Annotated in this window: 103 protein-coding genes (2 of these 103 running past the window's edge); 62 read left to right on the top strand and 41 right to left on the bottom strand. The window is 72.4% G+C overall.

Features of this window, described 5'->3' with window-relative positions; translation table 11 throughout:
- Positions 1–74 carry the 5' end (the start) of a YbhB/YbcL family Raf kinase inhibitor-like protein gene (locus OP04_RS29900; RefSeq protein WP_033343196.1) on the bottom strand. 463 nt of this gene lie to the left of the window's left edge, so 74 of the gene's 537 nt are visible here — the first part of the coding sequence; its start codon is at positions 72–74; the stop codon falls past the left edge of the window.
- Between the two features lie 284 nt (positions 75–358).
- Here OP04_RS29900 and OP04_RS29895 point away from each other — a divergent pair, with 284 nt between their 5' ends.
- Together OP04_RS29895 and OP04_RS29890 are read left to right on the top strand one after the other, a co-directional pair.
- On the top strand, positions 359–1,732 hold the full coding sequence (locus OP04_RS29895; protein ID WP_085066880.1) for an aminopeptidase P family protein: 1,374 nt from the start codon (positions 359–361) through the stop codon (positions 1,730–1,732).
- The gene (locus OP04_RS29890) at positions 1,729–2,745 is read left to right on the top strand and encodes a hypothetical protein (RefSeq protein WP_033343194.1); all 1,017 of its coding nucleotides are present in this window, start codon (positions 1,729–1,731) and stop codon (positions 2,743–2,745) included. The genes OP04_RS29895 and OP04_RS29890 overlap by 4 nt, the downstream gene beginning before the upstream one ends.
- Positions 2,746–2,787: 42 nt before the next feature.
- On the opposite strand, the gene OP04_RS29885 is transcribed toward OP04_RS29890, so the two are convergent.
- Positions 2,788–3,840, bottom strand: a complete 1,053-nt coding sequence (locus OP04_RS29885; protein WP_051799333.1) for an MsnO8 family LLM class oxidoreductase — start codon at positions 3,838–3,840, stop codon at positions 2,788–2,790.
- A gap of 177 nt (positions 3,841–4,017) precedes the next feature.
- Between OP04_RS29885 and OP04_RS29880 the strand changes: the two genes are divergently transcribed.
- Entirely contained in the window at positions 4,018–5,178 is a 1,161-nt protein-coding gene (locus OP04_RS29880; protein ID WP_033343341.1) for a metal-dependent hydrolase family protein, read from the top strand.
- Between the two features lie 110 nt (positions 5,179–5,288).
- Here the strand turns inward: OP04_RS29880 and OP04_RS29875 are convergent, their stop codons facing one another.
- Both OP04_RS29875 and OP04_RS29870 read right to left on the bottom strand, forming a co-directional pair.
- Complete coding sequence (locus tag OP04_RS29875; RefSeq protein ID WP_033343192.1) at positions 5,289–5,933, bottom strand: VanZ family protein; 645 nt, start codon at positions 5,931–5,933, stop codon at positions 5,289–5,291.
- Between the two features lie 73 nt (positions 5,934–6,006).
- Positions 6,007–6,885, bottom strand: a complete 879-nt coding sequence (locus tag OP04_RS29870) for an AraC family transcriptional regulator (RefSeq protein WP_033343191.1) — start codon at positions 6,883–6,885, stop codon at positions 6,007–6,009.
- Positions 6,886–7,011: 126 nt separating this feature from the next.
- Here OP04_RS29870 and OP04_RS50290 point away from each other — a divergent pair, with 126 nt between their 5' ends.
- A complete protein-coding gene (locus OP04_RS50290; RefSeq protein WP_051799331.1) occupies positions 7,012–7,800 on the top strand; it encodes a class I SAM-dependent methyltransferase in 789 nt (262 codons plus the stop codon).
- Positions 7,801–7,836: 36 nt separating this feature from the next.
- On the opposite strand, the gene OP04_RS29860 is transcribed toward OP04_RS50290, so the two are convergent.
- Positions 7,837–8,502 (bottom strand): TetR/AcrR family transcriptional regulator, encoded by a 666-nt coding sequence (locus OP04_RS29860; RefSeq protein WP_033343190.1) that lies wholly within the window; start codon positions 8,500–8,502, stop codon positions 7,837–7,839.
- A 100-nt stretch (positions 8,503–8,602) separates the two neighbouring features.
- Here OP04_RS29860 and OP04_RS29855 point away from each other — a divergent pair, with 100 nt between their 5' ends.
- Positions 8,603–9,358 carry a metallophosphoesterase family protein gene (locus OP04_RS29855; protein WP_033343189.1) on the top strand — a complete coding sequence of 252 codons (756 nt, stop codon included), beginning with the start codon at positions 8,603–8,605 and terminating at the stop codon, positions 9,356–9,358.
- A 448-nt stretch (positions 9,359–9,806) separates the two neighbouring features.
- Positions 9,807–10,481, top strand: a complete 675-nt coding sequence (locus OP04_RS29850; protein ID WP_033343188.1) for a response regulator transcription factor — start codon at positions 9,807–9,809, stop codon at positions 10,479–10,481.
- A 269-nt stretch (positions 10,482–10,750) separates the two neighbouring features.
- On the opposite strand, the gene pepN is transcribed toward OP04_RS29850, so the two are convergent.
- Both pepN and OP04_RS29840 read right to left on the bottom strand, forming a co-directional pair.
- Complete coding sequence (gene pepN / locus OP04_RS29845; protein ID WP_033343187.1) at positions 10,751–13,114, bottom strand: aminopeptidase N; 2,364 nt, start codon at positions 13,112–13,114, stop codon at positions 10,751–10,753.
- 24 nt (positions 13,115–13,138) lie between these two features.
- Entirely contained in the window at positions 13,139–14,785 is a 1,647-nt protein-coding gene (locus OP04_RS29840; protein WP_157240571.1) for a serine/threonine-protein kinase, read from the bottom strand.
- A 141-nt stretch (positions 14,786–14,926) separates the two neighbouring features.
- Here OP04_RS29840 and OP04_RS29835 point away from each other — a divergent pair, with 141 nt between their 5' ends.
- From OP04_RS29835 to pdxY, 7 genes are all read left to right on the top strand, one after another.
- Positions 14,927–15,892 carry a hypothetical protein gene (locus OP04_RS29835; RefSeq protein WP_198154028.1) on the top strand — a complete coding sequence of 322 codons (966 nt, stop codon included), beginning with the start codon at positions 14,927–14,929 and terminating at the stop codon, positions 15,890–15,892.
- Between the two features lie 175 nt (positions 15,893–16,067).
- Positions 16,068–17,096 carry a LacI family DNA-binding transcriptional regulator gene (locus OP04_RS29830; RefSeq protein WP_033343186.1) on the top strand — a complete coding sequence of 343 codons (1,029 nt, stop codon included), beginning with the start codon at positions 16,068–16,070 and terminating at the stop codon, positions 17,094–17,096.
- Positions 17,097–17,116: 20 nt separating this feature from the next.
- A complete protein-coding gene (locus OP04_RS29825; protein WP_033343185.1) occupies positions 17,117–18,313 on the top strand; it encodes an ABC transporter substrate-binding protein in 1,197 nt (398 codons plus the stop codon).
- The gene (locus OP04_RS29820; protein WP_033343184.1) at positions 18,310–19,368 is read left to right on the top strand and encodes an ABC transporter ATP-binding protein; all 1,059 of its coding nucleotides are present in this window, start codon (positions 18,310–18,312) and stop codon (positions 19,366–19,368) included. The genes OP04_RS29825 and OP04_RS29820 overlap by 4 nt, the downstream gene beginning before the upstream one ends.
- Positions 19,365–20,276, top strand: coding sequence for an ABC transporter permease (locus OP04_RS29815; RefSeq protein WP_232323785.1), 912 nt, complete (start codon positions 19,365–19,367; stop codon positions 20,274–20,276). Before OP04_RS29820 ends, OP04_RS29815 begins: the two co-directional genes overlap by 4 nt.
- The gene (locus tag OP04_RS29810) at positions 20,276–21,112 is read left to right on the top strand and encodes an ABC transporter permease (RefSeq protein ID WP_033343183.1); all 837 of its coding nucleotides are present in this window, start codon (positions 20,276–20,278) and stop codon (positions 21,110–21,112) included. The genes OP04_RS29815 and OP04_RS29810 overlap by 1 nt, the downstream gene beginning before the upstream one ends.
- Positions 21,113–21,133: 21 nt before the next feature.
- The gene (gene pdxY / locus OP04_RS29805) at positions 21,134–21,985 is read left to right on the top strand and encodes a pyridoxal kinase PdxY (protein WP_033343182.1); all 852 of its coding nucleotides are present in this window, start codon (positions 21,134–21,136) and stop codon (positions 21,983–21,985) included.
- Between the two features lie 59 nt (positions 21,986–22,044).
- On the opposite strand, the gene OP04_RS29800 is transcribed toward pdxY, so the two are convergent.
- A complete protein-coding gene (locus OP04_RS29800) occupies positions 22,045–22,584 on the bottom strand; it encodes a hypothetical protein (protein WP_033343181.1) in 540 nt (179 codons plus the stop codon).
- A gap of 211 nt (positions 22,585–22,795) precedes the next feature.
- On the opposite strand from OP04_RS29800, the gene OP04_RS29795 reads away from it, so the two are divergent.
- Genes OP04_RS29795 through OP04_RS29785 form a run of 3 tightly spaced genes read left to right on the top strand, consistent with a single transcriptional unit; the run spans position 22,796 to position 24,046 of the window.
- Positions 22,796–23,260 (top strand): hypothetical protein, encoded by a 465-nt coding sequence (locus OP04_RS29795; protein WP_033343180.1) that lies wholly within the window; start codon positions 22,796–22,798, stop codon positions 23,258–23,260.
- On the top strand, positions 23,257–23,595 hold the full coding sequence (locus OP04_RS29790; RefSeq protein ID WP_232323784.1) for a winged helix-turn-helix domain-containing protein: 339 nt from the start codon (positions 23,257–23,259) through the stop codon (positions 23,593–23,595). The genes OP04_RS29795 and OP04_RS29790 overlap by 4 nt, the downstream gene beginning before the upstream one ends.
- Positions 23,596–23,620: 25 nt before the next feature.
- Positions 23,621–24,046, top strand: a complete 426-nt coding sequence (locus tag OP04_RS29785) for a hypothetical protein (protein WP_033343179.1) — start codon at positions 23,621–23,623, stop codon at positions 24,044–24,046.
- A gap of 4 nt (positions 24,047–24,050) precedes the next feature.
- Here OP04_RS29785 and OP04_RS29780 read toward each other — a convergent pair whose 3' ends face one another.
- From OP04_RS29780 to OP04_RS29760, 5 genes are all read right to left on the bottom strand, one after another.
- Positions 24,051–24,995, bottom strand: a complete 945-nt coding sequence (locus tag OP04_RS29780) for a catalase (RefSeq protein WP_033343178.1) — start codon at positions 24,993–24,995, stop codon at positions 24,051–24,053.
- A 65-nt stretch (positions 24,996–25,060) separates the two neighbouring features.
- On the bottom strand, positions 25,061–25,897 hold the full coding sequence (locus tag OP04_RS29775; RefSeq protein ID WP_033343177.1) for an SCO6745 family protein: 837 nt from the start codon (positions 25,895–25,897) through the stop codon (positions 25,061–25,063).
- Positions 25,898–25,912: 15 nt separating this feature from the next.
- Positions 25,913–27,697: a flavin-containing monooxygenase gene (locus OP04_RS29770; protein WP_051799329.1), complete on the bottom strand. Its 1,785-nt coding sequence runs from the start codon at positions 27,695–27,697 to the stop codon at positions 25,913–25,915.
- A 61-nt stretch (positions 27,698–27,758) separates the two neighbouring features.
- On the bottom strand, positions 27,759–29,351 hold the full coding sequence (locus tag OP04_RS50285) for a sensor domain-containing diguanylate cyclase (RefSeq protein ID WP_157240569.1): 1,593 nt from the start codon (positions 29,349–29,351) through the stop codon (positions 27,759–27,761).
- A gap of 72 nt (positions 29,352–29,423) precedes the next feature.
- Positions 29,424–30,071 carry an NAD(P)-dependent oxidoreductase gene (locus tag OP04_RS29760; protein ID WP_033343176.1) on the bottom strand — a complete coding sequence of 216 codons (648 nt, stop codon included), beginning with the start codon at positions 30,069–30,071 and terminating at the stop codon, positions 29,424–29,426.
- A gap of 93 nt (positions 30,072–30,164) precedes the next feature.
- On the opposite strand from OP04_RS29760, the gene OP04_RS29755 reads away from it, so the two are divergent.
- Both OP04_RS29755 and OP04_RS29750 read left to right on the top strand, forming a co-directional pair.
- Positions 30,165–30,536: a winged helix-turn-helix transcriptional regulator gene (locus OP04_RS29755; protein WP_033343175.1), complete on the top strand. Its 372-nt coding sequence runs from the start codon at positions 30,165–30,167 to the stop codon at positions 30,534–30,536.
- A 1,318-nt stretch (positions 30,537–31,854) separates the two neighbouring features.
- On the top strand, positions 31,855–32,418 hold the full coding sequence (locus OP04_RS29750; RefSeq protein ID WP_232323783.1) for a TetR/AcrR family transcriptional regulator: 564 nt from the start codon (positions 31,855–31,857) through the stop codon (positions 32,416–32,418).
- Between the two features lie 42 nt (positions 32,419–32,460).
- Here OP04_RS29750 and OP04_RS29745 read toward each other — a convergent pair whose 3' ends face one another.
- From OP04_RS29745 to OP04_RS50280, 3 genes are all read right to left on the bottom strand, one after another.
- Positions 32,461–33,423 (bottom strand): alpha/beta hydrolase family esterase, encoded by a 963-nt coding sequence (locus OP04_RS29745; RefSeq protein ID WP_033343174.1) that lies wholly within the window; start codon positions 33,421–33,423, stop codon positions 32,461–32,463.
- Positions 33,420–33,773, bottom strand: coding sequence for a DoxX family protein (locus OP04_RS29740; RefSeq protein ID WP_033343173.1), 354 nt, complete (start codon positions 33,771–33,773; stop codon positions 33,420–33,422). The genes OP04_RS29745 and OP04_RS29740 overlap by 4 nt, the downstream gene beginning before the upstream one ends.
- Positions 33,774–33,853: 80 nt before the next feature.
- A complete protein-coding gene (locus tag OP04_RS50280) occupies positions 33,854–34,426 on the bottom strand; it encodes a cupin domain-containing protein (RefSeq protein ID WP_051799325.1) in 573 nt (190 codons plus the stop codon).
- Between the two features lie 71 nt (positions 34,427–34,497).
- Here OP04_RS50280 and OP04_RS29730 point away from each other — a divergent pair, with 71 nt between their 5' ends.
- From OP04_RS29730 to OP04_RS29715, 5 genes are all read left to right on the top strand, one after another.
- A complete protein-coding gene (locus tag OP04_RS29730) occupies positions 34,498–34,917 on the top strand; it encodes a MarR family winged helix-turn-helix transcriptional regulator (protein ID WP_063746716.1) in 420 nt (139 codons plus the stop codon).
- A 4-nt stretch (positions 34,918–34,921) separates the two neighbouring features.
- On the top strand, positions 34,922–35,098 hold the full coding sequence (locus tag OP04_RS53730; protein WP_157240567.1) for a GNAT family N-acetyltransferase: 177 nt from the start codon (positions 34,922–34,924) through the stop codon (positions 35,096–35,098).
- Positions 35,099–35,162: 64 nt separating this feature from the next.
- The gene (locus tag OP04_RS29725) at positions 35,163–36,089 is read left to right on the top strand and encodes a class I SAM-dependent methyltransferase (RefSeq protein WP_085066869.1); all 927 of its coding nucleotides are present in this window, start codon (positions 35,163–35,165) and stop codon (positions 36,087–36,089) included.
- A gap of 257 nt (positions 36,090–36,346) precedes the next feature.
- On the top strand, positions 36,347–37,327 hold the full coding sequence (locus OP04_RS29720; protein WP_033343171.1) for a MerR family transcriptional regulator: 981 nt from the start codon (positions 36,347–36,349) through the stop codon (positions 37,325–37,327).
- 91 nt (positions 37,328–37,418) lie between these two features.
- Positions 37,419–39,089: a DEAD/DEAH box helicase gene (locus OP04_RS29715; RefSeq protein ID WP_033343170.1), complete on the top strand. Its 1,671-nt coding sequence runs from the start codon at positions 37,419–37,421 to the stop codon at positions 39,087–39,089.
- A 1-nt stretch (position 39,090) separates the two neighbouring features.
- Here OP04_RS29715 and OP04_RS29710 read toward each other — a convergent pair whose 3' ends face one another.
- On the bottom strand, positions 39,091–39,501 hold the full coding sequence (locus OP04_RS29710) for a DUF3592 domain-containing protein (protein ID WP_033343169.1): 411 nt from the start codon (positions 39,499–39,501) through the stop codon (positions 39,091–39,093).
- Between the two features lies 1 nt (position 39,502).
- Complete coding sequence (locus OP04_RS29705; protein ID WP_157240565.1) at positions 39,503–39,943, bottom strand: DUF3592 domain-containing protein; 441 nt, start codon at positions 39,941–39,943, stop codon at positions 39,503–39,505.
- A 79-nt stretch (positions 39,944–40,022) separates the two neighbouring features.
- On the opposite strand from OP04_RS29705, the gene OP04_RS29700 reads away from it, so the two are divergent.
- Entirely contained in the window at positions 40,023–40,340 is a 318-nt protein-coding gene (locus OP04_RS29700) for a PadR family transcriptional regulator (RefSeq protein ID WP_232323782.1), read from the top strand.
- Entirely contained in the window at positions 40,334–41,107 is a 774-nt protein-coding gene (locus OP04_RS29695) for a hypothetical protein (protein WP_033343166.1), read from the top strand. The genes OP04_RS29700 and OP04_RS29695 overlap by 7 nt, the downstream gene beginning before the upstream one ends.
- Here OP04_RS29695 and OP04_RS29690 read toward each other — a convergent pair whose 3' ends face one another.
- The gene (locus OP04_RS29690; protein WP_198154027.1) at positions 41,108–42,193 is read right to left on the bottom strand and encodes a cytochrome P450; all 1,086 of its coding nucleotides are present in this window, start codon (positions 42,191–42,193) and stop codon (positions 41,108–41,110) included.
- Positions 42,194–42,208: 15 nt separating this feature from the next.
- Between OP04_RS29690 and OP04_RS54880 the strand changes: the two genes are divergently transcribed.
- Positions 42,209–42,418, top strand: coding sequence for a hypothetical protein (locus OP04_RS54880; protein WP_033343165.1), 210 nt, complete (start codon positions 42,209–42,211; stop codon positions 42,416–42,418).
- A gap of 36 nt (positions 42,419–42,454) precedes the next feature.
- On the opposite strand, the gene OP04_RS29680 is transcribed toward OP04_RS54880, so the two are convergent.
- From OP04_RS29680 to OP04_RS29670, 3 genes are all read right to left on the bottom strand, one after another.
- Positions 42,455–43,615: a serine hydrolase domain-containing protein gene (locus tag OP04_RS29680; protein WP_085066867.1), complete on the bottom strand. Its 1,161-nt coding sequence runs from the start codon at positions 43,613–43,615 to the stop codon at positions 42,455–42,457.
- A 308-nt stretch (positions 43,616–43,923) separates the two neighbouring features.
- A complete protein-coding gene (locus tag OP04_RS29675; protein ID WP_033343164.1) occupies positions 43,924–45,648 on the bottom strand; it encodes a DUF4832 domain-containing protein in 1,725 nt (574 codons plus the stop codon).
- A gap of 73 nt (positions 45,649–45,721) precedes the next feature.
- Entirely contained in the window at positions 45,722–46,342 is a 621-nt protein-coding gene (locus OP04_RS29670) for a TetR/AcrR family transcriptional regulator (protein ID WP_033343163.1), read from the bottom strand.
- 94 nt (positions 46,343–46,436) lie between these two features.
- On the opposite strand from OP04_RS29670, the gene OP04_RS29665 reads away from it, so the two are divergent.
- Positions 46,437–47,441, top strand: a complete 1,005-nt coding sequence (locus tag OP04_RS29665) for a hypothetical protein (RefSeq protein ID WP_033343162.1) — start codon at positions 46,437–46,439, stop codon at positions 47,439–47,441.
- 147 nt (positions 47,442–47,588) lie between these two features.
- Here OP04_RS29665 and OP04_RS29660 read toward each other — a convergent pair whose 3' ends face one another.
- Complete coding sequence (locus OP04_RS29660; RefSeq protein WP_157240563.1) at positions 47,589–47,993, bottom strand: hypothetical protein; 405 nt, start codon at positions 47,991–47,993, stop codon at positions 47,589–47,591.
- Positions 47,994–48,178: 185 nt separating this feature from the next.
- Between OP04_RS29660 and OP04_RS53725 the strand changes: the two genes are divergently transcribed.
- The 5 genes from OP04_RS53725 (at position 48,179) to OP04_RS29640 (ending at position 51,527) form a co-directional block, all read left to right on the top strand.
- Complete coding sequence (locus OP04_RS53725) at positions 48,179–48,370, top strand: hypothetical protein (RefSeq protein WP_157240561.1); 192 nt, start codon at positions 48,179–48,181, stop codon at positions 48,368–48,370.
- A gap of 12 nt (positions 48,371–48,382) precedes the next feature.
- Entirely contained in the window at positions 48,383–48,730 is a 348-nt protein-coding gene (locus tag OP04_RS29655) for a hypothetical protein (protein WP_033343160.1), read from the top strand.
- A 136-nt stretch (positions 48,731–48,866) separates the two neighbouring features.
- Positions 48,867–49,721, top strand: a complete 855-nt coding sequence (locus tag OP04_RS29650; protein ID WP_033343159.1) for a helix-turn-helix domain-containing protein — start codon at positions 48,867–48,869, stop codon at positions 49,719–49,721.
- A gap of 76 nt (positions 49,722–49,797) precedes the next feature.
- Complete coding sequence (locus tag OP04_RS29645; RefSeq protein WP_085066866.1) at positions 49,798–50,577, top strand: NADP-dependent oxidoreductase; 780 nt, start codon at positions 49,798–49,800, stop codon at positions 50,575–50,577.
- Between the two features lie 11 nt (positions 50,578–50,588).
- The gene (locus OP04_RS29640) at positions 50,589–51,527 is read left to right on the top strand and encodes an alpha/beta hydrolase (protein WP_033343158.1); all 939 of its coding nucleotides are present in this window, start codon (positions 50,589–50,591) and stop codon (positions 51,525–51,527) included.
- A gap of 122 nt (positions 51,528–51,649) precedes the next feature.
- On the opposite strand, the gene OP04_RS52130 is transcribed toward OP04_RS29640, so the two are convergent.
- Positions 51,650–52,531 (bottom strand): helix-turn-helix transcriptional regulator, encoded by an 882-nt coding sequence (locus tag OP04_RS52130; RefSeq protein ID WP_157240559.1) that lies wholly within the window; start codon positions 52,529–52,531, stop codon positions 51,650–51,652.
- Positions 52,532–52,692: 161 nt separating this feature from the next.
- On the opposite strand from OP04_RS52130, the gene OP04_RS29630 reads away from it, so the two are divergent.
- Positions 52,693–53,061 carry an EthD domain-containing protein gene (locus tag OP04_RS29630; RefSeq protein WP_033343157.1) on the top strand — a complete coding sequence of 123 codons (369 nt, stop codon included), beginning with the start codon at positions 52,693–52,695 and terminating at the stop codon, positions 53,059–53,061.
- Positions 53,062–53,434: 373 nt separating this feature from the next.
- Here OP04_RS29630 and OP04_RS29625 read toward each other — a convergent pair whose 3' ends face one another.
- Positions 53,435–53,707 (bottom strand): alpha/beta fold hydrolase, encoded by a 273-nt coding sequence (locus OP04_RS29625; protein WP_051799322.1) that lies wholly within the window; start codon positions 53,705–53,707, stop codon positions 53,435–53,437.
- Positions 53,708–53,805: 98 nt separating this feature from the next.
- On the opposite strand from OP04_RS29625, the gene OP04_RS29620 reads away from it, so the two are divergent.
- Positions 53,806–54,219: a MerR family transcriptional regulator gene (locus OP04_RS29620; protein ID WP_063746708.1), complete on the top strand. Its 414-nt coding sequence runs from the start codon at positions 53,806–53,808 to the stop codon at positions 54,217–54,219.
- On the opposite strand, the gene OP04_RS29615 is transcribed toward OP04_RS29620, so the two are convergent.
- On the bottom strand, positions 54,156–54,887 hold the full coding sequence (locus OP04_RS29615; protein WP_157240557.1) for a hypothetical protein: 732 nt from the start codon (positions 54,885–54,887) through the stop codon (positions 54,156–54,158). The two genes, OP04_RS29620 and OP04_RS29615, sit on opposite strands and share 64 nt — an antisense overlap.
- Before the next feature lie 91 nt (positions 54,888–54,978).
- Between OP04_RS29615 and OP04_RS29610 the strand changes: the two genes are divergently transcribed.
- Positions 54,979–55,449 (top strand): hypothetical protein, encoded by a 471-nt coding sequence (locus tag OP04_RS29610; protein ID WP_157240555.1) that lies wholly within the window; start codon positions 54,979–54,981, stop codon positions 55,447–55,449.
- Between the two features lie 99 nt (positions 55,450–55,548).
- Here OP04_RS29610 and OP04_RS29605 read toward each other — a convergent pair whose 3' ends face one another.
- The 3 genes from OP04_RS29605 to OP04_RS29595 form a co-directional block, all read right to left on the bottom strand.
- A complete protein-coding gene (locus OP04_RS29605) occupies positions 55,549–56,088 on the bottom strand; it encodes a hypothetical protein (RefSeq protein ID WP_033343155.1) in 540 nt (179 codons plus the stop codon).
- 309 nt (positions 56,089–56,397) lie between these two features.
- Complete coding sequence (locus tag OP04_RS29600) at positions 56,398–57,342, bottom strand: hypothetical protein (protein ID WP_033343154.1); 945 nt, start codon at positions 57,340–57,342, stop codon at positions 56,398–56,400.
- Complete coding sequence (locus OP04_RS29595) at positions 57,339–57,674, bottom strand: PadR family transcriptional regulator (RefSeq protein ID WP_033343323.1); 336 nt, start codon at positions 57,672–57,674, stop codon at positions 57,339–57,341. The genes OP04_RS29600 and OP04_RS29595 overlap by 4 nt, the downstream gene beginning before the upstream one ends.
- Positions 57,675–57,767: 93 nt before the next feature.
- Here OP04_RS29595 and OP04_RS29590 point away from each other — a divergent pair, with 93 nt between their 5' ends.
- Entirely contained in the window at positions 57,768–58,313 is a 546-nt protein-coding gene (locus OP04_RS29590; RefSeq protein ID WP_033343153.1) for an NlpC/P60 family protein, read from the top strand.
- A 116-nt stretch (positions 58,314–58,429) separates the two neighbouring features.
- Here OP04_RS29590 and OP04_RS29585 read toward each other — a convergent pair whose 3' ends face one another.
- Entirely contained in the window at positions 58,430–59,071 is a 642-nt protein-coding gene (locus tag OP04_RS29585; protein WP_033343152.1) for a response regulator, read from the bottom strand.
- A 105-nt stretch (positions 59,072–59,176) separates the two neighbouring features.
- Here OP04_RS29585 and OP04_RS29580 point away from each other — a divergent pair, with 105 nt between their 5' ends.
- Both OP04_RS29580 and OP04_RS29575 read left to right on the top strand, forming a co-directional pair.
- Positions 59,177–60,874, top strand: coding sequence for an alpha/beta fold hydrolase (locus OP04_RS29580; protein WP_198154026.1), 1,698 nt, complete (start codon positions 59,177–59,179; stop codon positions 60,872–60,874).
- Positions 60,875–61,036: 162 nt separating this feature from the next.
- The gene (locus OP04_RS29575) at positions 61,037–62,140 is read left to right on the top strand and encodes an RCC1 domain-containing protein (RefSeq protein WP_033343321.1); all 1,104 of its coding nucleotides are present in this window, start codon (positions 61,037–61,039) and stop codon (positions 62,138–62,140) included.
- Here the strand turns inward: OP04_RS29575 and OP04_RS29570 are convergent.
- From OP04_RS29570 to OP04_RS29560, 3 genes are read right to left on the bottom strand one after another with little or no spacing between them, the layout of a single operon-like run.
- Positions 62,118–62,933: a carbohydrate ABC transporter permease gene (locus tag OP04_RS29570; RefSeq protein WP_033343151.1), complete on the bottom strand. Its 816-nt coding sequence runs from the start codon at positions 62,931–62,933 to the stop codon at positions 62,118–62,120. The two genes, OP04_RS29575 and OP04_RS29570, sit on opposite strands and share 23 nt — an antisense overlap.
- A gap of 1 nt (position 62,934) precedes the next feature.
- The gene (locus OP04_RS29565; protein WP_157240551.1) at positions 62,935–63,858 is read right to left on the bottom strand and encodes a carbohydrate ABC transporter permease; all 924 of its coding nucleotides are present in this window, start codon (positions 63,856–63,858) and stop codon (positions 62,935–62,937) included.
- On the bottom strand, positions 63,855–65,171 hold the full coding sequence (locus OP04_RS29560) for an ABC transporter substrate-binding protein (protein WP_033343150.1): 1,317 nt from the start codon (positions 65,169–65,171) through the stop codon (positions 63,855–63,857). Before OP04_RS29560 ends, OP04_RS29565 begins: the two co-directional genes overlap by 4 nt.
- A 411-nt stretch (positions 65,172–65,582) precedes the next feature.
- Here OP04_RS29560 and OP04_RS29555 point away from each other — a divergent pair, with 411 nt between their 5' ends.
- The 8 genes from OP04_RS29555 to OP04_RS29520 all read left to right on the top strand — a co-directional run bounded on the left by OP04_RS29555 (position 65,583) and on the right by OP04_RS29520 (position 78,483).
- Positions 65,583–66,722 carry a helix-turn-helix domain-containing protein gene (locus OP04_RS29555; RefSeq protein WP_033343149.1) on the top strand — a complete coding sequence of 380 codons (1,140 nt, stop codon included), beginning with the start codon at positions 65,583–65,585 and terminating at the stop codon, positions 66,720–66,722.
- A gap of 70 nt (positions 66,723–66,792) precedes the next feature.
- Positions 66,793–67,488, top strand: coding sequence for a hypothetical protein (locus OP04_RS29550; RefSeq protein WP_033343148.1), 696 nt, complete (start codon positions 66,793–66,795; stop codon positions 67,486–67,488).
- Between the two features lie 142 nt (positions 67,489–67,630).
- Positions 67,631–68,428 carry an alpha/beta hydrolase gene (locus tag OP04_RS29545; protein ID WP_033343147.1) on the top strand — a complete coding sequence of 266 codons (798 nt, stop codon included), beginning with the start codon at positions 67,631–67,633 and terminating at the stop codon, positions 68,426–68,428.
- A 144-nt stretch (positions 68,429–68,572) separates the two neighbouring features.
- The gene (locus OP04_RS29540; RefSeq protein ID WP_198154025.1) at positions 68,573–71,371 is read left to right on the top strand and encodes a helix-turn-helix transcriptional regulator; all 2,799 of its coding nucleotides are present in this window, start codon (positions 68,573–68,575) and stop codon (positions 71,369–71,371) included.
- Between the two features lie 49 nt (positions 71,372–71,420).
- The gene (locus OP04_RS29535; RefSeq protein ID WP_033343146.1) at positions 71,421–72,197 is read left to right on the top strand and encodes an alpha/beta hydrolase; all 777 of its coding nucleotides are present in this window, start codon (positions 71,421–71,423) and stop codon (positions 72,195–72,197) included.
- Positions 72,187–74,379, top strand: a complete 2,193-nt coding sequence (locus tag OP04_RS29530) for a BTAD domain-containing putative transcriptional regulator (protein WP_051799319.1) — start codon at positions 72,187–72,189, stop codon at positions 74,377–74,379. Before OP04_RS29535 ends, OP04_RS29530 begins: the two co-directional genes overlap by 11 nt.
- Positions 74,380–74,542: 163 nt before the next feature.
- The gene (locus tag OP04_RS29525) at positions 74,543–77,098 is read left to right on the top strand and encodes a hypothetical protein (RefSeq protein ID WP_157240549.1); all 2,556 of its coding nucleotides are present in this window, start codon (positions 74,543–74,545) and stop codon (positions 77,096–77,098) included.
- A 779-nt stretch (positions 77,099–77,877) separates the two neighbouring features.
- Entirely contained in the window at positions 77,878–78,483 is a 606-nt protein-coding gene (locus OP04_RS29520; RefSeq protein ID WP_033343144.1) for a hypothetical protein, read from the top strand.
- A gap of 152 nt (positions 78,484–78,635) precedes the next feature.
- Here OP04_RS29520 and OP04_RS29515 read toward each other — a convergent pair whose 3' ends face one another.
- Positions 78,636–84,140: a toxin glutamine deamidase domain-containing protein gene (locus OP04_RS29515; protein ID WP_157240546.1), complete on the bottom strand. Its 5,505-nt coding sequence runs from the start codon at positions 84,138–84,140 to the stop codon at positions 78,636–78,638.
- A 1,378-nt stretch (positions 84,141–85,518) separates the two neighbouring features.
- A complete protein-coding gene (locus OP04_RS29510) occupies positions 85,519–86,898 on the bottom strand; it encodes a S8 family serine peptidase (RefSeq protein ID WP_051799318.1) in 1,380 nt (459 codons plus the stop codon).
- Positions 86,899–87,030: 132 nt separating this feature from the next.
- On the opposite strand from OP04_RS29510, the gene OP04_RS56555 reads away from it, so the two are divergent.
- The 5 genes from OP04_RS56555 (at position 87,031) to OP04_RS29485 (ending at position 93,896) form a co-directional block, all read left to right on the top strand.
- Positions 87,031–88,722 (top strand): hypothetical protein, encoded by a 1,692-nt coding sequence (locus tag OP04_RS56555; protein WP_157240543.1) that lies wholly within the window; start codon positions 87,031–87,033, stop codon positions 88,720–88,722.
- 95 nt (positions 88,723–88,817) lie between these two features.
- Positions 88,818–90,359: a S8 family serine peptidase gene (locus tag OP04_RS29500; protein WP_063746715.1), complete on the top strand. Its 1,542-nt coding sequence runs from the start codon at positions 88,818–88,820 to the stop codon at positions 90,357–90,359.
- Positions 90,360–90,490: 131 nt separating this feature from the next.
- On the top strand, positions 90,491–91,036 hold the full coding sequence (locus OP04_RS29495) for a sigma-70 family RNA polymerase sigma factor (protein ID WP_051799315.1): 546 nt from the start codon (positions 90,491–90,493) through the stop codon (positions 91,034–91,036).
- Entirely contained in the window at positions 91,033–91,809 is a 777-nt protein-coding gene (locus tag OP04_RS29490) for a zf-HC2 domain-containing protein (RefSeq protein ID WP_085066863.1), read from the top strand. Before OP04_RS29495 ends, OP04_RS29490 begins: the two co-directional genes overlap by 4 nt.
- Positions 91,810–91,907: 98 nt before the next feature.
- Positions 91,908–93,896, top strand: a complete 1,989-nt coding sequence (locus OP04_RS29485; RefSeq protein WP_157240541.1) for a hypothetical protein — start codon at positions 91,908–91,910, stop codon at positions 93,894–93,896.
- 62 nt (positions 93,897–93,958) lie between these two features.
- Here OP04_RS29485 and OP04_RS29480 read toward each other — a convergent pair whose 3' ends face one another.
- Positions 93,959–95,371 (bottom strand): S8 family serine peptidase, encoded by a 1,413-nt coding sequence (locus OP04_RS29480; RefSeq protein ID WP_157240538.1) that lies wholly within the window; start codon positions 95,369–95,371, stop codon positions 93,959–93,961.
- Between the two features lie 185 nt (positions 95,372–95,556).
- Here OP04_RS29480 and OP04_RS54875 point away from each other — a divergent pair, with 185 nt between their 5' ends.
- A complete protein-coding gene (locus tag OP04_RS54875) occupies positions 95,557–97,164 on the top strand; it encodes a ricin-type beta-trefoil lectin domain protein (protein WP_063746707.1) in 1,608 nt (535 codons plus the stop codon).
- Positions 97,165–97,224: 60 nt separating this feature from the next.
- Here OP04_RS54875 and OP04_RS29470 read toward each other — a convergent pair whose 3' ends face one another.
- On the bottom strand, positions 97,225–97,749 hold the full coding sequence (locus OP04_RS29470; protein WP_033343139.1) for a sigma-70 family RNA polymerase sigma factor: 525 nt from the start codon (positions 97,747–97,749) through the stop codon (positions 97,225–97,227).
- Between the two features lie 84 nt (positions 97,750–97,833).
- Here OP04_RS29470 and OP04_RS29465 point away from each other — a divergent pair, with 84 nt between their 5' ends.
- From OP04_RS29465 to OP04_RS29440, 6 genes are all read left to right on the top strand, one after another.
- A complete protein-coding gene (locus OP04_RS29465; protein WP_157240536.1) occupies positions 97,834–98,205 on the top strand; it encodes a hypothetical protein in 372 nt (123 codons plus the stop codon).
- Positions 98,206–98,257: 52 nt separating this feature from the next.
- Complete coding sequence (locus OP04_RS29460) at positions 98,258–101,110, top strand: AfsR/SARP family transcriptional regulator (RefSeq protein WP_085066861.1); 2,853 nt, start codon at positions 98,258–98,260, stop codon at positions 101,108–101,110.
- A gap of 82 nt (positions 101,111–101,192) precedes the next feature.
- Positions 101,193–102,074 (top strand): hypothetical protein, encoded by an 882-nt coding sequence (locus tag OP04_RS29455; protein ID WP_157240534.1) that lies wholly within the window; start codon positions 101,193–101,195, stop codon positions 102,072–102,074.
- Positions 102,075–102,085: 11 nt separating this feature from the next.
- Positions 102,086–102,568 (top strand): RNA polymerase sigma factor, encoded by a 483-nt coding sequence (locus tag OP04_RS29450; protein WP_051799311.1) that lies wholly within the window; start codon positions 102,086–102,088, stop codon positions 102,566–102,568.
- Positions 102,561–103,466 carry a hypothetical protein gene (locus OP04_RS29445; RefSeq protein ID WP_033343136.1) on the top strand — a complete coding sequence of 302 codons (906 nt, stop codon included), beginning with the start codon at positions 102,561–102,563 and terminating at the stop codon, positions 103,464–103,466. The genes OP04_RS29450 and OP04_RS29445 overlap by 8 nt, the downstream gene beginning before the upstream one ends.
- The gene (locus OP04_RS29440) at positions 103,466–105,211 is read left to right on the top strand and encodes an AfsR/SARP family transcriptional regulator (RefSeq protein ID WP_051799310.1); all 1,746 of its coding nucleotides are present in this window, start codon (positions 103,466–103,468) and stop codon (positions 105,209–105,211) included. The genes OP04_RS29445 and OP04_RS29440 overlap by 1 nt, the downstream gene beginning before the upstream one ends.
- A gap of 10 nt (positions 105,212–105,221) precedes the next feature.
- Here the strand turns inward: OP04_RS29440 and OP04_RS29435 are convergent, their stop codons facing one another.
- Positions 105,222–105,869, bottom strand: coding sequence for a CDP-alcohol phosphatidyltransferase family protein (locus OP04_RS29435; RefSeq protein ID WP_033343135.1), 648 nt, complete (start codon positions 105,867–105,869; stop codon positions 105,222–105,224).
- Positions 105,866–107,560, bottom strand: a complete 1,695-nt coding sequence (locus OP04_RS29430; protein ID WP_033343134.1) for a histidinol-phosphate aminotransferase family protein — start codon at positions 107,558–107,560, stop codon at positions 105,866–105,868. Before OP04_RS29430 ends, OP04_RS29435 begins: the two co-directional genes overlap by 4 nt.
- Before the next feature lie 71 nt (positions 107,561–107,631).
- Between OP04_RS29430 and OP04_RS29425 the strand changes: the two genes are divergently transcribed.
- Positions 107,632–108,777, top strand: coding sequence for a TetR/AcrR family transcriptional regulator (locus tag OP04_RS29425; RefSeq protein WP_033343133.1), 1,146 nt, complete (start codon positions 107,632–107,634; stop codon positions 108,775–108,777).
- A gap of 303 nt (positions 108,778–109,080) precedes the next feature.
- Positions 109,081–109,377: a putative quinol monooxygenase gene (locus OP04_RS29420; protein ID WP_033343132.1), complete on the top strand. Its 297-nt coding sequence runs from the start codon at positions 109,081–109,083 to the stop codon at positions 109,375–109,377.
- A gap of 208 nt (positions 109,378–109,585) precedes the next feature.
- On the opposite strand, the gene OP04_RS29415 is transcribed toward OP04_RS29420, so the two are convergent.
- Both OP04_RS29415 and OP04_RS29410 read right to left on the bottom strand, forming a co-directional pair.
- A complete protein-coding gene (locus tag OP04_RS29415; RefSeq protein WP_033343131.1) occupies positions 109,586–110,446 on the bottom strand; it encodes a 23S rRNA (adenine(2030)-N(6))-methyltransferase RlmJ in 861 nt (286 codons plus the stop codon).
- A gap of 191 nt (positions 110,447–110,637) precedes the next feature.
- Entirely contained in the window at positions 110,638–111,321 is a 684-nt protein-coding gene (locus tag OP04_RS29410) for a DJ-1/PfpI family protein (protein ID WP_033343130.1), read from the bottom strand.
- A gap of 70 nt (positions 111,322–111,391) precedes the next feature.
- On the opposite strand from OP04_RS29410, the gene OP04_RS29405 reads away from it, so the two are divergent.
- Complete coding sequence (locus tag OP04_RS29405; RefSeq protein ID WP_033343129.1) at positions 111,392–112,378, top strand: GlxA family transcriptional regulator; 987 nt, start codon at positions 111,392–111,394, stop codon at positions 112,376–112,378.
- A 187-nt stretch (positions 112,379–112,565) separates the two neighbouring features.
- Positions 112,566–112,705: the 5' end (the start) of a DJ-1/PfpI family protein gene (locus OP04_RS29400; RefSeq protein ID WP_198154024.1), read on the top strand. Its footprint extends 523 nt past the window's final position; 140 of the gene's 663 nt are visible here — the first part of the coding sequence; the start codon lies at positions 112,566–112,568; its stop codon lies beyond the right edge, outside the window.

Here is a 112,705-nt window from a genome sequence, read left to right as displayed (position 1 = left end):
GTGGGCGCCACCCAGACGCTGTGCGTGGTACCGGCCCGGACCCGCCGCAGAAGCCCGCCGATGCTCGGTGCCATGGTGTGTCTCCTTCATCGGTCGGCGGAACCGGCTCCTCGCGTCGTGCGGAGCGCCAGCGGAGCCCGGCGCGAGGTTTGCCCGCGGGAGCAACGCTGCCGGACCACGCCGGAAGCGGGAATATGGGTTGTCGCTCTTCGGGTCTTGGGGTGGTTCGGCGTGTGGGGCGCGTGGGGGAGGGCGGCGCGCCTAGGGTCAGGTTGGCAGAGTGTGTCGGGAGGAGGGCTGCGCGGTGGCTGACAAGGATGAGAGCGTTCCGGGGCTGCCGGAGGCGTTTCTGCAGTTCATGCGGTCGGGGTGGCGGGAGGACGCGCTCGACGTGGCGGTCCGGCCCGAGGCCGCGCACCATGCCAAGCGCCGGGCGGCGCTCTCCGACGCGTTTCCTGGGGAGACGCTGGTCATCCCGGCCGGCAAGGAGAAGGTGCGGGCGAACGACACCGACTATCCGTTCCGGCCGGGCAGCGACTACGTCTACCTGACCGGCGACGGTGACCCGGACGGCGTGCTCGTCCTGCACCCGAACGGTTCCGGGCACGACGCGGTGCTCTATGCACATGATCGCAGTTCCCGGGAGACGGATGCGTTCTTCCGCAACCGTGACGGCGAGCTGTGGGTGGGGCGGCGGCGTTCGCTCGGGGAGCGCGCGACGGAGCTGGGCATCGAGGTCCGGTCGCTGGGGGAGCGCGATGCCGCGCTGGCCGGTGCCGCGCCCGCGCAGGCCCGGGTGCTGCGCGGCCTGGACCCGGTGGTGGACGCCGCGGTCCTCGCCTGGCAGCCGGACCGGGACCACGCGCTCGCGCAGGCGATCTCGGAGTTGAAGCTGGTCAAGGACGAGTGGGAGATCGCGCAGCTGCAGGAGGCGGTGGACGCGACCGTGCGCGGCTTCGAGGACGTGGCGCGGGTGCTGCCGGCCGACCGTGGCGTCAGCGAGCGGCTGCTGGAGGGCGTGTTCGGCCTGCGGGCGCGGCACGACGGCAACGACGTCGGGTACGGCAGCGTCGTCGGCTCCGGCGCGCACGCCACGATCCTGCACTGGATCCACAACACCGGCACGACCAGGCCCGGCGAGCTGCTGCTGATGGACATGGGCGTCGAGGCGCGCTCGTTCTACACCGCGGACATCACGCGTACGCTGCCGGTCAACGGCGTCTTCTCCCCGTTGCAGCGCCAGGTCTACGACATCGTGTACGCGTCGCAGCAGGCCGGCCTGGCCGCGGTCCGGCCCGGCGCGAAGTATCTCGACATCCACCGGACCTGCATGCGCGTGCTCGCGGAAGGGCTGCACGACCTGGGCCTGCTGCCGGTGAGCGTGGACGAGGCGATGTCGAAGGAGTCCATGGTCTATCGCCGCTGGACGCTGCACAGCTTCGGTCACATGCTCGGCCTCGACGTTCACGACTGCTCCGCGGCGCGCGACGAGGTGTATACGGACGGCGCGCTCGGCGAGGGATTCGTGATCACGGTCGAGCCCGGCCTGTACTTCCAGCCCGAGGACGATCTGGTCCCGGCGGAGTTGCGGGGTCTCGGCATCCGGATCGAGGACGACGTGCTGGTGACGGCGGACGGCCACCGCAACCTGTCGGCCGGCCTGCCGTCCTCGGCGCCGGAGGTCGAGGCGTGGCTGGCCGCGCAGCGTGAGGCAGGACCGAGGCTGCCGTGAATCTCATAGCGCGCAGGGACGGCAGCCCGATGCCCGCGCCGGTCGTGGACCCGGCCGCACCGGACCGGATGCGTGAGCTGCTGGTGCACTCCGAACTGTGGGGCACGCCGACCGAGGCCGAATACCATCCGGAGCTGCGCGAGGACGCCCGGCGGTACATGCGCGGCGACGAGCTGACACCGCGTGGGGCCGGGGCGTGCGCGCTGTTCCTGGGCGAGTACTTCGGCGAGACCTGCGCGGACGCCTGGATCGTGACCGGTGGCGTGGTCTTTGCGGCGCGGGCGGTGGCCGAGCTGTCCGGCATGATGTTCCATCCGCTCCGGCGGGAGGTGACGCTCTTCCGGCGTTCGCTCGGGTCGGTGCCGGAGGATCGGCAGTGCGTCGACGACGAGGACATGATGCGTGTGGTGGCCCGGCGGGTCCGTGCGTACCTGGCTACTCTGTCTGATGTGGATTATGCGGCGGCCGTTGCGGCGCTGGGTGAATACCGCAAAGGCCCGTTGCCGCAGCGCATCGCGACGTCGTTCCTGGTTCCGGACCAGGCGCGATGGGTGGACGAGGACATCGCCGCGATCCCGGAGTGGTTCGCGGCCTGTCCGCCGACGTCGGGCAGCCGGATGCATGGGTTGCTGCTGTTCGCGGCCGGTACGGAGGAGCAGCATGCGCGCTTTGTCGCGGCGATGCGCACGGCTCGCACGTCGATCAGCAATTGGTGCTTCACGCCGCAGGTCACCATCGACTCTTTGATCGACACGCTTGGCCCGGCCGCGGCGGTGCGGGTCATGACCGCCAGCCCTGATTACCGCCATGCGACCGGGCTGACGGACGTCTGGTGGCAGGGCATCACGCCGGAGGGCATGGAGACGTTGCTCGCGATTCCTGCCGACGAGGCTCGTCAGGTGGTGGTGGAGGCGCTGGAGGAGCTTCCGGAGGTGGAACGGGTGCGGTTGCGAGCTGTTGTTGCCGAGGATGGTTTGCGACTGGCGGCCCTGCTTGATGAGCTCAAGTCCTGAGGTCATCTTCCCTCCTGCCTGTGGTGTGCGGTGTGCGGCGTTCTAGAGCTGAGCTGCTGCTTTTGCGGCCAGTTCGAAGGAACGGATGCGGTCGGCGGGGTCGTAGACGGCGGTGGTGAGCATCAGCTCGTCGGCGCTGGTCTGGGCGATGATCTCGGCGAACTGGCGGGTGACCGTGGCGACGCTGCCGCGGGACTGGGCGCCGGTGTGGCCCGCGATCGGGCCGGCCAGCTCGGGCGGTACCTGGAACGACTCGGCCTGGGCGGGGGTGGGGAGCGGGGCATCCGGCTCGCCGGAGAAGAGGCCGATCTTGGCCATGTCGATCGGGCGGGCGAGCCGGGCGGCCTCCTCGTCCGTGTCGGCGACGATCGCTTCGAGCGCGACCATGATGTACGGACGGTCGGAGAAACGTGACGGCGTGAACAGCTCGCGGTAGCGGCGGGCCGACGCGACCGTGTTGTCCGGGCGGATCTGGTGGCCTAGCACGACCGGGAGACCGAGCCGCGCGGCCAGTTCCGCGCTGGCGGGGCTGGTGGCGAGTAGCCAGGGCGCGGGACCGGTGCGCGGGGGCCGGTCGTGGTCCGAGGGCTGGCCGTCGTGCGAGGGCCGGTCGGTGTCCGAAGGCCGGCCGGCGATGAGGGTGGTGCCGGACTCGCCGGAGAGGTAGGCGAGCAGCGCGGCCAGGTCGGACCGGTAGTCGGCGTCGGTGGCCGGGTCGGCGCCGCGGCGCAGCGCGCGGGCGTGGGTGTCGTCGCGTGCGCCGGCGCCGCGTCCCATGCCCAGATCGATGCGGCCCGGGTGCAGTGCGGCGAGTGTGGCGAACTGTTCGGCGATCGCGATCGGCGCGTGGTTCGGGATCAGCACGCCGCCGGAACCCAGCCGGATCCTGCCGGTCTGCGCGGCGAGGTGCGCGATCAGGATCGACGGGACGACGCTCGCGAAGAACGCGGAACCGTGGTGCTCCGCGAACCAGGCCCGGCGGTATCCGAGCTCGTCGAGTCGCCGCACGGTCTGCACGGCGGCGTCCAAGGCTGCGGCCGTCGTGCCTCCGTCCTCGGTCGGCGCGAGCTCCAGAGCAGACAGTGGGATGGTCATGACGGGAGCGTAGCGATGCGCCGGAATCATCCCGTGACCAGCAAGAATGCGGTGAAGGTACGTCATGTTACGTTCGCGGCGTCCGATCATGACCGATTGAGGGATCGTATGCAGCGCATCGAGGCAGATCAGCTGATTCCCGGGCGTGGCGAGCCCGTTCGGGATGCCGTGCTCATCATGGACGGTCCGCGCGTGACGTATGCCGGGCCCCGGGACGGTGCACCGTCCACGGAGACGACGGCGGGGACGGTGCGGGCCCGTACCGTGATGCCGGGGTTGTGGGACTGCCACACGCATCTGCTCGGCAGCCGGCCGGGAGCTTTCAGCTACACCGGGCTCGCGGAGCATCCGGCGACGCGGGCGGCCCGGAGCACGCGGAGCCTGCGGAAGGCGCTCGACGCCGGCGTCACCAGCATTCGCGAACTCGGCGGGCTCGGCCTCTACATGGCGCCGGTCGTCGACGAAGGGCTGCTGGACGGGCCGGCGATCTACGCGGCCGGGTCGGTGCTGTCCACGACCGGTGGCCACGGCGACATCCACGACTTCCCGGTCGAGTGGGTGCGCGACACCGCCCGGATGGGCGCGGACTTCCGCCTGGCGGACGGCGAGGCCGAGTGCGCCAAGGTAGTGCGTGAGCAGCTGCGACGCAACGCCCGGATCATCAAGGTCTGCGCCTCCGGCGGCGTGATGAGCGTGATCGACGACCCGATCCACCAGCAGTTCACCAACCGGGAGCTGCGCACGATCGTCGAGGTCGCCGGGCTCGCCGAGCGCAGCGTCGCGGCGCACTGCCACGGCAAGCCGGGCATCATGGCCGCGCTGGAGGCGGGCGTGCTCACCATCGAACACGGCAGCTACCTCGACGACGAGGCCTGCACCGCGATGAAGGAGGCCGGCGCGATCCTGGTGCCGACGCTCACCGTGATCCAGGAGGTCCTGGAGAGCGACGGCGTGGAGCCCTATGCGATCGCGAAGATGCAGACGGTGTCGCGCATCCACCGGGAGAACGTCGCCCGCGCCCACGAGGCGGGCGTGACGATCGCGATGGGGTCGGACCTCGGCGGCGCCGGCGACGGGCCGCTCAGCTGGGGACGCAACGGCCGCGAGATCGTGCTGCTCACCGAGATCGGCATGACCCCGCTCCAGGCGATCGAGGCCGCGACGGCCAACGGCCCGGCCACGCTGGGACGCCAGGCACCCCGGTCGGGCCGGCTCGAAGAGGGCTTCGACGCGGACGCGCTCATCGTCGACGGCGACCCGCTGGCCGACCCCTCGCTGCTGGCCGACCCGTCCCGGATCGCGGGGGTCTGGCGTGCGGGCGTGCGGGTGAAGGGCTGACAGCCGGGTAGCCGGAAAGGCCGGGGCGGTGGCCGTGGCCCCGCTCCGTGACGCCGTGGCCGGCCGGATGGGTGGTGTGGCGGCGGTTCCCGGCCACGTGCTGCATCGCCTCACCGGGCTGCGCTCCCCACCGGTATGGCTGCGGCGGAGTCCGTCCGCCACCAGCGGCGTGAGGCGAGCGCGGCCAGGGCGGCCCCGACCGCGTTGATCAGGACGTCGTCCACGGAGGACACCCGGTCGAGGCGCAACACGTACTGCCCTGTCTCGATCAGCAGCGACGCGCCCGCGCCGAGCGCCAGCACGCGTGGCACCGAGGCCAGCGCGGCGAAACGCATCGGTGCGAAGAAGCCCAGCGCGGCGAGGATCAGGAGATTCACGCCGATGCCGAGCGCGCCCATGCCGATCAGGTCGCGCAGCGGGATCAGGCTCACCCGGCCGGGGACGACGCCGGCGCCCGGTCCCGGCATCAGCGTCATCCACACGAACGGCACGGTGCCGTAGACCATCCCCACCTCGGCCAGCGCCAGCCGCCGGCCGCCCGGACCGCGGCCGCGCGCGAGGGCCCACGCGAGCAGCGCGGCCAGCGGCAGGCCGGCCAGCGTCATGAGCACCACGCCGTTCTCCGTGTCGAGGCAGCCGTGCCAGTGCCCGGCCAGGCACCGCGGCGCGGCCATCAGGAGCGGCCCTCGCAGGGCGAAGGCGGCGCCCGCCAGCCCGAGAACGGCCAGGCCGGCGAGTGCGATGCGGGATCTCATGCCCACAGTGAAGACGGCGGCGTATATCCGTGGCGTATCCGAATTCGGATACGCCACGGATATACGCGGCTGGCTAATCTGCGCGGAAACGACCAGGGGAGATGCCGTAGGCGCGGCGGAACGCGGCGCCGAACGCGAACTCGGTGCCGTAGCCGACACGACGGGCGACGGCGGCCAGCGGCGCCGAGGTCTCACGGAGCAGGAGGGCGGCATGAGAGAGACGCCAGGCGGTGACGTAGGCCATCGGCGACTGACCGAGCACGGTGTGGAAGCGCGTGGTGAACGTGCGGCGGGACAAGCCCGCGATCGTGCTGAGCCGGTCCAGCGTCCACGGCTCCTGCGGGGCGGCGTGCACGGCGTGGAGCACGGCCGCGATCGCCGGGTCGCTCGTGTCGGGCAGCGCGGCCGAGTGGTTCTGCTCCAGCCAGCGACGCAGCACGCGGGTGAGCACCAGGTCCAGCAGCGCGGGCCGGGTGGCACCGGTCCCCGGGCCGGTGTCGGAGACGTCCGCGGCCAGCAGATCGACGAGCGCGCGGAGCTGCGGGTCAGGGTCGTCGCCGGTCGAGGCCACGATGATCTCGGGGAGCGCACGCAGATAATGCGGCACCTGTCCGTGCTCCAGCCAATAGGCGCCGCAGAGGAATTCGGCGTCCCACTCCCCGTCCACGCCCGGGTCCGGGCCCAGGACGGCCGCCAGCAGGTGCCCGAGGCGACTCGGCGTGTGGCTGAGCCCGTGCTCCGCGCCGGAGGGGGCGAGGATCACGTCGCCCGGCACCAGCGCGCGCGGTTCACCGGTCGCGGTGAGCAGCCAGGCGGTCCCGCGCATCATGATGTGGAAGCCGCTGACCTGGAGCCCGGAGAACCGCAGTCCCCACGGGCCGGACTGCCTGACCCAGCACGCGTCGGCCCGGCCCGCGCGCACGCTGGTGATCACCTCGGCGAGCACATCCACGGCCGCGATCCTACCGACCGGCCGAGTTGCCCGGATGCGCATGGATCGACCCCGCTCACGCATGTCCGGGCCCGGCCGCGACCCGAAGGATGGAGGCCGTCAGCAGCACAAAAGCAGGAGGACCGAATGACCGAGCACCACTGGGACGAGCTGGTTTCCGCCTACGAGCGGTGGGCCGAGCCCGGGTCCCGGCGGTTCGCCGAGGCGGCGCTGGACCGCGCCGACCTGGCCGAGCGTGCGGATGTGCTGGACGTCGCCGCGGGCACCGGCGCGCTGGCCGTCGCCGCGGCCGGGCGCGGGCACGCGGTGCACGCGATCGACAGCGCGCAGGGCATGGTCACGCGGCTGGCCGCACGGCTGAGCCCGTTGCCGCACTGCCACGCCGAGGTCATGGACGCGCGGAATCTGCGCGCCGAGGACGACCTGTTCGACGCCGCGTTCTCCGTCTTCGGTGTGCTGTATCTCGGCGCCGACACGCTGAAGGCCGTGTCCGAGATGGTGCGCGTGGTCCGGCCGGGCGGCGTGGTGAGCATCGTGCACTGGGCCGGCCCGGTCGGCGGCGGGCCGCTCTTCGTGCCGCTGGCTCGCGCGATCAACCGGCTCGACGCGCCGGAGGCGGGCCGTCTGACGTTCCCGATCACGAGCGACTACCTGGACCGCCGCGAGGTCGAGCAGCTGCTGGTCGAGGCCGGCTGCACGGCCGTGGAGTCGGCGCTGGTGGAGAGGCCCTGCCCGATGCCGGCCGCGGACGCGTTCGTGACCGAGCTGGACGCGATCGTCCGGATCATGCCGCACTACACCGCCGCGATCACCCACCACCGCGACCGGTTCCTCGAGATCCTGGAGGACGAGGTGGGCCGCATGGAGACGCCGATCCTCGGCCGGGCGAACATTGTGCAGGGCCGGGTGGTGTAGATGCCGTCCCGTGCCGCGGCCCGGATGCGGGCCTTCCTAGGCCCGCCCGCCGGTCAGCCCGGCGAGCAGGACGTCGAGGGCGCCGTCGATCGCGGCGTCCCGGGCGCCGTCGGTCAGCTGCGGCAGCAGGTCGAGCAGCATGATCGACAGGCCGTGGACGGTGGCCCAGCTGGCCATGACCGCCCTGCCGACGTCCGCCGGGCGCAGGCAGCCCGCGTCGATGAGCCCGGTGAGCGCCTTCTCGAGCATCGCCTTCGGCTTGGGGCGGGGGTCGTCGTCATCGGCGCGGTTGCGGTCGGGCCCGCCCGGCACCCGGATGCCGGTCGGATCACCACCCATCGCGGTACGGAACAGTCCTGGCTCGGTCAGCGCGAAGTGCACGTAGGCCCGGCCGACGTCTCGCAGGTACGCCCGCGCCGCGTCCTGCGGGTCGGTGCTGTCCGTGGTGGTCCTGGCGGCGAGGCGGAGGCTCATCGCCTCGGCCATGTCCGCGCGGGCGGTCTGCGCGACCGCCTTCTTCAGGGCGGTCAGCGTGGCGAAGTGGCCGTAGGCCGAGTTCGGCGCGACCCCGACCGCGCGGGCGACCTCCCGCAGCACGACCGCGTCCGGACCGCCGTCGCGGGCCAGCGTGATCCCTGCCGCGATCAGCGCGGCGCGCAGGTCGCCGTGGTGGTAGGTGCTGCGCGTGCGTTTCTCGGCCATCGCCAGATCCTGGCACGTCCGCGGGCCGCACCGCGCACCGTGTGGCCAGGGCTACTGCGGCGGGCCCGGTCGCGCGCTGACCGTGTGCGACTCTGGGGCCATGATCTCCACGGTCGCGGTGCTGTCCGACATTCACGGTGTGCTGCCCGCGCTGGACCGGGTGCTCGCCGAGCCCGCGGTGGCCGCCGCCGAGCTGATCGTCGTGACCGGTGATCACACCTGGGGGCCGCAGCCCACCGAGGTGCTGGACCGGCTCGTCTCGCTCGGCGACCGTGCCGTCCTGGTCCGCGGCAACGCCGACCGTGAGCTGCTCCAGATGTCCCGGGGTGTTGACGTCGGCCTCGCGGACGATCCCCTCTCGGTCTGGGGCGCCGCGCAGCTCAGCGGAGACCACCAGCGCCTGCTCGACACGATGCCGGAGCAGGTCACGCTCGACCTCGACGGGTTCGGGCCGGTCCGCTTCTGCCACGCGACGCCGCGCGACGACGAGGAGGTCGTCCTGGTCGACAGCCGCCTGGACCGCTGGACCGAGGTGCTCGCGGACCTGCCGCCCGAGGTGACCACGGTCGTCTGCGGGCACACCCACATGCCGTTCGTGCGACTGGCGGAGGGCCGGCTGATCGTGAACCCCGGCAGCGTCGGCCTCCTGTACGGCCGGACCGGCGCGCATTGGGCGATCCTGTCAGCGGGCGCCGTCACGCTCTCCCGCACGCTCCTCGACCTGGACACCCTCTGCCGCCAGCTTGTCGAGCGGTCCGGCTTCCCGGGCGTGGCGCAGTGGCTCGACGACTACGTCCGCACGCCCGCCGGCGACCGCGAGGCCATCGCCACGTTCGGCCCCCGGGACGGGCGCTGATTCTGGGGAGGCCGGCCGGCGGCTCGGATGCTGGTGCGACGACGACCCGGGTGCGCGGGGCACGGCCCCGTTTCCGGCATCGAACGCGCTGACGGCCTCGTCGACCAGCAGGTCCGGCGCGGGCCTGAGCTGCGCACGGACTGCTGGAGGTGTGTCGGCTAGGTGGGCTGCGGCTGCTGGCCTGCTGGAGGTGTGTCGGCTAGGTGGGCTGCGGCTGCTGGCCTGCTGGAGGTGTGTCGGCTAGGTGGGCTGCGGCTGCTGGCCTGCTGGAGATGCGCCGCCAAGCGGGCCGCACCTCTGACCCGCTGGTGATCAGCTCGGTCGAACGACGGCTCCCGGACGCCCGCGTCACCTCCATGGTGACGTGACGGCGACCGGTTCAACCGTTTCGCGGCGGATTCCGTACCCCTCGGTGCCCTGCTGCCGCAGTTTATTGAGGAGCCGTGTCGTGAAGGTGCTGCTGATCGAGGACGACGATGCGATCGCCGGGCCGCTGGTCGACGGCCTGGCCCGCTATCGGATGAGCGTGCACCGGGTGTCCACCGGCGCGGCCGGACTGGCGGAGCTGACCACGCGGCACGCCGAGATGGTCCTGCTCGATCTTGGACTACCGGACATGGACGGCATCGAGGTGTGCCGGCGGCTGCGGCGTACCGATGACACGCCTTTGATCATGTTGACCGCGCGTGGCGACGAGGACGACCGGGTGCGCGGTCTGGAGCTGGGCGCGGACGACTACCTGGCCAAGCCGTTCAGCGTGCGGGAACTGGTCGCCCGCATGCGCGCGGTCGGCCGCCGCCAGGCCAACATCGAGCGCGCCGCCACCCGGGTGGTACGGCTCGGACCGCTGGAGATCGACCGGCGCACCCGGGAGGCACGCCTGCACGGCGTGGTGCTTCCGCTCGCACCGAAGGAGTACGACCTGCTGCTGCGCCTCGCCGCGGACCCGGGCACGGTGGTGCGCCGCCGCGACATCATGGAGTCGGTCTGGACGCCGCACGTCTTCCGGCGCGGCAAGACGCTCGATTTTCACGTGGCGGCGCTGCGCCGCAAGCTCGGTGACGCCGCCTGGATCGAGAACCGGCGCGGCGTCGGGTTCCGCCTCGTGGTGCCTCAGGCCTGAGCTTTCGAGGTCGGCGTGCGGCCATAGCCAGCCTTTGGGCTGCTATTTCATAAAATTTCGGGCACGGAGTGCCCGGCTGATCACGGCTGAGTCCGGGTTAAGGCTTACGGCTGGCTCCGGACTTCGGCTTACGGCCGGGTCCGGGTTTCGGCTGACGGCTGGCTCCGGATCTCGGCTTACGGCCGGGTCCGGACTTCGGCTACGGCCGGCTCCGGACCTTGACTCACCGCCGGCTCCGGACCTCGACGCCGAAAGCTCAGCTACAGCACTCAGGCCGTCCGATCGTCCAGTTCGTCCAGCCAGAAACGCCGCAACACCGTGGGTACGTCGCCGCGCAGCGCATCCCGGACCAGGTCCAGTTCGCCGTCGGTCAGCGGGAACGTGGGAAAGGCGCGGCCGACCGCCGCGGCGAAGGCGGAGCCGCGGCGGGCCAGCGACGGCGCGGCCGCGAGATAGGCCGGGAGGTACGGCGCGGCCAGCTCACGATGCGAGAGCGACCACAGGCCCGCCGCCAGCGCCCGGAACCGCGTGACCGAGATGTCCGGATCCGACGTCATCGCGGCCCACGCAGCCGCCTTCGCCGACGCGGACGGTCGGGCGGCAAGCGCACTGGCCGCGCCCAGCTCACCCTCCACGGTCCCGTCCCGCAGCCGCTCCGCCTCGATCTCCGCCGCGTCGAACGCACCCAGCTCCGCGAGCCGATGCACGGCCGCCCAGCGCAGGTCCGGGTCGAGCGTCACACCCCGGTCGATGGCGTCCGCCTCCAGCCAGCGCCGCAGCAGCGCGGTGTCCCGGGTGCTCCACACCAGCCCTCGGGCCAGCGCGAGCGCCCGCTGATCATCAGGCCCGTCGTAGGTCGCGCACGCACCGGCGATCAGGTCGAGCGCGGCGGGGACGTCGGCGGGGGAGAGCGTGCGGCGGACGACGTTGTTGAGGATCCGGTCGAGCGCGGCCGTGATCAGCGTCGGGGACGGCTCGGCGGGCAGGTGCGCGGCGAGCAGGTCGAGGTCGAGCAGCGCCGCCCACAGCACGGCGCGTACCAGCGGATCCGGGATCGTGGTGAGGTGCCGGGACAGCACGCCCAGGGAGTGCGGATCCGGCGCGATCCTGGCGAACGTCTCGCCGTGTGCGTTGGGCAGCACCGCCAGGCCGGCCCATTCCGGCAGCTCCACCGGTTCGCCGGCGAGATCGACCAGGCGCGACCCGGCCGCGACCCCGTCCGGGCGGAAGGCCGTCACCGTGCACCGGTGCGGCCGAATCCCGTCCCTGACCAGGACCGGAACGTCCCCGCGCCGTTCCACCCGGATCGTGTCGTGGCCGGCCTGCCGCAGCCACACCTCCGCCCACCCGCGCACGTCCCGCGGCGAGGCCGCGTCCAGCGCGGAGAGCAGATCCGCCAGTGTCGCGTTCGCGAAGCGGTGCCGGGTCAGGTGCGCGTTCACGCCGGCCAGGAAGTCCGGCTCGCCGAGCCACGTCACCAGCTGGCGGAGCACGGCGTTGCCCTTGCCGTACGAGATGCGGTCGAAGATGGTGGTCCCGGTGTCCACGTCGGGCACGTCCGCGGACGACGGCGCGACTGGGTGCGTGGACCCGCGCAGGTCCGCGACCTGGGCCTCCGGCTTGAACGCCGCCTCGAACGCGACCCGCACCCCGGGGAAGCCGGCCACGGTCTCGGCCACCTCGAAGCCCATGTAGTCCGCGAACGACTCGTTGAGCCACGCGTCCTCCCACCACACCGGCGTGACCAGGTTGCCGAACCACATGTGCGACATCTCGTGCGCGATCACCATCGCGCGCCGCCGCCGGTCGTCGTCCGTGACCCGGCCGCGCGGCAGCAGGAACTCCGCGTAGGTGACGCAGCCGGGGTTCTCCATCGCGCCCCAGTTGAGATCCGGCACGAACACCTGGTCGTAGGCGTCGAACGGGAACGGCTCGTCGAAGATCCGCGCGTAATGGTCGAAGCACACCTCGGTCACCCGCCGCAGCTCGGCGGCGTCGCGGTCGAGCGGGCCGGCCAGCGACCGCCGCGCGTACCACCCCATCGGCAGTCCTTGATAATCCCACCGCATCGAGTGGTACGGCCCGGCCACCACTGTCACCAGCGACGACGGAATCGGCGGCGTGGTGGCGAAGCGGAACGTGGATCCTTCGGCGGAGGCCGCACGCCCGTTGGCCAGGACCGTCCACGATGGATCCGCGTGCACGGTCAGCGTGACCGGTGCCTTGAGGTCGGGCTGGTCGAAGCAGGCGAACAGCCGTTGCGCGATGTCCAGGCCGAGATAGGCGCCCGCGTAGCGCTCGCCGTCGACCGGGTCGGTGAACGTGTGCAGCCCTTCGCCGTCCGTGACGTAGGAGAGGCGCGCGTCCACGACCACCGTATGCCGCCCGGCCGTCAGCCCGGCAAGCGCGACGCGCCGCCCGTCGTACCCCGGCGTGATCTTTTGCCCGTCGACCGTCACCGCCAGTGACCCGGCCCGATGCAGCTCCAGAAACGTGTCCCCGCCGCCGCTTGCGAACTCCACGACCGCCCTGCTGCGGAAGCCGTCCGGCGACCGGACGTCGAGCTCAAGCTCATACCGGACATCGGACACCCCAGCGGCCCGGTCCCGAGCCTCACCAAGCGACAGCGACACCCCCGAAGGCTATCGACCAACTACCTACGGCCGCCGCGAAGAACCCCAGAAATCCAGATCCGGGGGTACGACCCGGGAGTGCCGATCGACCGGCAGCTCAGCCGGGCCGGGCCAGGCCGGCAGGTCGGCGTGGCCGGGCCAGACCGGCTGCTTCGGCGGGCAGTGCCGTGAACGGCCGCACCCGGACCTCGGCGCGGGCGCCGGCTGCTGTGCGTCCGGTTGTTGCGCGGCTGGTTGTTGTGCGGCCGGTGGCGCCGCTGGTGCCTCCTGCTTTACCGGCTCGCTGGCGGGAGCCTCCGTGGCGGGCGGGCTCGACGGCGCCTGCACCGACATCTCGGCGCTGCAGGGAATGTTGTTGACGGTGAAGGACTGCGGCAGCGCCACGGTCGTGCCGTAGGTGGCGTCGAACGATGCGGAGGTGGCCGTCCCGGCGGCCAGGACGTCGCCGGTCGCCTCGATCAGGTCGCCGTTCTGCCGCCACGTCGCATCGGACCCGCGCACCAGCTTCTGCTCCGCCGGCAGCCGGAACGACAGCGTCCACGCGTCGACCGGGCCGGCTCCCGTGTTCGTCACCGTCACCGAGGTCGCCGCCTCGCCGCCCGGATTGATCTGCGTGGTGTAGGTGACCCGGCAGGTCAGCGGCGTGGTGGTGGCGACCGGCAGCGTCTGCGGCGACTCCGGCCAGTAGACGATCGCGGTGGCCGCCGCACCGGCGAGCAACGTGCCGACGGCTATCCGATGGCGCGTCGACAACCCTATGACCCGCGCGCGTACGGTGCTCACGTCCATGGGCGCGGTCGGGGCGCCCGCGGCGGCGTCCTCGCTGCCCGCGCTGGTGAGCGACGTCAGCGGCGGCAGCCCGGCGGCCTTGCGGAGCACGCGGGCGGCCGTGATCGCCGCCGGCCGGTCCGAGGGCGCCTTGCTCAGGCAGCCGCGCACCAGGTCGACGACATCGTGCGGCAGGCCGGCGATCGGCGGGAGCGGCGCGGGCTCGCGATAGCGGTGCGCGGTGAGCATCTGCGTGGTGGTGGACGCGTTCCACGGCATCCGCCCCGCGAACGCGACGTAGAGCAGCAGGCCCAGCGCGTACACGTCGGTGGCGGGCCGGACCATCCCACCCGCCAGCCGCTCCGGCGCCAGATAGGCGGGCGTGCCGAGGATCTCGTCGGACGCCTGCTCCAGCTCGCCGACCGCGGCCGAGATCCCGAAGTCGACCAGCGTGACGCCACCCGAGTGAATCATGACGTTGGCCGGCTTCACGTCCCGGTGCACCACACCCCGGTCGTGCGCCGCCGCCAGCGCGGCCGCGACCTGCGCCCCGATCAGCGCGGCGAGCTGCCAGGGCAGCGCCCCCGCCCGCAGCATGTCACTGAGCGGACGCCCGCCGACGAGCTCCATCACCACGTAGGGCATGGGCACGCCGTCGACCTCGGTCTCGCCGTAGTCGTACACCTCGACGATATTGTCGTGCCGCAGACCTGCCGCGGCCCGCGCCTCGGCGTACATCCGCCCGAGCGCCGCCGGCTCGGCAGACACGTCCGCCGACAGCACCTTCACCGCCACTTCCCGCCCGAGCAGCACATCCTCCGCCCGCCACACGACGGACATGCCCCCGCTGCCCAGCGGTTCCCGCAGCAGATACCGCTCCCCAACCAGCCGCCCATGCAACACGGCGCTCCTATGCCCCACCGCTATCCCGGGCAAACCAGAAATCTCGGGAAAGCCTCACATCGATATGCGAAGCCGGCTTTACCGCTGGTCGGCGGGCGGCTGGCTATTCTGACGGCCGGTTCGGCGAGGGGGAGTGGTGGCGTGATTGACGAGGCCGGGTTTGTGGGGGACGGGTCGTGGCGGCTCGGGTGGGTGGACGGGTTTGTCGAGGCGGCGTCGTTTCGGCTGGTGCCGGAGACGGGGGCGTCGCGCGGGGCGCTTGTTGAGCGGCTGCTCGGGAGGGTGGAACCGGATCCGGAGCTGTGGGAGGGGGTGCTGATCGATGCGCTGCTCGCCCATCCGGCTGCTGCGCGGCTGCGGACGCTGGAGCTGCGTCTCACCGACTTCGATCGCTCCGCGGCCAGTGCGGCGGCGGCGCTGGCGGCCCGGCGGTGGGACCACCTGACCAGCCTGCACTTCGGCTACGGCTTCGAATACCTCTACGAGCACGGGACCAGCTCGACCGGGCGGCGGATCGAGCCGATGGATCACTATGACAAGGGGCTGGTCGGCGGGGCTGAGGCGGCGATGTGGGCGGCGCTGCCGGCGCTCCGGACGCTGACGGTCGAGGGGGCGTTGCTGTTCGGCTGGATCGGTGGGGAGGCGGTGACCGATCTGCGGCTGCGTGGGGCGGTCGTCTCCGACGGTGGGGTGCTGCCGGGCTCGCACGAGGGGTTCGTGACGCTGCCGGCGCTGGAGCGGCTGGAGTTGGAGATCGACTCGGACGTGCACGGGACCACCGGCTCGGTCGAGATGCTCGCAGAGCTGACCGCGGGTGGCTATCCGGCGTTGCGCAGTCTTGATCTCGGCGATGCGCTGTTCGACGAGGGGGACTTCGCGACGCTGGCCGCGCTCGCTGACGCGTCGGTGCTGCCGCAGCTGGAGCGGTTGCGGGTCCGGGCGTTGAACGTCGAGCGGTTCCATGTGGAGGGTGAACCGTTGGCGGCGTTGGCGGAGGTCGCCCCGCGCTTCGCTCACCTGCGCCTGTCGGTGGCCGGTGACATCGCGGTCGAGGGCGCCGCGCGGGCGGACGTCGACCGTGTGCTGCCGACCGTGTCGTGGCGCTGAACCTCGGAGCGCGGCTTGGCCGGTTCGTGGCGGCGCCGTCCGTACCCCCTGATCAAGATCTGTAAAGGTTTTCAGCCTTTCGACCTGCCACATTAAAAGATCATGATCGATGCATTGACATCCGCCTGAAACAGATTGAACACTGTCCGGGAACGCGCACCCCGCGGAGGCCGGCATGGCGGTGACCATCAAGGACGTGGCCCGGGTGGCCGGCGTCTCCGTGGCCACCGTGACCCGCGCGCTGTCCACACCGGAGGTGGTCCGTCCCGCGACCCGCGACCGGGTCCGCGAGGTCGCCGCCAGCCTCGGCTACCACCCCAACCGCGCGGCCCGCGGGCTGATCACCGGCCGCACCGGCAACCTCGGCCTGCTCGTCCCCGATCTCGCCAACCCGTTCTTCCCCGGCATCGTCAAGGGCGTGCAGGCCCGCGCCCGCGAGGCCGACCACGCGGTCTTCCTCGCCGACACCGACGAGGACCCGGCAGCGGAGGCGACCCTGGTGCGCCGGCTCGCGAAGCAGGTCGACGGCCTCGTCGTGTGCTCGCCGCGGATGGCGGACGCCGAGCTGCGCAGGCTCGCGGGCGAGGTCCCGATGGTGCTGGTCTACCGGCGGATTCCCGGGATCCCGTCGGTCACGGCCGGGTTCCTCGACGGCATGCGGCAGGCGGTCGGCCATCTGGTCGCGCTCGGCCATCGCCGGATCGCCTATGTTGCGGGGCCGAAGACCTCCTGGGCCAACCGGGAACGGCTCCGTTCGCTGCGCGCGGTGGTCCGGACGGCCGACGTCGACCTGGTCGAGGTCGGCAACGTGATGCCGCGGTTCGAGGGCGGGGTGTCCGCGGCGGATCGGGTGCTGGCCGCGTCCGTGACCTCGGTGATCGCCTACAACGACCTGGTCGCGATCGGTCTGCTGCACCGGTTCGCCGCGCGTGGCGTGCCGGTGCCGGCCGGCATGAGCGTGCTCGGCTTCGACGATATTCCGCTCGCCGCCATGGTGCATCCGGCACTGACCACGGTCGCGCTCCCGCAGAACCGAGCCGGGCAGGCCGGCGTGGACCTCCTCCTGCAACTGCTGGACCAGCCCGCGCCGCACACCGGCCCGCGCCGCGACCAGCCCGCCCCGCACATGGGCACGCACGCCGGCACCCGCCGCGAGCTGCCCACCCACCTGATGGTCCGAGGCTCCACAACCAGCGTCCACTAAGACGAAAAGGGGTACCGACAATGCGGTACGGACGAGCCACCGTGGTCACCGCGCTCCTGCTGACCGCCGCCTGCGGCGCCCCGGAGAGTCCGGGCGCCGCGGACCCCACCGGCCCGGTGCCGGACAGACCGAGCAGCGCGATCACGCTCAACGTCCTGGACGTGGCCGGGAACCTGCAGCTCACCCAGGGCATGATCGACGAGTTCGCGAAGAAGAACCCGGACCAGATCGGCAAGGTCACCTACTCCAAGGCCACCGCGCCGGAGCTGGTCGGCAAGATCAAGGCGCAGCAGGATGCCGGCCGGGTGGACATCGACCTGGTGCTGACCGGTGTCGACGGTCTCGCGGCCGGCATCGACCAGGACCTGTGGACCCCGCTGCTGCCGACGCACGCAGCACGGCTGCCCGGCATGAACGACTATCTCCCGGGCGCCGCCGCCATGCAGAAGCTGGCCGGGGACCGCGGGGTGACCGTGACCTACTACCCGTCCGGGCCGCTGATCGAGTACCTGCCCGGCACCGTGCCGAACCCGCCGAAGACCGCCGCGGACCTGCTGGCCTACGCGAAGGCGAACCCGGGCGCGGTGCAGTACGCCCGCCCGTCCAACTCCGGCCCCGGCCGCACCTTCCTGATGGGCCTGCCCTATCTGCTGGGCGACGCCGACCCGAAGGACCCGGCGAACGGCTGGACCAAGACGTGGGAGTACCTGGCCGAGCTGAACAAGTACGTCACGCTGTATCCGTCCAGCACCAGCGAGACGATGAAGAACCTGGCCAACGGCTCCGCGAAGATCATTGTGACCACGACCGGCTGGGACATCAACCCGCGCGTGCTCGGCACCGTGCCCAAGGAGGCGAAGGTCGGCGCGCTGGACGGCTTCCACTGGGTCACGGACGCGCACTACGCGGTCATCCCGCGCGGCGTCCCGGCGGACAAGCAGGCCGCGGTCCTCAACCTGATCAGGGACATGCTGACCCCGCAGCAGCAGGCCAAGGCGTACGACCAGGGCTACTTCTACCCGGGCCCGGCGATCAAGGACGTGCCGCTCAGCGCGGCCCCGGCGGACTCGCAGAAGGCGCTGGCCGAGTACGGCCGCCCCGAGTACGACCAGCTCATCGCCGGCAACCCGATCGAGGTGCCGTTGGACGCGAAGTCGCTGGTGGCCGCGTTCGACCGCTGGGACCGGGAGATCGGCAGCGGGAAGGCGGGCAAGTGAGCGACTTCGCCGAGCTGCGCCTGGACGGCGTACGCCGCCGGTTCGGTGGTAGGGACGCGCTGGCCGGGCTGAGCCTGACGATCCGTCGCGGCGAGTTCATCGCGCTGCTCGGGCCGTCCGGCTGCGGCAAGTCCACCGCGCTCAACTGCCTGGCCGGGCTGCTGCCGCTGTCCGAGGGCAGCATCTGGCAGGACGACGCGCGGCTGGACACGCTCCCGCCGGAGCGGCGCGGCTTCGGCATGGTGTTCCAGAACTACGCGCTGTTCCCGCACCTGTCCGTGCGCAAGAACATCGCGTTCGGGCTGCAGATGCGCCGCCTGCCGCGGGACGAGGTCCGGCGGCGCACCGACGAGGCGATCCGGCTGGTCCGCCTGGAGGAGCACGCCCGCAAGCTGCCCGGTCAGCTCTCCGGCGGCCAGCAGCAGCGGGTGGCGATCGCGCGCGCCGTGGTGCTGGAACCGTCGCTGGTGCTGATGGACGAGCCGCTGTCCAACCTGGACGCGAAGTTGCGGCTGGAGATGCGCACCGAGATCCGCCGCCTGCACCAGACGCTCGGCCTCACCACGGTCTACGTCACCCACGACCAGGAGGAGGCGCTGTCGCTCGCGGACCGGCTGGTGGTGCTGCGCGACGGGCACGTGGAGCAGATCGGCACGCCGCAGGAGCTGCACAATCGTCCGGTGAACCGGCACGTGGCCGACTTCATGGGCTACCGCAACCTGCTGCCGATGACGGTCACCGCGGTCGACGGCGAGCGCGTCACGGTCGGCAACGGCGCGGGCATCAGCCTGTCCGGCATCGCGGTGGGCGCGCCGGCCGAGGGCGACGCCGTGATCGCGGGCATCAGACCCGAAGATCTTCACGTGGGTACGGCCGGTCTGCCGGCCACCGTGGAGGTGGTCGAGTATCAGGGCCGTGAGCTGGCGGTGGAGGCCCGGACCGCGGACGGCGTCGTGTTGCACCTGCGGGCCGTCACGCGCCCGGAGCCCGGCGACACGATCACGGTGACCGCGGCCCCGGACCGGGTGCTGGTCTTCCCGGACGGCACATCGTGACGCCGCGGCCGATCGAGACCGTGCCGCCGCCGGCCCGCCTCGCATGGCGGCACCGGCTGGCCGAGCGTGGCATCGATCGTCACCTGGCGCTGCTCGTACCCGCGATGGCCTGTGTCCTTGCTCTGTTCGTGTATCCCTTCGCGTATGGCATCGGCCTGTCGTTCCAGCCGGAACAGGGCGGCGTGTTCGGCGCGTACCGGGCGTTCTTCGCCGACGCCTACCAGCGGGACACGCTCGGCACCACGCTCGGGCTCGCGTTGCCCGCCGCGCTGCTCAACGTTGCCGCGTCGGTGCCGATCGCCTACCGGATGCGCGGCCGGTTCCGCGGCAAGCGGCTGCTCACGACGATCCTGGTGGTGCCGATCACGCTGGGCACCGTGCTCACCGCGGAGGGGCTGCTCAACTATCTGGGGCCGGCCGGCTGGTTCAACCGGGCGCTGACCTCGCTCGGGCTGATCGACGCGCCGCTGCGCCTGACCAACAACTACACCGGCGTGTTCCTGTCGCTGGTGATCACCGGGTTCCCGTTCGCGTTCCTGCTGATCCTGTCCTACCTGTCCGGCATCGACCCGACGCTGGAACGCGCGGCCGCGACGCTCGGGGCCAGGCCCTGGCAGCGCTTCCGGCGGATCACGCTGCCGCTGCTCGCGCCGGGGCTGGCGACCACGTTCTGCCTGACGTTCGTGCTGGCGTTCAGCGTGTTCCCGTCCGCGATCCTGGTCGGCGACCCGGCCGGTGAGACCCGGGTCATCTCGATCGCGGCCTACCACGCGGCGTGGGAGGTCTACGACTACCCGCTGGGCAGCGCCATCGCGGTGATCATGGGGGTTGCGGAGCTGGTCGTGGTCGGCGTGGTGCTGGGCCTGCGATCGCTGCTCTACACCGGTTCCACGGGAGGCAAGGGCTGATGGGACGACGTCGAATCGTTGCTACACCCGGCGCCTGGCTGATCTGGGGTGCGGTGACGTTCTTCCTGGTCAACCTGGCCGGCGTGATCGGGGCGGTGCTGGTCAACTCCGTCGGCAGCCGCTGGTTCGACACGTGGCTGCCGGAGGAGTGGACCACCCGCTGGTACGCCACCGCCTGGACCGACTTCGGCCTGTTCCAGGTGCTGATCGTCACGCTCGAGGTCGCGGTGCTGGTCGTGTCGATCTCCGTGCTGGTCGGCGTGCCCGCGTCCTACGTCCTGGCCCGCCGCTCGTTCCCCGGCCACCGGCTCGTCTACCTGCTGTTCCTGCTGCCGATCCTGATGCCGCCGATCACCTACGGCATCCCGCTGGCGACCGTGCTCTACAAGTTCGGCTTCGCCGGGCACCTGTCCGGGGTGGTGCTGGCGAACCTCGTACCCTCGATCCCGTTTGTGATCTTGACCATGACGCCGTTCATCGAGCAGATCGACCCGGCCGTCGAACGCGCCGCCCGGATGTGCGGGGCACGCACCTGGCAGATCTTCGCGCGCATCCTGGCGCCGCTGCTGATTCCCGGCATCCTCGCCGCGTCGATCCTGGTCCTGGTGCGCACCGTCGGGATGTTCGAGCTGACGTTCCTGACCGCGGGCCCGGACTCGCAGACGCTGGTCGTGGCGCTCTACTACTCGATGTCGGCCGCGGGCATCCGCGCCCAGCAGTCCGTCGACGCGATGGCCGTCATCTACACCGCCACCATGCTGGTCCTGCTGGTCACCGCGCTGCGTTTCGTCAACCCGACGCAGCTGGTCGCCCGGGTCCGGGAGGAACCGGACTGAGCACGTCTCTAAGCTGCGGGAATGAAGGTGCTATCCATCCAGTCCGCGGTCGCCCACGGCCACGTCGGCAACTCCGCCGCGGTGTTCCCGCTGCAGCGCATCGGCGTCGAGGTCGTCCCGGTCCTGACCGTCAACTTCTCCAACCACACGGGGTACGGCGCGTGGCGTGGCCCGCTCATCGCGCCGTCCGACGTGGCCGAGGTGCTGCTCGGCGTGGAGGAGCGCGGAGTGTTCCCGCAGATCGACGCCGTGCTGTCCGGGTACCAGGGCGGGGCCGGCATCGCCGACGTCATCGTGGACGCGGTACGCCGGGTGAAGGCCGCGAACCCGGCCGCCGTCTACGCGTGCGACCCGGTCATGGGCAACGCCAAGTCCGGCTGTTTCGTCGCGCCGGAGATCCCCGACCTGCTGCGCGACCGGGTGGTGCCGGTGGCGGACATCATCACGCCGAACCAGTTCGAGCTGGGCTACCTGACCGGCACCGCGCCGGCGAGCATCGAGTCCACGCTCGCCTCGGCCGACCTGGCCCGCGCGATGGGCCCGTCGACCGTGCTGGTCACCAGCGTGGAGCGGCCCGACCGGCCGGAGGGCACGATCGAGATGCTGGTCGTGGACGACGCCGGCGCGTGGGTGGTCAGCACGCCGCACCTGCCGTTCAAGGCGAACGGTTCCGGTGACGTGACGGCCGCGCTGTTCACCGCCCACTACGTGGCCACCAAGGACGCCGCGACGTCCCTGGAACGCACCGCCTCCAGCGTCTTCGACCTGATCGAGACCACGTTCCGCTCCGGCGAACGCGAGCTCCAGCTCATCGAGGCCCAGGACTTCTACGCCACGCCCCGCCTGCAGTTCACGGCCGACCGGGTGCGCTGAGCCCGGCGGCACGTTGCCCCGCCGCCGGGACTCGGCCGCGGGGCAACGTCGATGCACCGTCAGTTCCAGCACTTCCAGGAGTTCGGGTCGGTGTACTTCTCCATGCGGTCGATGGCCGTGGTGGTCTTGTACTGCCACTTGCAGGCGTCCGTCATGTTGATCGAGTCGGTCTTCTTGACGCTGAGGCACCGCCAGCCGTAGGCGGTCGAGTCGACCAGCGCCGCGTTGTTGTACCCCTTGCTCTTGCAGTACCCGACGAGGTTGACGCCACCGAGCTGCTTCGACGCGGTCCAGCACGTCCAGGACTTGGGGTCGAAGTAGTCGGACATCCGGTCGATCTGTCCGGGGCCGTACTGCCACGTGCAGGCGTCGATCACGTGGATCGAGTCCGTTGTGGACGACGTGGTGCACCGCCAGCCGTAGGCGGTCGAGTCGATGAGCTTCAGTCCGGTGTAGCCCTTGCTCTCGCAGTACCCGGCGAGGTTCAGGCCGCCGCGCTGCGTCGCGGCCGACGAGGGCCCGGCGACCAGCGCGGACGTCAGGGAGAACAGGAACAGGGCAAGGAAGGCGACGGTCGTCCGGCGCACGTTTCGCGTCATGCGCCGACCATAGGTGTCTTAAACCCCCATAAACGCACAAATATACCGAATACCCCTTTTGGGGTACGCCGTGTGACAGGGAACGCCCGCGTTCCCCGCCGCTGGGTCGCTGCTCGTCGGGCAAGTACTTGCCGGAGCGGAAAGTGTGGGGTAACTTTCCTCATGGGAAAGTACTTTCCCGATCAGGAAAAGACGGAAGTGGAGGCAGACGATGTCCGCGACACCCACACCCGACGACGCCGCACGCACGCTGCGTGACTTCGAGCAGCACCGGCAGCAGGCCACGATCGCGACCGGCTGGCCGCTGTGGTCCTGGATCGGCGGCGGCATCCTCGTCGCCGTGCTCGGCGTGCTCTACGACCTCAATCCCGGCTTCGCCGCGGACTGGGGATCGTGGATCACCGGTGTGCTGCTCCTGCTCGCCGTGCTCAGCACGACCCGGTGGGGGAGCGCGCTGTTCGGCCGCCCCGCCCGCGTCCGGCGGCCCCCGACCGCGGGGCGGATCGTCGTCGCGGTCGCCTTCGGTGCGCTGGTGGCGGTGCTGACGCTGGTCGCGTCCCGCTGGGAGGTGCCGCACCTCGTCGCGGCCGCCGGCGTGGCCGGTGGACTGCTGATGGCGATCGCGGGCCCGCTCTGGCAGCGGCACACGCTCAGCCGCCCGCCGGCCCTGTCGTGACGTCCCCCGACGTCGAGGCGCCGCCCCCGGGGGGAAACCCCGGGGGCGGCGATGCCCGGCTGGACCCGCTGCTGCTCGACCCGACGCGACTGTCCATCATGGCCGCGCTCGCCGGGCTGGAATGGGCCGAGTTCGCGTTCGTCCGCGACTCCACCGGCGTCACCGACTCGACGCTGTCCAAGCGCATCAGCCAGCTCGTCGACGCCGGGTTCGTCGAGGTCCGCAAGGGGCACGTCGGCAAGCGCCCCCGCACCTGGCTCAACCTCACGACCGACGGCCGCACCGCACTGCGCGCCCACATCGCGAGGCTGCAGGAGATCGCGGCCAACCTCTGATGACGACACGCTCTACTGTGCTCCCATGCGGCGTATAGAGATCCTCACGGCAGCGATCGTCCTGTTGTCCGTCTCCGCCTGCGGTGCGGACGACCCCGAGCCCGACGACGCGGCCCCGCCCGCACCGTCGGCCTCGGCCGCACCGTCGGCCCCGGCCGTCCCGACGACCGTGACCGCCGAGGCGCGCACGGCCTGCGAGTTCGCCGCCGCGTCCCCGAAGGCCGGCGAGACGATCGAGTTCGACGACAGGTACATCAACGACATCTGGGAGAATGCCGGCAGCTCGGGCATCCCGGGCCTGGTCTACGCCGGCTCCGAGGTCCACACCCGCTACACCGCGTGGCTGCAGGCGGACCTCGGTGACGCGGCGGCCAAGGCCCAGGACGAGCTGCTGGACGCGGTCGGCCGGGTCCGCACCGCCTGCACCGAGGCCGGCATCACGACGCCGTGACGGCTCACGCCAGGGGCGGCGCAGGCGGCCGCTCCTCGTGCGTGCGGCGGTCGAAGGACTCGGAGTAGACCTGGGAGCGGAATCGCAGGATCGGGTCGTCGGACAGCTCGATCCCGGGCACCACGCCGGTCGGGTCGAAGACCGTCGCCTCGATCGCGTCCTGGTCCTCGACCGCGGTGCCGAGCCGCAGCGAGCCCGCCACCACGGTCTCCCGCGAGTCCGGCCACTGCGCGGTCACGTCGTCGGTGGGGTCGCCCGGATCGGCCATCGTGAGCACCAGCGACCAGGACGCCGGCTCACGCTGCAGGATCTCGTCGACCAGGTACTGCGCCGGGCGCTGCTCGTCCTTGCCGAGCGTGGCGATCCCGGCGTCCGGCTGCCAGTGGTACCGGAACGCCCGCCGCGTCCCGTCCGGCGCGACCAGGAAGTAGGCGTGCAGCCCGTTGAAGCGCGTCGTCGCGAAGCTGGCCGCCACCGGCATGCTCGCGATCGCCTTGATCCCGGGCAGGATGTGCCGGTGGGTGGCGATGTGCGCCAGGATCAGCGGGCTGGGCTTCCCGGTCGCCGGGTTCTGCAGCTTCGTGACCTGGATGAACTCGCGCGGCGTACGCGCGGGGAAAGCCGGGATGCTGGCCGCGGCCCACGTCGCGTGCCCGCCGGACGCCAGGTCGAACCGGATGCCGAGCCCGAGCGTCGCACCCCGGCCGTCCGGCTTGCGGTCCGGCGCGTAGGGGCTGCCGGACGCGTTGGACAGCCGCACCAGCGCGGTGACCGGCTCCCCGGCGAAATGCTCCGCGGTGGTCAGCTTCGCGAGGTCCGGCGCCGGGGTGAAGGTGGCGTGGAAGTGCACCCCGCGCGGGTGCGCCCGTCGGTAGCCCGGAACCGTCGCGGTGTGCTTCTCCATGGCCTCCATGGCCCGGAGGACGGTCGTACGGTCGGCGTCCGGCACAGAATCTCCCCTGTCAAGGCAACGGATGCGGCCCGTGAGCCGCGCGCCACAGCGTAGACGCCGCTCTATTGCGGCGCGGCACGCGGGAAGACGATCGGATTGGGCTCGGGCAGCAGCCGCAGCGCCGCCGCGGACAGCGGTGCCAGCAGCTTCTCCAGCGTCGCGGTGCCGTCCGGGCCGAGCGCGTGCCACGGCCCGGCCGCGAGCGCGTCCGTCTGCCGTTCCACCGCATCACGGGCCGCACGCGCCGCCTCGGTGGCGGCACCGGAATCGAGCCAGCCGCGCGCGGCGAGCCGGTCAGTCGCCGCCTCCCACTGCGCGTCGGTCCAGCCGCGGGCCGGCTGCAGCACCTCGCGCGTGCTGTCCAGCGACGACCGCCAGACCAGCGACTCCGCGCCGTCGAGCCCGGCCACCAGCAGCGCCGCCACATGGCCGTCGCCGCGGTGCTCACGCAGCACCGTCGCGGCGTGCCACAGCTGCCCGAGCGGATCCTCCGGCCACGGCAGGTCCGCGTTCGCCGCGGCCAGCGGGCGACCGGGCAGCTCCACGGCCTCCGCGGCCCGGCGCAGCAGTGAGGCCGCCTCCGTGAGGTCACCGCCGGGCAGCACCGCGGACAGCGCCGCGCGGGCCCCGTCCAGCCGGGCGATCAGCGCGGCCGCCGGTGTCGCCCGGTTCCACACATCAGGCAGCGCGCGACGGACCATCGCCGGCGCGAAGCCGAAGAACATCGCCTCGACCGGCCCGGCACCGACCGCCCCCAGCGGCGCCGCCCGGCCCGCGAAGTAGCCGCGCCAGAACCCGCGCAGCCCGGCCGCCTCGAACGCGGCGCGGGCCTGCGGCGTGAAGTAGGTGACGGCGTGCAACGGCTCGATCAGCGTCCACATCCGGCGCGCGATGTCCATCCGTGCAGCGTCTCATCAGTCGGCGCTGAGCACCTCGTCCATGCCACCCTCGGCGCGCCACCGGCGCAGCAGGTCGTGGAAGACGGCCGGTCCCGGGCCGAACGAGTTGTTCAGCGGCCGCGGCTTGCCCTCGCTGTTGTAGTAGCCCGGCGTGCACTCGGCCCGGAACGCGTAGTTGTCCGGCGCGGTCTCCCGGATGACGTCCACCCAGGCCTGCTCCGCGTCCGCGGTCGGCTCGATCCGGCGGGCGCCGCGCCGGGTGGCCTCCGCGACCACGGCGCCGATGTGCGTGGCCTGCTCCTGCAGCACGTGCGTGAAGTTGACGGACGCGGCGTTCTGCATCGAGCCGAGGTGGAACAGGTTCGGGAAGCCGTGGCTGTAGAAGCCGTGCAGCGTGCGCGGGCCCTCGCCCCAGTGGCCGAGCAGCGGCGTGCCGCCACGGCCGAGGACCGGGAGCGTGCCGGAGATGACGCCGGAGACGCCGACCTCGAAGCCGGTCGCGAAGATGACGCAGTCGACCTCGTACTCCTCGTCGCCGACCGCGACCGTGGACCCGGTCATCCGGGTGATCCCGCCGCTGTCCGCGGTGTCGACCAGCGTGACGTCCGGCCGGTTGAACGCCTCCAGGTAGAGGTCGCTGAAGCCGGGCCGCTTGCACATGTACCGGTACCAGGGCTTGAGCTTCGCCGCGGTGTCCGGGTCCTCGACGACCTGGTCGACGCGGGCGCGGATCTCGTCCATCTTGCGGATGTCCGCGAGCTCGTCGAGGTACGCCCGCTCCTCGTCGGTGAGCGTAGGGTCGAGCGTGCCGGTGAGCATGTGCCGTTGCAGGCGTGCGGTGCTGGTCCAGCCGTCGTCGATCAGGTCCTCGTCGGCGTGGTCGCCGGTGACGATGGTCAGGAAGTTCTCCATCCGCTCCCGCTGCCAGCCCGGCTTCAGCGTCTCGCCCCAGGCCGGGTCGATCGGCCGGTTGTCCCGGACGTCGACCGTGGACGGGGTGCGCTGGAAGACGTACAGGTGCGCGGCGGCCTTGGCGACCTCCGGGATGACCTGGATGCCGCTGGCGCCGGTGCCGACCACGGCGACTCGCTTGTCCGCGAGCAGGCCCAGGTCGTCGCCGGTGTACGCGTGGTCCCAGCGGCTGGTGTGGAACGTGTGCCCGGCGAACGTCTCGATGCCCGGGATGCCGGGCAGTTTCGGCTGGCTGAGCGTGCCGCTGGAGATCACGGCGTAGCGGGTGCGGAACCGGTCGCCGCGGTCCGTGGTCACGTGCCACTGCGCGGCGTCGTCGCCCCAGCGCAGCTCCGTCACCCGGGTGTGGAACAGCGCGTCCGCGTACAGGTCGAACCGCTTGGCGATCGCGACCGCGTGCTGCCGGATCTCCTCGCCCGGCGCGTACCGCCACTTCGGGACGTAGCCGACCTCCTCCAGCAGCGGCAGGTAGACCGTGGACTCGACGTCGCAGTGCACGCCGGGGTAGCGGTTCCAGTACCAGGTGCCGCCGACGTCACCGGCCTCGTCGATCATCCGGATGCGCTGCAGCCCGGCCTCCCGCAGCCGCGCCCCGGCCAGCAGCCCGCCGAACCCGCCGCCGATCACGACCGCGTCCATCAGGTCGGTGACCGGTGCCCGATCGGTCCGCTCCGTGTACGGATCCGTGGCGTACCGGTCGCGCCGGTACTGGCTCAGGCCCTCCGGACGGATCCGGCGGTCCCGCTCCTGCCGGTACTTCGCGCGCAGCGCCTCGAGCTCTTCGGGCCGGTAGCGACGCGGCTGTCCGGGTATGGGGGTGGAGGACATGCTGAGCCCCTTCGCGGCGTGGGTCCGGTACGGGCAGCCACCCGAGAAGGGGGAGTCTAGATCAGTCGATCGCCTTAGGTGTGCCGTGGGATCGCCCACTATGGAACGCCACGTCCTGCCACGCCTCGGCGTACCGGTTCTTGCCGTGCGACTTGGCCGCGTACATGGCCAGGTCGGCCTGCCGGAGCACGTCGTCGGCGGTACCGCCCGGGTCGTTGACCGCGATCCCGACGCTGGCGGACACCCGTACCCGGCGCCCGCCCACGATGTCGATCGGCTCGCGCAGCGCCGCGATCACGCGCGCCGCCGTGGGCCGCGCGTCCGACGGCCCCGACAGATCCTCCAGCAGCACGGCGAACTCGTCCCCGCCGAACCGGGCCACGGTGTCGCCCTGACGCAGCCCCACGCGCAGCCGGGCCGCGGTGGTCCGCAGCACCGCGTCCCCGGCGTGGTGCCCGCACTCGTCGTTGATCTCCTTGAACCCGTCCAGGTCGATGAACATCACCGCGAAGATCCGCGCGTCCCGCGTGTGCGCGGCCAGCGCCCGGGTGAGCCGGTCGTAGAACAGCGCCCGGTTCGCGAGCCCGGTCAGCGGATCGTGGAACGCAAGGTGCTGCAACTGCTCCTTGTGCTCGCGGAGCTCCGCCTCGACCCGCTCCCGGCGCTGGATGTCCCGGCGCAGCTCCGCGGTGGCCCGGTCGACCTTCTCCAGCGCCCGGTTGCGACTGCCGCTGAGCACCGCGGTCATCACGCCCAGCAGCAGCGTCAGCGCGGAGCCCGCGGCCGTGGTCAGCCACTCCATGCCCCGGTCCGTGGCCGCGATCAGCCGGCTGGACGGCCGCATGGTGATCTCCCACCGGCGCTGCCCGACCGTGATCCGGCCGGTCCGGTCGAGCTCCGCGTGGCCGATGTCGCTGCCGGGCGCGACGCTGGTGAGCACCGTGCCGGCCGGGTCCGCCAGGCTGACCCGTACCGCGTTCTGGCCGTGGTCGAGGAACGCTCGGGCCAGCAGATCCTGCCCGCGCAGGCCCATGATCATCCATCCGCTGAACGTGGTGCCGCCGGGGCCGGTGTAGACCGGCGCGGCCAGCGTGACCGACATCTGCCGCTGGTCCACCGGAAGCCGCTGGTCCCGGAAGAGCCGATACGGCGCGCTGGCCGCCAGCCTGCCGCTGTGCCGGGCCGTCTCCAGTACGGTGAGCGCGGGCAGACTGGCCGAGATGTCCGCACCGGCGGCGTCCTGGTCGTCGAGCGCCTTGTCGAACACGAGGAACCGGTGATCCGTGCGTCCCTGCGCGGGCCGTAACGTCAGCCCGGCGACCCCCTGGCCACGCCAGTACCGTTGCACGGCCGGGACCTGCGCGGTGGTGGAGGCCACCACGAACCCGACCGTGGCCGCGCCGGGCATCCGTCCCGCGCTCAGCCCGGCCGTGATTCGCGCGAACGTGTCCGACGTGAGGTCCGGTTGTGCGCCGACGCTGTACGCGAGGTCGGTCAGCGTGTCGCCGTACCGGTCGATCTGCTCCTGCGCCGCGTCCGTGATCTGATCGGCGTACCGGTCCATCAGCTGGCCCGCGTACCGCATCTCATTCGTCTCGACCGCCACGAGCGCCCCGGTGGACACGCCGGCACCGCCCAGCACCACGAGCGCCACCAACGCCCCGCCGGTCCAGCGCCGCCCCCTCACTCTCCTCTGATCGGCACGGCCGCCCCCGGCCTGAACCGATCAGTACGCGAGGTTCACATGCGCCCGGTGGTGCGAATTCCGCTCGATCAGGTCGACGACGCCGAGCGCGAAGTCCGCGCCCCCGATCGCGCCCCCGCCGTCCGGCTGCAGCGCCACGTCGTCGCCGACGCGATATTCACCGCGCCGCTCACCGGGCACGTGCGCGCCGAACCCGCCCGCCGGGCTCACGAACACGTAGTCGAGCGACTCCGCGGTGGCCGGCAGATCTTCCGCGATCAGCGCGGCCACGGTGACCAGCTCCTCGTGGTACTCGGCCGGCGCGTGACCGAGGTCCGTCGCGAAGCGCGGCGCGCCGGCCGCCGGGCGCAGCGAGGAGAACCCGCCGACGATGAACAGCCGGGCCTTCTCCGCGTCGGCGAGGCGCCCGATCGTGGCGTAGACGTCGCGGAACCCGGTCGCCAGCGGCCCGCGCGGCGCGATCGCGCCCACCACCACGTCCGCGCCGGCGACGACCTCGGCCAGCGCCGCCTCGTCCGCCGCGTCCCCCTGCACGTGACGCACGCCCGGAACGGGCTCGGCCGGCGCCGAGCGGCTGAACGCGGTGACCTCGTGACCGCGCGCCGTGGCCTCCGCGACGATGGCCGATCCGGCATAGCCGGTGCCGCCGATGACGGTGATGCGAGACATGGGATGCCCTCTTCCCAGGTGTTTCGTGACCCGCGTGTCGGGCCACATCGGTTACCGTAGGAGACCAGCTCTCTCCCGGGAAGAAGGCACTTCGTGGTAACCACCCCGTCCGGCGGCGATCCGTACCAGGCCGACTGCCCCACCCGCCGCATCCTCGACCGCATCGGCGACCGCTGGACCGTCCTGGTCATCGGCATCCTCAGCGACGGCGACGCCCGCTTCTCCGAACTCCGCCGCCGCGTCCAGGGCGTCTCCCAGAAAATGCTGACCCAGACGCTGCGCGCCCTCGAACGCGACGGCCTCGTCCGCCGCACCGTCCACCCCGAGGTCCCGGTCCGCGTCGAATACGCCCTGACCGACGCCGGCCGCACCCTCCAGGAACCGCTCCGCGCCCTCCAGCAGTGGTCCGTCGACCACGTCGCGGCCATCTCGGCCTCCCAGGAGGCTTACGACCGGGGCCGCTGACCGCCTTCCGGCGTTTCAAGATCAAGATCTAGTTCCTTTCCCGCTTCCAGCGTGGTCCGGCAGCGTTGCTCCCGCGGGCACCGGTCGTCGCTGGCGCTCCTCCCTGCCGGTTTCGCGTGGCGCAGGAAAACCGAATGGACTCGAACAGCCCGCCGTCACCGCTTCGCCCGCCACCGCCCCGCCCGCCGTCACCGCCTCACCCGCCGTCACCGCCTCACCCGCCGTCACCGCCTCACCCGCCGTCACCGCCCACCCGCCGCCACCACCCACGGCGTCACCTGCGCCGCGACCGCTTCTCTCCCCGCCCGCCCACGTCCAGGGCGGTCCGGGCGCTGCGCGCCCGAAAATGCGTGTTATAGCGGCCGGGGCGCGTTGGCTGCGGTTTTTGCCTCCGGCGGGCCTCCGGCGGGAGCCTCCGACACCGGGGCAGCGGAAAGGCAATGTCAACTGCCACCCCAGATCTCGGGTGGCTGGGTTTCGCGCGGACTGTCTGCCCCGTATGCCGTAGACCCGGGACAAGCCGAGCAGATCATCGGCAGGGCCGCCAGCTTTGGTCTGTCGTGCGGCGGTGGCGTGGTTCTCTCGTTTGGGCGGGCACTTTCCGCTGTTCAGGTGCGGTCCGTGGGTGGTCCGGTTTTGAGGGTTGCGTCGGGTGGGCCGGTGTCGGTCAGCGTCGTGGTCGGGTTCAGGCTTGCGTCACGCGGCCTGCCGGCGGTTGCGTTGGTGGCGGCCCTGCCGATGATCTGCACCCCTGCGGGCGGGTCGACGGCATACGGGGCAGCCAGGCGGTCACCTCTGTGACTGCTTGCGCATAAAGGACAAAGGACCCGCCGCGGGCGGGCGAAAGGGCTTCTCAAGATCCTTGCGTCTCTGGTGGCCCTTATTTGGGCAGTGAAAGGGCCACCAGAGACGCAAGGATCTTGGGGCCCGGATGTTGGAATGGTGATCTCGGAGTGCGGTACAAGGCGGGCGCGGCTGTCGTTGTGGTGGGGCTGCGACTGCGGCTGTAACCGAGTGCAACTGCGGGCGGGTGCTGCGCGCCCGAAATTTCGGTATTTATGGGCTGGGGCTGCGGGTGATCTATCTGCGAGGGGCGCAAGGTCAGCCGTCGAATGTACGTGGGAGTGGTTATTCGGCCCGAATAACCACTCCCACGTACATTCCGTCTTGATCGGCTTGTGTCACTGTCCGTGGCTGTCTGGCATAGGGTGATATTTCGGGTGCGGATGGAGACGGAGGGTCTCGGGAGGCGGTAAGTGAGAGGGACGGCTGCCGGCGTTGATCACATGTGCGGGGGTGGGTCTCTAGCATCGGGTGGGTGATTGATGACCTGCGGGTGGATGCGGTCGTGAACCGGGAGCGGATCCTTGCGGCGGCGCGGGAGGTGTTCGCGGAGGCGGGGCTCGGGGTGACGATGAGCCGGGTGGCGGCGCGGGCGGGGGTGGGGGTGGCCACGCTCTACCGGCGGTTTCCGAGTCGGGATGATCTGGTGGCGGAGGCGTTCGCGGATCAGTATGCGGACTGTGCGGCGTTTCATCGGGCGGCGTTGCGGGATTCTGATCCTGGGCGCGCGTTCCGGTCGGTGGTGGTGCAGCTCTGTGGCTCGCAGGTGAAGGACCGGGGCTTCACGACGGCGTACGTGGCGGCGCTTACCTCCGGGCGTGGACTCGATCGGGAGCGGCGTGAGGCGGAGTGGGTGGTGGGGCGGTTGCTGGATCGGGCGAAGGCGGCCGGTGCGATCAGGGCGGACGTCGGCCGTGACGATTTTGTTCTGCTGCTGCACGGGAATGCGGGTGTGATCGCGGGGTCCGGCCGGGACGCGGCGGAGGCGTCCCGGCGATTCGTGCGGCACATGCTGCGGTCGTTCGCACCGGATCAGTAAGCCAGCACCAAATGACCCCCCGCAGGAAGCCCAGCAGCCCGATCAGGCCGCGCGGCCGGTGAAGAAGTCCCAGATGACCTGCGGCGCGTCGACGTCGTGCGTCGAAGGTCCCACCAGCCGCCGGTAGCGGTGCTCAGCGGTAGGGACAACGTGCCCGCCGCCGACGATCGTGTACTGAACGACAGGCGGCTTCCCGGTCGAGGCATAGGTCGTCGCGATGACCTCGGTATCGCCGGATCGGGGCTGGTGCGGCAGCGTGCGCCGGTCGGTGGCGGAGGCGAGCCCGTTCAGCCGGACGAACGTCTGCGCCGTGTCGTCGGCGGACAGCACCTCCCCGCGCGGAGAGAACCCGAAGATCGTGACCTCACCGCCGGCATACGGAGAGATCGGATCGGCGGTCCCGGCCATCGTGAGCACCGGCAGCGGCGTACCCATTGGGGCACAGGCATTGTCGTCACCCCCGGGCAGATTGGCGGCGATCGCGGCGATGGCGGCGAGCCGCTCGGGCATCTCCGCGGCGAGCCGGAACACCATCTGGCCCCCGTTCGAGTACCCCGCCGCATAGATCCTGCGATCGTCGATGCCGTAGCGCGCGTGCAGGCTGCCGGCCAGCGCCTGGACGAATCCGACGTCATCGACGTTCTCGCGGCGCGCGGGCGTGCTCGCCATCCGGCGGCAGTCGTTCCAGCCGTTCTGATAACCGTCCGGATAGGCGACGGCGAACCGGTGCCGGTCGGCGAGAGCGTCGAATTCGTAGCCCGTGTTCCGGCGAATGGTGTCCCCGTCCTCGAACGATCCGTGGAAGACCATCAGCAGCGGCGCGCCCGGCTCAAGACCGGCCGGCGCATAGGCGGTATAGGTGCGTTCCCGGCCGCCCACGGTCATCGTCGCGTGGACGCTGTCGCCGGACAGTGCCGGCATCGCAGGCGTCGGCGTCCACAGTAGATATCCGTACAGGCCGGCGACCACGACCGCGAGCGTCACCAGGACCGAGGCGGTCTTCATGCGGTGACGACCCGGGCAACCAGCGTGGCGGCGGCCAGGACGCCCAGCCCCGCGGCCGGCGTCCACCGCGCGGCCCGGTCGCCGACGCGGAGGTGGGAAAACGCAGCACCCAGCATCAGCACGACGAGTCCGGCGGCGGCCGCGATGCCGAGCGCGGCCCAGGCCAGCCCGATCAGCAGTCCGGCGGCGCCGGCCGACTCGACGACGCCGAGTGCGCGGTAGCCGCCGACCGGCACCCCGAGGTGGACGGCTTCGCCGGCGACATCGCTGCCGCCGGCGACCTTGCGGGCTCCACTGAACATGAACGCCGCCGCCACAAGGCAGCTCAGCACCACCGTTACGACGAACACGATTCCTCCAACGCGATGAGAGATCAAAGAAAGGCGTCCAGGAGTACGCCCGGAGCCTTGTGGCGATGCGCGGAGCGTGGTCACGGGCGGGTGTACCGGCGCAACGCCGGATCGTGGCCGCGCAGCCGGGCCAGCAGCACGCCGACCCGGGCCAGGGCCTTCTGCGGCGGCGCCGGTGCGCCCGCGACGTAGCTGCCGGACAGCGCGAACACCAGCGCCGTCTCCAGCCAGTTGCGCGGGATCCCTCTGGCGTCCGTGCGTCCGTCGGCCGCGAGCCCGAAACCGGCCCGGATGCCCATCTCGTAGGCGGTCCCGGGGCGCGCGACGAAACGGAACACGGCGGTCTGGTCGCCGTCGTTGAAGTACCGGTGCCGGACGTTGCGCTCCACGTGCACGGACTCGCCCGGCCGCAGACGGAGGCCGCGGCGGTCGCCCAGGTCCATGAAGAGCACGCCCTCGACCGCGGTGAACGTCTCCTCGAAGCCGGTGTGGAAGTGCCGTGGCGGTCCGGGGTCGCCGGCCGGAATGCTGACCTGCGCCTCGACGTACTCGCCGCCGGTCTCGTCGCTGGCCGTCAGGAAGGTGACGGTGACGCCCATGACCGGGTTCGACACGGTCCGGGGCAGGCCGGATGGGGTGTGCAACGTGTCCACGACACAACCCTTGATCTTTTCCTTGAGAAAGTCAAGTATTCGATTGAGGTCCTCAAGTTATGCTCGGCACCATGTCCGATGAGTTGGCGGCCTCGCTGCTGAGCCAGATGATGTCCATCTCGGGCCAGATCTCCGGCCGGATGCGGGAGGGCCTGGACCGCCTGGGCCTCACCGAGCCGACCGCCAACCTGCTGTGGCTGCTGCGCCCCGACGTCGATCCGCTGCCGCTGCGGAAGCTCGCCGCGCTGCTGCACTGCGACCCGTCCAACATCACGCTGCTCAGCGCCCAGCTCGAACAGCGCGGTCTCGCCGAACGACGCCCGCACCCCCGGGACGGCCGGGTGCGCACGCTCGTGCTGACCCCGGCCGGCCAGGACGTCCGCCAGCGCCTCATCGACGCCGTGGCCAGGCACTCCCCGCTGGCCGGCCTGACCCTCGACGAGCAGCATCAGCTGGACCGCCTGCTCACCAAGGCGATCGACGCACTCTGAAGACATGGATCCGTGGTTTGCGATGCCCGCGCTCGTCAGCGACCGCCTCCGGCTGGAGCCGCTGACGCCGGATCACGCGGCCGGCTACCTCGAGGCGACCGGCATGCCGGCCGTCGGCGAAGGCCACGATCCACAATCTCGCGAGGGTACGACCGTGAGCGCGCATCCGCGAGGCGAATGACGGCCAGAGCCGGGCAGATGCGGTCACGCTGGCGCCGGGCCGGGCGCACTTGCATGATGGTGGCATGACCGAGGAACAGCGTGACCGATGGGTGACCGTGCTCGACTACCTGATCGGCGCGCTGCCCGCGCATCGCCACGTGATCCTGGTGGACGGCGTCGCCGGCCGGTCCGAGATGGTGGCGGCCCGGATCACCGACCGGCTCCGCGCGCGGGCACGACCGCCGCTGGTCGTGACGGACCGCGCGGAGGTGCCCGCCGGGGCCGACGCGTTCACGGTGTGGGTGCGCAGCGCGGGCGCGCACGGCGCGGACCACGCGGACGCCGTGATCGACCTGCACGACACGGCCTGGCCGGTGCTGCGGCACCTCGACGCCACGCTGCTGGCGCACGACTCCTGGTACCGCACCGAGTCCCGCGCGTTCTTCGCGGCGCGCGCAGCCACCTGGGACACCCGGTTCGGCGACGACCTGCCCGCCTACGCGTCCGCCGTGGCCGAGGCCGGGCTCACACCGGGCGGCGTCGCGGTCGACGTCGGCTGCGGCACCGGCCGGGCGCTGCCCGCGCTCCGCGACGCGCTCGGCCCCGACGGCACGGTCATCGGCGTCGACCACACCCCGCAGATGCTGGCCGCCGCGGACGCGCACGCCCGATCCGGCGACGCGGCGCTGCTGGTCGGCGACGTGCTGGCACTGCCGTTCGCGGACGCCACGGTCGACGCGGTCTTCGCCGCCGGCCTCCTCCAGCACCTGCCCGACCCCGAGGCCGGCCTGACCGAGCTGGCCCGGATCACCCGCGACCGCGGCCGGCTGATCGTCTTCCACCCGTCCGGCCGTGCCGCGCTCGCGGCCCGCCACGGCCGCGCGCTGCGCCCGGACGAACTGCTCGCCGAACCGGTCCTCCGCGAGGCCGCCACGCGTACCGGCTGGTCCCTGACCCGCTACGACGACCACCCGGACCGCTTCTACGCGCTCGCGGTCCGCACGAGATAGCCGTCCGGCCGGATCGTCCCGTGCCCCGGGACGCGCACCTCGAGGCCGGCGCGCAGCTCGCCTGCGCGCGACGATCTGATCAGCGGAAGCGAGCCGGCCCTCGGCACGGGTGGCGGAAGAGGTGGCGGAGGTGGCCGACCACAGGCGGGTGCGGGGCGCCGTGATGGTCGCGACCGAGGTGCAACCTGCCGGGTGCGAGGAGAGATGACGGATTGACGCTTGCGTCTCAAGCGGCTTGAGATCGCATAGTGGGGGACATGAACGACCTGTACGCGATCGGGGACGTCGCGCGCCGGACCGGGCTGAGCGTCAGCGCGATCCGCTACTACGCGGATACCGGCGTCGTCGTGCCGTCCGCCGGCTCGCCGTCCGGCCACCGCCTCTACGACGTCTCCGCGATCGCCCGGCTGGAGCTGGTCCGCACGCTGCGTGAGCTCGACGCGGGGCTGGACGAGATCCGCCGCGTGCTGGCCGGTGAGGCGACGTTGCGTGAGCTGGCCGTCACCCACCTGGCGCTGCTCACCCGGCAGGAGGCCCGGCTGCGCAGCCGCCGCGCGGTGCTCTCCGCGATCCTGCGGCAGGACTCCACGGCGGAGCAGGTCACGCTGATGCACAGGCTGGCCGGCATGACCGACGAGGAGCGTGACCGGCTGATCGACGACTTCTGGACCGAGGTCTGCACCGGCTGGGAGCCGCCCGCGCGGATGGTCGAGTGGTGGCGTGCGGCCCGGCCCGTGCTGCCGGACCATCCCACCGCGGCCCAGCTGGAGGCGTGGATCGCGCTGGCCGAGCTGGTCCGTGACCCGGAGGCCCGCGCGGCCGTGCGGGAGGAGCTGCACGAGGTGTGCACCACCGGCGCCGGGCCGCTGATGACCTCGACGCCGATGCTGGACAACCTGGAGGCGGCGATGCCGGTCGGCGAGGCGGCGGTGCAGGCGGCGAAGGAGGGGGTCCCGCCGGACTCGCCGCACGCCCGGGAGATCGCCGACCGCTGGATCGCGTGGCTGACCGGCATCTTCGCGACACCGGACAGCCCTCCGATGCCGGACACCCCCGAGTTCCGCATCCAGACCGCCGACCACATGCTGCTCGGCGAGGAGTGGGACCGCACGCCACCGGACCCGCAGGGGCCGTCCGACCGCTACCTGGCGCTGGTCACCGCCGTCAACGGCACCGAGCCGGAGCGCTTCCCGTATGTCTGGCTGTCCGAGGCGCTGCGCGCGTCGGTGAGGGCTTGAACAGATTCCGGGCTCCCGTACCAGGTGGCGTGAGCGGGCAGTGCACGCACCGGTCGTACCGTGTTCAGGCAGTTCTCATATTCTTGTCGCCATGGAACAGGTTGAGGCGGGCTTTGCCGAGCTGGGTCTGCGGGCGGAACTGCTCGCGGCGTTGACCAATCTCGGGTACGAGGAGCCGACGCCGATCCAGCGTGAGGCCATTCCGCCGCTGGTCGAGGGCAATGACCTGGTGGGTCAGGCCGCGACCGGCACCGGCAAGACGGCCGCGTTCGCGCTGCCCCTGCTGCAGACCCTGACCGCGCGCCGCCGCGAGCCCGAGCCGGTCGCGCTGGTGCTGGTGCCGACGCGCGAGCTGGCCGAGCAGGTGTCGCAGGCCGTCCACCGGTACGGCCGTGACCTGGGCGTTCGCGTGCTGCCCGTGTACGGCGGTCAGCCGATCGGGCGACAGCTGCAGGCGCTCGGCCGTGGCGTGGACGTCGTGGTCGGCACGCCCGGCCGGGTCCTGGACCACATCGACCGCGGCACGCTCCAGCTCGGCGACGTGCGCACCGTGGTGCTCGACGAGGCCGACGAGATGCTGGACATGGGCTTCGCCGACGACATCGAGGCGATCCTGGCCGAGACGCCGGAGACGCGGCAGACCGTGCTGTTCTCCGCCACGATGCCGCCCCGGATCGACAGCATCGCCCGTCGTCACCTGCGCGAGCCGGTCCGGATCACGATGGGCCGCGAGCCCGTCGCCCCGGGTGATCTTCCGCTGGTGCGGCAGAGCGCCTACATCGTGGCCAGGCCGTACCGGGCCGCCGCGCTGGGCCGGATCCTGGACGTGGAGGCGCCGTCCGCCGCGATCGTGTTCTGCCGTACGCGCGAGGAGGTCGACCAGGTCACCGAGACGCTGAACGGCCGCGGTTACCGCGCGGAGGCGCTGCACGGCGGCATGAGCCAGGACCAGCGCGACCGGACCATGGGACGGCTGCGGGCCGGCACCACGGAGCTGCTGGTCGCGACGGACGTGGCAGCCCGCGGCCTGGACGTGGAGCAGCTCACCCACGTGATCAACTTCAACGTGCCGGTGGCGCCGGAGGCGTACGTGCACCGCATCGGCCGGGTCGGCCGGGCCGGGCGCGAGGGCTGCGCGATCACGCTCGCGGAGCCGCGTGAGCAGCGGATGCTCAAGGCGATCGAGCGGCTCACCGGGCAGCGGATCACGCTGGAGAAGCTGCCGACCGTGACGGACCTGCGGGCCCGGCGGCTGGAGCTGACCCGCGCGTCGCTGCTGGCCAGCCTGGAGGCGGACGATCTGGAGCGGTACCGGGTCGTGCTCGACTCGCTGACCGGCGAGTTCGACGTGGAGAACATCGCGCTGGCCGCCGTGAAGCTGCTGCACGAGGCGGCCGGCGGGGACGACGACGAGGAAGAGATCCCGACGCCGGCCCCGCCACGCGAGCGCTCGCCGCGCAACAGCCGGGACCGGGACCGCCCGCCGGTGCGCTCGTCCCGGGGATCGTCGTCCGACGAGGGCGTGGCCCGGCTGTTCTTCGGCATCGGGCGGCGCGTGGGGCTGCGGCCTCAGGACCTGGTCGGCGCGATCGCGGGCGAGTCGGGCCTGAGCGCGCGGGAGATCGGCGCGATCCAGATCACCGACCGGTTCTCGCTGGTCGAGGTCCCGGAGTCGGCCGCGGACATGGTCATCGAGGCCATGCAGCGCAGCTTCATCCGGGGCCGTCGCCCGTCGGTGCGGCGGGAGCGCTTCTCGCGCTGATCTACAGGACTTCGCCGGAGGCCACGGCGTAGACGGCCACGGACAGGAACACGACGCCGATGCCGAACGTGAGCAGGAGCGAGAAGGCCTTGTTGTGCGTGGTGTCGATGTCGACCAGGCCGGGGCGGCCCGGCACGTACCGCAGCGGCACCTCGGATCCGACCGGGTGCCGCTCCCGGCCGCCGGACAGGCTGGACCGGAACTTCTGCTCGACGCCGTTCTCGTCCCGGTAGGCGATGAGCGGGCGGTACGTCGCGCCGTCCGAGTCCCGCTCCACGTCCACCCGGTAGACATGGCCGGTGACCTGCACGCCGTCCCTGGCGAGCGTGCGCTGCCTGCGCACCTCGCGCACGCCGGCGCTGATGCCGAGCACGCCGGCGAACAGTGCGAGAACGGTCAGGATCGCTTCCATGTCAGTGCACCTCTATGCGGGAGACGAAGTCGATGATCGCGGCGATCCCGAGGACCGCCGTGATGCCGAGGAGGACGACGCCGATGATCAGCGGCGTCCGGTAGGCGGCCTGCTGGGTGAGCGCGTTGTCCGCGTCGGCCGACTCGGGCCGGCCCGGCACGAAGAGCACCGGGACCTCCGTGCCGACCGGCGGGTTCGTGCTGTCCGCGGCCGTCTTCATCCGGAACTGGTGCTCGACGCCGAAGGTGTCGCGGTACGTCACCACCGGCACGAACGTCGTCCGGCCCTGATGGGTGTTCTCGTCGTGGCCGGTGACCCACCCGGTGGTGCGGGTGCCGTCGCGGCGCAGTGCGCGCAGGTGCCTGCGGTGCCGGTCGGCCGCACCGACGAAGCCGATGCCGATCAGCGCCAGGACCGGGAAACAGCACAATAACGTGTCCATCGCCCTAGATAGATACCAGACGGCGCAAAGTCCTACCCACCCCTATGCAGAACTAGGCATAGCTATATAGAGTTCTGCCATGGCTCTGCGAATGACGACGCCACGACTGCTGACCGTGCAGGCGTTCCTCGAGGACCCGGCCCGGGAGTGGTACGGGCTGGAGCTCGCCCAGCAGGCGGGCCTGGAACCCGGCACCATCTACCCGATCCTGGTCGCGTTCGAGAACGCCGGCTGGCTGTCCAGCCGCGAGGACGACATCGACCCGCACGTCGAGGGTCGCCCCCGCCGCCGCTACTACCTGCTCACCGCCGAGGGCTCCGCCGCCGCACAGCAGTGGGTCACGGCCGCGGAGCGCAGACGCCGAGGCCGCACCGTCCCGGGGAAGCTCGCATGGTGACCGGCGCGCGGGCCGGCCTGTCCACGGCCGACCGGTGGTGGATCCGGCTCCTGGGCGCGCTGCTGCCGCCCGGCTTCCGCGACCGGCAGCGCGGCGAGTGGGCCGCCGACCTGCAGTCCCTGGCACACGACCGGGCCGCCCGCACCGGTTACCTGCTGGGTGCCGCCCGGAGCCTGCCCGCGCTGCGTGCGGCCGCGCGCGGTCACGACAGTGTCGTGCTCGCCATGTCCGAGCGGCCGAGCGCGCTGACCGCCTGGCGGGTCCTCACGATCATGCTGACCTGGTCCGTGGTCGGCTGGCTGTGCGTGGCCTACCAGTTCGAGGCGAGCGGGCACGGCGAGGTGGTGAACACCGAGCTCAGCGGCCTGGAGCTGTGGCTGTCGATACCTGTCGGCCTGTTCAGCCTGGGCGGGATGGGCGCGGTCTTCGGGCCCGCCCTGGGATTCGTCACCGCCCTGGTCACGGTGGTGCACGCGGTCGCCGAACGGCATCGCGACTCCGGCCACCGGGTCGGCGTCGCCGCGACGGCGCTCGGCATCCTCCTCCTCGTGTGCGCGCAACCCACGCTGAACCAGCTGATCTTCTCGGCGGACGGTGACACGCTCGCGGTACTGGCCCTGGCCACGCTCCCGTTCATGACCCGCCGGACCGGACTGTCCGTCGGCCGCCGCGTCGTCCTGGGCGTGCTGGCCCTGGCCGCCGTGGCCGTCGTGATCAGCTATCAGACCCCGTGGGGCCACGACCTGGGCGTGTGGCTGCGCGACTGATCACCGCAGGTGCACGGGCAGCCGCAGCACGGCCGCGTTGCGGAAGGGCAGGCCGTCCAGCGGCTCGGCCGGCCGCATCGCGGGGAACCGGCGCAGCAGCGCCGGGATCGCGACCGCCATCTCGAGCCGGGCCAGCGGCGCGCCCAGGCAGTGGTGCAGCCCGTGCCCGAACGCCAGGTGCCGGGTCGGCGCCCGCGTGACGTCGAACTGGTCCGGGTCCGGCGTCAGCGCGGGGTCCCGGTTCGCCGCCGGCAGCATGACCCGGACGATGTCACCGGCCCGGATCAGGTTGCCGCCGAGGTCGATGTCGCGCGTGGCCCGCCGCGGCACGCCCCCGGTCTCCACGGTCAGGAACCGGAGGATCTCCTCCACCGCAGAGGCGGTCACGTCCGGTTCCTCACGAACAAGATCAGCCTGCCGCGGGTACGTCATCAGCAGCACCAGACCGGAGCCGAGCGCACTGGCCGTGGTGACGTGCCCGGCGGTGAGCAGCAGGTTCCCGATCCCGGCGATCTCCTCGTCGGTCAGGCCGGCCTTCTCGTCGCGGACCAGCGCGCCGATCACGCCCGGCCCCGGAGCCCGGCGTTGCCCCGCGATCAGCTCCATCATGTACCCGCTCATCTCGGCCATGCCGGCCTCGCGCCGCCGCGGGTCCGAGGTCGCGATCAGCTCGACGGACAGCTGCTGGAACGCGTCACGGTCCGCGTAGGGCACGCCGAGCAGCTCGCAGATGACCATCGTGGGCAGCGGCGTGGCGAACTGCGCGACGAGGTCCACCGGCTGCGCGGCCGCCTCCAGCCGGTCCAGCAGCCCGTCGACGCTGCGTGCGACGTACGGCCGCATCCGTGCGATGCGCCGCGCGGTGAACGCCGAGGCCAGCACCTTCCGCAGCCGGGTGTGCTCCGGCGGGTCCGAGAAGATGAAGAACCCGGGCTGCGCGTCCCCGATCATGGCGGGCGAGGTGCTGGTGTCCGGATGGGCCAGGAGTTCGCGCACGTGATCGTGCCGGGTGAGCAGCCACATCGGGGCGAGCGTGCCCCCGGGCAGCCAGCCGTCGACCTGGACGATCCGGTCCGCGGCCCGCATCGCCGCGAAGCTCGGGTGCGGATCTCGGCCGACATCGCCGACCTCGTCCGCGGACAGCTGATCCACGCCCGGAAGGCCGCGTCCGGCTACCTCGGCGAGGAGGGCGACGACCGCATCGACGCCCTCCTCGCGCTGCTCGCGGGCTACACGCTCTACCGCGCCGTGGACGCGCCGCTGGACAACGCCGCCATCCAGCGCGCGATCCGCGCGATCATCGGCGGTTAGGGCACGACGGCCCGGCATCCCGCGTCGAGATCGGCGCTAACCGACCAGTTCACAGATCAGCGCCGTGGTCGCAGCCGCCGAGACCTCGGCGAAGCGGGCCGCGCCCTCCGCCGTGGCGGTCACGCTCGGCTGTGCCGTGGTGTCCGAGACCACGGTCCGCCGGCCGTTCTCCGTGGCCAGCGCGATGGTGTGGTGCCCGCGGGTGTCGCCGCCGTGGCCCCACACCGTCCCGCACGGTGAGTCGATGCGGATCAGCCCCAGGCCGTAACCGCCCGTGATGCCCGAACCGGCCGGCAGCGCGACCGCGGTCTTCATCTCCGCCAGCGCCGCGCGCGACAGCAGCCGCCCGCCCAGCACCGCCGACAGGACCCGGGCCAGCTCCTCCGGCGTGGAGATGATCGCGCCGCCCGCACCGGCCCAGCCGCCGATCGGCCGGTCGGAGACGTCCACATAGGCCGGCTCCGGCGTGCCGAACGAAACGGAGTAGCCGTGCGCGTACCCCCTGGTGGTGTTGATCGCTCTGGGGTCGGGGTAGTAGGTCCGGCTCAGTCCGAGCGGCCCGGCGATGCGCGCCCGCACCAGCTCCGGCATGGTCTCGCCGGTGACCGCGCGCAGAAGCGCCCCGAGCACCACGAAGTTCGTGTTCGAATAGTTCCACCCCTGCCCCGGCGCGAAGTCCGGCGCGTGCGAGAACGCCAGCTCCAGCAGCTCACGCTCGGTCGCGACATGCTGCGGATCCTGCTCCATCCGCACGTAATATCCCGGGTCCGCGATGTAGTTGAACAGCCCGCTCGTGTGATTGAGCAGCATCCGCACCGTGATGTCCGCACCGCCCGGCACGACCCCCGGCAGATAGCGTTCCACCGGCGCGTCCAGCACGACCGATCCACGATCGACCTGCTGCAGCACCAGCACCGACGTGAAGATCTTGGTGGCGCTCCCGATCTCGAACTGCTCCCGCCCGGTCATCGGCCGCCCGCTCAGCCGGTCCGCTACCCCGGCCGCGGTGACCTCCGTCCGCCGCCCGTCATCCACCCGCGCGACGAACCCCGGCACCCCGATCGACAACCATTCCCGCGCGGTCTCCTCCAGAGCATCGTGATGTCGTGGTGCCGCCGTCGCCGCCGTGCCCCCGCCTCCCGGCACGGCAGCGACAACCAGAGCAAGAGCAGAGGCGACGAGGGTACGTGTGAGCATGGCATCCCATTCCCCAGGACCGATATGTACGGTCTTGGTCGGCGGAGGCACCCCGCTGGTTCCGGCCAACACGCAGACCCGAACGAACCCACGTTCCGCTCGAACCTGGCGGCCCTGACCCAGCCCACCCAACGCAACCAATAACACGAAATTTCGGGCGCGCAGCGCCCGGTCGATCCGCGGCCGCAGCCTGGAGGGTCGCCCCGATCTTCGAAGGGCCGGCCGCCCGGCGGCCGGCCCTTGTGCGGTCTTTCCTGGCCGCTGCCACCGATGCCGGTCATCTCAAAGAACCTGCGTGGGTACGGAGGTCAGCTTACCGTCACGGTCGCGTTGAGCTTGTTGAAGCCGGTCGTGGCCTCCCAGGTGCCCGCGTTCGCGGTCCGCACCGAGTATTCGGCGCGGTTCGCCAGCAGCGGGTCCGGCAGGTTGAGCAGCAGTTCGTAGCTGCCGGCCGCGATCGAGGACGGGACGGTCAGCGTCTGGGTGACCGTGGTGCTGGTGCCGGCGGCCCAGGTGCGCGGGTTCGCGCTCAGCGGCAGCCGGGTGACCGTGCCGGTGGTCGTGGACCGCAGGACCAGTTCGGCGCCGCGCGGGTTGATCGGCGCGGACCAGCCGTCGTTGCGGACCGTGATGCTGACCGGCAGCGTGCCGCCGCGGCTGGCCTGGGCCGGGAACGCGCCGCTGACCAGCGAGAACCGGTAGCCGAGCTGGCGTTTGATGTCGGCCAGGCAGCCCTCGGTGCCGAAGCCGGCGATGACGGTGGGGTGGTAGTCGGTGTTCAGGTACGTCCAGTGGAACCGGGACATCTCCGCGGTCGCGGTCGCGCACTGCGAGCGTGGCGGGTTCGGCGCGCAGGTCTCACCGCCCATCGCCACGGTACGCGTCTCCGCCTCCAGGTAGGGGTAGTCGACGGCGATGTCCGTATACGTCCCGAAGTCCGTGTCGCTGGCCAGGAAGCAGTCGTTGTGGTGCCCGGTCCGCGACTGGCCGGACGGGTACATGGTGCGCTTGAACGCGGGCGTGCGCAGCTGCACCATCCGCGTCTCCGGCAGCACCGACAGGATCTTGTCGTGCACGGCCTTGCGGTTCGCCCAGTCCGCGGCCGTGACCACGCCGTTGTTGCCGAAGTTCTGCGTGTAGTAGCCCTCGCCCCACGCGCCGACGAACCCGGACTGCATGACCTCGATGACGTCCGCGTTCGCCTGGAGGTACGGCCGGAGCTGGTCCAGGTGCGCGAGGACCCGGTCCTTGGTGGCGTCCGCGCCGTCCTCGAGGTCGGTGTAGGCGAAGCGCAGCACCATCTTCAGGCCGGCCGCGCGTACCGTGGTGAACTGCTGCTGCAGGTGGGTGAGCGCGGCCGTGCTGATCGGCGTGGTCTTGAAGTCGCGCAGGTAGAACACGCACATCATCAGCGAGACCTGCTCGTTGGTGCGCCAGGCGCGCAGCGTCGCCTCGTCGTAGGTGGCGGAGTCGCATTCGCCGGAGTGGTGGTAGAAGCCGCGCTCCGGGTTCGCGAAGACCTCGTCGGAGCCGGCGTAGGAGATCGTGCCGGCCGGGGGCGGCGTCGATCCGTACACCTGGGTGATCTTCGCGGAGGTCTGGACCGGCGATTCGACCTGGAAGACGAGGTCCGCGTCGCCGGGCGTGGCGGTCTCGCCGATGGCGGCGCGCGGCACGGTCCAGGTGGCGACGCCGTTCGCGTGCGCGTGGGTGACCGTGCCGATCTGGGTCCAGGCCCACCCGCCGCCGGCGTGCCGGAACAGCGTGCCGTTCTCCAGCAGGTAGTCGGCACCGGCGCCGGCCTGCGCGAACCCGGTGGCAGCGGACCGGTCGGTGTCGATGTAGACGCGCGCGAACTGCGGCTCGCCGGTGTAGGCGAACCGGTAGGTCACGTCGGTGTCCGTGCTGGTCGCGGCCGGTTCGGAGATCGCGGCGGACGCGTTCGTGGCGAACGCGACGCCGAGGCCGCCGAGCAGCGTCAGCGCGACCGCGCCGCTCAATCGGCGCACACCGCGCCGGGTGGTGATCAACATCGGGCTACTCCCATCACGCCGGGCAAATACGGCGAAGACGATCGATGAGCGCCCGAAGCGTACCCAATCGTGTTCAGGCCTGTCTGTCGCCGCCGCCCAGGAGTGCGTGGATCGCGGCGGTGTAGCCGGGGACGGTGAGGTCGCCGATCAGCAGGCGCTGGAGGATGAAGCCCTGGACCAGGGAGAGCATGGCGGCGCCGATCATGTCGGGGTCGGCGTCGGCGGGCAGGTGGCCGGCGGCCTGCCAGCGGCGGGCGACCTCCTTGCAGTGCCCGCGCAGCCGCCCGTAGACCGTGCCGACGCGCTGGAGCACGTCCGGGCTGCGTAGCGCCTCGGACCAGACCTGCACGGCGATGCGGGTGGTGTCCACGCCGAGGAAGACGCCGTTCTCCATCCGGCTGGTGACGCCCTCGACCAGTGCGGTGAGTGCCTCGGCCGGTGACGGGGCGGCGCCGTTGTCCAGCAGGCCGCCGAAGATCTCGTCCGCGTTGGTCATGGCGATTTCGGAAACCGCCGCGATGATCTCCTCCTTGCTGCGGAAGTATCGATAGACCGCGCCCGCGGACAGGCCGGACTCGGCGATCACGTCGGCCATCGAGGTGGAGTGGAATCCCTGCTCGGCGAAGCGCCGGGCGGCGGCGGTGACGATCTCGGCGCGACGGGTGGCGCGGTACTCCTCGGTTACGCGGGGCATGCCGAGACTTTAAAAGCGAACGTTCATTCTTGACAAGCGAGAGGCCGGTTCCTACCTTGAAAGCGAACATTCGTTCTCTTAACCGGGGATCATCATGACTTCTGAGCTCTCGCCCTGGACCAGGGTGGCCGCCGCGGTGGCGCTGCTGACGCTGATCATCAGCGTCCTGCTCACCGCGTTCGCCTGGCCGGCCGCGAATTCCTCCGTCCACGACGTGCCGATCGGGCTCGCCGGCCCTGCCGCCGCCACCGACCAGGTCGCGGCCGCGCTGGAGCAGCGCCAGCCCGGCGCGTTCGAGATCCACCGATTCGCGGACACCGCCGCGGCCGAGACCGCGATCCGCGAGCGCGAGGTCTACGGCGCGATCGACCTCAGCACCGGCGCGCCGCAGGTCATCGTGGCGTCCGCGGCCAGCCCGATCATCGCGCAGACGCTCCAGGGCGTGGCCACCGCGCTCGGCCAGGCCGCCGCGCCCGCGCCCGCCGTGCCGGTCCGTGACCTGGTCGCGCTGCCCGCGGAGGACCCGCGCGGCACCGGCCTCACCGCCGCGTCGCTGCCGCTGGTCATGGGCGGCATGCTCGCCGCGATCCTGCTCACCAACATGCTGCGCGGCGCGTCCCGGCGGCTGACCGGTGCGGTGCTCTTCGCGATCACCGGCGGCCTCGCGCTCACCGCGATCCTGCAGTTCTGGTTCGGCTCGCTGTCCGGCGACTACCTGGTCAACGCGGGCGCGGTGGCGCTGTCCATCGGCGCGACCTCGATGGTCATCCTCGGGCTGGAATCGCTGATCGGCTACCTCGGCTTCGCGATCGGCGGCGTCACCATGATGCTGATCGGCAACCCGCTCGCCGGCACCGGCAGCGCGCCCCAGATGCTGCCCGGCTGGTCCGGCGAGCTCGGCCAGCTGCTCCCGCCCGGCGCGGCCGCGAGCCTGCTGCGCTCCACCGCGTTCTTCGACGGCCACGGCGCCACCCACGCGATCGTCGTGCTGGTGGTCTGGCTGGCCGCGGGCGGTGTGCTGTTCGCCCTCGGTTCCTGGCGCTCGGCCCGCCGGTCCGGCGTGGTCACGGCACCCGAAGCGGTCCCGGTGCCCGCCTGAGGGCGGGACCTCACAATCGTCAATGCGTCGCTACACTGTGGTTCCCCCCAAGTGCGTCCTTGTCCGCACCCCCCAACCGCAGGATTCGAGGACGCGCCGGCCGCGCTCCCTCCGCCGCGAAACGGTGGAGGGAGCGCGGTTGTCCTCTCAGCAGGACGGCGCGGTGAACGGGTGGATCTGGTAGGAGTAGCTGTAGCTCAGGTTGGTGCGCCCGGGGCTGACCGTGTCCACAAAGGTCCAGGTGCCCGGGTTCGCGGCCGGCGTCCGGAAGAGGTCGGCGCAGTACCCGGTGCCGATGTAGAACGCCGACACGTGGTCCCAGCCCCACTGGTCCACGGTGTTCCTGTTCGCCGGCAGGATCCCGTCGTACCCTCCGGTGTGGTTGTCGTGCCAGACCCCGACGCCGACCGCGGAATAGCGGCCGTTGTTGAGCAGGTAGTTGTTCTGCACCGCGGCCTGCGCCGGGCCGGGCGACACGAGCGCGGCGGTGACGGCCACGACGAGCGCGACGAGGACGGCCGGTACGCGGTGGCGGATTGACCTGTGAGACACGGTGACGCCTCCCTTGAGGGGTGAACAGCTGACCCGCCAAGCGCAACATTTCGGGCAGGTGTCCGGAAACCGCTCGTACTGTTCGGAACGATGCCGAACACCGGCCGCCGGATGACACCCGCCGACGGTCCGGATGGACGAACGGCCGGTGGCCTGCGGTTTTGCGCCGTGCAAAGGTCACGCCCATGTCTGCTGAACAACCGATGGACGACGCCCTGACCGCCTACTCCGAGGGCCGCGCCGCCGGACTCTCCGGTGTCCGCGACGAGACCCGCACCGGAGACCCGGACTACCGGACAGGCCTGCACGACGGCCAGGTGGCCGTCTTCGAGAGCCAGCTGCTGGCCGCGGTCCGCAAGGCCCTGGGCGACGCCTGAGATCGTAAACGCATGCACAGTACGCTCACGGAACACGCCCGGTGCCGCTTCGGCGACGAGTATCAGCCCGATGCCCCGCGCTGCGCCGAGGACCACGACGATCGATCCTTCGTCGAGGAGCTGACGTTCGCGGACGCGGACGCGATCGTGGCCATGCTGCACGAGCTGAGCCCGCACCTGGTCGACGGCCTGCTGCCGGTCTGGATCCGCAACCTCGCCTACCGCCTGGCCCTTCTCCAGCGCCCGGACGACCCGCAGCTGCTGCGCGAGGCCGCCCAGAGCCTGTGGCTGTACGGCCCGGAGTGGGACGGCATCGCCGCCGGCCTCGAGGCGCGCGCCGCCGCGCTGGACGCGGGTTGAGCGGTTCCTTCAGTCCGGCCGCCGTCACCGCACGCGCGCGGAGGTAGTCCGCCCCGACAGCTGACCCCGAGCTGCGAGGCCGCCGGCCAGAGCCGTCGCCGGACCGGTCGTCCACGGTGCCAGGCACACTTGGCCCGTGGAACGTGACGAGTTCGGCGCCGCGGTGCGCCAGTTGCGGGAGAGTACGGACCCGGCCGCGCTCGGGCTGCCCGGCGGCCGCCGCCGCGTGCAGGGGCTGCGGCGGGAGGAGCTCGGCGACCTCGCCGGAATGTCCGCCGACTACGTGCGCCGGCTGGAGCAGGGACGCAGCCACCCGTCGGCCGGCGTGGTCAACGCGATCGCCCGCGCGCTGCGCGTCGGCCGGGCGGACTACGAGCGGCTCGCCGCGCTGGCCGGGTACGCCGCCGCGGACGGGCAGGTGCCGACCGACGTCGGTCCGGGCGCGATGCGGCTGCTGGAACGGTTCACCGACACGCCGATGTTCGTCTCCGACGCCGCGATGAACCTGGTGGCCGTGAACAGCGCGTTCCTGGCCCTCGGGCACTGGCACCTCAACGGTGACCCGTGGGAGTGGAACATCGCCTGGCGTACCTTCTGCGATCCGTTCGACGGTTTCAAGCAGTCCGCGGCCGACGCGACCGATCATCAGGCGGTCCTCGTCGCCCGCCTGCGCGGTGCGGTGCTGCGCTATCCCGCGGACGCGTCACTGGCCGCGCTGGTGGACGAGATGCGCAGCCGGAGCCGCCTGTTCGACACGCTGTGGCGCGAGCCGCGGCCGGTCGCGGCCTACGAGAGCAGCGCCGCGTTCATCCACCCGGAGGCCGGCGCCGTCACGCTCGTCGGCAGCCTGCTCGCCATCCCCGGCGACGACCTTGCCGCGCTGATGCTCACCGCGGCGCCCGGCTCGGCCGACGCGGCACGCCTCGCCGAGATCCTCGACGACGCCGGCGAGCCGACGATCATCAAGGTGGGCCAGTCCGGCCCAGGATAACCGCGCACGATCCTGCGAAATTCAGTGACGTCGCCGAGACACGGCGGCGCTCACGGAAGCAGGTCGGGCCGGGTTCATGCAGGGCCCGATCCCGGTCGTGCTGCCGCACACGCCCGGCCTCGACGTCGCCGGCACGGTCGACGCGCTCGGCGACGGCGTGGACGAGATCGCGGTCGGCGACCAGGTCGTCGGCTTCCTGCCGATGACCGGCGCCGGCGCGTCCGCGGAGTACGTGATCGCGCCGGCCGAGATCCTCACCGGCGCGCCCCGGAACCTCCCGCTCGCCGACGCGGCCGCGTTCCCGCTGGTGGGCCTGACCGCGTGGCAGGCGCTGTTCGACCACGGCAAGCTGACCGCCGGGCAGCGAGTGCTGATCAACGGCGCCGGCGGCGCGGTCGGCGGATACGCGGTGCAGCTGGCCAAGGAGGCCGGCGCCCACGTGATCGCCACCGCCGGCCCGCGCAGCACCGCACGGGCCGAGGCCGCGGGCGCGGACGAGGTCCTCGACTACGGCAGCGCCATCGACGTGACCACACCGGTCGACCTCGTCGTCAACCTCGCGCCGGTCACCCCGGAACAGCTGGCCGCGCTGGTCACGCTGATCCGCGACGGCGGCACGCTCGTCAACACCACGGTCTGGATGCCCGCCCCCTCCGACGAGGCGCGCGGCGTGCGGGGCATCAACCTGTTCGTCCGCAGCGACGCAGACCAGCTCGCCGACCTGGCCGCCCGCATCGGCACCGGCGAGCTGCGCGTCGAGATCGCCCAGCGGGTCGCGCTGGCCGACCTGCCCGCACTCCACGCCCAGGCCGCCGCCGGCGAGCTGCCGGGCAAGACCGTCGTCGTCCTTTCCTAGGAGAAACCGTCATGTCACTGTCCTTGGATCCCGAGATCGCCGCGGCGCTGGCCCCGATGGCCGGCGTCACACCACCCGCGGTCGGCGACATCGAGGGCCGTCGTGCCTTCTGGGAACCGGTCATCGGCGCCGCGAGCAACGCCCAGGCGTTTCCCGCCGACGTCACCATGACCGACCACACCGTCACCGCCGCCGACGGCACACAGATCACCGTCCGCTGGTACGTCAAGGACGGCGCGACACCGGGCCCGGCCGTGCTCTTCTTCCACGGCGGCGGATACATCTTCGGCCACATCGACCTGTTCGACGGGCCGGTCGCCCGTTATGTGTCGGCCTCCGGCGTACCCATGCTGTCCGTGGAGTATCGACGCGCGCCCGAATTCCCGTTCCCGGTACCGCTTGAGGACGCCTATGCCGCACTGCGCTGGCTGCACGACCGCGCCCCCGAACTGGGCGTCGACCGGGAGCGGATCGGCGTGATGGGCGACAGCGCCGGCGGCGGCCTGGCAGCCGCGCTGACCATCCTGACCCGCGAGCGCGGCGGCCCGAGGATCGCCCGCCAGCTGCTGATCATGCCGATGCTCGACGACCGGCCGGTCACACCCGACCCCCACATCGAGGGGTACGCGCTGTGGTCCTACGACGACAGCCGCACCGCCTGGCCCGCACTGCTCGGCGAGGCGGCCGGCGGGCCCGACGTCCCGCCCACGGCCGCTCCCGCCCGGCTCGACGACGCCACCGGGCTACCGCCGGCCTACATCGAGGTGGGGCAGATCGACGTCTTCCGCGACGAGGATCTCGCCTACGCCACCACGCTCAGCCGCGGCGGCGTCCCGGTCGAATTCCACCTCCACCCGGGTGCCCCGCACGAGTTCGACTCGATCGCCTTCACCTCCGACGTGGCCCGCCGCGCCCTCGCCGACCGCATCCGCGTCCTTACATCCCTGTAGCACCGCCGCTTTCCGGGCGTGCGAGCGTTCACCCCGCGCTCGCACGCCGGAGCACCGCAGCGGAGCCCGACGAGAGGACCGCCCGCGGGATTCTGCACCGCGACCGCCGTTCGTGAGGCGATTCAGGACACCGACCGCAGGCGTCGCACCTTCGCCGGCCCGTCGAGGTGGCCGGCGGCGATCCGCCGGGTGAGCTCCGCCAGCCGTTCCCGGGTGAGGTGGTCGTCGGGCTGGTAGACGACCACCCGGGTGTGCGGATTGTCCTGGAGCCGCATCGTGAGCGGGCGGAGCGCCAGCATGCCGACGTGCAGAGACAGGACGCGCTTGGCCTTCTGCGAGACGGTGGCCACGTCCGCCTGACCCCAGAGACGCGCGAACAGCGGCGAATCGGCCCGGAGCCGCGCCAGCAACGGCTTCCAGGCAGGATCGGTCACCGACTCGCCCTGGTACGCACGGAGTCTGGCCACGAGCGCGGCGCACTCCCGCTCGTGGTCGGCATCCCCGGCGATCCAGTCCGGGTGGGTGAAATGCAGGTACGCACAGTTACGATCCGTCTCCGGTATCGACTCGATGTCGTCGACCATGAACCGGAACTGCGCGTTGTAGGCCACCGGCGCGAACCAGGGTGTCATCGCGACCGCCGGAGACGGCGCGAGCTGGTCCAGCAGCGCCTGCACCTGACCGTCGACCCGCTCGGAGGCAGGCGCCTGCTCGGCGCCGGGATGCCCGCCGAGCAGTAACAGATGACGGCGCTCGTCCCTGGACAGCCGCAGGGCGGCGGCGATGCCGAGCAGGACCTCGCGGCTCGGCTGCACATCGCGTCCCTGCTCCAGCCACGTGTACCAGGTGCACCCGACGTTCGCCAGCACCGCCACCTCCTCCCGGCGCAGTCCTTTGACCCGTCGCCGGCCGCCACCGCCGGGCAGGCCCACGTCCTCCGGCGAAAGGCGGTCGCGGCGCGCGCGCAGGTAGACGCCGAGTTCGCGCGTGCGCACGTTTGCCATGTCGATCACCCTCTCACGGACCACCGGGTGCAGCCTGGTGGTCCGGCCACCAGCATCGCGCGGCTCTGGGCACGTGCGGGCGAGCCGGGCAGAGTCGACCGCGTGCGAAGCATCCGGCGTGCCGGGGCTCGCCGAAGCCGAACCCGCGAAGGACCCACCTCATGATCAAGATGATTCTCGCGCTCAAGCGTGCCGAGCACCTGACCCACGACGAATTCGTCGACTACCAGAGGGAGAAGCACCGGCCGCTGCTGATGTCGATCCCGGAGACGGAGCGGTACCTTCGCCGGCTCGTCGTGTCCTGCCCGGTGCCGGCGCCCCGGCATCCCGGCCCGGACTTCGACTCGATCGTCGAGGCGTGGTTCGACTCCATGTCCGACCTCGAAGCGCTCTTCCTCAGCGACAACTTCCAGAAGATCGTCGACCCGGACCACGTGAACTTCGTCGACCTCACCTCGGTCCAGCAGATGGTCTGCGAGGAAGATGTCGTGGTCGATCGGGTTCTCGCACCGTCGGCAGTACTCCGCTGACCGCGGACGTTTTTGCGCGGCGCCGGTACGCCGTTGACATAGGACAGTGCGCATCAGCGTGTAGCAACGCCGCGTTTCAGGCGTGCGAGCCGGTTTGCGCTCGCACGCCCGTACCCTGTGGATCATGCGTTGTCGTGGACTGTATGTCGCACTCACGGCGGCGCAGGAAGCCGCGCTGATGGCGACCCGCGACGACGCCGAGCTGCGCGACGTCGTCGGCAGACCCGAGATGGGCGAATGGGCCGGCGAGCCGCTGGACTGCAGCCACCCACCTCGCCGTCATCTTCACCGTCGACCAGTAGACGAGGCACTCGGCTTGCTCGCCCGATCCGAGAAGGCCGCGCCTCGGCCGGCCAGGTGCCGGCGTGCTCGGTCACGGTGCTGGTTTCAGGATGGGCAGGATTGCGGGAAAAGTGGTGAAACCGTCGGTCGTGAGGAAATGTCCGCCGTGGGGGATGACGTGGACCGTCGAGTGCAGGCGGGCGGCGAGGGCGGCGGACGCCTGCGGTGGGACGATCGGGTCGTTGTCGGAATAGATGGCGTGGGTCTGTGCGATCCGCGGGGTCACGTCGATGCCGCCGGCAGCCAGTTCCTCGTGCAGCCAGGGGAACCAGTGGGCGCCGGGGTGTGCGCGGTAGCCGTGCACGATGAAGACCCTCCGCGGGGGAAGGACCGGGCCCGCCGGCGGCGTTGTCGAGATCATGATGCGACCGTATGAGGTGACGTCGGCGTGAAGGTCAAGACATGAGGATCGGGGAACTGGCCGCCCTGACCGGCGTGAGCAGGCGTGCGCTGCGCTACTACGAGGAGCAGGAACTGCTGGTCCCGCTGCGTCTGGACAACGGATATCGCGTCTACGCCGACGACGCGCCCACCGTGGTGAGACACATCGTCGCGCTCCTGCGCATGGGCTTCAATTCCGACATGGCGCGCTCCCTTCTTCCCTGCGCGCTGGGGGATCGCCCCGAGTTCGAGATGTGCGAGCACTCGCGGAGGAGCTTCGAGCAGCGGCGCGACGAACTTGAGGTGCAGTTACGTCACCTGACGCGGCAGCGCGACGCCGTCGCCGGCCACCTCGACCAGCTCGCGATGTGTCAGTCCTCCTCGGGGGCGAGCGGCGGCAGCGGGGTCAGCAGGGGGTCCCGGGCAGCCCGGTAGCGGCGCACGACGAGGCCGGCAATGGCGGCGATGAGCAGCGCGACGGCGACCGCGGTCAGGATCCAGGGCCAGATCGGTGGCGTGTGGCCGCTGACCACGACCACGTCGCCGTCGCCCGGCACGGAGGTGATGTCCTCCAGCGTCAGGACCGTGTCGTCGTGGGTGAGGAGGTCGTTGCCGGAGCGAAAGTCCTGCAGGTCGGCGTAGGTGTCGCCGTTGGCGTCGATCAGGCGGGCCTGGCCGTCCGGCCGCTGTATGACGAAGACCGTGACCAGCGCGAGCGTGCCGTCGTCGTGCTTGACCAGCAGGGAGCGGCCCAGGGGCGCCGTGCCGGTCCCGCTGAACTCGTCCGCGGCCTTGAGCACCGCGCCGCTGAGCTCGCACCGGTTGGCCTCGGCGCGGCTCGGCGAGGCGTCGTCGTCGCACTCGAACGTGCGCAGCAGGGCGCCGGCCAGCTGGTCGGGCGTACCCATCGAGGCGAAGTTCGCCAGCCGGTCCTCACTCGACCCGCCGATGCTGGGAAAGCGGTCGTTGCGCACCTCGGTCGAGGCCGCGTACTCCCCGAACAGCTCACCCGGCGCCACCACCGGCTCTTCCGACCCACATCCCGCGAGTACGACCGCGCCCGCCACCACCAGCACCACGGCCACCGCACAGTTTCGACGCATGCATCGACGTTAATGTCATCGGTCAACGACGGTCGTGACCGGAGCTCTGCGGCACAGGGCGCTTGTGGACGGCGCCGTTACCGTGTGGGGCATGACATCAGACTTCGCTGTCGTGCTGCGTGGTTATGACAGGGGACAGGTGGAACGGCTCATCGGCCAGGCGGATGCGGCCCTTGCCTCGCCGGACGAGGCGGTGCGGGGGTCGGCGCGGGAGGCGTTGCAGAATCCGGCGCTGGCGGTGGTGTTGCGGGGGTATGACCGGGGTCAGGTCGACGATGCGGTCCGGGAGCGGCTGGAAGGGCTGGGATCGGTGGCGGTCCCGGATGCGCCGCTGGGGTCCCTGATGACGTCGTCGTTCGTGGTGGTGCTGCGCGGGTACGACATGACGGAGGTGGATGAGGCGTTCGCGCGGTGCGACGCGGCGGCGCAGTCGGACGACGCGTTCGCGCGGGCTGCGGCGCGGGATGCGTTGCGGGGCGCGGACTTCCGGGTGCGGTTGCGAGGGTACGACCGTGGCCAGGTCGATCATGCGGTGCGGGAAGCGGTGCAGCGGCTGTCGTGACGGGCCGGCACCGCCCCTGCGGCACGGCGATCGCGAAGCCCTGCGCTGCGGCGGTTGTTGTGGCGCAACGGTGCCGGCCGGCATTCAGACCCGAGGGGCTCACTCGGACTGGAGCACCGTGAAGGGCGGGCGGACGCCCTCGGTGAGGTCGGTGGCGGCCTGAAGGGCCATTTCCGCGCGGCGGCGGCTGCTGATCGGGGTTTTGGACGTGGAGTGCAGGGAGCCGAGGGCGACCAGGTAGCCGGAGCCGACGGCGGCGTAGCCGGAGATGGTGTGGCCGATCTGGTAGTCCTCGCCGACGACGTAGAGGCGGCCGTGGATGCCGACGAGGAACTGGCCGCCCTGTTCCTGGCCGTTCTCGGTGCGGGCGTAGCCGCCGGTGGAGAGGCACTCGCGGACGGCCTCGATGAACGTGGTGACCATGAAACGGTCGACGTCCCAGGTGTCGGGCTCGCCGACGTCGAGGGAGTAGCGCAGGAGCTGGCCCATGCGGTAGCTGGTGGTGAAGCCCATCAGGTACGGGCCGACCTGGAACACCTTGGAGTCGGACCGTACCGCGACGTGCCAGCCGTCGCTTCCGGCCGAGTCGCCTCCGATGGTGACGGTCCGCCCGTCCGTGATCCCCACGATGCACGTCATGACGTCACTCTTCCCGGCGGGCGGGCCCGTGCCAACCAGACGGTGCGCGTGCCGATGCTGTGTGCCACAACGGGTGTGCCGGACCACGGCGTGACCGGCTCCTCGCGCCGTGCGGAGCGCCGGCGGAGCCCGGCGCGAGGTTTGCCCGCGGGAGCAACGCTGCCGGGCCACGCTGGAAGCGGGACAATGAACTGGATCTTGATCTTGCAAGAAACGCGGCCGAGACGGCGCCGCTGTCTGTGCCCCGCAGGCCCTCGGGCTCGAACGGGTGGGGTGCGTGACCGTGGCCCGCACGCGGTGTTTCTGCGGTCAGGTTTCGGCGCGCTGGGGTGGCAGCGGTCCGGCGTGCAGGTGCCGGGTGGAGCGTTCGCGGGCGGTGAGGGTGATCAGGAGCAGGGCGGACGTGGTGAGCGTGACCGCGAGCGCCGTCACTGCCAGGCTCGCGACGGTCGGGTTCCGGTAGCCGGCGGCGCGGGACAGCGGGTGGAGGGACAGCAGGCCGATCGGGCCGAGCAGCGTCAGCAGTGCCCACAGGGCGCGGAAGTCGTTGCGCAGTACAAGAAGGAGCACGGCCGCGGCGAGCAGTATCACGGCGGCACAGGAGAGCGCGTCCGCGCCGTAGCCGTAGTAGAAGCCGGTCGGGAAAAGGAGCCCGGAGGCCGGTATTCCCACGGCCACGCCCGCCAGCGGCAGCAGGCGCAGTGGACGTGCCGGGATGCCGAGCGCGACCAGACCGAGCGCCAGCTGCGGCACCAGCGTGAACAGTGGCGGGCGCGGCTCGCCGATGATCGCCGAGACCGGAATGACCGTGGCCGTGAGGGCGAGCGCGGCACCGATCGCGCGGCGGGTCCACCGGCTGGGCGCGACGAGGTGGGCGACGGCGACCAGCACCCACGCGGCCCACACGCCGATACCGAGCGGGGCGATCGCGCCGCGCCGGGCCGGGCCGATGTCGTCGATGACCGGGATCAACTCCACCATCAGCCCGGCGGCCGCGATCATCGTGGCGGTCGGCAGCGCCAGCATCGCGGCCAGCGGCATCGCGGCGCCCAGGCCGGCCGCCCCGGCCGTGCGCAGCCGCTGGCGGAGGCCGCCGGCGGCCAGGTCGGCCACGTCGGCGGGCGAGGGCCGGCGCTGTCCGGGCGTGGTCAGGTCCAGGTAGGTGCCGACGATCTCGCTCGCGCGCTCGTGCCGGTAGGCAGCCGGGTAGAAGAGGCGGATCAGGCGGTGGTAGCGGCGTTCCAGGTCGTTCATGCGAGACCGGGCCCGAGCAGCGGCCGCAGTCGCGCGGTGGCAGCCTCAACGTTGCGCCGCATGCGTTCGGTCTCCTCGGCCAGCACCGCCGTGCCGTCGTCGGACAGCCGGTAGTAGCGGCGCAGGCGGCTGTCGACCACCTCCTCGCGCGCGACCGAGACCAGGCCGGCGTCGACGAGGCGGTCGAGCGCGCCGTAGAGCGTGCCGGGCCGCAGTGCGACGCGCCCGCCGGACAGCCGGTCCACCTCGGCGATCAAGCCGTAGCCATGCAGTGGTTCGCCGGCCAGCGCGGTCAGGATCAGGAACGTGGGTTCTCGCAGTGGTGTCTCCACGTCCGGCACCATATCGCCTCCGAGGATATATCGGTAGCAAAGTTATGCGGTCGTTCGGCCACCGGCGCCCGTGCTGACGTGCCACGATGGCGAATGGTGAACCGTAGACACTTTGTCCTGGCCGGCGCGGTCCTGGCGGGCGGCGCAGGCCTTCCGGGCGCGGCGTTCGCCGCACCGAAACAGAAGATCATTTACGGGGGTACGGTCACGCGCGCCCAGGTGATGGCCCGTGCCTACGACTGGCTGACCCGGCGGGTGCGCTACTCGCAGGACAACGGCCGGCCCGTGTGGGACGTGAACCGGGGCCGTCGCTACCGCCCGGACTGCTCCGGCTTCGTCTGCATGGCCTTGGCGATCGATCCCCGCGACCCGCGGTACGGCCGGGCGCTGGTCACCTGGGAGTTGCCGCGCGTCTGCACGCCGATCGAGTGGAGCGAGCTGCTGCCGGGCGACATCCTGCTCCACGTCAACCCCAAACGGCGCGGCAATGACCACGTCAGGCTGTTCGAGGTCTGGCTCGACGCGGCGAAGACCCGGGCGACCGTCGTCGAGGCCAGCAGCAAGGCCGGCGCGATGACGCGCAAGACCGTGACCGTCGACCCGCTCTACCGCCCGTTCCGGTACCGCCACATCGTCTAGGCGCCCAGCCGTTCCGGCCACTCGCCGAGCAGGTGCAGTGGCGCGCACGTTCCTGGAGAACGCGCCGTTCACGCACGAGCAGGAGGTGGCGATCGGCGCCGGGAACTGGGAGCGGCTCACTCGATGAGCCCGTGACGCCAGGCCCAGATCGCTATCTCGGTACGGTTCCGCGCCTCCAGCTTCTCCTGCACGCTCGCCAGGTGCGACTTGACCGTGGACAGCGAGATGGACAGGTCCAGCGCGATCTCCGCGTTGGTCCGGCCGCGGGCCACGGCCAGCGCCACGTCCAGCTCCCGGGCGGTCAGCGGCAGGTCCGCGGGGTGGTCGGCGGCGCGGGGGAGGTGGCGCAGCAGGCGCACGGTCACGGACGGTGAGACGATCGCCTGGCCCCTGGCCGCGGCGCGGATCGCCTCGGCCAGCCAGCCCGCGCCGGCATCCTTGAGCAGGAAGCCGGACGCGCCGGCCTGCAGCGCGGCGTAGACGTTCTCGTCCACGTCGTAGGTGGTGACCACCACGACCTTCAGCGGGTCGATCACGTCCGGGCCGGCCAGCAGCGCTGTCGCGCGTACCCCGTCGAGTTTGGGCATTCTGATGTCCATCAGCGTCACGTCGGGGCGCAGTCGGCGGGCGAGACGGACCGCGGACTCCCCGTCGGCGGCCTCGCTGATCACCTCGATGTCCGGCTCGGCGTCGAGGATGAGCCGGAACGCGGTCCGGACCAGGCTCTGATCGTCGGCTACCAGGACGCGGATCGGCATCGGGGTCATCGGCCGAAAGTACTACCCCATTGCTCCCAATGTGGACGAGTGGGGCGCGCGGTGCTGGGATCGAAGACGTCAGATTCCTGCCACGAAAGGACTACCGTGCGCAGACCGACCGCCGGTACGGCGTTCGTCCTCACCACCATGCTCGTGCTGGCCACCACGGAGGTCCCGGCCAGTGCCGCCGCCGGCCCGTTCGACGCGTTCGCGGACCAGGACGTCTCCTGGGGCGCGTGCGCGTTCGAGTCGATACCGGAAGCGGCGCCCAGCGAGTGCGCGCTGATAACCGTGCCCCGCGACTGGGCCACGCCCGGCAACGGGAAGACCATGCAGGTCTCGATCAGCCGCGTCGCCTCCACCGGCGCGCACCTCGGCTCGATGCTGATCAACCCCGGCGGGCCGGGCGGGCAGGGCACGTCGCTGCCCGGCATCCTGGCCGCGCTCCAGCCGCAGGTCCACGAGCGGTACTCGATGATCGGCATGGACCCGCGTGGCACCGGCCAGGAGGGCGGCTTCGACCCGGAGACCTGTGAGGTGCCGCTCGACCGGCTCTCCCAGCGCACCGACCTGGACGCGCGCGACCGCTCCAAGGACAGCATCGCGGAGCACCAGAAGCAGCCGCGCGCGATCGCGGAGGCCTGCCAGAGCGAGGCGCTCGCGCCGTACATCACCACCTGGCAGACCGCGTACGACATGGAGCTCATCCGGATCCTGCTGGACGAGCCGAAGCTGGACTACCTGGGCTACTCCTACGGGACCTGGCTCGGCGCGAAGTACGCCTCGCTGTTCCCGGACAGCGCCGGCAAGGTCGTGCTCGACTCCAGCGTCAACTTCCAGGGCCGGCTGCAGGCCGCGTTCGAGGCGTGGCCGCCGATCAACCAGCGCCTGTTCGACGACACGTTCCTGGCCTGGGCGAGCCGGCAGTTCCCGGCCGAGCTCGGCGCGACCCCGGCCGAGGTGGCCGCGAACTGGGAGAAGGCTCGCGCGGTCTACGCCGGACTCGGCGTCAGCCCGGACCTCTACGACCAGGTCTTCGTCGCCCTGGGCTCGCCGTTCAGCTGGGTGCTGGCCGCGTCGATCCTGGTCGCGGGCGTGAGCGAGGATCCGGCCGGGACGCTTGCCGCCTCCGGTCTGGCGCCGACGGCGGACACGGTGTCGCGCGAGCGGTTCGGCGTGCCGCTGGCGTCGCTGACCCTCTCGGCCGTGGCGCGGGTGCTCGCGGACGACCCGGAGGACTACGCGCTGGCACCGACCACGCGCTTCGCCGTGGCCTGCAACGACCAGCCGACGCGCACGGCCGAGTGGTACAAGCGGCTCAGCGACCGGCAGGGCCCGGAGTTCCCGCTGTTCGGCTGGCAGTACGGCATCGGCGAGGTGTGCGGCTTCTGGTCCGACGCACCGCGTCAGCAGCTGCCGCAGCTGCCCGCGTCGGTGGCCGGCCGGGTGCTGGTGGTGCAGGGCGAGTTCGACCCGCAGACCGGGTACGAGCAGGCCGGCTCCGCCGTCCGGGCCGCGCCCGGCGTGACCATGGTGTCGGTGGACGACAGCCCGTTCCACGGGCAGTACGCGCTCGAGGGCAACCCGTGCGTCGACGGCATGGTCAACGTCTTCCTGCTGCACAACTCCCGCCCCGGTTCGGTGACCTGCCCCGGCATCCCGCTGCCCGGCGAGACCTCGGTCTTCCCGGTCCCGGGCCCGGTCCGCAGCTCCGCCGCCCCGCGCGTGGCCGCCGCGTCGATCGTGCCGCTCCCCGAGCTGCGCGCCGCCGCCCAGTCCATGATCAGCGAGGTGAACCGGTAACCGATCGGTGAGACGGGGGCGGCGTGGAGATCCACGCCGCCCCCATTGATATCGTTATCTGTCGATGGTTTACTCCGTGGAAGCGCTCCCACCGGCTCGAATCGGCGCACGCTTCCTGGAGGACGTATGAGGATCTTGCACAGGGCGATCATCGCAGTGGTGATGGTCATCGGAGCGGTCGGTGGGCCGGCGAGCCCGGCATCGGCGGACGCGCCCGCAGCTGTGGCGAAGGTGGCGGAAGGGCACGAGCACACCTGCGCGATCGGCACGGACGCGACGCTGTGGTGCTGGGGCGGGAACACCAGCGGCCAGCTCGGGGACGGGACCACGACCAACCGCACCACGCCGGTACGCGTCGGCGACGCCACGAACTGGGCCACCGTGGACGCGGGCACCGGCCACACCTGCGCGACCCGCACCGACGGCACGCTGTGGTGCTGGGGCGGGAACTTCCGCGGCCAGCTCGGCGACGGCAGCACCACCAACCGCACCTCGCCGGTGCGCGTCGGCACCGCCGCCACCTGGGCGGACGTCAACGCGGGCAGCAACCACACCTGCGCCACCCGCACCGACGGCACGCTGTGGTGCTGGGGCTTCAACCGGCACAACCAGCTCGGCCAGGACGGCTCCGTCTACGTGGCCACGACACCGCTCCAGGTCGGCACCGCGACCACGTGGCGCAGTGTGACGCTCGGGTTCGCGCACACCTGCGCCACGCGCACGGACCGGACGCTGTGGTGCTGGGGGGACAACTCCAGCGGGCAGCTCGGCGTGGGCAGCCTGCTCTACAAGACGTCGCCGACGCAGGTCGGGACCGCGACGACCTGGGCGACCGTGACCGCGGGTTACACGTTCACCTGCGCCACGCGTGCCGACGGGACGCTCTGGTGCTGGGGTGAGAACGGCTACGGGCAGCTGGGCGTCGGCACCACCTATCAGACCGCGCCGGTCGAGGTGGGCGGCACGAGCTGGGCCGGGGTGAACGTCGGCAACGACACCACGTGCGCGAGTCGTACCGATGGAAGCCTGTGGTGCTGGGGCAACAACGCGAACGGGCAGGTGGGCGACGGGACGACCACCCACCGGTTCACGCCGGTACGGGTCGGGACCGGCACGACGTGGACCAGCGGGATCGCCGCGGGTTACCACGTCTGTGCCGTCCGTACCGATGGGAGCCTGTGGTGCTGGGGTGCGAACTGGAGTGGTCAGACCGGTGACGGCACCACGATCAGTCCGCGCCTGATCACTTACCGAACCCTGCCGTGAGACCGCTGAGCAGCTGGCGGCGGCCGATCGCGTAGGCCAGCACGATCGGGACGGTGGTGAGCGTGACCGAGGCGGCGATCGCGGGCGTGTTCACCCCGTACTCGCTCTGGAACGTCCAGAGCGCGAGCGGCATCGTGCGCTGGTCCTCGCTCTGGGTCAGGATCAGCGGCAGGATGAAGCCGTTCCAGATGCTCAGCGTGTTGTAGATGGCCACGGTGACCAGCGCGGGCCGGGTGAGTGGGAAGGCGAGCCGCCACATCGTCCCCCACTCGCCCGCCCCGTCCACGCGCATCGACTCGAACAGCTCCTTCGGCACGTCCCGGATGAAGTTCGCCAGGACGAGCACGGAGAGCGGGATGGCGAACGCGATGGAGGGCAGGATGATCGCGGCCAGCGTGTCGTACATCTGCAGCCGGATGATGATCAGGTAGACCGGGATGACCACGGCCTGCAGCGGGATGGCCAGGCCGAGCATGAACACCGAGTTGATCGAGCGCAGCCACCGGTTGCCGGCGCCGCGGACGATCGCGTAGGCGGCCATGAACGAGACCGCGACGGCCGGGACCACGGCGCCGACGGAGACGGTCACGCTGTTCAGGAAGTACCGGACGAAGCCGGCCTCCAGCACGTCCTGGTAGTTGTCCAGGATCGGCTCGGTCGGCGGCGCGAACGTGTTGGTGATGAAGTACGACGCCTGCGTCTTGAAGCTGGTGATCACCACCCAGTAGATGGGCACCATGGCGACGATGAGCCACAGCCAGGCGAGCGAGCCGCCGATCCAGTTGCGCCGCATCTCAGACCCCCTCCTGCTGGCTCTCGTCGCCGCGACCGCCGAGCCGCCGCAGCAGCTGGGACAGCAGCAGGCCGACCAGGACCAGGATGACCGCGATCGCGCTGGCCGGGCCCATCAGGCTCTTGCCGAAGCCGGTCTCGTACATGTCCAGCGCCAGCACCCGGGTCGCGTCGCCGGGGCCGCCCGCGGTCAGCACGTAGATCAGGTCGAAGAGCGTCAGCGAGCCGACCACCATCAGCGTGGACGAGGTGATGATCGTGTACTTCAGCTGCGGCAGTGTGATGCTGAAGAACTGCCGGACCCGGCCGGCGCCGTCGATCAGCGCGGCCTCGTACATGGTCTTGGGGATGGACCGGACCGCGCCCTGGTAGATCAGCGTGTGGAACGGGATGTACTGCCAGGACACGATGAAGACCAGCATGCCGACCGCGAGCGTGGAGTCGCCGAGCCAGTCCTGGCTGAGGAAACCGAGCCCGGTGCCGCTGCCGATCCCGAAGTTCGGGTCGAGCAGCGACTTGTAGGTGATCGCGATCGCGGCGGAGCTGAGCAGCAGCGGGATGAAGTAGAGCACGGCCAGGAATCCGCGGTAGCGGAAGTGCGCGGCCAGGAAGACGCCCAGCAGGACCGAGGCCGGCGTCTGGACGAGCCAGGACAACCCCATGATCAGGAACGTGATGCCGAGCGCGTGCAGCAGGCCCGGCTCGGTGAGCACCGTGTTCCAGCTGTCCAGGCCGGACGGGTGGATGGTGCCGAGCCCGTTCCAGGTGGTGAAGCTGAGCGCGAGCACGCCGAACAGCGGCACGATGGCGAACGCGGTGAAGATCAATAGCGCGGGCAGCGTCAGCCAGATCAGGGCGCCGCCCCGCCCGCCGCTGGGGGCGGTGGTCTCGGTGATCCGCGCGGCGGGCGGAGCGAGCGTGGTCATTTGCCGATGACCGCGTTCATGTTGTCGACCCACTGCTGCGGGCTGACCTGGTTCTGGAACAGCTTGGCGATGTTCTCCAGCAGCGTGGTCGCGGCGGTCGGGGACAGCGCCTGGTCCCAGGACTGGGCGAAGATCTTGGCGTTGACCGACGTGTCGTAGCAGAACTTGAGGAACTGGCCCTTGGGCGAGGTGTCGTACAGCTTGTCGCTGCCCTGGATGATCGGCACGTTGCCCGACTTGATCCACTCGTTCTGCTCCGCGTCGTCCAGCAGGACGGTGGAGAAGAACTTCTTCGCGACCTCCTTGGCCTCGGGCGTGGCCTTGGACGAGATCGACAGGTAGTGGCCGGGGTTGCCGACCTGGTTCGACGGGTCGCCCTTGCCGCCGTCGACCGGCGGGAAGCTCATGTACCCGAGCCCGTCGTTCTTGACGAAGTCGCCGCCCTGTGACTCCTGGATGCCGTAGGACCAGGAGCCGTGCACCATCATCGCGGCCTTGCCGGTGTAGAGCAGCGCCTGGTCCGCGTTCGAGTCGGCGGTGATCGAGGAGAATCCGTCAATGAAACCGTTTTCAGCGACGAGCTGCTGAATTTTCCCGAGCATGTCCAGGACCGCGGGGTCGGACCAGGCATTCGCCTCGCCGGCGAAGACCCGATCGAAGACCTCCGACCCGGCGGTACGGTCGAGCAGCAGCTCCAGCCACATCATGCTGGTCCACCGGGACTGGCCGCCGAGCGCGAACGGCGCGATGCCGGCCGCGTTGAACTTCGGCACCAGGTCCATGATGTCGCCCCAGGACTGCGGCGGCTCCGCCTTGACCTGCTCGAAGACCTTCTTGTTCCAGTACAGCAAGATGGGCTGCACGGTCTCGTGCGGCATCGCCCAGATCTTGCCGTCCACCGTCGCCGCGCCGAACGAGGTGGGGAACAGCTTGTTCTTGACCGCGGGGTTTTGTGCGAACCAGTCGGTCAGGTCGTCGACCTGGCCCGCCTCGGCGTAGGCCTTGAGCGTGCCGCCGCCCCAGCCCCAGATCATCGTCGGCGCGTCGCCGGCGCCGATCGCGGCCTTGATCTTCTGCTTGAACGGGTCGTTCTGGAAGAACTGCGGTGCGATCTTGGTGTCCGGGTTGGCCGCGTTGAACCGGTCGATCGCGGCCTGCCGGGCCGCCTCACCGGGCGGGCCGCTCAGCGACCAGTAGGTGGCGGTGGCGCCGGCACCGGGGCCGGAGCTGCCGCAGGCCGACAGCGCGGCGGCCACACCGGCACCGGCGGTGAGGCCGAGCAGGTGACGTCGGGACAAGGCTTTACCGATCATGGGGAACTCCGTACTCGAGACGCTGGGTTGCGCTTGCCGGGTTCGTTTGTGCACGGAAAGCCCTGGCGCGGTCGCGAGAGGAGGTGGGCCGCGCCGAGGACGAGGTGGCGCAACCGTAAAAGTGCTGAAACCCGTCTGTCAAGGTCTCGAAACTTTCGGAATCTAACCGCCGCCGGATGGTGTCCTCGGCGATGCCACCCATCGACCCAGGTCAGGTGCACGCTCGATAAAGGGGACCGTGCGGGACCATCCTTGCAAGCGTTTGCATCGCAGTCTATTCCGAAAACTTCCGGAAATTCGGGCCTCTTCGACCGAGAGGAACGGGTTGCCGGAATCTGTTACGGTCGATGACTGACATCGAACCATCCGCAACCGTCACCGATCCGAAGCAGGATCGGCGGGAGGAGCCGGATGAGTGCACTGTTCAACGCCCTGCACGAGCGGGCGGAGATCAACGCCCGGCACGCGGTGGAGACGTTCACCAGCGAGGTCGGCGAGTACCACGCCATGCCCCCGGGCGTCGACGAACGCATCGGAATGTACGACTTCGCCGTCTTCATCCGCCGCCGCACGCTCGACCGGTCCGCGGCCGCGCTGCCGCTGTCCGGCGACGACCTGGCCGGCATCGCCGCGGTCGGCCGGCAGCGGGCCGAGGTCGGGCTCTCCGTACCCTCGCAGCAACAGGTCCTGGGTCTGCACACCGCGATGATGGTGCGCGAGGTGCACGATCTCGCGCGCCCGGACCACGTCACCGACCTGCTGCGCATCGTCGGCTGGCTCGGCACCCAGGGCGTCCGCGCGCGCAGCGCCTACCTGCGCGGCTACACCCGGGGCGTGGGCGCGGCCCGGATGATGTCCACCCGGCTGGAGATCACCGCCCGCGCGCTGCTGGCCGACGAACCGGTCCTCGACGGCCCGCGCCCGGACGGCCGCTACCACGTCACGATCATGTGCACCGCGCTGCCGGTGCCGGCCGAGACCCGCGACGAGGTGACCGCCGCGTTCACCCGCGACCACGTCCCGGTGACCTGGCTCGCCGCCGACGAACTGGCCATCCTCACCGCGGCCCACGAGCCACAGACCACCAACCTTCAGCGGGTACGGGTGGCAGCCGCGCTGATCGGCCGGCCGTGCGGCATCGGCACCGCGCACGGCACGGCCGGCAGCCTGGCCGAGACGCTCGCCTGGGCGCGCGAGGCCAGCCGGGTCGCGCCACCGCAGTACCGCCCGGACCGGCTGCCCGGCATCACCGACCTGTTCGTGGAGATGGCCGTCGCCCGCGCCCCGCACGTCGACGGCTGGCTGCGCGACTACGCCCGGCAGCTGGCCACCAACGGGCCGGACCTGGTGACGACGCTGCGCGCCTACTACGCCCACGACATGATCCGGGCCGCCGCGGCCGCCGCACTGCACATCCACCCGCGCACGCTGGACTACCGGCTGCGCCGCGTGCGCGAGGTGACCGGCGTGGACCCGGGCTCGACCGCGGGCGTCCGGCTGCTGAGCGCGGTGGTCGCCCGCACGCTGGCCGTGGAGCACTACGCGGACTGACAAACGGCGCCCGCCGTTCGCGTCCGATTGACGAAGACCGCGACCGTCCGATGCGGACAGACTCGCAGGCATGCGGGGTCTCGCGTGGAAGGGCATCGTGGCGGCGGCCGCGGTGCTGCTCTCCGCGGCCTCACCACCGGCCCGCGCGGACGCGACCGTGACCGACCTGGCGCTGCTCGCCTACCGGGTCTTCGCGGCCCGGATCGTCACGCCCGCACAGGTGCCGGAACTGGTCCGGCTGCTGTCGCTCCTGGACGTGCCCGTGGCGTCCACCATGGCGGACTACGCGGTGCTCCGCGAGGACACGGGGTGGCGCGCGTCGTATCCGGCGGTGCTCGCCGCGCAGGCGGGCGATGCGGTCCGGCGGTACCGGGCGGCCGAGGCGCGGCCGGACCGGGACCGGATCGCGCTGGCCGGGCAGGGGCTCTACGCGACGCTGCTGTTCGTCGCCACGGACGCCGGGCTGGCCGGCACGATGGCCGGGGCGGACGCGGACTACGTGCGGTTCGCGCAGGACGTGGTGCGGGACCTGGAACCGGTCTGCACGCACGTGCCCGCGCCGGGCAACACGCCACGGGACCACACGGTCACGCACACCTGCACGGCCGCGGACGGCAACGCGGTGATCAGATATGAGGTCGTCCGGGGCGGCGTGCTGATCAGCGGCCCGCCCGGCGGCCATGCGGCGGAGGCGGCCCGGGACTCCGCGTGGCTGGTCGCGAGCGAGACCCTCGCCTGGAGGCTCCGCGGCTGCGTGTCCGCCTGACAGCCGCCGGTGCGGCGGCCGCCCTCGCGGTGGCGCCGGTCGTCGCACCGGCCCCAGGCTGTCGCGGCTTCACTGTTCCTCCACTGGACCGGTGTTGAATCCGGGGCCGAGCAGGGTCTGGTCGCGATGGGGAGCAAAGGTCATGACAACATCCGGAACACCGGTCGTCTTCATCCACGGGTTGTGGATCCACGCCTCGTCGTGGGAGCCGTGGATCGAGGTCTTCCGCGCGGCCGGGTACGACCCGATCGCGCCCGGCTGGCCGGGCGACGCCGCCACTGCCGAGGAGACCCGGAACGCGCCCGAGCGGCTGGCCGGCGTCGGCCTCGACGACATCGCGGCCCACTACGGCGAGATCATCGCGTCGCTGGACCGGCCGCCGGTGGTCATCGGCCACTCGATGGGCGGGCTGGTCGCGCAGAAGCTGAACGTCTCGCACACGCTGCACGCGGCCGTCGCCGTCGACCCCGCGCCGATCAAGGGGGTCCGGCCGCTGCCGCTGGCGCAGCTACGGTCGTCCGCGCCGGTGCTGAGCAACCCGGCCAACGGCAAGCGGGCGGTGGCGCTGACCGCGGCACAGTTCCGGTACGCGTTCGGCAACGCGCTGACCGTGGCGGAGTCGGACGCGCTGCATGCGCGCTACGCGATTCCCGGGCCGGGCCGGCCGCTGTTCGAGGTCGCCACCGCGAACCTGCGGCGCACCTCGCCCGCGGCGGTCGACGTGCGCACCGCGGACCGTGCCCCGCTGCTGTTCGTCTCCGGCGAGGTCGACCACACCGTGCCCGACGTGGTGACCCGCGCGGCCCACGGGCTCTACCGGGACTCGTCCGCGGTCGCCGACCTGATCCAGGTGCCCGGCCGCGGCCACTCCCTGGTGTTCGACCACGGCTGGAAGGACGTCGCGGGCGAGATCGAGACCTGGCTGAGCCGCCAGGCCTGACCGTCACCGGCCTGCCGCCACCACCGGTGATCGGAGCGTCCCTCATGTTGTCAGAACAGGGTGGGGGACGCCCTGATCACCGGAGGGGGTGCGCTCGGGCTGCCGGGTAGCCGGGCGGAAACCGTGCGCCGGTAGGGTTCCGGCGTGCGGGAGAGCGGGCTGGTCGGGCGCGACGACGAACGTGCCCGGCTGGCGGCGCTGCTCAGCGACGCGGCCGGGCCGTCGCCGGTGCCGTCCGGCGACGACGGTCTCGGCAGGCCCACGCCGGTCGTGCGTGGTGACGACGGTCTCGGCAGGCCCACGCCGGTCGTGCGTGGTGACGCCGGGCTCGGCAGGACCGCGCTGGTGGTGCGTGGTGACGCCGGGCTCGGCAAGACCGCGCTGCTGGAGGCGCTGGCCGCCGATGCGGCCGAGGCCGGGTTCCGTGTCGTGCGCTGCGCGGGCGCGGAGGTGGAGCGGGATCTGACGTTCGCCGCGCTGCACCAGTTGATCTTCCCGTTGATGCCGGAGTCGGCCGGGCTGGACCCGGACAACCGGGCCGCGATCGACGCCGCGTTCACCGGCACCGCCGGGGCGGCGCCGCAGGTCATGGCGCTCGGCATCGCGGTGCTGGACCTGCTGACGCTGGTGTCCGCGGCCACCCCGCTGCTGCTGATCGTCGACGACGGGCAGTGGCTGGACGCGCCCAGCGCGCAGGTGCTCGCGTTCACCGCCCGTCGGCTGACCGGCACGGCGGTCCGCGTGGCTGTCGCGGTCCGGGACGGGATCGCGTCAGCGCTGGACGGCGCCGGGCTGCCGGAGCTGGCCGTGGAGCCGCTCACCGCGGACGCGGCCGGCCGGCTGCTCGACCGTCACCATGCCGGGCTCACGCCGTACCGCCGAAAAATGATCCTGGAGACCGCGGCCGGGAACCCGCTGGCGCTGATCGAGCTGTCCCGGTCCGCGCCGCTTCCCTCCGGCACGATGGCGCTGCCGCGGCGGCTGGAGCGGATCTACGGTGCGCGGCTGCGCGACCTGCCCGCCCGGGAACGCGGCGAGCTGCTGCGGGCCGCGCTGGACGGCACCGGGGCCGGGCCGGCACCACGCATCGGCGCGGCCCGGTACCGGATGCGCGAGGTGGGGCGCGCCGTCGACGCGGGCCTGCTGGCGGTGGACCCGGCGAGCGGCGAACCGGTGTTCCGGCACCCGCTGGTCCGCTCCGCCGTGGTGCAGGCCGCCACGCCGAACGAGCGCCGGGCCGCCCACACGGACCTGGCCGACCTGCACCGGGCCAGCCCGGAACGCCGTGCCGTGCACCTGGCCGCCGCCACCGTCGACCCGGACGACCACGTCGCCGCCGCACTGGAGGAGGCGGCCGCGCTGGCCACCCGGCGCGGCGGCGCGGCGACCGCGATCAGCTGGCTGACCCGGGCCGCGGAGCTGAGCCGGCGGCCCGCCGACCGGTCCCGGCGGCTGGCGGACGCGGCCTGGGTCGCCGGGCAGGCCGGACTGCTGGACACCGCACAGGACCTGGTCGAGGACACCGCGGCCGGCGGCCCGGCCGCGGTGGTCAACGCCGGGTTCGTGGCGCTGTACCGCGACGGTGACGTGGTCGCGAACCATCGGCGGATCCGCGCGCTGATCGAGAACGGGCTCGGGCCGCTGACCGAGCGGGCGCTGAGCCTGCTGCTGGCGATCAGCCAGTTCGCCGCGGACCCGGTGATCTGGGCGCGGACCGACGCGGTGTTCGCCCGGTACGGCGAGCGGGTCGGCCCGGCCACCGCGATCGCCCGGGACGCGTGGGGTGACCTGATCGGCCGCGGCCGTGGGCTGCCGGAACGGATCGCGGACGCGCTCGCGGACCCGGCCGTGGCCGCGCCGTGGGACACCATGCGGCTGCTGGTCTCCGCGTGGCACGCCGGTGTGCTCGGCGACCACCGGGAGATCCTGCGGCGCACGGTGGCGCGCGAGGAGGAGTCCGGCGCGGTCGCCAGCGTGATGACGATGCTGCAGATGGTGATGCTCGACCAGATCGCGACCGGCGAGTGGGCGGAGGCGGAACGGACCGGCCGGCGGGGCCTGGAGCTGACCGCCGCGCACGGGTACGTGCTGTTCAGCCACGCGTTCCGGGCGTACCTGGGGCTGCTCGCGGCGCACCGCGGCGACCTGGACCGCGCCCGCCGGCTGCAGGCCGAGGCCGACGCGTGGGGGCGGCCGCGCGGCGTCGGGTTCCTCACCGAGTACGCGGAGGTGATCGGCGTGGCCATCGCGCTCAGCGACGGCGAGTACGAGACCGCGTACGCCTACGCCGCCGGGATCACCGCGCCCGGCACGCTCGCCCGCTACTCCCAGCAGGCGCCGCGGACCGTGCTGGACCTGGTCGAGGCCGCCACGCACACCGGCCGGCACGCGGCCGCGCGCGCCCACGCCGAGGCCGCCCGGGATGCCGGGCTGCCGGAGCTGGCCCCGCGGCTCGCGCTGCTCACCGCCGGCGCGCTCGCGATCAGCGCACCCCCGGAGGACGCCCGCGCGCTGTTCACGGCCGCGGTCACGCATCCGGCGGGCGCGGCGTTCCCGTTCGAGCGGGCCCGGATCCGGCTCGCGTACGGCGCCTGGCTGCGCCGGGCCCGCGAGCTCAGTCACGCCCGGCAGGCGCTCACCGAGGCGCTCGGCACGTTCGAGACGCTCGGCGCGGCCTCCTGGGCCGACCGCACCCGGGCGGAGCTGCGCGCGGCCGGCAAGCCCACGCGCGCGGACCGGGACGCGGTGGCCGCGCTCACGCCGCAGGAGCGGCAGATCGCGGAGCTGGCCGCGACCGGGCTGAGCAACCGGGAGATCGGCGCGCGGCTGCACCTGTCCCCGCGCACGGTCGGCGCGCACCTCTACAAGATCTTCCCGAAGCTCGGCATCACGTCCCGGGCCTCGCTGCGCGACGCGCTCGACGCGACCGCAGACACGACGTAGGTCGGTTGACCGATCAGCTCGGACCCCTCGTACCGCCACGATCGGAGGCATGACCCCCGTCGTCTTCATTCACGGGCTGTGGCTGCACGCCGGCTCGTGGCAGCCGTGGGCCGGCCGGTTCGCCGGACGCGGCTACGCGCCGATGCTGCCCGGCTGGCCCGGTGAGCCCGCCACGGTCGAGGCGGCCCGCCGGGACCCGGGCGCGGTCGCCGGACTCGGCCTCGCGGACCTCACCGGCCATCACGAGACGCTGGTCCGCGCGCTGCCGGAGTCGCCGGTCCTGATCGGGCACGCGCTCGGCGGGCTGATCGCGCAGCGGCTGCTCGGCTCCGGCCTCGGCCGCGCCGCGGTCGCGATCGCGCCGGCACCGGCCCGGATGCCCGCCGCCCAGCTCGCGGCCGCGTGGCCGGTGCTGCGCAATCCGGCGAACCGGCATCGGGCGGTGTCGCTGACCGCGGCGCGGTTCCGGCACGGGTTCGGCAGCACGCTCGGCCGGGCCGAGGCCGATGACCTGTTCGGACGGTGGGCGATCCCGTCGCCGGGCCGGCCCGTCTTCGAGACCGCCTGCGCGCACCTGGTCCGCGGCGCGGCGACCCCGGCCGACGCCGGCAACGACGCGCGCGGGCCGCTGCTGCTGATCTCCGGGCAGGAGGACAGGCTGGTGCCGGACGCGGCGACCCGGGCCGCGTACAAGCGTTACGGCGACTCGTCCGCGATCACCGAGCTCAAGCAGTATCCCGGGCGCGGCCACTCGCTCACCATCGACGGCGGCTGGCGCCAGGTCGCCGACCACGTGCTGGAATGGCTGGACCGCCATGACCGCTGAGCTGCGCCTGCAGATCCTCGGCCCGCTCCGGGTGTGGCGCGACGGCGTGGAGGCGGACGCGGGGCCACGGCAGCAGGCGTACCTGCTGGCGCTGCTGCTCGCCCGCGCGGGCCGGCCGACCGGCACGAGCGAGCTGATCGACCTGATCTGGGACGCGGACCTGCCGTCCACGGCCGTCAACATCCTCCAGAAATACATCGGCATGGTACGGAGGGTGCTCGAACCGTCGCTGCCGGCGCGGCGGACCGGCGGATACGTGCGGCGGCGCGGCGACGGCTATCAGCTCGACGCGGACGCGGGCGTGCTGGACCTGGTCGAGTTCCGGGAGCTGGTCGCGTCGGCGCGGGTGGCGGTGCCGCGGGAGGCGCTGGGTTTCTACGCGCGGGCGCTGGGGCTCTGGCACGGCCCCGCCGGCGCCGGGCCGGCGCACGGGCCGGCGGCGATGGCGCTGTTCGGGGCGCTGGAAGGGGAGTTCTTCGACGCGTGCGTGGCCGCTTCGGAGCTGGCGGTGTCGCTGGGACGGCCGGGGGAGGTGCTCGGGCCGTTGTCGCTGGCGGCGGGCATGGCGCCGCTGCACGAGCCGGTGCAGGCGGGGCTGATGTCGGTGCTGGCGGCGGACGGGCGGCAGGCGGAGGCGCTGACGGTGTTCCGGTCGGTGCGGGGGCGACTCGCGGAGGATCTCGGGGTGGATCCGGGGGAGGTGCTGCAGGAGGCGCACCGGCGGGTGCTGCGGCGGCGGTTGCCGGAGCGGCGGCGTCCGGGCGGTGGGGCGGCGGTCCTGCGTGCGCCCGATCCGTCTCCGGCCGGTGCCGTGCCCTTTTCCAGGCCGGACGCGCAGGGGCCGGTGGGCGCCAGGCCTGCCGTCTGCGGGCCGGAGGGCGCGGCGCCGGGTCTCTCCGGATCGGCTGCCTACGGGCGGCCCGCCGACGAACCTGTCGGGAGGGGCCAGGAACGTGTCGTGTTGCGGCAGGCCGTGGCGTCGGCGCTCGTGGGCGACACCGGGCTGGTCGTCGTGGAAGGGGAACCGGGCGCGGGCAAGACGCTCCTGCTGGAGGAGATCGGTGCGGAGGCCGGGCGGGCCGGCGCCCGCGTGCTGTGGGGCCGCTGTGTCGAGGGCGGCGGTGCGCCGCGGATGTGGCCGTGGACGCAAGCCCTCGTCACGCTGGATCAGGGCCAGATCTGGGGCCTGCCGGCCTTCCCGGGGCCGCCGGGCGCGCGCGGACCGGCCGGCAGCACGGCCGGAGCGTCCGGCCATATGGACGAGACGCCCGGTAGTACAGGCGGAGCACCCGGCAGCACGGACGCGGCCGGCGAAGCCCGGTTCCTGCGGCACGAGCGCGTCGTCACGGCCGTCGCCGAGGCCGCGGCACAGCGGCCGATGGTGCTGCTCCTCGACGATCTCCAGTGGGCCGACGGCGACTCGCTGCACCTGTTCGGTCACCTCGCGGCGCGGCTGCCGCCCGGGGTGGCGCTGATCGGCGCGTTCCGGGACCGTGCGCCGGAACCCGGTCCCGGCCTCGCGCGGATGCTGGCCGTGACCGGCCGCCTGTCCCGCCACCGCCGCCTCCGCCTCGGCCCGCTCGGCACGGCGGCGACCGGTGAGCTGGCCCGCCGCGTGACCCGCCGGAGTCTGGAACCCTGCGCGGATCGGGGACTTCACGACCGTACCGCGGGAAATCCGTTCTTGATCGTGGAACTGTCCAGGGTGGTGCCCGGCGACGGCGTGCTCACCGCGGACGGGATCGCCCGCGCGGACGTGCCGTCGGCCGTGCGTGATCTCGCCCGCGACCGGATCGCCGGGCTCGGCGAGGAAGCCGTGGAGTTGCTGAGGATCGCGGCCGTCATCGGCCGGGACGTCGACCTGACGCTGCTCGCCCGCGTGGCCGGCCTGGACGTGCAGACCTGCCTGGACCGGCTCGAACCGGTGCGCGCGCTCGGCCTGCTCGCGCCGTCGCCGGGTGATCCGTGCACGGTCCGTTTCCCGCACGAGCTGCTGCGCGAGGCGATCGTCCGGATCACGCCGGCCCGCGCCCTGCCCCGGCTGCATCTGCGGGTGGCGGAGGCGCTGGATCCGGCGCGCGCTCCCGGCCACGTCGCCTACCACCTGCGGGCGGCCGGGCCGCTGGCGGCGCCCGCACAGGCACCGATACGGGAACTCGAAGATGTAACACACTGTCGGTGAACCGGATCTGACGCTCTGTCGTAGAGGGGCCCAACACTCCGCTGGTCCTCTGAGATGGGGTAGCGACATGGCCGGGCCCGCCGTTCTCGACGCCTTCTCGCGACTGTGTCCGGACGGCCGCCTGATCCCGACCGGGAACGGTGTTTTCCTGCATCCGCACCCGATGAGTACGCCCGTGGACCTGGTCGCGCTGGTCCACGCCATGAACGCGCCGCGCGAGGACGGGCCGGCGCTGCTCCTGAGCCACCGGAGCCTCGGCGACGTGTCCGCGCTGGAGATCGTGCGGCGGGTGCTGGGCGACCTGACGGCCGGCGTGGGCGGGCCTCCGCGGATCGGCACGGTGGCGCCGGCGGGCGCGGACCGGACGGCGATCACGGCCTGGGAACAGGCGGCGGACCTGGTCGGCGTGCCGGTCAGCACGCGGTACGAGTCCTGGATGGAAACCTCGGAGCGCGTGGTCCGGGTCGACGCGCGCGGCCGTCCGGACGCGGCCGGCACGTTCGTCCGGGTGCTGCCCCGAGGGCTGGCCGCGATGCGCGCCACGCGCGACGCCGCGGTCACGATCGCGTCCGGCACGGGACGGACGCCGCTGGCCCGGGTACGCGAGCTGGTGGAGGTGTCCACCGCGGAGCGGCTGCGGCTGGGCGTGTCCCGTTCGGCGTCGCTCGCCGGCGCGTCGTGGTGGCAGGCGGGCTGTCAGCTGGCCGCGGGCCGGGTGCTGGGGCTGCCGGTCGCGGAGGCGGACACGGTCATGCCGGTCGCCGCGTCGGAACTGCCCGGTATGGCGGGTACGCCGGCGACGGATCCGGCGGCACTGGTGCGGGACCTGACGGCCCGGCCCGGCGCGGTGGCACTGGTGCACGAGACCGGTTCAGGGCGGGTGCGCTGGCTCGTGTCCGAGGACGGCGCGCTGTGGTGGGTGGACCTGTCCGCGGCGCCGGAGGAGGCGGTGCTCGCGTTCGACCCGGCGCGGCCTCCGGGGCCTGGCACCACGGTGCGTGCGGTGCCCGATGCGAGGTCGTTCGCGCCGGCCTCCGACCTGGTAGACGCGCTGCTCGACCCGGGGCAGGGCCGTCGCGACGCCGGCATGCTGGTCACCCGGCCGAAGCCGCAGCCCGCCGCGGACAACGGCATCACGACCGGGCCGGGCGGCGTCGAGGAACTGGTCGAGGCCGAGGTCGCGGCCGTCCAGTCCGATCTGGACAGCGACGACGTGGCGCGGCACTTCCTCGCCCTCGACGACCTGCTGGATGTGCGGCTGGCACGGGTGCACACGGGGTTCGTGACCGCGGGGGAGAACCAGGACCGGGCGCACCAGGAGGCGGTCGCGGAGATCGCCGCACTCGACACCCGGATCGTCACGCTGGGCCTGACACGCGACCTCCATCGGGCCGACCTGCGCGACAACCGGTATCCGGCCGTCCAGGCCGGAATCGACCTGCAGCACGACGCCGCGGCCGTCCAGGCCCGGCTGGACAGCGCGCAGCAGGGCCGGGACGCGGCCGTGGCCCGGCGGGACAGGGCGGCCGCGGCCCGTGCCAGGGCCGAGGCCGGCCGGGACCGGGTCGCGCAGTACGACGCATGGCTCCGGAACCTGGCCTCGGACTGGGCGCGGCTGGAACTCGGCGAGAGCCGCCGCAGGGCCGTGCAGCTGACGGCGACCGCGGCGCCCACGTCGGCCGTGACCGCGCTCGCCACGACGGAGACCGCCCAGATCACCGCGCTGCTGGCCAGGGACGCGGCCACGATGACGCCGGAGGACTTCGGCCGGCTCGCGTTCCTCGCGCGCCTGGACACCGCCCGGCAGCACGCCGAGACGGCCCACGCGGCCGGGCTCGCCACGCTGACCGCGAGCCTGACCGCGCACGTCGCGCGGCCGGCGGCCTACGGCCAGGTCACGCTCGACGCCACGGAACGCGAAGGCCTGGTGCGGGACGCGGTCACCCGGGCGCTCTGGGACCGGTTGTCCACCGCGTTCACCGACGGCCGGGCCGACGCCGGCACCGCCAGGTCGCAGGCCGCCGATCGGGCCCGCGCGCTGCACGACCGGCCCGCGGACCTGCGCGCGCTGCTGGACGAGATCACCGACCCGGCCACCCGCGCCCAGCGGCTCCCGGAGACCGGCGGCCACCACGCCGCGGGGCCGATCCGGCGCGCCGCTGACCGCGCACCACGCGGACGCCGTCTGCATCGACCACGTCCTCCCGACCGCGACCGGCGCGCACCTCCACACCGAGCCCATCTCGTCCCGGAACCGGGACCCGCGCGTCCGCGAGCTGAGCAGCCTGCCCGGCCGGGACGGGCACGTGTACCTGTCGTTCGGCGCCGAGATCGACCGGGCGCTCGCCACCCCGGCGGCCGGCCGCGGCCAGGCCGTCCTGTTCCAGTTCCTGCGCGGCCTGCCGGCCGAAGTGCTGGACCGGGCCGTGCTGCGGCTGCGGGACCCGTCCGGGCTGACGCTCGACGAGATCGCGGCACGGGCCGACGCGGCCGGTCTGCCGATCGAGATTCCCCGGGCGGAGCTGGGGGAGGGCCCGATGGATCCGGCGCGGCTGATCGGCTTCACCGCGGACTTCCGGCTGACCACCGTGGCCGAGGCGGAGATCCTGTGGGTGGCGCCGCTGCGGCACTGGACGACCGACGCCTACCGCGGCGCGGATCCCGCCGTGCTGACGGCCGCGCTCTCCACCCCGTACCCCCTGGCGCGGTTGATCTTTGATGGGGTCAACGGCGTGTCGCTCGGGCTGCCCGCGCCGCTGGTCACGCACGCCCACGGCGAGACAATGGCCGGGCTGCGCCGGCCGCTGGACGCCCGCGATCTGCCCGCGGGGCCGGGACGGCGGATCGGCGGATACGGCGACCTGCTCACCGCGCTGGCCGAGCCCGGCACGCGCGCGTTCGTCCAGGTGGACGGCGAGGTCTTCCTGGCGCTGCACGATCGGCACGGCCTGTCGCTGCTGGACCCGGCCACCGGCGGCGCGGCCGTGCTGCCGCCCACGCCGGACCGCATCGCGCTGCACCCGGTCGACGGCGCACCGGACCTGGCCGCCTGGCTGCACGACCTCCGCACGCGGCGACCCGGCACACGCCCGATCAGGCACTCCGCGGGCATCCGGGCGATCCCGCTCGGCGACGCCGGCCGCACCCTCGACGTGATCGGCACGCTGCACGGCCGTCTTCTGACCGAGATCACCGCGGCGGCGTCGGCGACGGGCGTGCACGCGCCGGTCGTGGTGGTCGCCACCGGCCGTCCGACCGACGCACAACTGTCCGATCTGGAGTGATCGCTCTTCCAGCACCGGCAGAACCAGCTCGCCGGCGGCGAGCCGCCGATCGTGGTGATCCGCGGCGACGCCCCGGCCGGGATCACGGCGCTGCGGGCCGCCTACGACTTCGCGCTGGTCCAGCAGACCACGCGGGGCGGCGGCGGGCTGTCGCTGCACCTGGACAATTTGTGGAGCGCCGGCGACGCGTCCGGGAAGCAGGCCGGGGGCGCCGGTGCCGGCGATCACCGGCGGGCTCCTGCGCGGGCTCACCGCGGCCCGGCCCGAGCCGCGTGCCGGACGGGTGCCGGAGCAGCTGATGAGCTACCTGGCCACGCCGCTGAACGACGTGGCGGCGTTGCGGGAACACGCGTCCGCGCTGAGGGAGCCGGCCCCGGAGATCGACAGGCTGGACACGGTACGCCCGGACGTCTTCGCGGGGTGGAAGGCGATCCTGCGGATCACGGAACGCGGGGACGAGGCGCTCGCCGAGGCCGCGTTCGACTACCTGGGCGCCGGGGCGGCGAAGGCGCTCACGATCGTGCCGTCGCTGCTGCGCGGCGACCCGGTCGCACGCGACAGCGGCATGACGGACCTGATCGACCTGACCCGGGGGCCGCTGGACGACGGCGCCAGCCGGGCCATCCTGGACGCGATCCGGCAGGGCGTCGGCGGCCGCCCGCTCGACGAGATCCGGCAGACGATCCACCGGCACTCCGTCTACCTCCCGCGGGACGGCCGCACCGGATGGATCCGCCGCCTGCGGGAGATGACCGCGCAGACCCCGGAACACAGCGCACTCTTCGCCGAGATCGCCCTGTTCGTGGAGACCTGCCCGTGACGGTTTGTGGTGAACCGGCGTGCTGTAATGCTGTGGAAGCCGGCCGGGTCCCCGTCTGTGACGGCCGGTCTTCCACCAGTCAAGATCAAAATTTTGATCTCTGCGTTCACACGGTGGCCGGCAGCGACCCGGTTTCTGTCCGCGGCCTCTGCTCAGCAGTTCGACAGCACCTCCGCGGCCCGGTCCACGACCTGGGCCCGCAGATCGGCGTCCGGCCCGCCGGCGGCGCGCAGGCTGTCCCGCCACGCGTCCAGCCGGCCCACCCACGCGACCCGGTCGACCGGGTCGACACAGCCGCTCCGGTCACTCGACGTGGTCACGTCGCCGAGAGCCGCCAGCAGCGGATGCGCCGACAGGTCGCCGGCCAGGTCCGCCGCAGGCGCCGCACGCAGCCCGGCCACCACCGCGAGCACCGTGACGTTCGCCCGGTCCACCGTGGTCTCCGCGGTCGCGTGCGCCAGCGTCAGCACCTCCTCGCCGGTGAGGGCACCGGCCATGAGCAGCTGGAACAGCAGGCCGTCCATGCCTAGGCGATCGCGCCGCGTGCCCCGGGTGGCCAGATAGTCGTAGACGAAGGCCGGCGGGACCGAGCCGCCCTCGTACGCCGGCTCGACGTGCAGCATCGACGTCGCGACCGGGACGAGACGTTCCTGCTCCACGGCCGGGAACGCCCCGTGCCGGCCCGCCACCGCCAGCGCCACCAGGAACGCGCCGAGCCGGTGATCCTCCGGGAACGCCGCGACCTCGGCCCGGAGTGCCTCGCGGACCCCGGGACCGTTCAGCTTCGTCTCGTGGTCACGGTGGTAAGCCTCGGCCGCCGTCCAGTCACGCAGGTGCAACCAGCCGGCCAGCACCGGCGGCAACGGCGGCCCGGCGGGCACCGCGATCGTCTCGGCAGCTTTGCCCAGCACCCGGTACAGGTCCGTATCCTGATCCACCCTGCCGTCCGGGTATTCCAGCTGCCACTGCTGTCCGCTCAGCCCGCCGCTCACCTCGCGGACCACCACCGGCCGGTGAGTGTCGCGGACACGCGCGAAGGCGCTGATCGCGCCCACGGTTCCGGAGGTCGCCAGCACGAGCGGCGACACCCCGAACCGGCGATACTCCTGCAGCCGCTCTCCCAGCTCGTGCTCCAGTCGCACGATCGCCTCCGGCGCCCCGGCCAGGTCGACCGCCACCACCGGCCGCCCATCCACCGCGAATTCCGCGACCGCACCGAGCAGCTGCCGCGCATCCGCGCGGGTCCAGCCACCGACCTCCGCCACGGTCGGCAGCGGCGTAGCGGATCGTGTCGGCAGGGCCATCAGCGCGGTGGTACGACGCTGGTCCTGCGGTGGTAACACCAGGGCGTGCGGTGCCGGCAGCGCCTGAGACTGCGTCAGCTGCACCAGCTGTGGTTGAGGCGCCGCCATTCCCTGCGAAACGAAGCCTCGTGGTCTGCCGGGTAGAAGCACTTGCCGGGCATTGTTGTCGAGGACCAGAGCCTCGACCGAATGGGTTCTGCTACGGCTGTCATATCCGAGGAGGGGCGTGGTCTGGACCAGCCCCATCTGAGGGTCAAGGAACAACACCTGACCGTCTTGGTTGATCGCGACCCAGGCATGCGACGTGCCACTCATGTCGCTGGACACGACGATCGCCGCGGAGGAGTGGCCCAGACGGAGCAGGGCGTTCGTCAGCTCGAGGTGGGCGTGATCCACCGCGGCCTTGAGCTGCTGAGCCGTCCGTTGCAGATAGCGGCTGCCGTCGTGGTGCGCCGCGGTCAACAGTTGGAAGTATCCGTTCGCGCCCCCGATCGCTTCCAGCCGCCGGACGGCCGCGATCTCTCCGTGGTCCGGACGCGTCGAGCCCTCGCGATAGCCGTCGAAGGTGCGTGGCGCGGAGACTCTCGGTCGCCCATGATTCCAGGTGTCCAGGAATGAGAGCGTGCAGTCGGCGCAGTTGATGGCACGGGTCGGATCAGCCGTCGGGCCGCCATCATTGATCAGCGTGAACCAGGAACCCGGCGTCGTGGTCGGCCGGGGATTGAGTACGAAGCCGCCGTGCTCCTCTCTCAGCGCGTGCTCCAGCATGCGCTGGTGCAGGAGAAGGGGTCGGCGCAGGCCCCCGGCTTGATCGTATTGGCGTGATTCGTCGATCGCGCGCGGCTGGCTACCAGGGCGTAAGGAAGCTGTGGTGCTGATGGGCACGTGCGGCACGAGTTCACCGTCGTCCTCATTTACCTGTTCCCACGAATAGGCCCGGCTCTGGGCAGCGGCAGCGGCCCATCGGTCCGCTTCCGCGCGCCAGCTGTCGATACTCTGCTGATGCTGCTCCGCTTGGCGTAACCAAGACGCGGGATCTCGCTCGGTGGGATTTGTGGCGAGCCGGTTCGCGATCTCCAGGCGTTTCTGCAGCGTCTCTATCCGCGAGCGATACTCGGCCTCCTGCTTCACGAGGATGAAGTTCCTGGCCAGCCCCGGCCGGGCATGATTTCGGGCTTGGTATCGGTGCATCGCCTGCTGCTGGCGGGCGAACTCCTGCTGGGCCAGTTCCGCCGCCGAGGGCTGCGCAGGCGCCGGCGGCGGAACCGCACGTCGGACCACCGGCGGCAACGGCTGCGGAGCGGGATCCGCGACCGGATACCGGTACATCGACGGCAACGGCGCCGCCTGCTGCTGCGCCGGCCGTTGTTGCCCGCTGCTCCGATTGCCGCGCGAATGCATCCCCACGTCGACGTAGCCGCCGGCCGAGTGCGCTTGAGTCTGCGGCGGAAGGGACACCGGAGCGGGCAGCACCGCGGTCAGATCCACCACGTCGCCGTACTCGTTGAGCAGTAGCACCTGCGCGTCCTGTGCGGATACCGCCGGTGAGACGGGCCGGCCGGCGGCATCCTTTCCGCGGCCGTCCACGGCCACGACCCCGTGGTCGTCCGTCGAGATCAGCCAGTAGACCTCCGGCGACGTCGCCTGGGACGGGTGCGGTCGCACCAGAGCCATCGTTCCGGGCATGCTGCGCAGATACAGGAACAGTGCATGGGGATCCGGCACCGGAATCAGACGGCCGCCCAGCCGCGCCGCCAGTTCGTCCGGTGTGGCCGGCAAGAGCGGCCTCGTCGTCGGTCCACCACTGTCGGTCCGGTTGTGCACGGCGGCGAAGACGCCGAGTGCACGCCGCACGTTGTCCTCCGGCGGCAGCGGACCCGAGCTGAGATCGAGGCCGGCGGGGAGCGCTACCGCGCCGTACCACGTCGTCAGCCGTGCGACCGACTCCCGGCGCTGCGTCTGGTCGGTCAGGTCCGGCGGCGTCTGCGGCAGAGGACCGGCGGTCTGCAGGGCCACGTTGATGACATCCGCACTGATGCCCGCGCGGGCCGCCGCGTCGGCCTCTCCGAACGCGACGCTGAGCATCGCCGCGGTCAGCTCTCCCTCACCGAGCTCGCGCACCTGGTTGTCGGCGGTCACGACACGCCAATGCCGCGTTTCCTCAGGAACATCACCGGCGGCCGCCGGTGGCTGCTCGACGAGCAACGGATAGACGATGTTGAGTCGATGTTCCCGGCGGAGACGGTCGAGCCGCTGGTCGTTCGACCACGAGACGAAGAGCCGGTTCCGGGCGCTGGGTGCTGAATCGAGTCTCTCCCGCAGCCAGTCGAGATTCTCCTTCCAGTCCTGTACGGGGCCGCCCAGGAGGGCGGGGGCGCCGATCAACGCTGTTCCCCGTCGGCCGACCGGGAACGTCTCCGCCCAGGCCGGGATCGGCCGACGGGCCGAGGCCCACCCACGGCCTTCACCGGCCAGCCACTGATGGCTGTCGGCGGCCCGGACCGACGCCGGGACGACAAGCGCCTCCTCGTAGGCGTTGTTGGCCAGCCGGGTCAGCGTCTCGTTGTGGAAGCGGGCCTGCTCGGCCGACACGCGTCGCGCACCGTACGAGCGGACCTCGACGACGGCGTGCGGGACGAGCAGGCCGCTCGGTCCGGCGTCCGGCGGCACCGTCGTCACACCGCCCAGCACGTCGGCCTGGAAGACCGGGCCGGCGGTACGGTCGAAGGCATTGAGTACGTAATCCCGAAGGGTGGTCAGTTCCTCCTCGTCGGTGGTGATCGGCAGGTCCGCAAGCGTGATCGCGCGACCGTCGTCGTCTCCCCGGCGTTCACGGAACCGGGCGTCGAAGGCGGGAACGCGTGCCCGGTACCGAAGCTCGAGATCGGTCCAGATCCCTTCGAGGTTCTCGGCGAAGAAGTCCTGTGCCGCCTCCGGCAGACCGAGGAGCAGATCGAAGAAGGACTCGGTCCTGGACAGGACCGCGATGTTCCTCTTGTCGGGCGAGTGGACGGTCACGAAACGATGGGTGATCCCCGCGAAGTTGCAGTAGAACAGTGCGCTGTAGCCCGCGACCTCTCTGATCGCCCGTCCCACATCGAGGAGCGCCGGATATCCGCGGGACTGCACGAACTGCCGGAACCGTTCGGCGAGCGCCGCACCGAATGCCAGGCCGTCGGTGAGGAAGTCCTGCGTCAGGAACTCCGGGCTGGTCCGGAAGGTGTTGTCGCGGATGTGCTGCAGGACGGCCCACATCCCGGAGAGCACGAATCCGTGTGTGTAGTGGTATCCGGAGCCCGGCACTTCGCCCACGGGCTGGCGACCGACCGTGGTCATCTCGCCGAGGAAGCTGAGGTTCACCCGTTCGCCGGCCAGGAACTCGGACAACGGCATGACCGGGCCACCGCCGTCCGGACCGGGTATCCGATCGGCGAGCGCCGCCATTCGCTTGAACGCGTCGAACACCGGGGCCGGATCGACGCGGCCGGCCTCGTGCGGATGCGCGCGCATCACCGAACTGACCCGCTCGATCATCCCCGCCATGACGGCTTCTCCACTGCCCCCGGCGGCCTTCGCCTCCTGTTCGGTGACGTAGAAGCGATCGTCCGGACCCAGGTAGAAGAACTTGGTCTCGACCTCGACGCGATAGCCCGGCCCGAACGCCAGAACCTCGGTGCGAAGTTCTGTCACATCACCGGCGTCATCGTCGAAGAAGAGCATCACCGACTGCTCGTCCTCCACGCCCGAGCCTCGGTACCGTAGCTCGGCGAAGTCGGTCAGATTTCCCGTCGCCGTGGCCGATTCCTGGGGCGGCGCCGGTGTCGTTACCGCGGTGCCGTCCGCCGCGAAGACCCGCACCCGCAGGTCGCCACCGCTCATCAGCGGCGGGTCCGGGGTCTCCGCGAACAACCGCACCCGATCGGCCTCGGCACGCGCGGACGGGTCTACCGTCAACAGGCCGTCGGTCGTGTGCACGACCAGGAACGCGTGGCCGTACGATCCTGGCCGCCCGGCGAGCACGAATGCGACCCGGCCAGGCTCGGCGCCGATCAGCGCACCGATCTCCGCCCAGCCCGCGACTCTCGGCCAGGTGGCCGGCCTGCCCCACCCCGCCCAGATCCCGCCGTGCACGCTGAGGTCGTCCAGTGACCGGCCCTGCAACGGGGTCAGCCGTACACCGAACCGGCCGAACAACTCGTCCCGCGCGAACGTGACGGCGGTGGCACAGTACGCCTCTCCACCGCCGGTGCCGATCCGCTGCCGGACCAGTTCACTCAGCGCGCGCATCCCGGCGGCCGAGTTCTCGATCGGCACCGCCCGGCCGCGGGCCCAGGAACGGCCGGCGCCCAGCATGTTCGCGGTGATCCATCCTCCGGCTCCGGCCGCGAGGTCGTCCGGCGTCACCTCGCGAAGCGCGCCCGGACCGTCTGTGCGCGGCTCCACCGACCACAGCCGGCCGTCGTCGTCGGACACGAGCCACCACACGCGCCCGGCGCCGCCCTGCCGGGACCGCACCAGCGCCATCGCGCCGGGCGTGGTCCGTAGCACCTTGGCGAGATCGTCGATGCGTGCCCGCTCCTCGCCGGGCATGCCCAACAGCCGGGACGCCTCGCCGGGTGTGAACGGCCGTACGGCGCCGGTCAGCATGGCGGGGTCAGCGCCGGCCGGGAGACCGGACCAGGCGATCGCGGCCCCCAGGTGATAGGTCGCGTCAAGCCCTGTCGAACGGGCCTCATCCGTGGGCGACGATGTCGGAACGCGCAGTTCATCCCGGATCGTCGACGCCGTGGTGAGCCACTGGCGAAGCCGGTTCATCGGTGACAGGTCGCCGTCGTGGGGCAGGCCGACGGCCTCACGGAGTGCCAGACGTGCTGCCGCGTAGGCTCGCGGCAGCACGCGGACGGCCCGAGGCTCTGTGGAGGTCTCTCGTCCGTCGTCGCCGACCACGACGAGCCGGGAATCCTCCGTGGGTAGTGCCATACCGTCCCGGTACGGCACGTGGGCCGGGAGATCGAACACGTCCACGCGGTCCTGCCAGGACTCCGCGCCGGATCGTGAGTTCGGCAGCGTGCCGAGCACCGCGCGACGGCGGGCCTCCGACGGCAGCCGATCGAGGGCTTGCCGTAGCACGAACGCCGTGGTCACCTTGTCGAGCGCGGCTTCGGTCGCAAGAACCAGGGACTCGCCCGGAAGACGGTCCACCCGTAGCGCGTCGTGCAGAGCGCGCGCGTCGCGCGTCGCGATCGTCGGACCGTCGTGGAAGAACACACCGGCCGGGACCGGGATGAGTCTTCCGTCCGCGCACTCGACGATGAGTGCCATCAGGAGACCCGTGACGGAGTCGATGATCTCATCGCCAGCATCGTAGGCGCCACGAGTTGACGGTCAGTGAATTGATTGTCCACTATGTGTAGTCGGCCGTTTGCTCGCGCCGGAGGCCAGGCCGGCGCTCGTCGAACCAGCCGCCGCCCTGCACCGGGGCGGTGGGACACCTGAACGAGGGCGGTGACGGCACCGGTCCGTCCCTGCTTGACTGGGGCCGTCCACGAGACCCCCGCCCGGCCCGTACCCCGGTCGCGTGATGTCACCCGGCGTGACGGCCCCGGGGCCGGTCCCGCCCGCGGGATCGGCGCGAACCGGCTCCGCCGCCGGGCCGTCACGGGCCGGCACGGTGCCGGGCGGGCCCGCGATCGGCCCGCAATCGGCGTGGCACACGCCCGGAGGAGACGATTCAGTGTTCGCGCCGGCGCCGGATCAGCCAGAGCGGCAGCTGCCACGCGACCACGACCGCACCGAGACCGACCGCGACCAGTGCGATCCCGCCGAAGTCGGGCGACGAGACGCCGGCCTCCGCGGGGGCGGGGCGGGCGGCCACGGCGGCGTCGACCGCCGTGGCCGGGTCGATGAAGCCCCAGCCGGAACCGGGATCGGGCGTGCCGGCGCCGTCGCGCTGGGCGGTGGCCTCGATGAGCTGGGCCGCGTCGGTCGCGGGCAGGTCCGGGGCGGATGCGCGGACCAGTGCCAGCAGGCCGGCCGCGAACGCGGCGGCGAAGTCGGCGCCGTCGCCCTGGAGCAGCGGGCGTCCGGCGGTGCCGAGCGTGGTCACGCCGACGCCGGGGGCGACCACGTCGGCGTTGCCGGACGGGAGCGGCTGCACGGGGGTACGGTCCGCGCCGACGCCGCCGACGCGCAGCAGGCCGGGACGGTCGCCGGGGTCGGGGCCGCCGGCCGGGACGACCACGGCGACGTCGAGGCGGACCGCGTGGTCGATCGCGGCCGTGACCTCGGGGGCCGCGAGGTCGCCGCCGGCGGTGAGCGCGATGACGGACGCGCCGCCGTCGACCGCGAGCCGGAGCGCGTCCGCGAGCGCGCGGGCGCCGGGTCCGGCGGGCACGCGGATCGGCAGGATCTGCGACGCGGGGGCGACGCCGCTGAACTCGTCGGCGCGGGCCGCCTGAGCGGCGATGATGCCGGCCATCGCGGTGCCGTGGCCGGTGCAGTCGACGGTCGCGGTGCTGCCGTCCACGGCGGTGCCGTCGAGGACGCGGTCGCCGAGCGCGGGGGCCGCCCGGTCCACGCCGGTGTCGACGACGGCGACCGTGAGTCCCGCACCGCGGCCGCGTACCCAGGCGGCGGTGAGGTTGAAGGTGAGCTGCGCCCAGGGCAGGCCGCCCGGGGCGGCGCGGTCCGGTCCGCGCGCGGGACAGGATGCGCCGGTCGCGGGCGGGGCGGGCGAGACGGCGGCGGGGTCGTCGGGCAGGACGCCGTAGCGGACCTCCGGGCCTGCGGCGTCCCAGGGCAGAGCCAGGATCCAGCCGGTACGCAGCGCGTCCGCGCCGGTCAGCGTGCCGCCGTCGGGCTGGCGGCGCCCGCTGTTGAGCGCGATCAGCTCCCGGTTCCGGTCGCCGCTGCCGAGCAGCCGGGCCGCGATGTCGCGCAGGTCCTCGGGCTGCCCGTCCGGGCCGGTCGCCACCACGTAGTACTTCCAGAACTCGGCCGGCGCGGCGGCCTCGGCGCGCGCCGGGAGCAGCGGCGCGGCCACCAGCAGCAGGGCCGTGAGCCATCGAAGGACGATCCACCGGGTACGGTGATCGGCCGCGGGCGGCGTCATGCAACTCTCCAAAATGGACCGGCGGGTGGGTACGGGAGCGCTCCCGGCCACGGTAGGGCACAGGGGGCGGCGGTGCCTCTCACGGGGCCGCGTGCGGCAAGACGTTCAACACTCGGCCAGGAGGTCTCCACGGTGTCCGCGCGATGGGTGCTTGTGCTGGCGGCGGTGGCCGGAGTGCTGCTCGGCGCGCTGGCCGGCCCGGCCCCGGTGTCGGCCGCCGACACCGGAAAGTACTACGTCGTGGGTCAGCCGGTCGACGGTCAGCGCGAGTATCTGTTCGCGATCGCGCTGCGGACGCTCGGCGACGGCAACCGGTACCCGGAGATCGTCGAGCTCAACCGCGGCCGGCCGCAACCGGACGGCGGCACACTGGACGACCCGACCGACCTGCACCCGGGCTGGATCCTGATCCTGCCGGCGAACGCGAAGGGCTCCGGCGTGCGCACCGGCCCGCTCCCGGAGGTGAGTGCCGCCCCGGCCACGAACTCGCCGACCGCGAACGCGCTGGCCGCCCCGGACTCCGCACCCGGCAACGGGGCGCTGCTCTGGACCGGCATGCTGCTGGTCGCGGTCGGGGTGCTGGCGCTGATCGTGCTGGCCACCGGGAGCGGGCGGCGCGGGCGGGCGGCGGCCGAGGCGCCGGTGGAGGCGATCGGGCGGGTGCGGACCCCGCAGCCGACGTTCGCGGAGCCGACGTTCGCCGAGCCGGTGGTGACACAGCCGGTGCCGGCCGGGCAGACGTTCGCGGAACAGACCTCCGCGGCGATGACGCCGGCGCACACGGTCCCGTCGGTTTCCCGGGGCGGAGGCACGGCGCCCGGCAGGGGCGATGCCGCACCGGGAAGCGGTGCTGTGCCGGGAAGCGGTGCTGTGCCGGGAAGCGGTGCCGTGCCGGGAAGCGGTGCCGTGCCGGGAAGTGGCGCGCTGCCGGGCACGGCAAGGGCTGGTGAGACCGTGGCGGGTGGCGTGGCGCTGCCGACGTTCTCGGAGGGGCCTGCACGTAGCGGCGCGGAGCCGGTGAAGAGCCCGGAGGATTCGGTAGAAGGGCTGGATGCCGCGTCCGTGCTGCTGGGCAAGCCCGAGTCGGGCGGTCCGGTTCGGCTCGGCAGCGGCGGCCTGATCGTCGGCGTCAGCACGTCCAGCCGTCCCGCGAAGGCGTCGGCAGCTCCGGTGCCGACGAAGCCGGCAGATCGAGAGCCGGCGAATCCGACGCCCGGAGAGCGGACGGCCGTGGTTCCTGGCGACCGAGCGCCTGCGGCGCCCACGGATCCGGAAGCGTCGGTGCAGCCCGGCCCGCCCCCGCCCACGCTGCCCGCCGCCGGAGACCGCGCGCCCGTGGTCAGCGAGACGCTGGACGCCGGTTTCGGCCCGGTCGAGGTACGGCTGATCGGCGCGACCCGCACGCAGAACACGCCGGTCTACGCCTGGCTGGCCGACGGCGAGCCCGCGCCACCGGCCACCGTCCCGCTGGTGCTCGGCCGCCGGGACGGGTGGCGGCTGCATGTCGACCTCGCGCGTACCCCCGATGTCCTGACGGTTGTCGGCCCGGAGGCGGATCGTCGCCGGCAGGCGGCCGCGCTCGCCCGCTCGCTGCGCGACGCAGGCGTGGGCGTGACCGTGGTCGGCGACGCGCTCGGCGGCGAGACGGTGCCGGGCGCCCGGTCGGAGGACGAGTTCCCGGCCTCGGTGACCGGCCCGCACGTGGTGGTCTGCGCGTCCGTCCCCGCAGGGGCCCGGCGGCTGGCCGCAGGGAGCGGCCGGCGGGCCGTACCCCTGGTGGTGGGTGAGGTTCCGGCCGCGCGCTGGTCGATTCAGGTGGCCTGACCGGTCGACCGAATTCCCGCACGTCCCCATTGAACGACGTCCGCCGGGCAGCCGTAGACGGGGCGACGAGGACCGCGATACGGAGGAGAGTGCCGGTGCCGACGACACAGCGAAGCCTGAATCGCCTGTTCATCGGGCTTCTTCTGGCGTGCGGGGCGGTGCAGGTGACCTCGGCCGGACAGGCAGCCGCGGCGCCGCCGGCCGCACCGTTCGTGAAGTACTACACGGTCGCGGCGTCGTATCGCGGCGCGCCGGAGAACCTGACCGAGATCGCGGTGCGGTTCCTCGGCGACGGTTCCCGCGCGCCCGAGATCCTCACGCTGAACTCGGGCCGTGAACAGCCGGACGGCGGCACGCTGCAGAACCCGGCCACGCTGCGCGCGGGCTGGTCGCTGATGCTGCCGTGGGACGCCTACGGCGACGGCGTCCGCTACGGCCTGCTCCCGGAAACGATGCCGACTCCGAGCCCGTCCCCGACGCCGGTCCAGCAAGCACAGAACCCACCAGCCCAGCAGCCCCCGAAACCGCAGCAGACCCCGTCACCAAAGCCGGAGCAGCCACAGCAGCCACAGCAGCCGAACCAGGACGGCTGCGACAACACCCCCGACCCCGGCGAGTCCCGCTCCACCTGGGCCCAGGAACGCCTCACCGCCGACCGCGCCTGGCCGACCACCCGCGGCGACGGCATCATCGTCGCCGTCGTCGACTCCGGTGTGGACGCCACCCTCCCCGAGCTCAGCGGCCGCGTAGAGCCCGGCGCCGACATCACCGTCGGCAGCGGCACCGGCGACTCCGACTGCCTCGGCACCGGCACCGGCATGGCCGCGATCATCGCCGGCACCTCCGACCGGTCCGGCACCCCGTCCGGCCTCGCACCGAAGGCCGTCATCCTCCCGATCCGCGTCACCGACGACCGCGCGGCGACGGAACCCGCCGACCAGGCCACCGCGATCGAGGTCGCGGTCTCCGCCGGCGCCCGCGTCGTCGCGTTCGGCGCGCACGCGGACCTCGCGGATCCGGCCGTCTCCGCCGCCGTCTCCGACGCGCTCACCCACGACGTGCTGGTGGTCGTCCCCGCCTACCAGGGCCCGCGCCCGGAGGCGGCCGCCGATGCCGCCGGCGCGCTGCTCGCGGTCGGCGCGGTGGACGCCGACGGCCGTCTCTCCGGCGACTCGCAGGGCAGCGGCCCGGACGTGGTCGCGCCCGGCGTCGGCGTCGCCACGCTCGGCGTGAACGGCAGCGGCACGGTCACCACGAGCGGCCCGCAGTACGCGGTCGCGTTCGCCGCCGGTCAGGCCGCGCTGGTCCGGGCCGCGCATCCCACGCTCACCGCAGCGCAGGTCAAGCACCGGATCGAGCAGACCGCGGACCGGATGGGCGGCGAGACCCGCCCGGACACCGGCTACGGCTGGGGCATGATCAACCCGTCCGCCGCGGTCTCGGCGACGGTCGACGGCGAGATCCCTCCGCCACCGGCGGACCCGGACCCCGGCATCGGCCTGGGCACCGGCATCGCGATCGCGGTCGTCACGCTCATCCTCCTGGCAGCCATGACGCTGCTGGTCCTGCGCGCCCGCAGCTGGGCCCAGGGCGACGACTCTAAACAGCCGCATGACGACGCCCAGGGACCCGCGTGAAAACCCTCCCGGCACAATCGGATCAGGTCCGCCCCGGCCGTACGGTTGCCGTACATTGGGGCCCGGCCGGGCAGCGACGGACACCGACCACAGGGGAGCGAGCTCGTGAGCGACATCTCTGCGCGACGCCCGTGAGCAGCCCGGAAACCCCGCCGCAGGCGAACGAGGAAGTCGCTCCGGAAGAGCGGATGCGCCTGATCCACGAGGCGCACGCCGGCCCCGTGCTCCGCTTCCTCACCAAGCTCACGCTCGGCGACCAGGATCTGGCGGAGGATCTGCTGCAGGAGGCGATGCTGCGCGCCTGGCGCAACCTCGACGTGCTGCCGATGGACACGGCCGCGGTCGCGCCGTGGCTGTTCACGGTGGCGCGCAACGTGGCGATCGACGCGGCCCGCGCGCGCAAGGCCCGCCCGTCCGAGGTCGTGCTGCCGGACATCTCCCGGCTGCCCGAGCCGGTCGACGCGATGGAGGGGATGGTCGCCGAGCACATCGTCCGGAAGGCGCTGGGACAGCTGAGCTCGGAGCACCGCGCGGTGCTGATCGAGGTCTACTTCCGGGGCGCGTCCACCGCGGAAGCGGCGGCCAGGCTCGGCATCCCGGAGGGTACAGTGAAGTCGCGTGCCTACTACGCCGTGCGTTCCATGCGGGCGGCCGTCGGTTCGGCGGAGCCGGCATGACGACGCGGAGCCCGGCCGGGGCGGAGGACGGAGGTGCGTCGCGGATGGGCGACGACGCCGTCTCCGCGCACGAGGCGCTGGGCCTCTACCTCCTGGGCGCGCTGCCCGACGACGAGCGGACCGCGTTCGAGCGGCACCTGGCCGGTTGCGAGCGCTGCACGGCCGAGGCGCTCGATCTGGGCCCGACCACGAGCGGCTTCGCCCAGTTCACGGACGAGGAGATCCTCGCTCTCCTCACCGAGCCCGGCACCGACGATTCCGCGCCCCCGGAAGAACCGGAAAGTCCCGCCACGGTACGCCCGAGCACTCGGCCGGCCCGGCCGAGCCCACGCGCCCGTCGTCGCCGTCCGTTGCTGATCGCCGCCGCCGCGCTGCTGCTGATCGTCACCGGTCTGTCCATGGTGTTCCTGCACGACACCGGCACCTCCCCCGGCACGCCGCCGGTCGGCAAGGTTCCCGCGCTGGCCGCGATCGCCGAGGCGGAGAGCTCCGGCGTCAGCCTGTCCGTCTCCGTCATCGAGACGCCGGACGGCCAGATCGCCCGCGCCACCGTCAGCGGCCTGCGGGCCGGCACGCAGTACCGGCTCTACACCGCGGTCCGCGGCGGTGCCACCCACGTGATCGCGGACTGGACCGGGAAGACCGGCGTGCAGGAGGTCGACGGCCGCCTGCCGGTCCCGGCCGACACGCTCGCGTTCTTCTCCGTCTACGTGGCCGACGGCGGCCCCGTCATCACCGCCTCCATCGCACCCACCACGCCGACCCCGCGCTGAGCATCACGCCGGGCACACCGCGCTGAGCGTCACGCCGGGTGAACCGGCGCGGTCCGGGCGTCGTAGTGACGGTCTCACCGCCGACTCTGGAGCACGCCGTGACCCTCCCGATCACCCCGCGCGTCATGGACGCGATCTGCCTCGACCACGCCGTCCCGACCGGTTCCGGCCTGCACCTGCGCCGTAACGGCCTGGTCGACCCGGTCGACGACGACCCGCTGCTGACCGAGGCGCTCGACGTGACCGCGCCGGACGGATACGCCTACATCACGCTCGGCCTCGGCATGACGGAGGCGTTCGCCCCCGGCGACACCCACGACCGGCAGATCGCCCGCAAGCTGTTCGAGCAGTTCCTGCGCGGCCATCCGCCCTACGCGCTGGACCGCATGGTGGAACGCCCGCTCGGCGACCACGGCCTGAGCCTGACCGAGGCCGCCCACCGCGCGGAGGTTGCCGGGCTGCCGGTGGACGTGAGCGGGCCTTTCCCGGACCTGGACGAGGCCGGGCCGCACCGGCTGATCGGCTTCTCCGCGGAGTCGCGTGTGGTCCCGGTCGATCAGGCGGTGACCATCCGGGTGGTGCCGCGCACGCACGCGATGTTCCACGAGCACCGGAAGGCCGATCCGTTCGAGGGAGAGGACCCGGCCCTGCTCGGCGGCGCGCTCTCCCGGTCGTACCCCTCGGCGCGCATTGTCTTCGACAGTGACGGCGGCGTCCGGCTGGGCCTGCCCGCGACGCTCGTCGCCCACGCCTACGGCCCCGCGCTGCAGGGCGGCGGACGCCCGCTCGACGCCCGTGATCTTCCGCCGGTCGTCGAACGGGTCCGGCGATATGGCGACCTGATCGCCGCCATGACCGGCACTCCTGCGGGCACGCACGCGCTGGTCGAGGTGGACGGCCAGGTCACGCTGGCGGTCCACGACGCGCACGGCCTGTCGTTCCTCGACCCCGGCACCGGCGCGGCCACGGTGTTCCCGGCCGAGCCGGGCTCGATCGGCCTGGCCGTGCTGGACGGCGCCATGGACCTCGCCACCCGCCTGACCGCGCTGGACGCGCTGCGGCCCGCGCCCGTGCCGCAGCTGGCCGTGCGCCACACCGGCACGGTCACCCGCGCCCGCGAGCTGAGCCAGGGCCGCACGCTGGACCTGATCGGCACCGGCGCACCGGACGCGTTCCTGAACAGCATCGCGGACGCGGCCGCGACCATCGACCAGTCCGTGATCGTGATCGGCGCGGACCGGCCCTCGAGCACACCGTCCCGCGCCGACCTGCTCGCGCTCGACCTGCAGCTCTTCCAGCACAGCGTGAACCGGGGCGTGCCGCTCGTCATCACGCGCGGCGCCGTGGACGACGAGTTCCGGAAGATCGTCGACCACTACCAGGTGCCGGTGCTGCACCAGACGCTCGGCACCGGCGGACTCGGCCTGGACATCGTCTGGTCCGGCATTGGCGGCGCGACCGCGCAGCCACCGGCCAGGGAGATCTCCCCGGAGCTGCTGCGCGCCTACGCCGGCCGGGGCCGGACGTCCGCGCTGCCGGAGCCGGACCAGCAGCTGGCCGCGTTCCTGGCCACTCCGCTGGAGGAGACCGCCGCGATCCTGGCCGCACCCGGCAGCACGCTCCGGGCGCTGCGCGCGCAGATCGGGCCGCTCGGCGCGGACCCCACGCTGTTCGCCGCCCACGACGCGTTCCTGAACGTGCTGGACAGCGACCCCTTGCTGGCCAAGACGTTCCTCGACTACCGCGCGGGCGGCGCCAACCGGCCGGACCTGCTCTTCGACGAGGTGCCGCGCCTGGCCGCACAGGAGCCGGCCGGCCGCGACGCCGCGTTCAGGAACCTCGAAGCCATCACCATGGGCACGCTCGACGACGGCGCCAGCCGCGGCATCCTCGAAGCCCTGCACCTGCAGCTCACCGACCCGTCGAACCAGGACGCGGTGCGGCAGATGGTCCACAGCCACAGCGCCTACCTGCCGAAGGACGGCCGCACCGACTGGATCCGCCGCCTGCAGAAGCTCAGCGTCGAGATGCCCGGCCACCTGGAGCAGATCAACCAGGTCGCCCTCTACGTGACCACCTGTCCGTAGCACCCGTTCACCATGATCGGGGCGTCCGGGGGACGCCCCGATCATCGTCGGCGCCGCCGGGCTCAGGCGCGGACGTGGTGGCGGACCCGCCAGACCAGCATCCCGATCGCGGCCAGCAACAACACCACGATCACACCCACCACCACGCCACGGTACGGCCCGGCGCCGCTGTCCGTGGACGCCACCGGACGGGTCTCCTCGGCCAGCGTGGTCATCACGGCCGCACGCGGGTTGATCATCCCGAAGCCGTGGGCGTCGTCGCGGTCCGCCTGCGCGCCCGGGTTCGCGGTGCTGCCGATCCGGTGGGTGACCTCGCCCGCGGCCAGGTGCGGCAGCGCGGACCGGACCAGCGCCGCGGTCCCGGCCACGAACGCCACCGCGTACTGCGTGCCGCCGACCGCGCGCACCCCGACACCGGCCGGCCCGTAGGCGGCCACGTCGATGCCGGGCGCGGTCACGTCCACGGCCCCGGCCAGGTAGGACGCGGCGGGCTGCCCGTCCGGCCCGGCCCCGCCGACCCGCAGCAGCCCCGGCCGCTGCGGCGCGGCCTCACCGGACTCCGGCGCCGGGCACACGACCACCACGTCGTGGTCCAGCGCCGCCGTGATCGCGGACGCGATCGCCGGATCCGCGGTGTCCACGTAGGAGCCGAGCGCGATCACGGTGGCCCCGGCCGAGACCGCGACCTCGATGCCGGCCGCGGCGACCGCCGGGTCCGGCGTCTCCGCGGTGGTGACCAGGCGGACCGGCAGGATGCTCGCGCCCGGCGCCACACCGTCGACCTCGTCGCCGCCGGCCGCGATGATCGAGGCCATGCCGGTGCCGGAGCCGAGACAGTCCCGGTCGCCGCCTCCGCCGCCGCTGGTCACGTCCGCGCCGGTGGCCACGCGCCCGGCCAGCGCGGGCAGGCTCGCGTCCACACCGGAGTCGATCACGCCGACCAGCACGCCCTCGCCGGTGCCGCGTTCCCAGGACTCGTCGACCGCGAGCGTCTGGTACGCCCACTCCGAGCCGCCACCGGTGGACGCGACCGTGGTGCAGCCGGGCTCCGCGGGTTTCGGCCCGGACGGCGACGGCGATGCCGAGGGGGATGACGGTGCCGCCGGCGACGACCCGCCCGCCGGGGCCTCCGCGACGGGGAGCAGGTCGGCGAACACGCCGTACCTGACCTCGTCACCGGCCGCGTCCCAGGGCAGGACCAGTTTCCAGCCGGCCGGGAGCGGCTGCGCGACGTCCGTGACCCGGCCCCCGCCGGGCTGTTCCCGGTCCGCGTTCAGGTGCAGGATGTCGTCCGCGCGCTCGGGGTCGCGCAGGAACCGGCTTGCGGCCGCGCCCAGCGTCTCCGGCCTGGTGACCTCGTAGTACTTGACGTACCGGGACTCGTCCGGCACCGCGGCCAGCGCGGGGGCCACCGGCGCCGCCACCGCCACGGCCACGGCCGCCAGGACGCTCCAGAACCGCGATAACCGAGCCACCTGTTGCCTCCTGATCTCGTCGGGCACGGTGCCCGACGGGCCCTTGACGGACGTACCGCGGGGTGGGTTCACCGCGGATCGCGGAAAGATGATTTTCCGTTCGTCCGTTGAACCGCCGAACCGCGCTCTCGTAAGAGGGGGCGTGCCGGGGAGACCCGGCCCCACATCGTGCAGATCTGGGAGTGATGGTGAATTTACAGGCACTCATCGAGACGACCCGCAGCCCCGCAGGCCGCCGTGTCGTCGGTGTCGTGGCCGTGCTGGCGCTGATTGGAGCCGGTGCGGTCACCGGCTCGATCGCCGGTACCGCGACCGCGGGCCCGGTCCGCGAGGGTGTGCCGATCCCGGCCGCCCAGGTGCCGATGATCGCGCAGGCGGCGTTGTCGTGCCCGTCGCTGACCGCGTCGCGGCTGGCCGGGCAGCTGATGGCGGAGTCCGGTTTCGACGCGGCCGCCCAGAGCGCGGACGGCGGTTCCGGCATCGCCGGGCTGACGGACGAGACCTGGGAGAAGTGGAAGCCGTGGGTCGGCGCGCGGCGGCTCGACCCGGAGGCGAACGTGTTCGCGCTCGCCCACAGCCTATGCGACCAGATCGGGCAGATCCGGTACGCGAACGTCGGCGGCAGCCTGTGGGAGCTCGCGCTCGGCGCGCACCGCTCCGGGCTGCAGACCGTGCTGAGCCGGTCCGCGGTCCCGGACGACGCGGCCGGCTACGTCAACGAGGTCGCGGCGTACGCGGCCTGGTACGCGTCCCGCCCCGACTTCGCCCCGGACGACGACGAGAGCGCGTCGCCGCCCCCGCAGACCCCGAACGTCGACCCGGTCCCGGTCCCGGACCCGTACGTGCAGCTGGTCAAGGACGCCGGCGAGACGTGCCCCGCGGTCTCCGGCCCGAAGATCGCGGCACAGCTGATGGCCGCGTCCGCGTTCAACCCGAACAAGCTCGGCACGGACGGCGCGCAGGGCATCGCCCAGTTCCAGCCCGCGGTCTGGGTCCGGTACGGCCAGGCCGGCCAGTCCCCGTGGGACGCGTCCGTGGCGATCCCCACGCTCGGCCGCACCATGTGCGCGCTCGCGGCGGAGCTGTCCGGACTGGCCAAGGACCCGTACCCTGTGGCGCTGGCCGCGTTCCAGTGGGGGCCGACCGCGGTCCGTCAGGCCGAGGGCGTGCCGGCGTCGCTGGGCGTGCGGCAGTTCGCCCAGCGCGTGCTGGACTACACGGCCTACTACCAGCGGGACCCCCGGATCGGCGGCACCGCGCCGGCCACCGGCACCTCGCCCGGCCCGCAGACCACGCGGACGCCGGGCGCCGGCACGCCGACGCCGGCGCCCACCTCCGCGGTCTCGCCGCCCGCGTCCTCGCCCGGGGCGCAGACACCGGCGGCCACGCCGTCGCCGCAGCAGCCGGCGACCGGTGGCACGAAGACGTACCGGATCGACGGGTACGCGGACAAGTGCATCGACTCCCCGGCCGCGAAGGACGGGACCGCGCTGCGGCTCTGGACGTGCACCGGCGGCGCCTCGCAGAAGTTCACGTTCGAGAACGGCACGATCCGCTACCAGGGCCTGTGCATGGACCTGGCCTGGGGCGAGTCCGCGAACGGCACCCGTATCCAGCTGGCGAAGTGCAGCGGCGGCCCGGCGCAGCGGTTCAAGGTCAACGACGCGCACGACCTGGTCAACACCGCCTACGGCAAGTGCGTCGAGGTCGTGGACTGGAACGACGCCAACGGCGCGGAGCTGCAGCTGTGGACGTGCACCGGCAAGACGAACCAGAAGTGGTGGGCGAGCTGAGCTGACCCCGGGTCCGGGCCGGCGCGGAACGGGGGGTTCCCGCGCCGGCCCGGACACCGCTCAGGAAGGCGTGATGTCGGCCCGCAGGCTCGCGTGGATCGCGCGCATGGCGTAGTGCACGCGCGATTTCACGGTGCCGGGCCGCAGCTGGTGCCGGGTGGCGATCTCCTCCATGCTGCGTCCCTCCAGGTGGTGCTCGCGCAGCGCGGTCCGGTGCGGGTCGCTCAGATCGTGGAACGCCTGCCGGACGCTGTGCGCGGCCACGGCCTCGTCGGCCGCGTCCGGGGCGAGCACCACACCCTCGTGCGTGTCGAACCGGACCTCCTTCGGCCGGGCCCGGCGCATGCGGATCGAGTCGATGGCGAGGTGCCGGGCGACGGTGAACAGCCAGCGGGTCAGCGTCTCCGGGTCCTCCGGCAGCGAGTCGATGTGCCGCCAGGTGCGCACCATGGTCTCCTGCACCAGATCCTCGGCCAGATCGGGCGACTTGGTCAGGCGCGTCAGATAGCGCTGCAGCCCGGGTGCGTGCCTGGCGTGGATGTCGGTCAAGCGGTCGACGCCGGTGTTGTCGGACAGGTACCTCATTGCAGCGACCGTATGGCGCGGCACTGGAGAAGCAGTGAAGCCGGATCCACTGGCTGTCAAGTACGGCGGCCTACCGTGGGCGGCATGACAGAGGCAGGCCGACGCAGGCTCGTGGCCGTACCGCTGGCGCTGCTTCTGCTCGTCTGCTCGTGGGCGCTGTGGTGGCGAGGCTCGCAGCTGCTGACGGACGAGGGCGCGCTGCCGCCGGCGTCGAGCATCCCGGACGTGCCGGCCGGCGCGCGGGTGACCGCGCAGACGATCGAGTGCGGGTCCGGCGGGTGCTGGCTGCGTGTGGTCGTGGTGCCGGCGGCGGGCTCGTCGCCGGCCGATCTGGCCCGCGAGATGGGCCTGACCGAACACCGGTGCACGGCCAGGGGATTGTTCACACCGCGTTCCACCTGCGTGTCGGCGACGGCGGGGGAGGCGCAGCTGGTCGTGATCGCCGGCTATGAGTGAACCCCGGCTTCACTGATTCTCCACTGGGCCGGAATACTTTCTGGCGACATGTATGCAGAACAGCACGGGTTTGGCTGAGCGCGGCGCGTCGCGCCTGCGCATCATGGGCCCGTTGCGGCTCTGGCAGGGTGACGCGGAGGTCGGCGCCGGTCCCCGCCAGCAGCGTGTGCTGCTGGCGCTCCTGGTCGCGCAGGTGGGCCGGCCGATCAGCATGGCCAACCTGGTGGAGCTGCTGTGGGGCACCGCGCCGCCGGCCACGGCCGTGAACGTCATCCACAAGTACGTCGGTGTGTTGCGCCGCCTGCTCGAACCGGGCCTGCCCGCGCGCGCCACCGGGTCGTACCTGATCCGGCACAACACCGGTTACCGCTTCGCCGCCGGCCCGGACGAGCTGGACCTGCTCGAGTTCCGGCAGCTGGCCGGCCAGGCGAAGGAGAGCCTGGGCCGGGACGAGCCGGGCGAGGCGCTCGACCTCTACCTGCGCGCGCTGCGCCTCTGCGACGGCCCGGCCGGGGAGACGCTGGGTGACAGCGTGGGTGCGACCGCGGTGTTCGCCGGCGTCGACGGCGAGTTCTTCGACGCGGCCGTGGACGCGGCCGAGCTCGCGGTCCGCCTCGGCCGTGCCGCGCAGGTGCTCGCGCCGCTGCGGCTCGCCGCGCAGATCAGCCGGCTGCACGAGCCGGTCCACGCCAGCCTGGTCACCGCGCTCGCCGCCGCAGGACATCAAGCCGAGGCCCTGGAGGTGTACGCCGGCATCCGCGCCCGCCTCGCCGACGAACTGGGCATCGACCCCGGCCACGAGCTGCGGGACGCCCAGCACCGCGTGCTCACCCAGGACGCGGGCCCGGCGCCGGAGACCGCCCGGCAGGTCACCCCGGCCCGCCCCGCGCAGCTCCCGCCGGACCCGTCGATGTTCGTCGGCCGCCGCCACGAGCTGGCCGTCCTGCACGACCTGGTGCACGAGATGCGCAACGGCCGGCGTACCGGCCCGATGGTGGCCGCGGTCGACGGCATGGGCGGCGTCGGCAAGTCGGCCCTGGTGGTGCACTTCGCCCACCAGGTCGCGCACGAGTTCACCGACGGGCAGCTCTACCTGGACCTGCGCGGCCACGGCGACGAGGGCGGCGGTCTCCCGGCCGCGGACGCGTTGCGCGCCATGCTGCACGCGCTCGGCCTGCGCGCCTCCGACGTGCCGGACACCGTCGACGCGCTGGTCGGCGCGTACCGCAGCCTCACCGCGGGCCGGAAGCTCCTGCTCCTGCTCGACGACGTGCGCGACGCCTCGCAGGTCCGCCCGCTGCTGCCGAACTCCGCGGACAGCCTCGTGCTGATCACCAGCCGCGGGCCGCTGGTCGCGCTGGCCGCGTCCGACGGCGCCCGCCTGCACCGCGCGCCGGTGCCGGGCCTTGCCGAGGCGCGCGAGATCCTGTCGACCCGGCTGGGCGCGGTCCGGGCGCGCGAGGCCACGGTGGCCACGCTCGACGAGATCATCACGCTGTGCGGGCGGCTGCCGCTGGCGCTGGCGATCCTGGCCGCGCGGCTCGGCGTGCGCCCGAACCTGTCGCTGGCGACGGTCGCGGCCGAGCTGCGCGACGGCGCCCGGCGGCTGGCCGCGTTCCCGGAGGGCCGGGGTGTCGCCGGTCCGCGCACCGCGTTCTCCTGGTCGTACCGGCAGCTCAGTCCCGGTGCCGCGCGGCTGTTCCGGCTGCTGTCGGCCTCGCTGGTCACCGGCATCACGGTCGAGGCGTGTCTGAGCCTGTCCGGCGAGGATCCGGGCCGCACGCGTGACGAGCTGGAGGAGCTGACCGAGGCCGCGCTGGTGGCCGAGGACGATCAGGGCCGGTACACCTCGCACGTGCTGGTCCGCGCGTACGCCCACGAGCTGTTCGAGACCGTCGACCCGGCACCCGCGCGACGGGCCGCGATCACCCGGCTGCTGCAGTACTACCTGCACAGCAGCTTCCACGCGCAGGTGCTGCTGGAGCCGAACCGCACGCCGATCCCGCCCGCGACGGCGGAGCCGGGCGTGCTGCCGGAGCGGCCGGAGTCGTACCAGGAGGCGTTCGGCTGGTTCGCCCGGCACCGGGAGACGCTCAAGGAGGCGGTCCGGGTCGCGGCCGACACCGGCCACGGCGTCGTCGCGTGGCAGCTGGCGCTCACCATGCAGCAGTACTTCGAGTGGTCCGGCTTCTTCCAGGACTGGGAGGACGTGATGCGCCACGCGCTGCGCGGGGCCCGGGACGACGGCGACCCGATCGGCGAGGCGCACGTGCTGCGCAGCCTGGCCGGTGCCCGCTGGTTCTTCGACGCGAACGAGGAGTCGCTGGGGATGCTCTCCGCGGCGCTGCAGGTCTACGTCGACCACGGCATGCTGCTGGAGCAGGCGCTCACGCACATCAACTTCCACTCGGCGTACACCGCGCTCGGCAAGCACGACCTGGCGCTGTTCTGCGCCGAGACCGCGGTGTCGCTGTGCCGTGCGGCCGGCAGCACCAAGCAGGAGATGCGCAGCCTGGACTGCAAGGGCCGGTCGCTGACCCGGCTCGGTCAGTACGAGGAGGCGGCCGAGGTGCTGCAGCTGGCGCTCGACCTCAACCTGGTGGCGGGCCGGCGCCACGAGGAGGCGATGATCCGGGTGTCGGTCGCGCGGAACCTGATCGGTCTGGGCCGCACCGGCGACGCCGTGGGCGAGCTGCGCCGCGCGGTCGAGGCGGCGCGGTCGGTCAGTCAGGGGCCGTACCACTTCGAGGCGTTCCGGAGCCTGGCCGAGCTGCTGCACTCGACCGGCGACCTCGTGGGCGCGCGGCGGGCGTTCGAGGGCGCGTGCGCGGTGCTGGAGACGTTCCAGGGCGGCGGGCCGCACCACATGCGCGCCGAGCTGGCCCGGCTGGAGGCCCGGTTGTGATCCACGTCGCTCCTGAAACGTTCGGTCCGGTCCGGACGTGTTGTCGGCGCGACTCGAATCAGTTCAACCGTGAGGGGCAAGTGTGAATACGCGTACGCGCCAGGTGATGCTCTGTGTGCTGGCTCTCGCGTTGCTGGGGGCGGCCGCCATCACGATCGGGCTGCGCCGCGAGGGCGATCTGCCGGACCTGGTCTCGAACGACTCCCGGCCCGCGCTCGGCGCCGTCGAGCTGGCCGGGCTGGCCGAGACCGCGCTGGCCGGGCTGCCGGCGACCACGGACGCGGAGGTGTTCGCCCACCACGGGCCGGTGACCTCGGCCAACGCCCAGACCCGCAGCGGCGACCATCTGGGCGAGATGACGCTGTGGGTGGGCTGCGCCGGGACCGGGCAGGTCACGATGAGCGTGACCGGCACCGCGGTCGCCGAGGCGAACGGGGAGAAGTCGGAGGTCGCCCGCGTCACCGCGCACTGCGGCGGCACCGCGGCCAAGGCGGTCTTCCCCGGCCACCCGCACCGGCAGTACCTGACGTTCGACCTGGTCAACGCGGCCGAGGCGGTCGGCGCGGCCGGCTACGCGTTCCGGCTCACCACGAACACCGGGCACCCGTTCACCGCGTCGGACATCTCCAACGCGATGAGCCTCGACGACGAGAACGGCCGCCCGCTGGCCGTCGTGGTCGGGGACGACAGCCTGGCGCACCGCGGCGACACGGTGGCGGGCGATTCGACGCACCTCGGCGCGCTGCGGCCCGGGTCGTACGCGCCGGTCGCGGTCTGCGCCGGGGCCGGCACGCTGGTCGTCAACGTCGGCGAGCAGCGGCTGGAGCTGCCGTGCGCGTTCCCGCCGCAGCGTAAGGAGCTCACGCTGAAGCCGTTCACGAACCCGGAGACGCCGGTGATCGTCGAGTACGACTCGACGCCCGGCGCGCAGGCGTTCTGGGCCCTCGTGTTCGTCCCACGCTGAGCGCGGTGCGGATGGGAGACGAACCGCCCACGTTCGACGAGGTCTACGCGGCCGGGTACGTGGACATCACCGTGCAGCTGTTCGCGTACTTCAACGACCGGCAGGAGGCGCAGGACGTCGCCCAGGAGGCGTTCTGCCGTGCGCTGGCCAAGTGGCGGAGCATCTCCCGGTACGACGACCCGCTCGCCTGGATCCGCCGCGTGGCCTGGAACCTCGCGATCAGCCGCTGGCGTCGCGGGCGTACCGCCATGCGTTTTCTGCACCGCCAGCGCGTCGAGGAGCCCTACCTGGACGGGCCGGACCCGGACCGGGTGATGCTGTTCGCCGCGCTGGCGAAGCTGCCGGCCGCACAACGGCGGGTGGTGGTGCTGCGCTACCTGGCCGACCTGACCGTGCCGGAGATCGCCGACCGCGAGGGAGTGCCGGAAGGCACCGTCAAGACGTGGCTGCACCGGGCCCGTACCGAGCTGGCCGAGAAGGTGGATCATGAGTGACCGCGAGATGGAGGCGCTGTTCGCCTCCGGGCGCGCGCAGGCGGCCGGCCGGATCCGGGTGCCCGGCGCCGACGCGGCCCGCCGCACGGTCCGCCGTCGCCGCCAACGTGCCGGTGTGGCGGCCGCCGCGTGCGCCGTGCTGGTCACGCTGGCCGGCACCGCCACGCTGTCCCGCAGACCCGCTCCGGTGCCCCCGGCGACACCGGTCGCCGGCGCCGTCTCGGCGCTCCACGCCCCCGGGACCCGCGTGATCGAGGAAACCGGCCCGGCCGAGATCGACTACACCCGCGAGTACCCCGCCTACGCCGGCAACCTGACGCTGGAGGTCGCCTGCGCCGGTGACGGCCGGCTGACGTTCGTCGCCGAGAGCACGCCGGACCAGTCGCTCGGCCAGTCCGCCCGGGTCGAATGGGCCCGCGTCACCGCGCCCTGCGCGAGCGCGCCCACGTCCGTGACCACGCTGTTCGCGGTCGGCCGTGCCGCGCGCGGCCTCACGGTCCGGCTGGACGACCTGGCGGCCCAGGGGACCACGACGTTCGCCTACCGGATCACCAGCGACACGCACGTGCCGGTCGAGTCCGGCGACGCGGTGAACACGCTCACCGCCGCGCTCGGCGCCGAGCCCACCGGGAACGTGCTGCGCCTGGAGGCGTCCGTGCCGTACGACGACCCGCACCCGTTCGCCGCCGGGGACTACCGCCTGGCCGTCGCCTGCGCCGGCACCGGCACCATCGGCGTGCGGGTCGGCAGCGGCGAGGAACAGACCGTGGCCTGCGGCTGGCCGCCGCAACGGGCCGTCGTGTCCGGCACCACCGAGGGCGCGGACCGGCTGACGGTCACGTTCCGGCCGGCGGACGGCGGTGTCGCCCCGGCGCTGGTGGCCTGGGCGGTGCTCTGATGCGGCTGCGGATCCTCGGGCCGCTGCGCCTGCGGCACCAGGGCCGGGAGGCGGAGATCGGGCCACGCCAGCAGCGGTGCCTGCTGGCGCTGCTGGTCGCCCGGGTCGGCGAGCCGATCGGCCTGCACGACCTGGTGGACCTGATCTGGGGCGCCGACCCGCCGGCCAGCGCGGTGAACGTCGTCCACAAGTACGTGGGCACGCTGCGCCGGCTGCTCGAACCCGGCCTGCCGCCGCGCGTCCAGGGGGCATACCTGGCCAGGCACGGCAGCGGCTACCTGTTCACCGCCGGGCCCGACACGCTCGACCTGGTCGCGTTCCGGCAGCTCGCCGCGCGGGCCGCGGCCGGTGGATCGCTCGACCTCTACCTGGAGGCGCTGCGCCTCGGCCACGGCCCGGCCGGCGACGGGCACGCCGGCACCCCGGCGGCCCAGGCCGTGTTCGCCCGGCTGGACCGCGAGTTCTGCCGCGTCGCGGTCGCCGCCGCCGAGGTCGCGCTCCGGTGCGGCGCACCGGCCCGGATGGTGGCGCCGCTGCGGCGCGCGGCGGAGATGGCGCCGTTCGACGAGCCGGTCCACGCCGGGCTGATCACGGTGCTGGGCGCGGCCGGCCACCAGGCGGAGGCGCTGTCCGCGTACCGCCTGATCCGCACCCGTCTCGCCGCCGAGCTGGGCATCGACCCCGGCCGTGAGCTGCAGGAAGCACAGCGCCGGGTGCTGCACCAGAGCGTGCCCGCCACCCGCACGGTACGGCCGGCGCAGCTGCCACCCGGCCTGCCGGTCTTCACCGGCCGCGACCGCGAGCTGGCCTCGCTCGCCTCCGGCCCCGGCGTGATCGCGATGCACGGCATGGCCGGCGTGGGCACGTCCGCGCTCGCGATCCGGTTCGCCCACGAGGCCGCGGACGACTATCCCGACGGGCAGCTCTACCTGGACCTGCGCGGAGACGGCGAGCACGGCGGCGCACTGCGCTCCCTGCTGCACGGGCTCGGCCTGCGCGCGCCGGACGTGCCGGAGACCGCGGACGCGCAGGCCGGCGCCTACCGCAGCCTGACCGCGGGGAAACGTCTCCTGGTGCTGCTGGACAACGTCCAGGACGCCGCACGGGTACGCCCGCTGCTGCCCGCCTCGGCCGGCAGCCTGACGCTGGTGACCGGCCGGCGCCCGCTGCTCAGCCTGGCCGCCGCCGACGGCGCACGCCTGATGCGCGTCGACGTGCCCGGTCTCCCGGCCGCGCGGGAGCTGTTCCTGCGCCGCCTGCCGCCGAGGCCCGCGGACGCCGCCGTGGTGGACGAGATCGTCACGCGATGCGGCCGGCTGCCGTCCGCGCTGGCGATCCTGGCCGCCCGGCTGACCGCCCGCCCCGGCCTGTCCCTCGCCGCGGTCGCCGCCGAGCTGCGCGACGACGCCCGCCGCCTGGACGCGTTCGCCGGCTGCGGCGTCGAGGACCCGCGCACCGCGTTCGCCCGGTCGTACCGGCAGCTCAGCACCGGTGCGGCGCTGCTGTTCCGGCAGCTGGCCGCGCCCGGGAACCTGCGCGCGGCCCGGACCTGGCCGGAGCTGTCCGAGCTGGCCGACGCCGCGCTGATCACCGAGCACGACGACGGCCGGTTCGGCATGCACGAGCTGGTCCGGGCGTACGCCCGCGAATGCTCCTCAGCGTTGCGGCGCCAGGTCGCAGTCCGCCTCGCACCCCCGCACCGCGCGATCGTAGAACCCCAGGTCGTACAGGCCGCCCTCGGGTGAGGTGCGAGGCCTATGCGGGCGAGCGTCGCAGTCGTCGGGACTCGCCCACGCCGATGACCAGCGTCTGTGCACAGAGGAACACGGCCGCGATCGCGAGCGCCGAGTCGTATACGCTGATGCCCTTGATCGTGACAGGCCCGGTGAGGAAACCGGCCACGCCGAGGACGACCAGCCCCACATGCGCCTCGGTCGGCCCGAGCCGGCCGAACGACAGCCGGAACTCGCCGAACACCACGGTGCGCAGCAGCACCAGGATGTTGAGCGCCTGCAACGACGCCAGCGTCAGCGCGGCGGTGCTCAGCGAGGCGACCGGCGACAGCCCCACGCCCACGAACAGCAGCATCTGGGAGATCGTGTCCAGGAAGTGGTCGACGTAGAAGCCGTACCGTGGCCGGGATTCACGCCGCAGGCGGGCCACCGTGCCGTCGAGCGCGTCCCCGAGCCAGTGCAGCGCCACCCCCGCGACCGCGACCAGCATGCACGCGGGTGCCCAGTTGCTCAGCGCGTAGCCGGCACAGCACAGGACCGCGCCGGACAGCCCGGCCAGCGAGCAGGCGTCCGCCGTGACGTGCGGCGCCACGATCGCGGCGAGCCGGTCCAGGAACCGCCGCTCGACGCCCGCGAGCAGGCTGTCGTTGACCCGCACCGGGTCGGTCATCCGGCCAGCGCCTTCTCCAGCGCGCCCACGATCCGCTCGTTCTGCCGCGCGTCCTTGACCGCGATCCGGAACGTGCGCCCCTCGAACAGCGCGGACATCGGCGACAGATCCCGCAGATACACGTCGTACCGCCGGCAGTGACCGACCACCCGCGCCGCACCCGGCCCGTCGGCCGGCAGCGTGACCAGCAGATAGTTGGCCACGGACTCGTCCACCTCGCCGATGCCCGGCAGCGTGCGCAGCGCGGCCGCCAGCCCCGCCCGCAGCTCGTGCGTGCGCTCCCACTGCGTCGCGTAGTACTCCGGGCTGCCGAGCGCGTGGATCGCGGCCGCCTGTGCCGGCATGCCGAGCACCCACGGCGGTGTCCACCGGCGCAGCGCGGCCGTGCTCGCCGGGTCCGCGATCAGATACGCGGCCCGCGCGCCCGACAGCGCGTACATCTTCGACAGCGACGTGCACACCGCCACCTGCGGGAACTCGCCGACCAGCGGCACCGCGGACTCGTCCAGGCCGACGTATCCGATGTAGGCCTCGTCGACCCACAGCCGCGTGCGGGACGGCAGCGCGGCCGCGATCCGGCGCACCTCCGCCAGCGGCAGGTGCCGGCCGGTCGGGTTGTTCGGATTCACCAGGACCACGAGGTCGTACGCCCCGGCGCGCGCGATCAGCCGGTCCACGTCGATCTCCCAGCCGTCCCGCCGGTGCACCGCGAACCGGTCCACGACGCAGCCGACCACCCGCGCGGTGACGTGCGCGTACTCGCCGTAGCTCGGCTCGACCAGCAGCACCCGGCTCTCCGGCCGCAGCCACTCCCGGAACGCGCGGAAGATCAGGTCGGAGGATCCGGCGCCCAGGCTGACGGTCGTGGCCGGCACCCCGCGCCGGAACGCGACCTCGTGCTGCACGCCGTCGGACGCGACCGGCGGTGACGTGCGCGCCAGCCAGCCCGCGTCCGTGGTCAGCGCCGTCACCACGTCCGGCGCCGGGTCGAACCAGGCGTCCAGCACGTCCGCGGTGACCACCGAGTCGCGCCGGTGCACGCCGCTCAGATCGGTGCCGATCGCCCGGAACGAGGCGCCGCCGTGCTCGCAGCCGTCGTGCTCCCGGGCCGGCGGCATGTCCAGCCGCCAGTCCAGGTCCAGCCGGTCGACCTGCCGGAACGCGCGCGCGTTCGCCTGGTCGAGCGCACCGGACATGATCTCGTAGTCGACCCGGCCGGACCGCACGCGACGACCCACCGGGTGCAGGCCGATCGAGCGGTACATCGCGGTCAGGCCCGTGCGGCCCATCCCGACCACCCGGCGCGCGCCACGGGACTCCACCCAGCGGGTCGCGGCGTACATCAGCAGCGCCGCGATCGACGTGCCACGCTCCTCCGGCGTCACGGTCAGCAGCCGTACCTCGAACGTGTCGTGCTCGTCGAGGACCGGCAGCTCCGCGCGCGTCACGTACTTGTCCAGCGACCAGCGCCCCACCCACGGCGGCGTGATGCTGACGAACCCGGCCGGCACCCCGCCACGCACCGCCACCAGGTAGACCAGGCCGAGCGCGTCCAGCGCGTCGCGCAGCTCCCCGGCCGCGTTCGTCTCGTGCTGCCCCAGCTCCGCGCCGTAGACGCGATGGCGCAGCCGATAGATCCATTCCCGATCACCGGGTACGCCCTCGCGCAGTTCCACACGCTGGTTCGTCATGCGGTCGATCTTTCCGCCGCGCCGTCCCCGGTACCTGAGTATCGATACTCACCTGTGATTGACTGGCGTGCATGGTCCTGCGCCCGGCCGCGGCCACCCGACCGCACAACCGCAGGCAGCTCATCGTCGAGACGGCCGGCCAGATGTTCAGCGAGCGCGGCTACCACGCGGCCTCGATGGAAGAGATAGCCGGCGGTCTCGGGATCTCCGCCGCCGCGCTCTACCGCCACTTCCCGAACAAACACGCGCTGTTCGCCGCGTGCGCGGACGTCATGGTGGACGGCCTCGTCGCCGCGCTGCCGCCGGGCGGGCCGCTCACCGAGCAGCTGGCCGCACTGACCGCGGTCACGGTCACGCACCGGGCGTCCGGCGGCCTCTACCGGTGGGAGGCCCGTTACCTCGCGCGTGACGAACGGCGACGGCTGTGGCGCAAGTTCGCGCACGTCGTGGGCCGGGTGAGCGAGCAGGTCGCGCGCGAACACCCGCTGCCGGACGCGCGCCTGCGGACCGTGGCCGCGCTCGGCGCGATCGGCTCGATCACCATGCACCACACGTCCATCGCGCCGCGCCGCATCGAGGAGCTGCTGCTCGCCGCCGCGTTGCGCGTGGTCGCGACCGATCCGGCCGGTGCTTCCGGCAGTTCCCGGCTGGTCTCGCTGCCGGACCGGCCGGTGCCACGGACCCGCCGCGCCGAGATCCTCGAGGCGGCCGTCCCGCTGTTCGCGCAGCACGGCTTCACCGCGGTGACGAACGGGCAGATCGCGCAGGCCGTCGGCCTGGCGCCGTCCGCGATCTACCGCCATTATCCGGGCAAGGTGGACATCCTGGTCGCCGCGTGTCTCCAGGCCGCCGGGCTGCTGTCCCAGGCCGTGGACCGGAGCCTGCACCACACGTCCGCACCGGTGCCGGCGCTGGCCGCGGCGTACGTGGCCTACAGTTTCGAGTACAACGCGCTCAACAGCGTCGCCGAGGCCGAGGTCCGTGGCCTGCCCGCCGACCTGCGCCGCCCGCTGATCCTCGCCCAGCGCGACCACATCGCCGTCTGGGAACAGCAGCTGCGGGTGGCCCGCCCCGAACTCGACCCCCGCCAGGCCCGGCTGCTGATCCACGCCGCTTTCGGCGTCGTCGTCGAGGCCGGCCGTGCGCTCCGTTGGTCGGACACCCCCGCCCACCGCGACGCCGTGACCGCACTGGCTCTGGGCGCGCTGTCCCTGTAGACGTCGCGTACCGCGTTCGCGTTCGTGCTCGGGTTCGGGTGAGAGACCCATCCCACAAAACTCACACTGTCCAGATCTGTTGCACCTTTTTGTCCGGATATTTAGGTCTTAATCATTTGATGGGCGGTGTTGACGTCGGTCATCGGCCGTCGTGATACTCACGCTGTCCATTTTCAGCTCCGCCGCGTTCGTCGGCTTCGGCTTCGGCACGCTCGCGGTCCTCTGGGCCTGGACGTCCTACCGCGGTTACCGCGCCATCCGCGCCCGCAACCGCCCGCCGCCCCCTCATCGAACGGAGTTCCCATGAGCACCGAGTTCAGCATCACCGACATCAAGCCCGACCTCGCCGACGACTTCCAGACCACCTTCACCGACAAGGCGATCCCACTGCTCCACCAGGGCGGCATGCGCAACATCGCCCTCTACCGCCACAGCGACACCCCCGCCCGCTTCGCCCTCGTCGGCGACTGGCCGTCCCCCGCCGTCCGCATCGCCTTCACCAAGTCCCCGCTCTTCACCGACTTCCTGGCCCTCCTCGGCGACTACGCGGCCGGAATCCCGTCCGTCGACGACTACGACCGCGTCCACCTGGACCGCTGAAACCCACGTTCCAGAGCCAATTCCTTTCCCGCTTCCAGCGTGGTCCGGCAGCGTTGCTCCCGCGGGCAAACCTCCGGCGGGCTCCACCTCCGCTTCGCTCCGTTACGCACGCCGTTCCGGAGCCGGTCCCGCCGTGGTCGGCGAAAACCAACAGCCCCCACCACTCCCGGCCACTCCCAGCCTTCCCGGCACACCAACGCGGCCCCGCTCAGACCTGCTGCCGACGTGTGAACCTCAGTCGGCCATGCTGCCCATCAGGCAACCGCTTGCCGCCGTAGGTGCGGATGAGATCCCGGCCCAGGCGGTCGCAACTGGCGATCACCTCCTCTCCGACGTTCGCCAGAACGACGCCGAAGCCGGTCCCGGGTGTCGTCCCGGCACCGAGATCGCCGTTCGTGCCCTGGCCGGTCTCGTCCGTGACCAGCACATCCAAGCAGGTCAGTGGCGTGGATGTGCGCTGAGCGATCTCCGCGAGTGCCCACGCCTGCTCCCCGGGGCTGTCGAACCCGTACCAATACACGAGCGCCGACCCGGATTCGGTCACATGCGCCGCGAGTTGAACTGCCGAGAGGCCGCCTGGTTGAGCAGCGAACGGGTCGAACGGGTCGATGTGGACGACACGACGACTACCGGCGCACGTGTCGAGCCACTCGGCTACCGCGGTCGGACCGTCGCGCTCGACAACCCGACATCGAGACAGTTCGAGGTTCCGTCCCCAGTGCCGTAAGTCGTCCGCGCTCACCGGGTCCACGTCACAGAACAGATACTCGGAGGTGTCACCGAGCACCGTCATCGCCTGGAGCGCTGATCCTGGGTAACGCGCTCGTCCGGTCGAGGTGAACCTGTGCAGCGCGTGAGCGTATGCGGATGCGCCAAGTGTCGCGATTACCGAGGACACCTCGAGAAAGTGACCCACGCCGTAGTGCCGCTCATCGTCGTGCACGAGGTCGTAGGCGCCGCTGCCCGCGTGGCTCTCGGCGTAGTGCGTCGGTTCGAGAGCGGCAAGCACCTCACACAACATGAGGTGCTTCCACACGTCGCCTGCCTTGCCGAAGTGTCGGTTGGCCATCCCGCGACATTGCCAGGCGCATCCCGCGCTCACCACCTCATTCTCGGCAAGGCCGAGGTAGAGCGACTGTCAAACCGAAACGTCGGGAAATGCCGCGATCCGGGCACCAGCCCACGTCCACCGACTGCTCACCGTCAGCGGCGGGCATGTGAGTGATGCCGGGCCGGTGCCGTTGCTACGCAGCGGTCGGACTAGGCCCCGCGGGCCGCCTGCATCAGCGGAACGATGGCGGTCAGCGTGTGCCGGCGGTTCTCCGGGCTGGTCGCCGCGAGGAGGTCCGCCTGCGGGTCCCACGGGTGCTCGAGCATGCCGGCCACCGCACGCGCGGTGTCGGTGCTGTCCAGCCGGTCGATCAGGTGCAGTGCCATGTCGATGCCGGCGGTGATGCCCGCGCTGGTCACCACCTCGCCGGCGTCCACCCAGCGCCGGTCGCGGACGACCTCGACCTTCGGGTGCTGCCCGGCCAGCTCGTCCAGGACGAGCCAGTGGGAGGTGGCGGCCCGGCCGTCGAGCAGCCCGGCCGCGGCGTACACCATCGCGCCGTTGCAGACCGAGGTCATCACGGCGCCGTGCCCGGCGAGGGACCGCATCCGGGCAAGATGGGCCTGGTCGGCGTAGAGCGTCTCGATGCCCGCGCCGCCGGGGTGCACGACGAGGTCTGGCAACGGCTCGTCGTCGATCCCGCCGTCCGGGGTCACCGTCAACCCCAGCGCGCAGCGTACGGGCGCGCCGTCGAGGCTGGCCGTACGCACGCTCACCGGACGGTTCGCCACCGTCTGCCAGATCCGGAGCGTCTCCCACGGGCCGGTGAAGTCCAGCTCCTCGACGCCGTCGAACAGGAGCACGGTGATGCGGTAGGGCTGCATATCTGTCATGCCCTCATTCTTCGCGGCCCTTCCCGCCTCGACGAGTAGCAGGAATGCCCCTGGTCGATAAGATTCCGCCATGACCGGTACGTCCCGGCGACGCCATCGCGTCGCGGTGCTCGCCCTCGACGGCGTGCAGCCGATGGAGGTCGGCATGCCGTTCCAGACCTTCGGCCTCCACGACCGCCGCTACGACGTCATCCTGTGCGGACGGTCCGCCGGGCCGGTCGAGACCCTCCACGGCTGGTCGCTCACCGCGCCGTACGGCCTCGACGAGGTGGTCGCGGCGGACACGGTGATCGTGCCGGCCTATCGGGGCACGGGCCGGGACACCCCACCGGACGCCACCCCGGACGTGCAGGACGCGCTCCGCGAGGCACACTCCCGGGGCGCCCGGATCGCCACCATCTGCACGGCCGCGTTCGCCCTGGCCTCCACCGGCCTGCTCGACGGCAAGCGCGCGACCACCCACTGGCTGCTCACCGACGAGCTGGCCCGCCGGCATCCGCGCATCGAGGTGGACCCCGGCGTGCTCTATGTCGACACCGGCTCTCTGATCACCTCGGCCGGGGTCGCCAGCGGCATCGACCTCTGCCTGCACCTGCTGCGCCGGGACTGCGGTGCGGCCACCGCGACGTCGATCGCCCGCGGGATCGTGGCCGCACCACACCGCGAGGGCGGCCAGGCACAGTACGTGACCCGCCCGCCCGCGCCACCGCAGCGCACCGAGCTGAGCGCGACCCTGGAATGGGCCCTGCACCGCCTCGACACCCCGCTGACGGTCGCCGACCTGGCCGCACACGCCGCGGTCTCCGAGCGCACGTTCGCCCGGATGTTCACCGCGCAGCTCGGCGTCAGCCCGATCAAGTGGCTCACCGCCGCCCGGATCAGCCGCGCCCGCGAACTGCTCGAGACGACCGACGCCAGCATCGACCACATCGGCCGGGCCTCCGGCCTGGGCACCCCGGCGAACTTCCGTCACCACTTCCGGCTCGCCACCGGAACCACCCCGACCGACTACCGCCGCACCTTCTCGTCCCCACCCCGACCCGCATTCCTGTCGTGACCGTTTCACCAAGCGGATGCGGAGTATCCGTATCCGTCTTGCCGGGTGGCGGGGCGGTGCCGGACCGTCCGTGACGGCCGTTGGCGAGATCGACGCGGTAAATGGCCAGCAGGCCGCTGGTGTGCGACGTGGCCGCGACCGAAAATTTGTGCATGACCTTCGGATTTAGACACTTTGGGACCGTTGCATGACCATCTACGCGCAAATTCTGCTGTACGACGGATTTGACCCGTTAGATGCCATTGCCCCCTTCGAGGTGCTCGCGGCCGGCGGCGACGCGGTGGGCGGCGAGATCGACGTCCGGCTCGTCGCGGCCGACGGACCTGG

Source organism: Catenuloplanes japonicus, assembly GCF_000717135.1.
Classification (GTDB): Bacteria; Actinomycetota; Actinomycetes; order Mycobacteriales; family Micromonosporaceae; genus Catenuloplanes; species Catenuloplanes japonicus.
This window is presented reverse-complemented; position numbering and strand designations above follow the sequence as displayed.

Excerpts from the sequence above, each read along its gene's own strand:
- OP04_RS29895 (WP_085066880.1), top strand. The coding sequence starts at position 359 with ATGCGGTCGGGGTGGCGGGAGGACGCGCTCGACGTGGCGGTCCGGCCC.
- OP04_RS29885 (WP_051799333.1), bottom strand. The coding sequence starts at position 3,840 with ATGACCATCCCACTGTCTGCTCTGGAGCTCGCGCCGACCGAGGACGGA.
- OP04_RS29880 (WP_033343341.1), top strand. The coding sequence starts at position 4,018 with ATGGACGGTCCGCGCGTGACGTATGCCGGGCCCCGGGACGGTGCACCG.
- OP04_RS29875 (WP_033343192.1), bottom strand. The coding sequence starts at position 5,933 with ATGAGATCCCGCATCGCACTCGCCGGCCTGGCCGTTCTCGGGCTGGCG.
- OP04_RS50290 (WP_051799331.1), top strand. The coding sequence starts at position 7,012 with ATGACCGAGCACCACTGGGACGAGCTGGTTTCCGCCTACGAGCGGTGG.
- OP04_RS29860 (WP_033343190.1), bottom strand. The coding sequence starts at position 8,502 with ATGGCCGAGAAACGCACGCGCAGCACCTACCACCACGGCGACCTGCGC.
- OP04_RS29855 (WP_033343189.1), top strand. The coding sequence starts at position 8,603 with ATGATCTCCACGGTCGCGGTGCTGTCCGACATTCACGGTGTGCTGCCC.
- OP04_RS29830 (WP_033343186.1), top strand. The coding sequence starts at position 16,068 with ATGGCGGTGACCATCAAGGACGTGGCCCGGGTGGCCGGCGTCTCCGTG.
- OP04_RS29825 (WP_033343185.1), top strand. The coding sequence starts at position 17,117 with ATGCGGTACGGACGAGCCACCGTGGTCACCGCGCTCCTGCTGACCGCC.
- OP04_RS29810 (WP_033343183.1), top strand. The coding sequence starts at position 20,276 with ATGGGACGACGTCGAATCGTTGCTACACCCGGCGCCTGGCTGATCTGG.
- pdxY (WP_033343182.1), top strand. The coding sequence starts at position 21,134 with ATGAAGGTGCTATCCATCCAGTCCGCGGTCGCCCACGGCCACGTCGGC.
- OP04_RS29800 (WP_033343181.1), bottom strand. The coding sequence starts at position 22,584 with ATGACGCGAAACGTGCGCCGGACGACCGTCGCCTTCCTTGCCCTGTTC.
- OP04_RS29795 (WP_033343180.1), top strand. The coding sequence starts at position 22,796 with ATGTCCGCGACACCCACACCCGACGACGCCGCACGCACGCTGCGTGAC.
- OP04_RS29785 (WP_033343179.1), top strand. The coding sequence starts at position 23,621 with ATGCGGCGTATAGAGATCCTCACGGCAGCGATCGTCCTGTTGTCCGTC.
- OP04_RS29775 (WP_033343177.1), bottom strand. The coding sequence starts at position 25,897 with ATGGACATCGCGCGCCGGATGTGGACGCTGATCGAGCCGTTGCACGCC.
- OP04_RS29770 (WP_051799329.1), bottom strand. The coding sequence starts at position 27,697 with ATGTCCTCCACCCCCATACCCGGACAGCCGCGTCGCTACCGGCCCGAA.
- OP04_RS29760 (WP_033343176.1), bottom strand. The coding sequence starts at position 30,071 with ATGTCTCGCATCACCGTCATCGGCGGCACCGGCTATGCCGGATCGGCC.
- OP04_RS29745 (WP_033343174.1), bottom strand. The coding sequence starts at position 33,423 with ATGAAGACCGCCTCGGTCCTGGTGACGCTCGCGGTCGTGGTCGCCGGC.
- OP04_RS29730 (WP_063746716.1), top strand. The coding sequence starts at position 34,498 with ATGTCCGATGAGTTGGCGGCCTCGCTGCTGAGCCAGATGATGTCCATC.
- OP04_RS53730 (WP_157240567.1), top strand. The coding sequence starts at position 34,922 with ATGGATCCGTGGTTTGCGATGCCCGCGCTCGTCAGCGACCGCCTCCGG.
- OP04_RS29725 (WP_085066869.1), top strand. The coding sequence starts at position 35,163 with ATGACCGAGGAACAGCGTGACCGATGGGTGACCGTGCTCGACTACCTG.
- OP04_RS29720 (WP_033343171.1), top strand. The coding sequence starts at position 36,347 with ATGAACGACCTGTACGCGATCGGGGACGTCGCGCGCCGGACCGGGCTG.
- OP04_RS29715 (WP_033343170.1), top strand. The coding sequence starts at position 37,419 with ATGGAACAGGTTGAGGCGGGCTTTGCCGAGCTGGGTCTGCGGGCGGAA.
- OP04_RS29710 (WP_033343169.1), bottom strand. The coding sequence starts at position 39,501 with ATGGAAGCGATCCTGACCGTTCTCGCACTGTTCGCCGGCGTGCTCGGC.
- OP04_RS29705 (WP_157240565.1), bottom strand. The coding sequence starts at position 39,943 with ATGGACACGTTATTGTGCTGTTTCCCGGTCCTGGCGCTGATCGGCATC.
- OP04_RS29700 (WP_232323782.1), top strand. The coding sequence starts at position 40,023 with ATGGCTCTGCGAATGACGACGCCACGACTGCTGACCGTGCAGGCGTTC.
- OP04_RS29695 (WP_033343166.1), top strand. The coding sequence starts at position 40,334 with ATGGTGACCGGCGCGCGGGCCGGCCTGTCCACGGCCGACCGGTGGTGG.
- OP04_RS29690 (WP_198154027.1), bottom strand. The coding sequence starts at position 42,193 with ATGCGGGCCGCGGACCGGATCGTCCAGGTCGACGGCTGGCTGCCCGGG.
- OP04_RS29680 (WP_085066867.1), bottom strand. The coding sequence starts at position 43,615 with ATGCTCACACGTACCCTCGTCGCCTCTGCTCTTGCTCTGGTTGTCGCT.
- OP04_RS29675 (WP_033343164.1), bottom strand. The coding sequence starts at position 45,648 with ATGTTGATCACCACCCGGCGCGGTGTGCGCCGATTGAGCGGCGCGGTC.
- OP04_RS29670 (WP_033343163.1), bottom strand. The coding sequence starts at position 46,342 with ATGCCCCGCGTAACCGAGGAGTACCGCGCCACCCGTCGCGCCGAGATC.
- OP04_RS29665 (WP_033343162.1), top strand. The coding sequence starts at position 46,437 with ATGACTTCTGAGCTCTCGCCCTGGACCAGGGTGGCCGCCGCGGTGGCG.
- OP04_RS53725 (WP_157240561.1), top strand. The coding sequence starts at position 48,179 with ATGTCTGCTGAACAACCGATGGACGACGCCCTGACCGCCTACTCCGAG.
- OP04_RS29655 (WP_033343160.1), top strand. The coding sequence starts at position 48,383 with ATGCACAGTACGCTCACGGAACACGCCCGGTGCCGCTTCGGCGACGAG.
- OP04_RS29645 (WP_085066866.1), top strand. The coding sequence starts at position 49,798 with ATGCAGGGCCCGATCCCGGTCGTGCTGCCGCACACGCCCGGCCTCGAC.
- OP04_RS29640 (WP_033343158.1), top strand. The coding sequence starts at position 50,589 with ATGTCACTGTCCTTGGATCCCGAGATCGCCGCGGCGCTGGCCCCGATG.
- OP04_RS52130 (WP_157240559.1), bottom strand. The coding sequence starts at position 52,531 with ATGGCAAACGTGCGCACGCGCGAACTCGGCGTCTACCTGCGCGCGCGC.
- OP04_RS29630 (WP_033343157.1), top strand. The coding sequence starts at position 52,693 with ATGATCAAGATGATTCTCGCGCTCAAGCGTGCCGAGCACCTGACCCAC.
- OP04_RS29620 (WP_063746708.1), top strand. The coding sequence starts at position 53,806 with ATGAGGATCGGGGAACTGGCCGCCCTGACCGGCGTGAGCAGGCGTGCG.
- OP04_RS29615 (WP_157240557.1), bottom strand. The coding sequence starts at position 54,887 with ATGCGTCGAAACTGTGCGGTGGCCGTGGTGCTGGTGGTGGCGGGCGCG.
- OP04_RS29610 (WP_157240555.1), top strand. The coding sequence starts at position 54,979 with ATGACATCAGACTTCGCTGTCGTGCTGCGTGGTTATGACAGGGGACAG.
- OP04_RS29605 (WP_033343155.1), bottom strand. The coding sequence starts at position 56,088 with ATGACGTGCATCGTGGGGATCACGGACGGGCGGACCGTCACCATCGGA.
- OP04_RS29600 (WP_033343154.1), bottom strand. The coding sequence starts at position 57,342 with ATGAACGACCTGGAACGCCGCTACCACCGCCTGATCCGCCTCTTCTAC.
- OP04_RS29590 (WP_033343153.1), top strand. The coding sequence starts at position 57,768 with ATGGTGAACCGTAGACACTTTGTCCTGGCCGGCGCGGTCCTGGCGGGC.
- OP04_RS29585 (WP_033343152.1), bottom strand. The coding sequence starts at position 59,071 with ATGCCGATCCGCGTCCTGGTAGCCGACGATCAGAGCCTGGTCCGGACC.
- OP04_RS29575 (WP_033343321.1), top strand. The coding sequence starts at position 61,037 with ATGGTCATCGGAGCGGTCGGTGGGCCGGCGAGCCCGGCATCGGCGGAC.
- OP04_RS29570 (WP_033343151.1), bottom strand. The coding sequence starts at position 62,933 with ATGCGGCGCAACTGGATCGGCGGCTCGCTCGCCTGGCTGTGGCTCATC.
- OP04_RS29565 (WP_157240551.1), bottom strand. The coding sequence starts at position 63,858 with ATGACCACGCTCGCTCCGCCCGCCGCGCGGATCACCGAGACCACCGCC.
- OP04_RS29560 (WP_033343150.1), bottom strand. The coding sequence starts at position 65,171 with ATGATCGGTAAAGCCTTGTCCCGACGTCACCTGCTCGGCCTCACCGCC.
- OP04_RS29555 (WP_033343149.1), top strand. The coding sequence starts at position 65,583 with ATGAGTGCACTGTTCAACGCCCTGCACGAGCGGGCGGAGATCAACGCC.
- OP04_RS29550 (WP_033343148.1), top strand. The coding sequence starts at position 66,793 with ATGCGGGGTCTCGCGTGGAAGGGCATCGTGGCGGCGGCCGCGGTGCTG.
- OP04_RS29545 (WP_033343147.1), top strand. The coding sequence starts at position 67,631 with ATGACAACATCCGGAACACCGGTCGTCTTCATCCACGGGTTGTGGATC.
- OP04_RS29535 (WP_033343146.1), top strand. The coding sequence starts at position 71,421 with ATGACCCCCGTCGTCTTCATTCACGGGCTGTGGCTGCACGCCGGCTCG.
- OP04_RS29530 (WP_051799319.1), top strand. The coding sequence starts at position 72,187 with ATGACCGCTGAGCTGCGCCTGCAGATCCTCGGCCCGCTCCGGGTGTGG.
- OP04_RS29525 (WP_157240549.1), top strand. The coding sequence starts at position 74,543 with ATGAGTACGCCCGTGGACCTGGTCGCGCTGGTCCACGCCATGAACGCG.
- OP04_RS29515 (WP_157240546.1), bottom strand. The coding sequence starts at position 84,140 with ATGCTGGGCGCCGGCCGTTCCTGGGCCCGCGGCCGGGCGGTGCCGATC.
- OP04_RS29510 (WP_051799318.1), bottom strand. The coding sequence starts at position 86,898 with ATGACGCCGCCCGCGGCCGATCACCGTACCCGGTGGATCGTCCTTCGA.
- OP04_RS29490 (WP_085066863.1), top strand. The coding sequence starts at position 91,033 with ATGACGACGCGGAGCCCGGCCGGGGCGGAGGACGGAGGTGCGTCGCGG.
- OP04_RS54875 (WP_063746707.1), top strand. The coding sequence starts at position 95,557 with ATGGTGAATTTACAGGCACTCATCGAGACGACCCGCAGCCCCGCAGGC.
- OP04_RS29470 (WP_033343139.1), bottom strand. The coding sequence starts at position 97,749 with ATGAGGTACCTGTCCGACAACACCGGCGTCGACCGCTTGACCGACATC.
- OP04_RS29465 (WP_157240536.1), top strand. The coding sequence starts at position 97,834 with ATGACAGAGGCAGGCCGACGCAGGCTCGTGGCCGTACCGCTGGCGCTG.
- OP04_RS29460 (WP_085066861.1), top strand. The coding sequence starts at position 98,258 with ATGCAGAACAGCACGGGTTTGGCTGAGCGCGGCGCGTCGCGCCTGCGC.
- OP04_RS29450 (WP_051799311.1), top strand. The coding sequence starts at position 102,086 with ATGGGAGACGAACCGCCCACGTTCGACGAGGTCTACGCGGCCGGGTAC.
- OP04_RS29445 (WP_033343136.1), top strand. The coding sequence starts at position 102,561 with ATGAGTGACCGCGAGATGGAGGCGCTGTTCGCCTCCGGGCGCGCGCAG.
- OP04_RS29440 (WP_051799310.1), top strand. The coding sequence starts at position 103,466 with ATGCGGCTGCGGATCCTCGGGCCGCTGCGCCTGCGGCACCAGGGCCGG.
- OP04_RS29435 (WP_033343135.1), bottom strand. The coding sequence starts at position 105,869 with ATGACCGACCCGGTGCGGGTCAACGACAGCCTGCTCGCGGGCGTCGAG.
- OP04_RS29430 (WP_033343134.1), bottom strand. The coding sequence starts at position 107,560 with ATGACGAACCAGCGTGTGGAACTGCGCGAGGGCGTACCCGGTGATCGG.
- OP04_RS29425 (WP_033343133.1), top strand. The coding sequence starts at position 107,632 with ATGGTCCTGCGCCCGGCCGCGGCCACCCGACCGCACAACCGCAGGCAG.
- OP04_RS29420 (WP_033343132.1), top strand. The coding sequence starts at position 109,081 with ATGAGCACCGAGTTCAGCATCACCGACATCAAGCCCGACCTCGCCGAC.
- OP04_RS29415 (WP_033343131.1), bottom strand. The coding sequence starts at position 110,446 with ATGGCCAACCGACACTTCGGCAAGGCAGGCGACGTGTGGAAGCACCTC.
- OP04_RS29410 (WP_033343130.1), bottom strand. The coding sequence starts at position 111,321 with ATGACAGATATGCAGCCCTACCGCATCACCGTGCTCCTGTTCGACGGC.
- OP04_RS29405 (WP_033343129.1), top strand. The coding sequence starts at position 111,392 with ATGACCGGTACGTCCCGGCGACGCCATCGCGTCGCGGTGCTCGCCCTC.